The organism is Flavobacterium sp. NLM, assembly GCF_002210235.1.
Lineage (GTDB): Bacteria > Bacteroidota > Bacteroidia > Flavobacteriales > Flavobacteriaceae > Flavobacterium > Flavobacterium panici.
The window spans coordinates 288,357-403,699 of record NZ_LIAC01000015.1; the positions used below are offsets into that span (position 1 = coordinate 288,357).

Genomic DNA, 115,343 nt, shown 5'->3' on the forward strand with positions numbered 1-115,343 from the left:
CCAACTATCTTTCACTTTTGTGGCAAATAATGTCAAAAGTGAGGCTAAAGCTTTTGCAGGAGATAATCCTGATAAAGAGCTAAAATATTTAGATTCTATTGGTAAAGAAAAAGTGTTTAATCTTGGTTTTACTGACTTCACTTATAATGAAGTAAAAAACAAACAATTAAATAAAGGTCTTGACTTAGAAGGAGGAATCAACGTAATTCTTCAAATCTCTGTTAAAGATGTTTTAAAAGGATTAGCAAACAATTCTAAAAACCCGGTTTTTAATAAATCATTAGCTGATGCAACTGCAAATTTAGAAGGAAATAAGACCTATTTAAATAAATTCTTTGAAGCCTTTGAAGCAAACTCAAACGGAAACACAAAATTGGCTTCGCCAGATATCTTTGCAAACAGAAGTTTACAAGGTGAAGGTGGAATTGATTTCCAAATGACAGATGCACAAGCTCAAAAAGTAATCAAAAGAAAAGTTGATGAGTCTATCGAAAGTGCTTACAAAGTATTAAGAGAGCGTATAGACAAATTTGGTGTAACACAACCAAACATTCAAAAATTAGGAGAAACAGGAAGAATCTTAGTAGAACTTCCAGGTGCTAAAGATGTTGACAGGATTAAAAAATTATTAGGTGGAAAAGCTCAATTAGAGTTTTGGGAAACTTATAAAATTGAAGAAGTTGGTAACTTCTTAGTTGCTGCTAATGAGGCTTTAAAGAAAACTGAAGTTAAAAAAGTAGAAACTAAAACAGTTGCTAAAGATTCATTGAATGCTTTATTAACTGATGCTAAAGATTCAGTTGATACTAAAAAAGGAAACAATCCTTTATTTGACAAAATGATTACTCAAGGTGGCGGTCCAGTTTTAGGATACTTCGCTACAAAAGATACTGCAACAATCAATGCTTATTTCAAAAGACCAGAAATCAGAATTTTATTGGCTGCTGACCAACACTATGCAAAATTTGTATGGAGTAAACCAACAACTGTAAAAGATCCTAAAGCAAAAGATTTAGCAAGCGCTAAAGATATTGAAGCAGTTGAATTATATGCTTTAAAAGGTAACAGAGATAACGTACCAGCTATGAGCGGTGGAGTTGTAACTGATGCAAAAGATACTTTTGACCAAATGGGTAAACCAGCTGTTTCTATGCAAATGAACAGCCAGGGAGCTAAAGTTTGGGAAGAACTAACAGGAAGAGCTTTCTCTCAAAAAGGTTATATAGCTATTGTTTTGGATAACATCGTATATTCTGCACCAGGTGTTACAAGTGGTCCTATTGCTGGAGGAAGATCTGAAATTACAGGTTCTTTTGATGTTGCTGAAACTAAAGATTTAGCTAACGTATTAAATGCAGGTAAATTACCAGCTTCTGCTGATATTATTCAATCTACTGTTGTTGGACCATCTTTAGGTCAGGCTGCAATTGATGCAGGAACAATTTCATCTGTATTAGGATTCTTATTAGTTTGTGTTTGGATGGTATTCTATTATGGTAAAGCTGGATGGTATGCAAACCTTGCTTTATTATTGAACTTACTTTTCTTATTCGGAATTATGGCAAGTTTTGGTTTTGTATTAACATTACCAGGTATTGCAGGTATCGTATTAACACTAGGTACTGCGGTAGATGCCAACATTATTATATATGAAAGAGCAAAAGAGGAATTACGTGAAGGTAAATCATTATCTGAAGCTGTAGCTGCATCTTACGGATGGCATGGTGCAATGCGTTCTATTATTGATGCAAACGTAACTCACGTTTTAACTGGAGCGATTTTATTTATCTTTGGAACAGGACCAATCAAAGGTTTTGCTTTAACATTACTTATTGGTATCGTAACTTCATTGTTTACTTCTATCTTTATTGCTAGAATTTTTATTGACAGAAACATTGCTGGAAAAGGTGATTTAACTTTCTCTACAAACATTACTAAAAACTGGTTTACTAATTTCCACTTTGACTTTATTAAAATCAAAAAATTCACTTATATCTTCTCTTCAATTGTAGTAGTTGTAAGTTTAATTTCTATCTTCTTCGTTAACGGATTAGATGAAGGTGTTGATTTTGTTGGAGGTAGAACTTTCCAGGTTAAATTTGAAAAACCGATTGATGCAACAGTAGTTTCAGATGAATTATCTGCTGCTTTTGGAACTCCGGTTGAAGCTAAAATTTTAGGCGATGACGATCAGTTGAAAATCACAACTAAATACAAAATTAAAGAAGATGGTGTTGCTATCGATGAAGAAGTAAACCAAAAGTTATATAAAGGATTAATTAAATATTTCCCAAATACAACTTACGATAAATTCATCAACTCTTTTGATGGTAAAAGAGTAGGAGTATTACAAGCTTCTAAAGTTGGAGCTTCTATCTCTGAAGATATCAAAACAAACTCATACTGGGCAGTTCTTGGAGCAATGGCAGTTATTTTCTTATACTTAATGATCTCTTTCCGTAAATGGCAGTATTCATTAGGTGCGATTGCAGCTGTTGCGCATGACGTAATCTTCGTATTAGGAATTTACTCTTTATGTTATAAATTCATGCCATTCCACATGGAAATGGATCAGCACTTTATTGCAGCGATTCTTACCGTAATTGGTTACTCTATGAACGATACTGTAATTGTATTTGATAGAATTAGAGAATTTATCATCGGAAACCGTAAAGGTACTTTCGAAGATATCGTAAACGCTTCTATTAACACTACATTATCTAGAACATTGAATACTTCATTAATGATGATCATTGTATTATTAACGATGTTTATCTTTGGTGGAGAATCAATCAGAGGGTTTATCTTTGCCATGTTAATTGGTATTATTGTGGGAACTTATTCATCATTATTTATTGCTACACCAGTATTGGTTGACTCGATTTCTTCTGCTGATAAACACACAATCGAAGACAAGCATAACAAAGCATAATTAATTGCTTAAACTATATTAAAAAGATCCGGTGAAAGCTGGATCTTTTTTTTGTAATATATTTAATCAACTTTAAAATGATTTATGGATAGAAAATTACTTTTATGTTTATTGCTTTTTTTTAGCACATTAAAAATTACTGCACAAGAAGCTAATTCACGATTCTCAGTTGGTTTTAATTATGGTTTTGGAAGTGAATTCAATAATAAAGATTACACCTTTGAAAACCACTTTTATAAAGCGCAATTATATTATAAATTAAAAGAAACAAAACATTTTCAATATGAAATTTTGGTCCAGCCCGAAATTAATTTTGGAAAACATCAATTGTTGAATTTCTATTTTGTTAAACCCGAAACTCCGGATTATCAGGAAAAAAGAGATGAATATACGCAGTTAAAAGATGTGCGGGAATATGTGCTGAATCTTGGTTTTTTAATTCGGAAATCGATTAATAAAAACTGTTCCTTTTATGTTTTGGGAAGTGTCGGTCCAATGATAACAGATACAGAAACCGAAAGAATGTCTAAAGGTTTTGCTTTTTCAGACGTTTTAGCGCTTGGTTTTTCTTTTAGGGTACAGAAGATTCAATTTGATATTCGTCCTGAAATACGGCATGTTTCTAATGCAGGATTAAGTAGTAAGAATGCAGGTTATAATACTAAAAACATAGAATTTGGGATTTCATATCCGTTATAAAAAAAGTCCAGTATTTAGAAATACTGGACTTTTATATTTTTAAGATTTTGTTTAATATTAAGAAGCTGCTAAAGGATTTCTTTGTGCTCTAATAATAAAGAAAAGACCAATTATAATAAATGGAATACTTAACCATTGTCCGGTTGAGAATAAACCTAATTCTTTTTCGATACCTCCCTGACTTTCTTTTACAAATTCAACGACAAAACGTACAGCAAATAAAAGAACTAAAAATAATCCGAATAAGTATCCTGATTTAAGTCTTGCATTAGTTTTCCAATACAAGAAATATAAAATGGCAAATACAAAAATGTAGCAAAAAGCTTCATATAATTGCGTTGGATGTTTTGCAGGAACCTGTGCTAATAAATCAGCAAATTTAGGATCTGTTGCTATTGCATTATAAGCTTCTTTTGGATTTGCGATTTGAGTTGCATTTACTGCTTCTGCCTTGCTGAATTTATCATGTAAAAAACGGATTCCAAAAGCCGATGTAGTTTCATGTCCAATAATCTCGGAATTGAAAAAATTCCCTAAGCGAACAAAAATAGCACCGCTTGCAACTGGAATTACTACACGGTCTAAAATCCATAATAAAGGACGTTTCAAAATCATTTTGCTGTAATAATACATTGCAAAAATGATTGCAATAGCTGCGCCATGACTAGCTAAACCTTGAAAACCTGTAAATTCAAATTTTGGTTCAAATTTGAACGGTAAAAAGATTTCCAGTAAATGGTTTCTGAAATATTCCCAGTCATAAAAGAAAACATGACCTAAACGAGCTCCTATTAATGTTGCTAAAACAGTCCAGACAAATAATGAGTCTAATTTGTCTAAAGATTCATGTTCGCGTTCGAAAATCTTTTTCATTAGGAACCATCCTAAACCAAAAGCGATTACGAACATTAAACTGTAATAACGAATCATAAAAAATCCTAAATCTATTCCTTCTGAAGGATTCCAAACGATGTTTAAAGGCTGTGTCATATAGTGTAATGTTTTTTTATATGTTGTAAAAATAAATATTAAATGTGGAGCAAGTCTTTATAAAAAGTTAATGTTTATGTGAACATTTCTTCTCAGGAACGGGATCATAACCAGTTCTTCCCCAAGGATGACAGCTTAAAATTCGTTTCATTCCTAAATATCCTCCGTAAAATAATCCGTGCATTTGCAATGCCTGAATCATATACGTTGAACAAGTAGGTTCAAACCTGCATGAAGCAGGTGTAAAAGGTGAAATCGCAGTTTGGTAAAAGCGCACCAGTATTACAAACGGATATATCAGAATTTTTGAAAACATATTTTATTAGTAATCAGTGTTCAGTATTTAGTGATTAGTTTAAGGTAAAGTGCAAATCTGAACACTAAATACTGAACACTGAATACTTCTTTTTATTAAATACTAAAAGAAGTTCCTTCTTTACCGTCTTTTAGCTGAATTCCTAAAGCAATTAACTGATCACGAATTTGATCCGAAAGAGCGAAATTTTTATCTGCTCTCGCTTGATTTCTCATTCCGATAAGCATGTTTACAACACCTTCTAATTTATTATTATTGCTGTCTGCCGCTTTCTCATCGCTTAAACCTAAAACATCAAAAACAAAAGCATTAATCGCTGTCGAAAATAATTTTAAATCTTCGGAAGAAATGGTTTCTTTTCCTTCTTTTAATAAATTGATATAACGAACGCCTTCAAATAACTGCGCAATTAAAATTGGTGTGTTAAAATCGTCGTTCATTGCATCGTAACAAGCTTGTTTCCATGCAGCAAAATCAATAGAACTTGATGAACCGACTGTTATTGCTGGTAATGCTTCAAGAGCTTCTATTAATCTTTTATATCCTTTTTCGGCAGCTGTAATCGCGTCATCAGAAAAATCTAAAATACTTCTGTAATGTGCCTGTAACATAAAAAATCTAGTTACTGAAGCAGAAAAAGCTTTGCTTAAAATAGTATTATCCCCGCTTAGAATCTCTCCCGGTAAAATATTATTTCCGGTAGATTTTGCCATTTTCTTTCCGTTAAGCGTAAGCATGTTGGCGTGCATCCAGTAATTTACCGGCGATTGTCCTGTGCAAGCTTCATTTTGAGCAATTTCACATTCGTGGTGTGGAAATTTTAAATCCATTCCACCGCCGTGAATATCAAAATGATTCCCTAAATATTTAGTACTCATTGCAGTACATTCTAAGTGCCAGCCCGGGAAACCATCGCTCCAAGGAGAAGGCCATCTCATAATATGTTCTGGTTCGGCTTTTTTCCAAAGTGCAAAATCCTGCGGATTTCTTTTGTCCGATTGTCCATCAAGATCACGGGTGTTAGCAAGCATATCTTCGATATTTCTGCCGCTTAAAACTCCGTAATTATTGGTTTCGTTATATTTTACAACATCAAAATAAACTGATCCATTGGCAACATAACCAATTCCGGTATCAATTATTTTTTTGATAATTTCGATTTGCTCAATAATATGTCCGGTTGCAGTTGGCTCAATACTTGGCGGTAAAAAGTTGAAGGCTTTTAAAATGTCATGAAAGTCAACCGTATAACGCTGAACAACTTCCATTGGCTCTAGCTGCTCTAAACGTGCTTTTTTAGCAATTTTATCTTCACCTTCATCAACATCATCTACAATATGGCCAACATCGGTAATATTACGAACATAACGAACTTTGTAATCCAGATGTAAAAAATACCTGAAAATCACGTCAAAAGACATAAAAGTCCTTACGTTTCCTAAATGCACATTGCTATAAACCGTTGGTCCGCAAACATACATTCCAACATTTCCTTCATGGATTGGTTTGAAATTTTCTTTTTCACCCGAAAGTGAATTGTATATTTTTAGTGGCTGACTGCTATATAGTGGCATAATTTTTTAATGATTTTTTTAGGACCTATTCCTGCTGTCCGCTGTATCTTTTATCTCGTAATTGACAAGACCATAAAAAAATACCGCTTCCATCAGGGCTAGACCATAAATATAATAGAAATATCGTAAAAAATTAGAACTGAGTATCTAATTTAATATAGTCAAGAAACTCTCTTTTTGTTTGAGGATCTTTGAATTTTCCGCCAAATTCAGAAGTTACTGTACTGCTTTCAATATCTTTAATTCCTCTTGAGTTCACACAAAGGTGTTTTGCGTCGATAACACAGGCAACATCTTCGGTTGCTAAAGCTTTTTGAAGTTCCTGAACAATCTGCATTGTTAAACGCTCTTGAACCTGAGGTCTTTTAGCATAATATTCAACAATACGGTTCATTTTTGATAAACCAATAACTCTTCCACTTGAAATATAAGCAACGTGAGCACGCCCTATAATTGGCAGTAAATGGTGTTCGCAAGTAGAATAAACAGTAATGTTTTTTTCTACTAACATTTCACCGTATTTGTAATTATTGTCAAAAGTTGAAGCTTTTGGCTGTTTTGCAGGGTTTAAACCACCAAAAATCTCTTTTACAAACATTTTAGCTACTCGGTTTGGAGTACCTTTTATGCTGTCGTCTGTCAAATCCATTCCCAGCGTTTGCAGAATGTTTTCAACATCTTTTTTAATTTTTTCTATTTTTTCTTCATCAGTTATGTCAAATGCGTCCGCTCTTAGAGGGTTTTTTGCATTACTGCTGAAATGACTGTCACCTATTTCGTCTAAAAAATCTTCGTTATTTATCATTAAAAACTACTATTATAATGGGTATATCTTTTTAAGGCGGTAAAGATAATTAATAAATAGGAAACCTTTTCTATGGTTTTTACTATTTAATTGATCCTTTTTGGATATAATTTAAAATTGGTCTAATTGTGACTTCTTTAAAATACAAAAGACAATAACACAAATGGTTATTGTCTTTTGAAAGTTTAAGTTTGGTTTGCTTTTTATTTGCTGTTATATACCAAAAGTGCTTCTTTTAAAATATTTACAGCAGTTACTAAGTCTTTCTTATTCAAAACATATGCAATACGAACCTGATTTAATCCCATTCCAGGAGTTGAATAAAATCCTTTTGCAGGAGCAATCATAACTGTTTCGCCATTTAAGTCATAACTTTCTAGAAGCCATTGAGCAAAATCATCAGAATCTGCAATAGGTAACTCAGCAATACAGTAAAAGGCACCTTTTGGTTTAGTTACAACTACACCTTTAATTTTATTTAATTCTGAAATTAAAGTGTCTCGACGCTCTTTATATTCTCCAATTACTTCGTCAAAATAACTTTGAGGCGTATCAATTGCGGCTTCGCATGCAATCTGCTCAATTGTTGGCGGACTTAAACGCGCCTGAGCAAATTTCATTACTGTTGCCAGTACTTCCTTATTTTTAGTAATCAAACATCCAATTCTCGCGCCGCACATACTGTAGCGTTTTGAAACTGAATCGACCATGATTACGTTTTGTTGTACATCTTCTAAATTCATAACTGAATAGTGTACATCATCTCCATCATACAAAAACTCACGATATACTTCGTCAGCAATTAAGTATAAATCGTATTTTTTAATTAAACCTGCTAATTGTTTAATTTCAGCTTCTGAATATAAATATCCGGTTGGATTACCCGGATTACAAATTAAAATTGCTTTTGTTTTTGGTGTAATCAACTTTTCGACTTCTTCAATACTTGGCAAAGCAAATGCCGTTTCGATAGTCGAAACAAGAGGAATTACGGTTGCACTTGTAGAAGAGGCAAACGCGTGATAATTAGCATAAAAAGGCTCTGGAATAATGATTTCATCTCCAGGGTCTGTAATTGTGGCCAGTGCAAATAAAAGGGCTTCAGAGCCACCAGTTGTAACAATGATGTCTTCTGAGTTAACATTTACATTTTGGCGTTGGTAAAATTTTGCTAATTTTTTTCTGTAGCTTTCATATCCGGCTGACGGACTGTATTCTATAATACTTAAATCAATATTTTTTACCGCCTCGATGGCCACTTCGGGTGTCTTGATATCCGGTTGACCAATGTTTAAGTGATACACTTTGTGTCCTTTTTGCTTTGCTAAATCTGCATAAGGAGCAAGCTTGCGTATCGGTGATTCGGGCATGTTTCTGCCTTTGCTTGAAATTGTTGGCATGAGATTTTTTATTGAAGTGCAAAAATGCATTTTTTTTTCGAATTTAACGTAAACAATGCATAGACTTATAAAAATCTAACAATAATAAATATATTTACTAATTTTATAATAAAATATTGTCAATGAAAAAATATATTGTGTTGTTTTTTGGGTTATTGTTACCTTTTTGTGTAAAATCTCAGGATAGTTTTATTATCCAAAATAATAAAAAAAAGGCTGTAATGCCTTTTAAATTGATAAATAACCTCATTTTTATTCCAATTAAAGTAAACGGAATCGAGTTGAATTTCTTATTAGATTCCGGCGTCGAAGAAACTATTTTATTTAGTATGGATGAAATGCAGGAGGTTAAATTTAATAACGTTGAAAAAATCAGACTTAGAGGATTAGGATCTGAAAGTGAAATTGAAGGACTTAAATCGACAAAAAATACTTTTGAAACACACGGATTAAGATCTGATAATCATATGTTGTTTGTGATTTTAGATCAGAGTTTTAATCTTTCGTCACATATTGGTATTCCGGTAAATGGAATTATTGGGCATAAATTCTTTAAAAATAATATTGTAGAAGTTAATTATGAAAAGCGAAAAATTATTGTGCATTCAAATAATGAATCTATTAGAAAAAAATTAGATAAAAAATTTAAAGCAATACCTATTACAATTGAAAAATCTAAGCCTTATATTTACACAACTGCAGTTGTAGATGATGAAGAAATTCCGGCAAAATTATTAATTGATATTGGTAATAGTGATGCTTTTTGGATTTTTGAAAACAATAAAATAAAACTCCCGAAGAGAAATTTTCCTGATTTTCTAGGAAAAGGTTTTAGCGGTGATATTGAAGGGCATCGTGCAAGAATTCAAAAATTTATAATTGATGAATTTGAATTTAAGAAACCAATTGTAGCTTTTCCAGATTCGACATCTATTAAAAATGTAAAGATGGTTCCTGACCGTATTGGTTCTGTTGGCGGAGAAATCTTAAAGCGTTTTACAGTAGTTTTAGATTATGCAGATAAAAAGTTGTACCTTAAAAAAAATCACAAGTTTAAAGATCCTTTTACTTATAATAAAAGTGGAATTACAATCCAGCACAATGGACTGCAATGGGTTCAGGAAACTGTTCATTTGGAAACTGTAAAGGTTGCTGCATCACTAAACGAAGGAGAACCAAACCAAAATAACGGGGGAAATTTTAGATATAAATTTTCTTTGAAACCCGTTTATGAGATTGTCAATATCAGAAAACAATCTGCAGCAGAAAAATGCGGATTGCAAAAAGGAGATATTATAACCTCCATAAATGGTGAGCGGCCTTATAAATATTCGTTGCAGCAAATTAACCAGCTTTTAAAATCAGAAGAAGATAAATGGATTAATCTTGAAGTAGAGCGTAACAGTCTGATTTTGAAGTTTAGATTTAAACTCGAAGATGAATTGTAAATTATGGATTATGATTCTTTAAATTTTTTAGATTAAAAGTTTTGTTTCATTAATGATTTTTAAAATTGTTTGAATTTTGTGAAAAAATAAGTGTTAAAACTACTTTTTTGTTTAACAAACATTAATAATTTATTAAGTTTATCAAAAAATAGCAGTTTATGGCCAAAAAATACAATGATTTCTTACGTATAATTTTATTTTTTGTTTTTTTATCATTTTTACCTCAAATAGTAAATGCTCAATGTGCAGGGAATGACGCTGCTTTCACTGTTTGTGATATTCCTAATCCTAGCAGCAAAACAATAAATTTATTCTCATTACTAGGCGGATCTCCTGTTGCAGGGGGAACCTGGAAAGATGATAATTCTTCAGGTGGACTAAATGTTGCAACGGGAATTTTAAATGCCCAAGTAATTAGAGCAAGTGGTATATATCGTTATACTTATACAGTTACTGGAAATGCTGGTTGTGTTGATAATTCTGCAACTGTTACAGTAACGATAGGAGGTTATTCTGGAGTTACATCACCTAATTTTTCAGTTTGTAGTTCTGTCGTTAATTTTAATCTTTTTCAGGCTTTTAATGGTGTTGAATTGGGACCGCAATCTAATGGACAATGGCATAATGATACAACAAATGAATACATAGGTTCTTCTATAAATGTCGAAAATTTAGAAGGGGATTTTTATTTCACATATACTATGCCTGCAATTGGTACTTGTCCTGCAATGTCTTCAACAGCAATTATATCTGTTTTTAGAGCTCCAAAGTCGGGAAATTCAATACCATTAGGTTTATGCGCAAGTGATGGCTTGTCAGCTTACACCAATTATGATTTATTTTCTTTAATTTCCGATTATGATGCAGGGGGAACGTGGGTTGAAGCTAACGGAACTAACGAATTAACTTTTACAGGGGATCATAATATCAATATTGAAAAAATATATAATACTTACGGGTCGGGTAATTATAATTTTACTTACAAAGTGCCTTCTAGCGATTTTGTTTGTCCAGATGATCAAACTACAGTGAGAATCAGTCTTGAAAATAAACTTGATTTTACAGGCGCAATAGTAGAAGTTAACTCAGATATTTGTGAAACAGAAATTCCAACTGCTTCTTATACAGTAACCATTACAAGAGGACCGACAGCTATTCCGAACGGATTATATTATGTATCCTTTAATGTTTTGGGATCGAGTACCATAGAAACAGTTTCTGCTACTTTTACAAATGGAGTTGCTACGTTTCCAATTAAATCGGATTATTTTCAAAGAGCAGGAAGTTTTAGAGTAAACATTTTGAATATATTTTTGTCTAATAGCGCAAGATTGTGTCAAAACATTATAAATAACTTATCAGATGATCTTATCATTTACCCAATTCCAGATTTAGAGGGTGCTGTAATTAATCCTGTAGCGACTTGTCAAAATCAGGATGCATTAATTCAGATTTCAAATGCCGTAAAACTCGCTGATGGAGATTATGATATAATTTATAATTTATCAGGGGCGAATAATATACCTTCGCAAGCTACAAGAATTAGAATGTCAGGAGGAAATGCAAGTTTTGTTGTGCCTGAAATATTTAACTCAAGAAGCGGTACCTCTATTGTAACCATTACAGCAATCACTCACGTTGTGTCACAATGTGTTAATGCGGCTAATTTAAAAGGAGAAATTACAATTAATCCCTTACCAAACGGTTCACTTATAAGATTTGAGATTCCAATTGTTTGTTTTGGTGAAGCTGTTAGGGTTAATGTTTTTGGATTACAGACTTTAACGGATGTTACTTTGTCTTATATACTGTCAGGAAGAAACACGTCTAATGTTGAAACAGTTAATTTAATTGTAGAAAATGGAAGTGCAAGCTTTGTTGTTCCTGCTTCTTTATTGGTCAATTCTGGTAATACGATAATTTCCATTGTTAAAATAAAAAACAATACTACTAACTGTGAAAATGATGTAACAGGAATATCGGGTACACTAATATTAAATCCAATTCCGGCTGCGCCATCAGTAAACAATCAGGAATTTTGTAAAAGAGATCAAGCCACTATTGCAAATTTGCAGCCTCAGGGAGCTCAATATAAATGGTATATTTCTGCGACCGAAGTTACACCTCTTCCAAATACATATGTTTTAAAATCTGAAGATTATTTTGTTAAGGAAACTTCTGCTGCTGGTTGTGTATCTCCTGCAACGCAAATTACTGTAACAATAAATGATATACCAGCGCCAACTTTAAATCAGGATGGACAAAACTTTTGCGGCTTAGACAATCCTACAATTCTTGATTTGTCAAATAATACTGGATCGCCTTCAACAGTAGTTTGGTATGACGCACCAAATAATGGAAACTTGCTTTCGGCTTCAACTCCTTTAGTAGATAAAGCAACTTATTATGGGTTTGATTTTTCGCCGACACAAAATTGTGTTTCACAAGAAAATATTGCCGTTACGGTTTCATTAATAGTTTGTGATTCTCCGGAATATACATTTTTTGTTCCCGACGGATTTTCGCCAAACGGAGACGGAATTAACGACACTTTCACTATTCCGGACATCGATTTTTTATACCCAAATTATTCACTGGAAATTTTTAATAGATATGGAAACGGAATGTATAAAGGCTTTAAAAATAAGCCGGCATGGGATGGAATAAATTACGAACAAAGTGGAATTGGCGGCGGAATAGCACCAAACGGAGTATATTTTTACATTCTCTATTTTAATAAAGACAATAGACCCCCTCAACAAGGGCGTCTTTATTTAAATCGATAATTTTTAATATAAATTTCAAATGAAAAAAATAATACTCTATATAACTTTCTTCTTCTATATAACATCAGTTTCTGCGCAGCAGGATCCTGAATACACACATTATATGTACAACATGAGTGTGGTGAATCCGGCATATGCGACCGGAGTTCCTGCAATGATGAATTTTGGAGGATTGTACAGAACACAATGGGTTGGCGCAGTAGGCGCTCCAAAAACTTTTACCTTTTTTGGTCACACGGCGATATCTGATAAAGTCGAAGCCGGACTCTCTTTTATATCAGATGATATTGGTGATGGTGCTAAAAAAGAAAACAATATTTATGCTGATTTTGCATACGTTTTAAAATTAGGAGGAAAAAATAAGCTCTCTCTTGGTCTTAAAGCTGGATTATCATCAATGCAGACTAATTTTAATGGTTTTAAGTTTAATGATCCTGCGACAGATATGGCCTTCGCCGAAAATATAAATGCCACTAAACCCAACATTGGAGTTGGAGCTTATTATTTTAGAGATAATCTATATGTCGGACTTTCGGTTCCTAACTTATTGAAGACAAAATATATTGAAGAAAAATCGGGAGTAAATGCTTTTGGAGCTGAAAACATTCACACTTTTCTAACCGCAGGATATGTTTTCCAGGTAAATGATATGTGGAAAGTGAAACCTGCATTTATGACAAAATTTGTAAAAGGAGCACCAATCTCAATAGATCTAACAGCTAATGTTTTATATAATGAAAAATTTGAACTTGGTGCGGCTTATAGAATTGACGATTCGGTAAGTGCATTGTTTAATTTTAATGTAACCCCTACTTTAAGAGTTGGTTATGCATACGATTATACACTTACCAATTTAGGTCAATTTAATTCGGGAACACATGAAATTATGCTGCTTTTTGATTTGGATTTATTAGGTAAAGGATTTGATAAATCACCAAGATTCTTCTAAAATGAAAAATATGAAAAAACTACTCGTTATTATATTCGTATTTTCAATACAGTTTATAAATGCCCAGGATCAGGAATTGATTAGGGCAAAGAAATTTTTTGATAGAACTTACTACAGCGAAGCTATTGTTTTATATGAAAAATTAGCCGAAGAAAAACCATCTCAGGAAGTAATAAAAAACCTGGCCGATTCCTATTATTATACAAATGATTTAGTAAAAGCACAGCGCTATTATCGTCTTTTGATTCAAAATTATAATGACAATTTAGACAGAGAATATTATTTTAGATACGCGCAAACTCTAAAAGCTACAAATGCATACAATGATGCAAATAATGCTTTAAAAGAATATTATGCAAAATCATCAAACCCGGAAGATACTGTTAATTTCGAAAAAGATGTTAAAACTTTAGAAAATGTTTCGGCAATTGGAGAGAGATTTGAAATTAAAAATCTTCCAATAAACACACCAAATTCTGAGTTTGGAGCAGTTAAATACAAAGACAATTTAGTTTTTGCAGGCGTTAAATTGAAGCCGGGAATATTCGATAAAAAATTTAAATGGGATGGCGAAACCTATTTAAATCTGGTTACAGTTCCGTTAAAAAATATTAATGCAGCAGATTCTATTACGCATTATTTTGCCAAAGAATTAAAAACCGGAATGCACGAATCAAATGCCATTTTTACCAAAGATGGTAAAACAATTTACTTTACAAGAAATAATTCTAAAAACGGAAAGAAAAAGAAAGACGAAAAGAAAATTTCAAACCTTCAAATTTTCAAGGCAGAATTAGTCGGAGGAAAATGGACAAATATAACATCGTTACCTTTTAATAGTCCAAATTATTCCGTAGAACACCCTGCACTTAGTGCTGATGAAAAAGTGTTATATTTTGCTTCAGATATGCCGGGTTCAATAGGTTCTTTTGATATTTATTCGGTAAACATAAACAAAGGTGCATTTGATATTCCTAAGAATTTAGGTCCTGAAGTTAATACAAATAAAAGAGAGCAATTTCCTTTTGCTTCCGCAGATAATAAACTTTACTTTTCTTCTGACGGACATTTAGGTTACGGATCTCTGGATGTTTTTGTTTCTGAAATAAACGGAAATGAATATTCAAAACCAATAAATATTGGACTTCCGTTAAACTCAAACTTAGACGATTTTGCATTCAATATAGATTCGGAAACCAAAGAAGGATATTTTGCATCAAATAGAGAAGGAGGAAAGGGAGGCGACGATATTTATCAATTTAAAGAAACTAAAGATTTAATTGTTGAAGATTGTCATCAGTTGATTACAGGTGTTATTACAGATATTGACACTAAATTGGTTTTAGAAAATGCAACCGTAATACTGCAGGATTCAAATAATAAAACCCTGAATACAGCAACAACTTCTGCAGACGGAAAGTTTAGTTTTAGAGTTCCATGTGAAGCTTCATATAAGGTTTCGGCTTTTAAAGAAAAATATACAAATGAATCTAAAACGGTAACTTTAGATAATATCAGGGATAAAGAAAATGACGCTTCTTTAGCATTAAAATCTTTAGAAAAAATCAAACTAGAAGAAAAAGAAAATGCAGAAAAGAAAAGACAACAGGAAATTATTATAGAAGAAGAAAACAAGAAAAAAGAAGTTATTGCTGCTGTTGAATTAAAGCAGAAAGAGAAAAAGGCAAAAGAAGCTGAAATCGCTGCCGCAGAAATCAAAAAGAACGAAAAAGTAAAACAAATTTTAGAGAAGGAAAAAGATGTTGTAAGAGATAAAGATCGTTTAATTATTAAAACAGATCCAATTTATTTCGATTACAATATGTGGTACATTCGTAAAGAATCAAAAGTTGTTTTAGGAAGAGTTGTAGCACTGATGAATAAATATCCGGGAATGGTAATCGAAATTGGTTCGCATACAGATTCTCGTGGAAATGCAAAATTCAATGAAAATTTATCTCAAAAGAGAGCCAATTCGACCAGAGAATTTATCATACAATCCGGAATTGATGCCAAAAGGGTTTCTGCTAAAGGCTACGGAGAATCGGTGCCAATTATAAAATGTAAAACCGATGATGCATGTTCTGAAGAAGAACATGAATTAAATAGAAGATCTGAATTTGTGATTAAGAATTTATAAATTCTGTGAAAACAAATAATTTAATTGAGAAGCCTTTATTTTGGCTTCTTTTTTATTTAATTTTATAAAATAACCTTGAAACAAAATATTGAAATATGAAAAACCTAGTTTTACCTTGTCTGGTAGTTATCTGCATTGGATTTCAAAGCTGTAAAAATGAAGAAAAGCAAAAACAAGCTGAAGCAGCAAAAGCTGAATCTGAAATAGTTGTAAAAACGGAGTGTTATCAGGCCATATATGAAAAAGATACTCTTCAATTAAAGCTGAACACTTTAAAAAATGGAAAATTAAGTGGAAATATGATTATGAAAGTTGCGCCTTCAACTGTAAGAACGGGTGAAATTAAAGGCGAATTTCATGGAGATACTTTATTCGCGGATTATACTTTTAAGGATTTAGCAACTAAAGACAAAACGTTTAAAAATCCAATGGCATTTTTAAAGAAAGACAAACAGCTTATTTTAGGAAACGGAACAATGCAGACTACAATGGGAGTTACTTACTTAGTAAAAGACCAGCCAATCGATTTTGATCGTGTAAAATATAAATTTGATGCAGCTGAATGTGCTGTGAAAACAGAAAAATAGCCACAATATTGTCATTTCGACGAAAGAGAAATCTCCACGAGAAGCTCGACAAAGATTGGATACTCGTTGCGGAGTTACTTGCGGAGATTTCTCCTTCGTCGAAATGACAAAATCATCAAAAAGTGACTTTAATTCATCATAAAAAAAGCCGTTTCTAAATTTAAGAAACGGCTTTTACTATTTATTAGATTTTATTTTTGTTATAAAACTTCACCTTTAATTTTTAAGGCAACGCGGCCATCAGGATAATTTACAGCATTGGTTTCAACCGTAATTGTTTTACGAATTGGCCCGGCTGCCATGTTATATTTAACATCAATTTTTCCTTTTTTACCAGGCATTACAGCTGCAGCAGGTTTTGTAACAACTATAGAACTAACTGTCGATTCTGCACCAATAATTAAAAGCGGAGCATCGCCGGTGTTAGTAAACTCAAAGGAGCGAACTCCATTATCAGTCTTAGAAATTTTTCCATAATCAATTGTATTGTCCGGGGCTGCAAATTCAATTTTTGGGCCATTTTGTGCATAACCTATTGCGCTAAACAATACGACAGCAATAAAAGAGGCAACATTTTTCATCTTGAAATTATTTTTAAGTTGTAAGTAAATATACATTCTTTTAATTAACACACAAATTATTAATTCGCTTTTTATAGTGTACTTAATTATTTACTTTTGCTGTCAATTACAATTACAAAAATTGAACCAAAGTTTTTAGTTTATTTGTTTAACAGTTTAATCGGTTAACCGAACCACTCGGAAAGATTGAACAAATAAACAAATTGACGATTAAACGAATTAACGATTAAAACAACCTATTTAAATGACAATTCCAGCACAATTTGACGCTAAGACGATTGAGAATAAATGGTATGATTACTGGATGAAAAACAACTATTTTCATTCAGAACCAGATCATAGAACGCCGTATACTATTGTAATTCCGCCTCCAAACGTCACTGGTGTCTTGCATATGGGACATATGTTGAATAATACTATTCAGGATGTTTTAATTCGTAGAGCACGTTTAAAAGGTTTCAATGCCTGCTGGGTTCCGGGAACGGATCACGCCTCAATTGCAACTGAAGCAAAAGTAGTAGCAAAACTAAAAGCAGAAGGAATTAATAAAAACGATTTAACTCGTGAAGAATTCCTAAAACATGCTTGGGAATGGACAGATAAATATGGGGGTGTAATTTTAGATCAGCTTAAAAAACTTGGAGCTTCATGCGATTGGGAACGTACTAAATTTACGATGGATCCAGATATGTCTGCATCCGTAATTCGTTCTTTTGTTGATTTATACAACAAAGGTTTGATCTATCGAGGATATAGAATGGTAAACTGGGATCCGGAAGCTAAAACGACTTTATCTGATGAGGAAGTTATTTACGAAGAACAACAAGGAAAATTATTTTTCTTAAAATATAAAATCGAAGGAACTGAGGAATTTTTGACCATTGCCACAACTCGTCCGGAAACAATTTTTGGAGATACTGCAATTTGTATCAATCCAAACGACGAGCGTTTTACACATTTAAAAGGTAAAAGCGCCATCGTTCCTATTTGCGGCCGTGTAATTCCAATTATTGAAGATGAGTATGTAGATGTAGAATTCGGAACAGGATGTTTAAAAGTAACTCCTGCACACGATATGAACGATAAAACCTTAGGAGAAAAACACAATCTTGAAATCGTTGATATTTTTAATGAAGATGCTACATTAAATAGTTTCGGATTGCATTATCAAGGAAAAGATCGTTTTGTAGTTCGTACTGAAATTGCAAAAGAACTGGAAGAAATTGGAGCTTTGGCAAAAACCGAAATCCATTTAAATAAAGTAGGAACATCTGAAAGAACAAAAGCCGTAATCGAACCAAGATTATCAGATCAATGGTTTTTGAAAATGGAAGAATTGGTAAAACCAGCCATTAAATCGGTTTTAGAAACAGGAGATATTAAATTACATCCAAAACGTTTTGAAAACACTTATGCGCATTGGTTAAACAACATTCGCGATTGGAATATTTCTCGTCAATTATGGTGGGGACAACAAATTCCGGCTTATTATTACGGAGACGGAAAAGAAGATTTCGTAGTTGCAGAAAATATTGAAGACGCTTTAAAATTAGCACAAGAAAAAACTAACAATCAACAATTAACAATTAATAACCTAACACAGGATGTTGATGCATTAGATACTTGGTTTTCTTCCTGGTTATGGCCAATGTCAGTTTTTGGCGGAATAATGAATCCTGAAAGTGCAGATTATAAATATTATTACCCAACAAATGACTTGGTTACAGGTCCGGATATTTTATTTTTCTGGGTTGCCAGAATGATTATTGCGGGTTACGAATATGCAGGTGAAAAACCTTTTACAAATGTATATTTGACTGGTTTAGTTCGTGACAAACAACGTCGTAAAATGTCTAAATCATTAGGAAATTCTCCTGATCCTTTAGATTTGATTGATAAATTTGGTGCAGATGGTGTTCGTGTAGGATTGCTTTTAAGCGCTTCTGCAGGAAACGATATTATGTTTGATGAAGAATTATGTCTTCAGGGAAAATCGTTCACAAATAAAATCTGGAATGCCTTCAAATTAATTAAAGGATGGGAAGTTTCAGAAACAATTCCACAACCGGAATCATCAAAAGTGGCAATCGAATGGTACGAAGCGAAATTGCAGCAGACTTTAGTTGACATTGAAGATAATTTTGAGAAATACAGAATTTCAGATTCTCTTATGGCAATCTATAAATTGGTTTGGGATGATTTCTGTTCTTGGTTCTTAGAAATGATCAAACCAGCGTATCAACAACCAATTGATAAAGTAACATTTGATAAAGCAATTGAAATGTTAGAAAGTAATTTAAAATTACTTCACCCATTTATGCCTTTCTTAACGGAAGAAATTTGGCAGTTAATTGCTGACAGAACTCCGGAAGAAGCTTTAATTGTTTCAGCATGGCCGGAATTAAAATCGTTTAATGCGGATTTAATTTCTGATTTTGATAATATTACAGAAGTAATTTCTGGAATTAGAACTATCAGAAAAGACAAAAATATCCCATTTAAAGATACGATCGAATTAAAAGCAATCAATAGCGAAAATCTAACAACGCATTTTGATTCAATCGTAACAAAATTAGGAAACGTTTCTGCTTTTGAATACGTTTCTGCAAAAGTTGACGGAGCATTATCTTTCCGTGTAAAATCAAATGAGTATTTCATTCCAATTACCGGAAATATTGATGTTGAAGCTGAAATCGCAAAACTGACAGAAGAATTGAATTATACAAAAGGATTCCTGAAATCTGTTGAAGCAAAACTTTCAAACGAAAAATTCGTAAACGGAGCTCCGGAAAAAGTTTTAAATATAGAGAAACAAAAACAATCCGATGCTTTAGCAAAAATTGCTACAATCGAGCAGAGTTTGGCTGGTTTGAAATAAGAAATAGATTTTTCTATTAATTAATAAAATTAAACCCGACAGGTTTCAAAAACCTGTCGGGTTTGTTGTTTTTATAGGTGTCATTTTCACGAAAAAATATTTTCATTTTTTAAATTTTATATCTTAAAAATGATATAATTTTAATACGATTTCTATTAAAATAAAATCTCACTTCTGAATGAAAAAAATCGTGTTGTTTGTGTTTATTTCTTCTCTTTTTTTGGGTTGTTCCAATAAAATAGAAAACGTTGAAAAATCTTTTTATTATTGGAAAAGTAATTCTTGGCAGTTATCCGACAATGAAAAGGCAAGAATGCACGATTTACAAGTTAACAAGCTATATGTCAAATTTTTTGAAGTAGATCATGATGAAAATTATGGAGATTTTCCTATTTCAAAAACATCTTTGCGCTATTATGGAGAACAAATACTAACTATTGTTCCTACTGTATACATAAAAAACGAAGTCTTTAAAAACACCAATGAAAAAAGAATGGATACTTTGGCAGATAATGTAAACTTTCTTATAAATAAATACACAAAAGAGAATTTTGAGAAGGCTAATACTATTACTGAATTTCAAATGGATTGCGACTGGACTTTAAAAACAAAAGAGAATTACTTTTATTTTTTGAAGAAATTAAAAGCGATTTCTAAAAAGCAAATAAGTTGTACATTACGATTGTATCCTTATAAATATCCTGAAAAAATGGGAATTCCGCCGGTCGACAAAGCAACTTTGATGTGTTATAATTTAGTAAACCCGTTGGAAAATCATTCTAAAAATTCTATTCTGGACCTTAAGGAATTAGGTCTTTATCTTAATAAAGAAAAAAAATATCCGTTGCATCTCGATATTGCATTGCCCACTTATTCCTGGATGCAGTTGTATCAGAATAATAAATTCTCAAAAGTAATTTATGACAATCAAAAGGAAATTTCAGAATCATTAAAAAAAATAAAACCATTGTGGTATGAAGTCACAAAAGACCAGCTTGCAGGCGATTTTTATTTAAGAATAGGGGATAAAATTAAATATGAAGTATTGACTCCCGAACAAATAAACCAAGCCATTGAAATTATCAAGAAAAATGTTGTTTTTGATCCTGAAACAACTGTAACATTATTTCATTTAGACGAAGAACAATTAAGTAAATACAACGATGAAGCACTTTCTGGTTTTTATACTAATTTTAGCAAGTAATGCTATTTTTGCCTGCGGATTTTATCCTTATGGCGAAGATGTTCGTTTTTCGTTTTTTAATCCGGAAAACTTCAACTATTACTGGTATTCTGGTTTTGATTATTCTTCAGACTCTTTTGGTCCAAATCAAAAGTTTGCAGATGGAATAATAAAAATGGATGCAAATGAAAAACTTTGGAGGCAATATTGCAGAAACAAAGTTTCTCTAGAATCGATAAAAGAGGTTTTGTTTGATTTTACTTTAGAAGATATTACAGATAAAAGTACAAATGAAATGCTTCGTTACCTTTATAAAATCAAAGATATTGACGCTGTCAATTATTTGAAATTTGCCAAAAAATGCGAAGTTTTTAATATTTTTAATGAGAATCTTTGGGAGCATAATCCTGCATCATTAAAGGTTGAAAACAGAACAAAATGTATTGATGAGGCAATTTTAGTTTCAAATTCAATTAAAAACAAAAACCTTAAACAACGATATACTTTTTTAGCCATACGATTAGCGTATTACAATGGAGATTTTCCAAAAATCAGAACTTTATATACTAAGGTTTTCGAAACTCAAAAACAAGATAATATATTAAAATATTGGAGTTTGTACTTCAGGACGTTTGCAGAACCAGATAAAGCTGTTGCTAGTTTTTATGCCTCGCAGGTTTTTGCAAATGCACCGGATAAGCGTTTTGTAGTTTCATCTGCATTTAATTCACAAATTCCAATTGAAGCAATTTTAAAATACGCTAAAACAAATAAGGAAAAAGCGAATGTTTATTTACTTGGTGGAATAAAAAAAGCAGACCGTTCGCTTGATTATCTAAAACAGGTTTATAAATACAATCCTGAATTGGATGGACTTTCATTTTTGCTATTAAGAGAAGTCAATAAAATTGAAGACTGGGTTTTTACACCTTATTATTCTCTTTTTAATCCATCGATAGTATCTTATGATGAAAATGAAAAGAATTCGGTCAAGGAAATTATGAAACGTGTAGAAAGGGACCGAATTTATGCTGGTGAAGTATTGGATTTTATCAAGAACCTTAATTTAAAAAAAGTACAAAATCCTATTTTTTGGAAAACTTGCAAAGCTTATTTGTCATTTGTAACAAAGGATAATCAGGGTTGTTTAAATCAAATTTCAAAATTAGAGAAAAACATATCTAAAAAAGATTCAATTTATAATCAAATTGAGATTATTAAAGCTTTGGCATTAACAGCAAATCAAAAAACCGAAAAAGCAGTTATTCTGAATGATGTTAAACCTATTTTGCTAAAAAATAAAAACCACAAGAAATTTTTATTTGCTATTGGAAGAGAATTAGAATTTAAAGGAAATCGAATTGATGCTTCATTTCTATATTCGAAATTAGAGGAACATCCAGATAATTATAATTATTATAATTATGCTTATTGGAAAAGTTCTAAGGCAAAAGTTGGTTACTACACAGATTATTATTCGGACTATTTTACGTATATCAATGTTTTTTATTCTCCGGAACAAGTTCAAACCATAATTGATGAAACTGTAAAAAGTGAAAAAGATTCAGATAAATTTTCTGCTTGGAAACATAGTTTTATTAAAAAAGAAATTCCAAGACTTTACGATTTAATAGGCACAAAATACATTCGTCAGAATAAATTAGAACAGGCTTTGTCCTATTTTGAAAAAAATGATAACAAATCATATAAAGAAATTAATTATTCTGATTGTTTGTGGGAAAAAGAAAATTGTGACAATAGATTAAAAGACCCTTTTCTTGTTTTAAAATACACGCCAGAATTTGTTGTGCAAAAAAAAATATTTAGGTTTGATAAATATGCAATAACTCAAAAATTAATTTTGTATTTAAAACAAGCTTCAAGTCCTGAAGAGAAAAATAAAGACTATTATAATTTTTTGGTTGCCAACTGCTACTATAACATGAGTATTTATGGAAGCCTTTGGCAAATGAGACGTTACGGACAAGGAGAAACAACTGATATTAGAGATTTTCCTATTGAAGATAACAATGAATATTATGAATGCAATCTGGCAAAAAAATATTATAAACAGGCGTATAAAAATGCTAAAACAGCTAAGTTTAAAGCTTTGTGTCTAACTATGATGGCCAGGTGCGAGGCAAATAAATTAGCTCATAAATATCCGGATGATTATAATAAACCAAAGAAAAATTATGAAACTTTTCTTTGGAATAAAAATAGATACTATAAGGATTTGGAATTAAATTATGAATATGATTATGACAGGTTAGCTTTTGGTTGTAATGCCTTTGAAGACTATTTTAAGGCAAGAAGATAAATGATTAAACCTAACAGTCCCGAAGCCTCGGGATAAAACCTGTTAGTTTTTTTTATGCGCAATATTTACTTTTTCTTCTTGATAACCAAAAACAAAGGATAAGAAACAATAGTTATTCCCAAAATAACAATAAAACTTTTTGGATCACTGTAAATAAACCCACCCAATAAAGCAATTGAAGCAATAATAGCAATTATTGTAGTCCACGGATACCAAAATGAACGATAAGGTCTTGGTAAATCTGGCTCAGAAGTTCTTAATTTTAAAAGTGAAAGATAAGCCAGTCCCCAAACGATAATGGAAATAAAAGCGGCGAATCCAAACAAAACTTCAAAAGAGCCAACAAAAATAATTAGCAATAAGCTGAAAATAGATGAAACCAAAAGTGCCACAATTGGCGTTCCGCCTTTATTTACAGTAGTTCCCTTTTCGATAAAAAATCCGTCTCGGCTTAATCCGTAAAGAATTCTTGGCGGAATCATCATAAAAGCATTCAAAATACTGATTAAAGAAAATATCGAAATTACCGTAACGATAATAGCGCCGTTTTCTCCAAATAGAATTTTAGCAACATCGGCGGCAGCCAGATTGGATTTGGCTAAAGTTTCAATTGGTAAAACATGAAAAAAGGCCGCATTTACCAAAACATAAATGGCAACAACGAGAATAACGCCGCTATATAATGATTTCGGAATATTTTTACCAGGATCGTCATTTTCTTCCGCAAAAAAGCAAGCCGCGTTCCATCCATTATAAGTTCCTATGATAAGTTGTAATGATTTAAAGAATCCGAATAAAAGTCCGATTTGAAAAAACGAATTATCTGTTTTAATTGGAGCAATTTCAACGCCCGAATACATAAAACACGCTACAACCAAAGCCACAAAACAAATTACTTTCAGGAGACTTGTAATCTGCTGAATTACGCTTCCGTTTTTTACACCGCTCAAATGAATCAATACAAAAGCAGCTAATAAGGAAATTGCCATTACTGTTGAATAATTAGCAAGAGCAGGAAACAAAATAATCATATATTCGCTGATTACAATACAGTAAAATGCAGGCGGAATAGCATTTGTAATATAATCAAACCAGCCTGATAAAAATCCGGCATATTCACCAAAAGCTCTTTTGATATAATTATAAGACCCTCCGGCTTTTGGTAACATTGTAGCAAGTTCTGCATACGAATTCGCTCCAAATAAAATATACAAACCGCCAAAAAGCCAAGATGCAAGAATAAGCCAGTAATTATTTAATAAATCTGCAATCGAGCCTGGCGTGCGTAAAATTCCAACTCCAATTGTTCCTCCAATTAAAACGGCAATATTAAAACTTAGACCTAAACTTTTCTTTAATTGGTTTTTTGTAGAATCAGACATATTTGGATTTTATGTTTTATACAAACAAAAGTACTTATAAAAAGAGATACATTTTTTAACAAAACAAAAAACCTCACCTTTTGCAAGATGAGGTTTAAAGTTTCCAAAAAACATTCTAATTTTTAATAATCAGAAAATGCAGAATGGAAAAAATCTAATTCAAAATTTTAGAATTTATAACGCAGACTTGTCATAATTTGACGAGGTGCAATTGGGTTTACACTATAATTTTCGTGAACGGTATAATTCAATTCGTTTGTAATGTTTGATAATCTGCATAAGATGGAGAATTTTTTCCATTCATACCCAAGAGAAGCATCTACAGTAACATAACCTTCCAAAGGAATATCACGATCTCTAATTGTTACCGTATATGTTTTTGGATTGGTTGAAGGTGTATTTTCTGTCCATAAATAATCATCATTCCAACCTCCTGTACGATCTCCAACATAATTTCCAATCGCTCCAAAAGTTACTCCTTTTAATAAACCGCTAGGCAATTTGTAGAAAAAACTCAAATTGGCAGTGTTTTTTGGAGTTCTTGCTAAAATATCTCCAACAACAAGGCTTCCGCTTGTACCAGATGATTTAGATACTTTTGTTTCATTAAAACTGTAACCAGCCATAATGTTCAAACCTTCTACGGGGGTCGCAGTAATATCTATTTCGACTCCTTTTCCTTTTGTAGCTCCAACTAATTCTTTTAGATTAGTATTAACGTTTTGTGTAACACCGTCTGATAAATATTGAGCTGTTTGGGCTAAATTATTATTGGTAATTTGATATAGTGTTACGTTAGTAGTCAAAAGACCTCTAAAAAAATCTTTTTTCACACCAACTTCATATTGATCTATTATAGATGGATCTAATGGTTTTGCATCTACTGTAGTTCCTGTATTTGGAGTAAAAGAGTTTGAGTAACTCGCAAACAACGATAAATCTTTAGTTGGCTGTACGACCAATCCTGCTTTAGGCGAAAAAGCTTTGCTTATAGTTTTTGCACCAGTTACAGGTATTGCATCTTCGTAAGCAGTTGTAATGAAATTTACATTATTCTTTTTCTCAATCACTTCTTTTGTAGTGGTAACTTCACTTTGCTGCCACGACCAACGTAATCCTGCCAGAACTTTAATGTATTTATTAATCGAAACTAAATCTTGAAAATAAGCTCCAAAACGCTGTGTTTCTGTACTGGCTAATTGTGTAGTTCTTGTTGGATAAGGAATAACAGTACTTTGAGTGTTATAATCGTAAGTATATAAATTTATAGCCGTAGCTTCTGTTGTTAAAAGGTCTGCAGGTTTTCCAGGAGCATAAAATCCAAAAGTATAACTAGGTGCAAGAGAATTTTCATAATCCACTCCCGTAAATATTTGATGTTTAATGCTTCCGGTATTAAAATTTCCCTGTAAACTTAATTGGTCTCCAAATATTTGTTCGGCAGCATCCGCTTTTGTTAAACCACGTTTCCAGTTTCCATTTGCATCAATTGTACTTAATTGGGCTGTAGAAGTTTGTTTTCTTCTGTAAGATTGGTAAGAAGAATTAAAATTTAATTTCCAATTTTTATTAAAATCATGATTAAATAATAAAGAAGCGCTGGAAGATTTAGTATTTGCAGTAGACCAAAGTGCTCCGAAGAATTCGTTACGAGGTAAGTCTAAAATTGTTTTTCCGTAAATTCCAGTTCCAAAATCCGGAGTCCAGTCAGCACTTAGATAATCTCCTTGTAATGTAATTTGGGTTTTATCTGAAATATGAAATAGGAAAGAAGGGTTTATATAAATACGTTCGTTCTTTACAAAATCCCTAAAGCTTTCTGAATTTTCATAAGATCCTGTAAATCTGTAAGCAATAGATTTATTTAAAGGTCCGTAAAAGTCAACAGATGGTTTATAATAAGAGTAACTCCCCATTTGCATAGAAACTTCTCCACCGCTTGTAAATTTTGGCGTTTTGGTAACTAAATTCATGATTCCGCCAGGAGCAACATTTCCATACAATAAAGCTGAACCTCCTTTTAAAAATTCAACTTTTTCTAAAGAAGAAACTTCAGGTATAGAACCGGCATTATATCTAAAACCATTTTTGAACATATTGTTAGCACTCATATCATATCCTCTTGAAAAGAATGATTCCTGCGCACCACCACGAGCAGATCCTACATAAACACCATTAAGGTTTTTTACTACTTCACTTAATCTAATTGCTTGTTGTTGTTCGATTACTTCACTGCCAATAACCTGAACGCTTTGTGGCAAGTCCATTACTTTAATACCTGAACGTGCTGCTTCAACTGGCTTTTTAGGTTTATTTGCCGTGATTAAAACTTCATTAAGGATTTCTCCTTTTTTGTTTTTTACAGTATCGGCTGCTGTACTGTTTTCTGTACTTGTATAGTTTTGGCTATAAGAAGAAGCAAAGCATAGTAAGGCTAAGAATGTAATTAAATTATGTTTCATGGTATTTATTTAGATTCAATAAAAATTATCGAGTACAAATATAGAACTGACAACACCTTAACAAAAAATTATGAGATGATTATCTTGCTTAAAGTTGTATTAGTTTTATCTTAAGATTGTCTTAAGATTTTGCTTTTGTAACTTTAATTGTTTATGATTCGATATTATATAAAACAAAAAAACCTTGCCCAAAAGAGCAAGGTTTAATCGAAAATTAAAATCTAAAAAAGTTTTGAAAATTATTTAACTGTAATTAGGTAAGTAGCCATTTTCCAGATTTCATCGTATTTTTTACCGTTATGGTCTCCGGAAGATTTATCAGTATGAGCATATTCTACCATATAATTTCCTGACCAGATTGGTGTAAAAGAAAATTCACCTTTTTCATTTGTCCATAATTCTTTTTCCCATCCATTTGGAGCAATTACTTTAATTTTAGTTTCTTTAGCTATAGCTCCTTCATAAGATGCAACTCCGGTAATTTTAGTATCTTTTTTGGCAGCATCTGCATTTTCTGAGAAAACAGCAATTTTATTTGTGTTAGATGCAATGCTGTTTCCTGCGGTCTTGTTTCCAACAACTACAGTTGCGCTTGAGTTGTAATCTAATTTCATTGTACCGTAAACATCTTTTACTGTATGCTGCATTACGATGGTATAAACTCCGTCTTCATCTGGAGTAAAAAATGCCTGATATTTATTATCTAAGGCTTTTGAAGTAAGTTTTGTTTCTTTTTTTGACGGAGAAACCAATATCAAAGTAAAATCTTTTAAATCAGAGAACCATTTGTCTGCTTTTGTAATGTCATTTTCAGAGAATTCTCCAAAATAAATTGAAATTTCCTGTGCTTTTCCTTTTGTTCCGGTTGCTTTAGTTTCGATCCAAAGCGCGTGAGCAAAAAGTTGAGGTGCTGCAAAAAGCATTAAAAATGCAAATGTTATTAATTTAAAAGTTTTTGATTTCATGATAATATGATTTAAAATTAATATTGAAAAAATCCCGATAAACACTCAGAATTTTTGATTTATAGGTTATTATTTTGTGACACAAATGTACTATTTAATATTCGTTGCACAATGCTTATTTAGATTAATTATTAATAATATTTTAAAATGATCTTACAAAGTTTTTAGAATAATGAAAAAGGGACTAATTTTTATTAGTCCCTTTTTTGATATTTAATTAGAATGAAATTGAGCTGTCACCCTGAGCGAAGTCGAAGGGCTTTACAGTACGCGGGGCTTCGACTTTGCTCAGCCTGACAAACTTTTCACTTTTCTCAGTCTAACTAACTATTTTAGAATTTATAAGCAAAACTCGCTACAACATTTCTTGGTTTTTGCGGGTTCAATGTTGACCAGCCTCCGTTGAAATAATCTTTGTTTGCAATATTATTCACATTGAAGCTTACGCGGAATTTATTTGAATTGTAAAAAACAGATCCGTTTATAATTGTATATGCTGGTAGAATAAATTTTCCGGTTACAGAACTATCTAAAATAGCATTATCGCTGGCATAATTTCCTCCAAAACCTAGACCAAAATTTTCTAATAAACCTTCATTAAATTTATAACTTGCCCAAAGATTTACTAAATTTTTTGGTCCTGCCCAGAAAGGTCTTTGCCCTTGATCTAACCAAACATTTCCTTGATCTCCTTTTGTAATTTTACTGTCATTGTAACTGTATCCGGCAATAATGCTTAAACCTTTTACAGGAGCAGCGTTCAAATCAAATTCAAAACCTTTACTTCTGGCTTCACCGCCTTGTGCGCTGTACATTGGGTTACTTGTAACTAAATTGGCAACATTAATAAGATAAAAACTTGCAGTTGCAGTTAATTTATCTGAAAATAAATCTGTTTTAATTCCGGTTTCTAATTGATTAGCGTGTTCAGGCTCAAAAGTTTGAGATCTGATAAAATTGCCGTCATTATCATATATCGCCGACGGTGCAATATTTCTGAAACCGTTCATATAGTTGGCAAATACAGATAACTGATCTTTTATTGGCTGGTAAACAATTCCAAATTTTGGAGATAAAGCCGTTTGATTATAATTGTCATCGGCTGTTTTAACATTTCCTTCAGTATCAAAATAATCAACTCTTAAACTTGCCATTGCCAATAAAGTAGGAGTGATGTTTAATACATCAGATACGTAAGTACTATAAGTTGCATCTTTAGAGTGATAATCAGGTCCAGCTTCTGCAGCTAAAGCTTTATCTACAGATTCTACAGTTAGGTAATTTGGATTAAGATCATTAAATTGTCTCACTTCGCCTTGTGCTGTAAGATTATAAAGTTTTGCATAACCGGTACCTGCAAAAATTACATCTCTTTTAAAATAATCAAAACCAATTACAATACGGTTTCTCATAGGACCAATTTTAAAATCGCCTATAAAATTTTGCTGAATATCTGTGGTTGAAGTTTGTGATTTTTCTTTAGTAATCCATAAGCCAAAATCCCTGTTTCCATCTTCATTATCATAAATATAGGAGTAATAGCCGTTTGATTTAGAATTTCCTCTTGAAAATACAGTTTGTGAATTCCATTTAGATGAAATCTTATAATTCATATGCGCCTGTAAATTGAATCGAGGATTTTTTATCGATAAATCATCACTGTAAAATGACAAATTAGTATTGTAATTTAAGTCGGCTAGATTAGCAAATTGCAGAGGGGCATCCCTTCCTAAAAACAGCATTGACGGCGTTGTTTTTTCTTCCTGCATAAATTCTGTATTCAGTAAAAAAGAGAGTCTTTCATTTATTTTATAAGAGATAGTTGGAGCTATAAAATAAGAAGTTCGAAAACCAGCATCCTGAAAGCTGTTTTCTGTTTGAAAAGAAGAATTAACTCTAAATAAAATGTTTTTATTATCATCCAGAGGTGTATTGATATCTGCTGTAGCTCTGTTCAAACCAAAGCTTCCAACAAGATAGGAAACTTCACCTCCAAAACCTTCGTACGGTTTTTTAGTAACCGTATTAATCAGTCCGCCGTAACTTACCAAACTGCTGCCAAATAAAGTTCCAGACGGCCCTTTTATAACTTCAATGCGTTCAATATTGGCAGGATCTAATGTTCCGCTTGTCAAACCCGGCAATCCGTTAACGATATTAGCCTGAACTTCAAAACCACGAAGCGAATAATAAGAGCCTCCATCGCCGCCGCGCCCTGTAGATTCCCATAATTTCTGAATTCCGGGAACATTTTTCAACGCATCTTCATAATTCGTAATCGCTTGTTCTTTCATCAATTCAGATGAAACGATGTTGTAAACCTGCGGATTTTCAATGTTTTTAAGTGGAAGCTTCGATACATAGGTACTTTGCTTAGGAAAAGCTTTTCCTCGGTTACCGGTAATGATAACTTCCTTTAATTGTTTGTTAGAAACAGTCAATTTTAAATTAAGAGAAGTTGTTTCATTAGCAGTTACACTTATTTGTTTTTCTAGTGTTTCATATCCAGTCAGCGAAACTTGCAGTGTGTAAGTATTTGGTTTTATGCGGTTAAATTCAAAAGCACCATCTTCATTAGTAATTGTGCCGTATTTTGAATTTTTAAGGATGATATTAACTCCAACGGCAAGTTCTCCGTCAGATGTAGTTATTACTCCTTTAATTTTACCTAAGTTTTGCTGCGCAAATACATTACAGCTGAAGAATAGCAACAAACAGATTTTGGTAAGGATCTGTTTAAAGCTGACATTTGAATAATTCATTGGATTCTTTTTTTTGGATATGTTTTGTTATTTAGAATAAATAAAAACAACACAAATTTAGAAATTTTAATCTCTTTACCAACAAATACGGGACTTTTAAAGAAAATATTTTTAAAATTTAATGTTAGAAATCTATTTTTTAAAAAAATATAAACATTGAATAAGAGAAAATGGAAGGAATAAAAGTGAAATTTACAGGCTTTTATTAAATGTAAAATGAACAATAATTCTCTTTAAAAGCTTTATTTTTGCAATCTGAAAAACAGACTTCATGATTTTACCTTTCTTCAAAAAAATACAAAATACACCTCGTGGATTCCGTATAGCAAATACTGTGTTTTTTTTCCTTTCCGGATTTGGCTATTCTTCCTGGGTATCCAGAATTCCGCACATACAAGCGCAATTGCATTTAAGCGAAGCCGAGTTTGGAGCTGTTTTATTTGCATTTCCAATAGGTTTAATGCTTACAATGCCATTTACAGGGAAGTTATTAAATAAGTACAGCAGTCGTTATATTATGCTTTTAGGAGCAATTATGTTTAATATTGTGCTGTCATTACCGGGTTTAGCCGCTTTTGTATGGCAGCTGGTTATTATACTTTTAATTTTTGGTGCTTCCCGAAATATTTTCAATTTATCGATTAATGCACAATCTCTTGAAGTGCAAAAATTATATCCAAAATCAATTATAACCCGTTTTCATGCAGTTTGGAGTATTGCTGTTTTTTCGGGGGCTGGTTTGGGTTATGTGATGGTTACACAGCATGTTGCACCATCACATCATTTATTGGGCGTAAGTGTTTTTATGCTGGCTCTTACAGCTTGTTTTTATCCATTGAGTATTCATAATGAGCCTGTACCGGTTAAAAAGAAGTTTTTTTCGATGCCGGAAAAAAACCTTGTAAAGTTTGCGCTTATTTGTTTTGTTTCAATGGCTTGCGAAAATACGATGTACGACTGGAGCGGAATTTATTTTGAAAATATATTAAAGGCTTCGCCAAAGTTAACCAGCGCAGCATTTGTATTTTTTGCGACTGCGGTAACTTTAGGGCGTATATTTGGTGATTATGGTGTAATGAAATTTGGAACTAAAAAAATCCTGCTTTACAGCGGTATTTTAATAACTGTTGGTTTCGCTCTTTGTTTTATTCTGCCATATGCTTACCCAACTATTTTTGGTTATGTTTTAATAGGATTTGGGGTTTCCTGCGTGGTTCCGCTAGTGTTTAGCATTGCCGGAAGATCTTCAAAACTCAGCAGCGGTTCTGCCTTAACTTCAATATCTACTATTGGTTATCTTGGATTTTTATTAGTTCCGCCAATGGTTGGTTTTATCTCTGAATATCTAAGTATGAAATGGGCGTTTTTGATTATGGCGCTTTTAGGTATTTTGATGATTTTTATGGTGAATAAGATTGGGGAGAATGAGTAGGTTTTTTTGCTGGTTGATTTGTAAACTGGACTAAAGTCCAGCTCTACAAAATTTATCGAACCTCCGGTTCTTTTTTTGAATTAAAATTTCAAGGAAAAATGCATCTAAAATTAGTAAAAACTTCAACTTTATAAATCTGGTTAATTAAAATTAGACATTTTAATTTTCTATCTCGCTAAGATAATTTTTCCACTTTTGTTTCTCAATGATATATGAATATTGAAAACTTCCTTCGAAGATTCGTACCTTATTTTTAAATTCAAGGGTATCAACATAGAAAAGAGCAAGTGTGTCTTTTTTGTTAAAAAAAAGAATAGAATAAGTACTTACTGGACAGCAGCAATAACCAGTTTTTTCAGCATTTTCGAAAATATTTTTGAAATTTTGAATTTGCTGATTGGTTTTTGTTTTACATTCTTTTAATGGAACAAGAGATTCAAGATTTCCAGATCGATTGTGTGTTATGGTCGAGTCGTAAACTTTGATAATTATTTCGGAACTATTTGATAATGTAGTATTAAATGAAAAATTGTCGAAAATATTTTCAATTGTATTTTGAGTTTTATTACTACAACTGAGAATGAAAAACAAAACTAAAAATAAAATAAAATATTTTTTCATTTAGAACTTTATAGTTTCAGAATTATTGAATGTAGTATTTAATTCTCGCACAAATTCTGGATATAATTTATTTTCTGCTTTATTAAATTATTTCTTCGTCATTACAAACTTCTCTGAACTCATTTTCCCATTCAATTTCCCGGAAATCTCAGCAGTTAAAGTATTATTTGCACCTTTTGTATACGTGATTTTTTGAGGATAATCGTGTTTTGCGTTTTCAAAAACCAATTGTTTATCAGATTCTGCAGTTGATGGAAAAGCTACGGCTTTATCTTCGTTTTGTCCTTTTACGGTTGCGAAATAGGTTAGGGTTTCGCCTTTTTGAGCCAAAACAATAGTTTCAAAATGTAAAGTATCTTTTCCTTTTATAAAATAAGAATAAGCGTTGAAAGTACTGTCATTTAGTTTTTCCCAGTTTTCCGTTAAAACACCGTCTGGAGAAGTATTTTCCCAGTTTCCGATAAGCCAGTCGGCAATTTTGATTTTATCTTTTTCTACTGATTCTTTTTTCTGGCAGGAAACAACAGCTAATACAAGCGCTAAAAGAGTAATTTTTTGAAACATATTTATGATTTTTGATTGTACTAAAGTATGAAAAAAAAGTTTGCCACTAATTACACAAATTTTCACGAATTTCTTTTTTTAAGAAACTGGAAATTTTTGCCACAGATTTAAAGGATTAAAATGATTTTGTCTCACGCAGATTCTGCAGATTTAGGCAGATTTTTAATTTTGATTCAGAATTGTATAAATCTGCGAGTATCAGCTTAAATCTTTTCAAATCTGCGTGAAAAATAAATTCGTGAAAATTCGTGTAATTAGTGGCAAAAAAAACACACAGTAGAAAAAAAATCTTTTTAATCCCTTTAATCTGTGGCAAAAAAAAACTAAACGCTTTCTTCTAAAATCGAATACACCAGTTCTTTCGTTGGTTTTTGATCTTTTAGTTTGGCGCGGACTTCATCAAAAGTGACTTTAAAATCACAACCCGATTTATATTCAGCGCAGCCGTAAGCCGTTTTTCCTTTTAAGATCGTTCCTTTTTTACATTTCGGACACATTAAAGAATCTGATGTTTCTTGTTTTGTCTTTTTCGCTTCGGTTTTCTTTGGTTCTAATTTAAGTTTGTAATTTTCTTCAAAACGAATTAAACCTTCAACAGTTCCAGACTCGGTTTTAAAGCCTTTTATGTTTACGGTTGAACCTTTTTGAACCAATCGCAAGTACTGACTTTCGGTAATTTTTTTATCTAAAAAAACATAAGGAAGCACAAAATCACACCCCGCTTTATATTCGCTGCATCCAAAAGCCGATTTCCCTTTTATTAGATTTCCTTTTTGGCATTTCGGACAAGTTTCTGCCGAAATTCCGTCCGCTTTCTTTTTTTCTGGTTTTACAGCTGGTTTTTGAATCGTTGCAGCATGCGAAATATTAGCGTGTCTTGTTTCGCTTCGAACTTCGTTAACCAAAGCCTCAACCATACGTTTCATGTTTCGAATAAAAGCAGCAGCTGTAAAAGTACCTTTCTCAATATCTTTCAATTGTTTTTCCCAAGAACCTGTAAGCTCCGCCGATTTTATCAATTCATTCTGAATCGTATCAATCAACTGAATTCCGGTTGTTGTTGGCAAAACTTGTTTTTTATTTCGGACAATATACTGACGTTTGAAAAGCGTTTCGATAATATTTGCACGCGTTGACGGACGGCCAATTCCATTTTCTTTCATCAATTCGCGTAAATCTTCGTCGTCGACTTGTTTTCCTGCGGTTTCCATGGCGCGCAGTAAAGTTGCCTCGGTAAAATGATTGGGCGGTTTGGTTTCTTTTTGAAGGAAAGAAGGTTCATGCGGACCTTTTTCACCCACAACAAAGCTCGGTAATAAATCGGGTTCTTTTTCTTTTGCATTTGGATCTTCAAAAACAACACGGAAACCCTTTTTCAGGATTTCTTTTCCTGTGGCTTTAAAAGTAACATCGGCAGCTTTTCCTATGACTGTGGTGTTGGCAACGAGACAATCATCATAAAAAACCGCAATAAAACGTTTTACAATTATATCATAAACCTGCTGCTGATTGTACGGCAGATTAATTTCGATTCCCGTTGGAATAATTGCGTGGTGATCGGTTACTTTTTTATCGTTAAAAACCTTTGGAGATTTTTTAATTTTCTTTCCTAAAAGCGGTTCTGTTAAATGACTATAATTCGTCAGTTTTTGTAGAATTCCCGGTACTTTCGGATAAATATCTCCCGGCAGAAAAGTCGTATCTACTCTGGGATATGTAATCGCTTTTTGCTCGTATAAAGTCTGTGCGATTTTAAGCGTTTCTTCTGCAGAAAATCCAAATTTTTGATTGCAATAAACCTGTAAACCTGTTAAGTCAAAAAGTTTTGGTGCGTATTCGTTTCCGTTTTTTTTATCAACAGAAACAATTTCGAAGTCACTTTCTTTAACTTTTTCAGCCAGAATTTCTCCGTCTTCTTTTTTCAGAAAACGTCCTTCTTCATAACTAAAAAGTGTTTCTCTATACAAAGTCTGCAATTCCCAATAGGGTTGAGGTTTAAAGTTTTCGATTTCTTTAAATCGGTCTACAACCATTGCTAATGTTGGCGTCTGTACACGTCCAATAGATAAAACTTGTTTGTAACCGCCATGTTTTACAGTATACAAACGTGTAGCATTCATTCCGAGAAGCCAGTCGCCAATCGCTCTTGAAAATCCGGCGTAGAATAAATTATCGTAGTTTTCAGATGGTTTTAAGTTGTCAAAACCTTCTTTTATGGCTTCGGTTGTTAGGGATGAAATCCACAAGCGTTTTATTTCGCCTTTGTAATGTGCTTCGTTCATTACCCAGCGCTGGATTAATTCTCCTTCCTGTCCGGCATCCCCGCAGTTTATGACTAATTCGGCTTTATCGAAAAGACTTTTGATGATTTTAAACTGTTTTTGAATTCCCGAATTCTGAACAACTTTGGTTTCGAACTTTTCAGGAAGCATTGGTAAGTTATTTAAATCCCAGCTTTTCCAGTGCGGTTTGTAATCGTTAGGTTCTTTTAAAGTACATAAATGCCCAAAAGTGTAGGTTACGGCATAACCGTTGCCTTCATAATATCCATCGTGTTTGGTATTGGCGCCCAAAACAGATGCGATTTCACGTGCTACACTTGGTTTCTCAGCAATACATACCTTCATTTTTCTCTTTCTTATTCGAAAGCGAAATTAGGAATTTAAAAAGTGGTATTGAAATTTAAAGAGGCAAAGTTACAAAGTTGTAAACTCGCAAAGGTTTTTTGTTTCACGCAGATTTAAAAGAGATTTGAGCAACATCTGCACACTATAACTTAAAAAATCGAATAGAATTTTTAATCTTATAATTCATCAATAAAGCATAAAAACCACAAACGGAAGCTTGTGGTTTTTATATTAATTAGATTTAAAAGTAAAACAGCTTATTGTTTGGTTCTTAATTTTAGACGCAAATTGAATTGTTTAACAATGTCTTTAACATGTTCGTCTTTGATTTGTTTTCTGTTTAACCCTTGTAGACCTCCTACATATCCTGTAAATACATGACTTATAAAAAGAGGAGAAAGATTTGATTTATAATATGTGTTGTGACAAGAGAAACAATTAACAAGATTAGATACCGAATTCCCGTGTATTGATGTTGGATTAAAACCTACCTGAACATAAGTTTCCATAGTAATATTGTAGGCTGAAACCGAACCTCTGGTTAATTTTCCAGGAGCAGAATTTGAAAGATCATAACTCAAAGAATCTAATAAAGCCGCTTGTGCCGGAGTACTATTGTATCCTGCAGTATTTATCCATAATGAACCATTGTAGAAATAATTGTTCCAGATACCTTTTAGCTGTGTTTTAACACTTTGATTAATAGTACGGATATTATTTAAGTTTTGTGAACCATTTTGGCTGGTTTGCATAAAAAGCTGAACATTATGAGTGCCTTTCATTGCTTTTTCAACAGGAACTCCATATTTGTAAACAGAAAAAACATCGGTATAAATTCCATTTCCTGAGGTTATATTGGTAACCGTTGCCGTACTGGCTTTATTAAAAAATGGGTAATCAACTGTACTCGTCACCGGCGCATCAGTTGTTGGCGTTGCTTTTGACCAATCGTAAGCAGGTGCAAGATTTTCGTGTTCAAAAGTAGCCCACACAAATTCAGGATGATTTTCTACAATTCCAACTACGTGCATTCCCAAAAGTGCTACTTTTGTTTTTACTCCATTTATTACTCCCTGAGTAACAAAATAAGAAGAAGAATCTTTAAGAACGCTTGCATCGATCCAGGAAGTTTTAAGTTCTAATGAACCTACAGGAAAAGCTATATCTTTTAATTTAGTAGGGTCATTTTTTGCTATTGGACCATATTTTAGCATAGTTCCATACATAAGTTTGTCCATAAATATAGAATAATACACCGTAGTCGATTTAGGAACACCCGATGGATAATTTGGCGTTTTTAAGATATCAGTACTACCACTTGCCTGAGCAGTATCTGTTAAAACAATCCCGCTGCTTGGGTTTAATCTCTGACCTGCGGCATTCACCTGAATCAGGTTAGTAATGAATTGCGGTTGTCCGTTAACCTCATTAGTCAGCCAAAGAAATTTTTGCCATGACCATTGATGAAAGTCGCAATTTGTTACTGTTGCATTGTTGGCAAATACGCTTGTTGGTCCTTCATTTGGTGGAGGAGTTTGGCGCGTATTGTTTACGATCGTAAACCAATTAGCAGGAGCTAAACACTCAGAAGCTGCAGCACTTTCCTTTACAGTTGTATAATTATCTTTTTCTCCCTTTGAGTCCTTTTTGCAGGCACCAAATGAGATTATTATGATAAAAAGTAATACCATTTTTGTAGTTTTCATAATAAGGAGCTTTAGTTAATTTTGTAATTATTTCTTTTGAATACCTGAAAGTAGATAATTAAGAAAGTGACTACAAAAAAAATGTCGTAAGTCCGTCATATTTAGGTATAAAACCAACAAAAAGAGTTACTAAAGTTCTAAGATTCTAAGATTCTAAGATTCTAAGTTTTTGTGTTGGTGTGTTGGTTCTCGCGAAGGCACAAAGTTTTGTCCTTGGAATGAAGCAATCTCACTTAGTCTACTGCTTTCTTAATATTATAAACATAAACTTGAAAATTATGATCTTTCGATTCTCTAACAATTAGAATTTCTTCTGTAGTTTTTATATTCTGATAAGTAACATTGTAGAGATATGCAATCGAATTTTTGTCGTCAGACGTTTTAGTTTTAAGTAAAGTTTTTTCGATTAATTTACCACAGCTTTTATTCTTTTCTTTTAGTACAAGGTAAGATGTGTATTTTTAACGATAAAATCAATTGCCAATTTTACTTTTTCCGGTTTAGTCAAAGTCAAAACTTTTTTATTATAACTTTTACTTTCATCAATAATGAATATAGTAAAACAGTTTACAGAATAATTTAAATCAGGTTCCCAGTTGTGTAATTCTTTAATGTCGTTTGAATAGGAGTAATTAGTAGAAAGTTTACCTTTTATTATGGAAAACTGTTGAAAATTTGAAGTTTCTATTAAGGTTCTTTTTAATCTAAACCCGAATAAGAAAATAACTTTATAAAGCTTTTGATTTTCTACAAAAAAACCTTTCTTAGTAAATAAAATTGAAATGAATATAAGGCATAATAGAAACAAAATACTTTCAATAATATAATAAGATTTGAAACTTGCGGAATTAAGCATTCCAAGAAATAGCATTCCAGTTATAAACGTCAGGATAATCAGATTTTGAAATTGTCTGAAATCTAAATTTCTTTCTAATATAATTTTCATTTTACAAATCGGTATCTATATAAGTTACTTTCATATTTTTATAATTAGGATATTTTTTTCTGTTGATTTCTAAGCAGACAAAAGACGAAGCAGCTTCACCTACAGGTTCATGAATATGATTTCCATTAAAATTTATTTGAATGGTATCATTTTTAATTTCTACTGAACAATTTTCCACCGGAACGTACATGCCGCCGCCTCCAATTATAAATAAATGTTGTGCAGTTTCTTTATATAGACTGTCTAAGTTTCTTTCGTTTAGATTTGAATCTACAAAAGTAAGTTTCGTTTTAAGAGCATCTTCTTTATTATCAATCCATTTGCTGTAATATATTGGATTGTTATATTGAGATTGATCAAATTCACAAGAATAAAATTTGAAGTCTGGATTATTTTTCTTGCAGCTGGTTATACAACTTATTAATAATATTATAATTCCAAATTTGAAGTTTTTTTCCATCTTTTATATTCTAAAAACATCAATTCTTCTCATCCAATTAATTTCAGATTCTAAGAATTGAAGTTTCGTTTTCACGACTTTATCACTTTTATCTCTGGGATTTTTAGCTACAAACCTGGCTGTAGAATTATTAAAATCTAAAGTATATTTTTCGTCAAAGTCCTCTTTTTTATTGGCAGAAAAAGTAATCATATTGTCCTTTACGCTCCATTTCCCTTTTCCGTATTTATTTTCTTCCGGCGGAGTTCCGCCTTGAAGTTTAGAATACGAATGAAATACAAATGTTCCATCTTGATTTAAGGTCAGTTTATATTCAATTATATGTTTTCCCTCTTCAGAAAGTGAACGCGAATAAGCGCCCGCAAATTGATTTGATTGGGCAGATAAAGTGATACTGCAAATTAAAAATAAAGTAGTAATTAATGCTTTCATAGTTTTTTTAAGATTTATAAAATAAATTCACCTTCTAAAACAATTACCGCTTCTCCAAGAATATAAACCTTGTCTTGTAAAAGTTCTGTACTCATAGTCCCGGTTCTTTGAGAAGACTGGTAAGCGTTCAATTTTGTTTTATTGAGTTTTATGGCCCAATATTTTGTCAAAAAAGTTTGAATTCCACCAGTTACAGGATCTTCATTAGTTCCAGCCCAAGGCCAAAAATATCGGTAATGAAAATCAAAATTTTCGTTGTCTGAAACAGCAGTTACAAGCACACCGTTTATTCCGGTATGTGAGTTTATCAAGGCTGTGAAATCTGGGTTTAAATTTGCCAGTTCCTTAGCGCTTTCAATCTCGAGTAAAATTATTTTGTTATTTGGGCTGTACCTTTTTTCGACAGTTTCAGAAATTCCAAGAGCGTCAAGGAGTTTTTGAGGAACTTCTGTTTGTTCTGTGTCATAAACAGGAAATTGCATTTTGATTTTATTCGCTTCTTTTTCAATATTCAATTCAACATTATCGCAGTTGATAAATTTTATGCTGTTTAATGCAGTGGTGCTGAAAAGAATTTTAGACGAAGCCAATGTTGCATGTCCGCATAACGGAATTTCTGTTTTCGGACTAAAAAATCTAATACTATATGTATTGTTTTTTATTTGTTTTATAAAAGCAGTTTCCGAAAAACCAATTTCGGTTGCAATGTTTTGCATACTTTCTGCATCTAATTCTGTATCGGGAAGACAAACCGCAGCTGGATTTCCTTTAAATTTTTCATTTGTAAATGAGTCAACAAAATAAGTTTTCATTTTTATTTGAGAGTACGTTAAATGCTATTTTTAGTTAAACGAAAATACGATTAAAAATGCTAATCTGATAAAATAGATTCAGATTATATTTACGAAAGATAAGCTTCTGTGAACCGAAAAAAATCTTCTAATGATTTCTAATTAAATTTATATATTTTTGATCAAAATAAAATTTAACTCCCAAATAACCACTTCAGAAACCTACGAACCTTATGAGTAATTCTACCCAAGAAACCAGTTTGCCAAAAATTTATAATACTACCGCATTAATTGCCTATATCTATGCAGCTTTAATTATTGTCTTTGCCATTTACAAACAATTTTTTTATGTAGACAAAACCTGGTTTCATGGTTTTTTAGCAAATGGTTTTGCGGTTTTTAGCACTGTGATTTGGTTTGGAATACTAATGGTTTTTAAACTTTTTTTAAATAGAGTGCTTAAATATGGCAAAGCCGATTCATTAATAATTATATCTTTGGTTTTCCTGGCAATACCAATTTATTCTTTAGGTTCGGTTTTATTCAGTTCAATACCAATATATTTCGCACAAGAAGAGCAAGGTTTTAATTCATTAGCTTCTTTTGCTTCAACCTCTATTTCGAGTGCAATATTGCTGATTCTCTCTAATATTGTAATGATAGTGGTTACTATTTTATTAGGAAATCGTATCAGAAAAATTAATGTTATTTTGAAAGATCTTTTCATGGTTTTAGGTTTTTCGCTTATCATACTTGGAGTTGGTTCTGCGCTTCAGGCAGTATCGATTATTGACAGCGATTTCATTGTGTTTTTACCAAAAGCAATTGTGGCTGCGGTTTTAGGGTATATTTTGAAAGCGACTTCTCAAATGAATTATGCTGAATTATCTTCGACGTTAAAAGTTGAAATAAATGAAAATGTGAACCTTACTAAAGCTAAAGTTTCATCTCAGAAGGAATCTGAAAAAGTAGAAAAAATAAATGTTTCCAAGAAAAAGGAAGCAATTACTACAGGACCGGAAGTAGTTCCTTATGTTGATATTAACGAGCTCGAAAATAAGGAACTAGTACTTTCTTATTTTGATAATTTATCAACGGATGAATTAAACAGACTTGAGGTTGTAGTGGCTAAAAATTATACTCAAAATTTGACCGACGACCAGAAAAAGAACCTTATTATACAATATATCTCAGAGAGAAAATCGTATGATCACAATCGTTATGCTCCAAAATAAAAGGTGCGTTTACAGACTTAAACTTTCAATTTTAATTAATTATTTTTCTTCGTTTCAATAAGCTGTGTTGGCGAATGTCCAAACAGTTTTTTGAATGCAAACGAAAAATGGGAAAAGTTCTCAAAACCTAAGTCAAGATAAATGTCAGACGGCCTTTTGTTCTTTTTATCAATTAAATGATACGCTTCTTCAAGTCGTTTTTGAACCAGCCAATGACTTGGAGTAGCATTAAATATTTTTTCGAAATCTCTTTTAAAAGCCGACAAACTGCGTCCTGTTAAGTAAGCAAAGCGTTCTATGCTTACATTAAACCTGAAATTTTGAATCATAAAAGCTTCAAGGTCTATTTTTTCGGGACTGCCAAAATCAAACAAAATATTGGCCAGTTCAGGATTAACTTTTAATAGTACAAGCAGTAATTCGGTGCGTTTTACATTCAAAAACTGATCATCAATTGTGCCCTTTTCGTTGAAATAAGGAGTAAGCGACTGAATGAAATTTTTAGTTAATGCATTTTTAGTTAATGCTATAATACCATTTGTCGGTTTCTCACTTTCGACTTTAAATTGATATTTTTCATTAAACTCTTTTAAAAAATCCTGTTCAAACAAAATGTAGATTTTTTTAAACTCACCATTATCAGGTTGTTTGGTATATTTTGCTAAATGATTTCTTCTTGCAATACCAAAATCTCCGGGTTTAATTTTGTATTCTTTACTTCCGTCGTAAGCCAGCATCGAACCCGAAACTAAATACATAAAGCAATGCTCAGGAACAAATTGCTCATTATTAAGTGAAGGACTTACATAACAGGCAGATATAGCAGTTTCTTTCATTTTTCAGAATTTTTATTGTTTTGCTAATTGATCAATATCATCTACTTCTAGAATTTGTTTTGGATATCCTTTAGAAACCACATGAATCATAGCGCGCCCTACTTGTTGAAGTGTCAATGTTTTTTGCGGAAAAAATGGTGCAATTATCGGCCCTAATATTTTGTAGATTGTTTTTACATTTGCCTGTCCTTTAGTTCCTTTCATGATCGCCGGACGAAAATTATATTGATTTTTGCCATATAATTTCATCAGGGCATTTTCTGTTTTGCCTTTAACTCTGGCCCACATTACTTTTCCTTTTTCAGAACTGTCTGTTCTGTTACCGGAAACAAAAATGAAAATCATATCAGGATTCAACTGTAATAATTGGTCTGCAAAAGCAAGTGTTGTATCATAAGTAATTCGGGTAAACTCTTCTTCTTTTTTGCCGACAGAACTAATTCCTGCACAGTAAAAACAGGCGTCATAACCTTTTAAATGTTCAGAGAAATTTTCTAATTGTAAAAAGTCAGGTACAAGAAGTTCTTTTAATTTAGGATGATCGAGATCGTAATGTTTTCTATTTACGATCAGTACTTCTTCTTCATTTTCGTTTTCTAAACACTCAAATAAAATACCTTCGCCAACCATTCCTGTGGCTCCTGTTATGATTACTTTCATCTTTTTATTTTTTGATTAGACCTAATTTTAATAGACTTTCGGCAGTTGCTAAAATTGCTTCTTCATTTGAACGTGGAGACCAATTTAATGTTTTTTTTGCTTTTTCTCCGCTGGCCTGCATGTATTGTCCCAGTAAAGTAACCAGCATTTTTAACGATGGTTTTTTTAATGCGCTAGCTTTTAAAACCCAGTTAGGCAGCTCTTTTGTTGGAACTTTATCAGCTTCATTGCCTAATTTGTTTTTAAGAATTTTAGCGACATCAAGCATGGATAAAACATTTCCTGTAGTGGCTAAAAAGCGTTCGCCATTTGCTTTAGGATCTGTCATTGCTAGTAAATGCAAATCGGCAACATCGCGTACATCGATGTAACAAGAACTGATTTTTGGACAGGCTTTAATGTCACCTTCCAGCATTTGTTTAATCATTTGATGCGAATGCGAATAATCTGCGCCTAATAATGGCCCCATGACACCAACCGGATTTACTGCCGAAAGTTCCAGATTTCCGCCTTCATTTTTTATAAATTCCCAAGCAGTTTGTTCTGCAATGGTTTTTGATTTTTGATACGCATGAATATTACTGTCAATGTTTGTCCAGTCTTCTTCGGTGTATGGCTTTTTACGGTTTTTGTGTCCCATACCGACAGCACCGAAAGCAGAAGTTAAAACTACTCGTTTTACATTGGCATCTCTTGAAGCTTTAAGGACTCTTAAAACGCCGTCTTTTGCCGGATTAATTAATTCGTCTTCGTGTGTAAACTGAATCGCCGGAGTAGGAGAGGCAACATGTAGTACAAACTCGCAGCCTTTTACTGCTTCATCCCAATTTTTGTCGCTTGAAAGATCAGCCTGAATAAATGAAAGATTCTCAAATGTGCTAATACCGCCCACTTTAAGCATTTGTTTTACTTCGTCTTGTCTATTTAAGGAACGAAGCGTTGTTTTTACCGAATAGCCTTCTTTCAATAATTTTAAAATGCAATGAACGGCAATAAAACCTGAACCGCCTGTAACCAAAACTGTTTTGTTTTTTTCTGAATTTGTCATTTTTTTAAGTTTTAATACTGCAAAGTTCAGATTAAAACGAACAGCTTATTTTGCTATAAAGTCCAAATTTTATGTCTTTAAAAGTCCAAATTTTATGTCTTTAAAAGTCCAGATTTTAGGTTGTTTTTATTAGGTAGATGTTTGATATACTGATTGTTGTTTCTAATTGTTAATCATAGGATTCAGATTCTCATCTTTGTTGCGTAAATCTAAACCGCCTTCGTAAACTGATTTAAGATTAACCAAATAAAAACCCCAGCCATTTGAACAGCCAAGTCTGATATATTGTTTAGAATAATCATCTGCAGCAATATTATGCTGACGAAGTTCAACTATTGTATAACCATTTGTTTCGCTTAGTTTTATATCTACAAGACAACTTCCTTCAAAAGTAAATTGCAATTCGTCTTTTCCGTTGGCAGTGATAATTTTTCCTTTCATGGCATCTTTATACAAATACCAAAGCCAATCGTAAGTATTGCTTTCTACAGCGTTTTTATCTTTAGCAATTGGTTGCTGGTTTGCATCAAAAAAAGATACTTTTTCGAGAAACCATTTTTCTAATTCATGGGCTATTGTCCAGGCATTATAAATGTCGCTGAGTTTAGCCTTAATTGCTATTTTTTTGGTGAAAGATGTCCAGTCGAAATTTTCCATGTTTAAACTTTTATTAATCTGTCATTCCTAGATTTTTGTCAAGTTTTTGGAGCTATAACCACAACTTGGACAATAAATTGCTCTTGGAGTTCTGAAAGGTTTTTCACAATTTGGACAATCTTTTCCAAATTGACTTATTTGATGATGTAAAATAGGCAAAGGATTTGGTTCGTATTCTCCTGTTAATACTCGATACATTTCAAGCATATAACGATATTTTTCAAACGTTTCAATTTTGTCCAGCCAAATATGATTTTTAATATTTCTATTTTCTAATTCTTCTTCAACGATTTTTTTTCCATGAAACAATGCTTCTCTACATAATTTGAATTCATTATCATCGAGCATTTTGACTTTCATATTACAACGCCAGCAAAATTTTTCTTCCATGTACGATGTTTATAGGCTTATAATTAGATTATAACAAATATATGACATTTAACGTAGGTCATATACGATAATAAAAAACATATAAATATTTGATGGGATACATCAATTATATGCAATTATCTAGAAAAATAAAAAAAGCGCAAAGTCAGAGACATTTGCGCTTTTGTATTATAGTGAACCTTCTAGTTTAAATTTTCCTTTTTTCATAATGTTGTAGTCAGGGCTTCTATAAAGATTGCCGCTTGTATCTCGTATGGTATAATAGATTATAAAATTAGAAGTTTGTAATCCCGGGTCAGAATAAAAAGTATCGGCAACAGCCATAAAATAGCCGGTTGCACCCCAGCCAATGCCATAAGGAGCTCCAGCGCCATTTACTTTTGAGTACCACCAAATAATACTGTCTAAATCGGCATTTGCTAAATTTCCTGTATATGTCCATGTAAATAAACTGATTCCAGATGACAGATAACTTGGACCAGATGCCGTTATTTGAGGTAAAATTACAGGCTCTGGGTACAAGTATTTGATGGCTATTAAATCGTAAGTTGAAAACCCGCTCCATTCGTAATTGGCAGTTCCGCCGTTCATTACAGAATTTGGATCCTGATTTGGCGTATTCGGTATCAGGTTTGCACCAACAGTTCCTGCCGTTTCACCTCTAATATCCCAGTTTGTGTGTCGTAAACCTATACAATGACCTAGTTCGTGTACAATATTGTAGCGTTTACTACTTTCGGTAACCGTAACATTGCTTAAAAAATCTAGATTTATAATAACCTGATTATAAGGCTGGTTATTTGTTGGGAAACCCGCACTTGCTATAACATTGTCAGCCAATTGATTCCCGTCACTCTGAATAATTATATCAGATGAAGGACTTGTAGAAATTTCAAAATTAACTTTAGATCCAGAAATAGTATTCAAGTCGTTAATAGCATTGTTAATGGCAGCTCTCCAGTCGTCGGCTCCGCCAGTTGGAATTGATGGGGCTACATAAACTGTCATAGAAGTAACATTGGTTTGTGAAACCAAATTGTTGGTATGTGCATGTCTGTCAGTAATACTTTTTGAATAAGATTTTATGTCTTTAGAAAACATTAAATCGCCCTCAACCAAATAGAAATTTTCATATTCTGTAATTCTTTCTTTTGCGAACCCCATTTCAATAAGTTTATCAACAACAGGGGAATCTTTTAATGCGCTTTCTGTACTGTTCGAATCAGGATTTTCATCAGAACAATTTTGAAATAAAAACAGGGCTGAAATTGCAAAAGCAAACAGCATTGATTTACCAAATAATTGGTTTTTCATTTTTTTCATAATTTTTCAAATTAATTTGTTTAGGAAATTTTTTGAAGTATTTATTATAAAATCTAGCTGTTAAACCATAAAAAATGTAAGTGGTTTTAATTGTGTTTTTAAGGTTTTTTAAAATAAAATAGTAACAAGCTAAAATGTATAATAAATCTATTTGTTAAAAATAACCTATTTATTTACAATTGTTTTACGGAAAAACCGTAAAGCATTTTTTATGAAATTTATGTTTTTTATAAAAGTAATTTGGTGTTGTTTTTTTATTGTTTTTTGTAAGAAATAAAATGTATCTTGCAGAACAATTATAATTATAAAATGATAACTGCAAATTCATATTTAGTAAACAGCTGTTTAATGTGCCTGATGTGCACATTATTGTATTTGCATGATGATACTTTCTTAAAAAGTTCAAAAGAGTTTATTCATTTTGCCCTGTCGCAACTCTAGGCAGGGAACTCTTATATTATAGTTATTTATTAATCTTCAATTTTTTTAGGATATGATATCACTGAAAGCCTTATGCTATTCAGTGAAGAGTTATATATCATACTGTATGGAAATGAAGCAAACAAGAAAGTCATGTCACACAATATTATATTAACCACAGGAACATACGATTTAATTAAAGATCACGTAAGAAGAAAAAAAGTAACGCCTCAGGAAGAAGAATTGTTACTTGGACAGTTAAAAAATGCATCTCAGGTATTGAGAAAAAATCTGCCGGAAGATATTGTTTCCATAAACCGAAAAATAACTTATAAAGACCACACCAATAATGAAGAAAAAACAATTCTTCTGGTTGGTCCCGAAAAAGTAAAAGTAAGTAAAAACAAAATCTCAGTTCTTTCTGATGAAGGTATTGCAATGGTTGGCTACAAAGTAGGAGATCTTATAGAATGGCCGGCTAAAAAAGGGAATTTAAAATTAGAAATTTTAAAGGTAGAAGTAGAGGCATAATATTGTTTTCATTTAAGTTAGTAACATCCCAAAAGAGTTTTCTTTTGGGATATTTTTTTGCATTAAAAATAATAAGATAATTACTTCAAAAAATAAGCATTGAAAGATTAAAATAATTATATTAGTTGCTCTCAATTTGACTAATAACCAACACTAAACGATTATGAAACAAGCAAATACTATTGATGAAGTAATTCAGTTTTTGGATGAAATAATAGAAAAATCAAAGATTGATCAAAGCAATATAGGTTTATTTGCTATTCTTTATCGTGAAGTTACTATAAGAGTTAAACAAGGTATCGCTGCTGGTTCTTTTCAAAACGGCGAACGAATGGAAAAACTGGATGTTATTTTTGCTAACCGATATTTAAAAGCCTATTATCAATACCAAGCTAAAGAAAAACCATCTGAATGCTGGGGATTTGCCTTTGAACAAGCCGAAAAATTCTGGCCAATAGTTCTGCAGCATTTACTACTGGGAATTAATGCACACGTAAACCTTGATTTAGGAATTGCCTCGGCTCAAGTCAGCACAGTGGAAGATATTGCAGATTTAAAACATGATTTTGACCAAATAAACTTTATACTTAGCAATTTAGTAGGCGGTGTGGAAAAATGTTTAATTAAAATTTGGCCCACGCTAACTTGGATACTAAAATACACAGGAAAAATAGATAATTTCTTTATTGATTTCAGTATGGAAGAAGCAAGAAACGGAGCCTGGAAATTTGCCAATGAATTTGTGGCAGTTCCAGAAAACGAAATAGAAGCCTGTATAAAGCTAAGAGATGAAAGAATAACAGAAATCGCCCGATTAGTTTCAAACCCGGGATATTTTGTTAGTGCCGTTTTTAAATTCATACGCTTATTTGAAAGAGGAACTATCGCTCAAAAAATAATTGATATGCAGATAATGGAAGAAAAAAATATGGAATGTGTTGTGGCTTGATTTTGAATGAAATATAACGAAAAAAGCAAGCTGTTATTTCCAATCCAAAATAATACTAAGTAAATTCTCGACAATTATTTTGAGCCAGTTTTTCTTTTTTGGTTCAGTCATTTTAAATTCCAATTATATGGTTTTTAGATTTTTTTTTGTGCTATCAAAAGCCCCCATATTGCAATTCCAAAGATGATTGAAAACACAATATCGCTTTTATCAAAATTTTTAGACTCAAATAAGAAGTTGATAATTACACTAGCCAAACAGCAAACTATAAGTTTTAATAACTTGTTTTTTAAAGTTTTGTCGTGATAACTCCACTTTTGCTGTGGTATAATTTTTTTCATTTTGGATTGAGATTGATTATTAATTTCTCACGCTGTATTCGTCACTGACGCGAGAAATTATCGAGCAGATTTCATGGCCTTTACTTTTTTGATTTTGGGATCTTTTAAAAACTTTAGGTATTCGTCTGTTTCCATGCCGAAAATGGCTATTTTTCCATTATGGTCATTATGGATTCCAAAACCATATGTTTTTGAAAGAGGTGAGGCGCGAAAACAAGCTTGTCCCTTAGAAAAAAAATCTTCTCTGGCTTTTTCGTATTCACTTTTTGTTAAATCATTTCTGTCAGCAAATACCTGAAAAAGAACATCGTCTGAGGTATATTTATACGGATTTTTGCTAATGAGTTCGTATTGCATTTCTGCAACTGTTTTTTTGTCTTTGCTTGGCGGTTTTGTTCCCTGAGAAACTTTGCTGTCTTCTGCTGTTTCTATAAAAGTATCAAAATAGTTGGTGGTGTGTATTTTCATCTTCCTATAAATTTGCTTTATAAATATAGATTTTTCTTACGGAATGTTTTTAACCTGCTAGCGTGATGAATTTTGATGTTCTATTTTAAAAAATTGCAGTCTTTCCTCTGAATTTAAATCTTTGTAATCTAAAAAGGAGTGCCTTAAAATAAGTTTTTTATTTTCCATTAATACTTCAAAAAGAATTAAGTTGTTTCCTCCATAAATTTGATATTTATCAAATTTTAAAAGCACAGCCCATTTCTCTTTAGAAAATCTTTTTTCGATACTCCATTCTCCATCAATAGATTGACAGTCTGCATATTGTTCCTTAGTTACTTTATTAATTACATTAGGAAAATTTTCGGTCTCAAAACTTCCATCTTCATTTAATGTTAACCTAACGTCATTGCATTTATAACCATAATGCATCATTGCATTGTAACTTGCTAAATCAAGCTTCCATTCTCCAATTAATTCTGTTGGTTCAGGTTTTTTTGTTAAATCCTTCGGAGTGTTACTGTTACAGCCGCTAAAAATCACAAAAAATATCAGGTAAACTACATTCTTCATATAAATAAATATAAGATTACAAATCCTTAATTAATTCACTTGGATGAATTTTTAAAGCTTGTGCTATTTTAAACATAGTGCTTATTTTCATTTCTTGAGAACCTTTAATGTATTTTCTTAAACTTTCTACATCCATTTCAGCATCATGAGCCACCTCTCTTTGCTTGAATTTTTTTTCTTGAATTACATCTTTTATCTTGATTCCCAGTTCTTTTACAACTTCTGGAATTTCACTTTTTCTTTCTCTTTTCATAGAAATGAAATTACAAGTAATCGATTGTTTTTAAGTGAATGTAAACAGTCGGTTGTATGTCGCTGATTTTTTTATATATTTGTTTAAAATTGTAAATCAAATCTTATAATATATGAAAATGCAAAATGAAGATAAAATATCAGAATTAATGAGTAAAAGAAATTATTTCACCAAACTAAAACTAAAGCATAAAGAAGATAGTTCATATACAATACCGCTAAAAGTTTCTTCTTATAACGAATTAAATCTAATAGTTTCAGATTTGCTAAAAGCCAGTATTGTACTAATGAATAAAGAAGCGAGAAGTTTAGCCGTTTTTCATAAAGAAACAGATATTAATGTATTGACTTTACTTGAAATAGCATTACAGCTTCTGCCAGAAGAAGAAATGGAGTTATTGGATGATTTGCATAAGGTTTATTTACAGACTGATACAGTGTAAATTTTCCGATAGCGCGGATTTGTAATCCGTGCCCACAAAGATTAGTTTGTGATTTTGTAATAAAAAAGCTACATTATTTTGTAGCTTTTATTTTTGATGTTTTTGTTGTGTCTTATTGTTGTGGGCACGGATTACAAATCCGCGCTATCCGGGCTGGGCGAATTGTAGAGATATATCTGCGCGATCGGGTTAAGGTTATTATTTATTTTTTTTTGTTGCTATATAAATGATATAACTGAAACTTAAAACATAAGTCATAAAGCTTATTAATGAAATTACTGTATTGTTCATTCCTGAGGTAACAATATTTGTTCCGATTCCTATAATAAAAAGGAGAATAGCAAGTAGGATTTTTGTTGAATTTCGCATGAATTGTAATTAAATTTTAGGGAATATGGAGTGATTTTTTCTCGTAAAGGTTTGTATATGTCCACTAGCGTGGATTTGCAATCCGTGCCCGCAAAGATTGGTTTGTTCTGTTTGTAAATATAAAAAAGCTACATGATTTTGTAGCTTTTTGTTTTTGCTGATTCGTATTGTGTCTTACTGTTGTGGATAAACGCAAAGTTTTGTCATTCTGAGGAACGAAGAATCACACAACAAATTCTACATGCAAAATCGCCAATCCGATAGCGCGGATTTGTAATCCGTGCCCACAAAGATTAGTTTGTGTTTTTGTAATAAAAAAAGCTACATGATTTTGTAGCTTTTATTTTTGATGTTTTTTGTTGTGTCTTATTGTTGTGGGCACGGATTGCAAATCCGCGCTATCGGGTTTTCTTCACAAATTTTTAAAATAGTAGTTAAACCAACTAAATCATAGTCGCTATTAGCAATCTCTTGATCCGATAGCGCGGATTTGCAATCCGTGCCCGCAAAGATTGGTTTGTTCTCTTTGTAAATATAAAAAAAAGCTACATGATTTTGTAGCTTTTTGTTTTTATGATTTGTATTGTGTTTTACTGTTGCGGGCACAGATTGCAAATCTGCGCTAACTAATTGTAAAGATATATCTGCGCGATTTGGTAACGAACTGGACAGGCATATCTGCGCGATCTGGTAACAATAGTAATAGTATAGTCTTCATAATTTAAGATTTTTGTATGATATGAAAAGTTTCGCTCAGGTTTTACCTGAAACTTCTTATATTTATTCTAGAATTATTAAGAGTATTTGTGTAGCACAATCCATTTAAATTTAATGCCTCATTATACAATCCATACATTATTCTGTATTCTCCATAAAAATCATACACTACCATATCATTTTTACCCAAACTTCCACTAGACATTGGACGAGGAAAACCAATTTTATCGGGATCGATATGTGTCCTTGAACATTTATCATCAACACTTCTGAGATCTAGTTGATATACTTTTCCAACTTTTATGTTAGTTTTGCAGGTTGCAGCATTTTTTTTCTCACTCACGATCTTATAAACATATTTTGAATTTTTGGCTTCAATTAAATAATATATACCCAAAGAATCAATTTTAGTAATCTCATAACACGATAGTGTATCTCCTTTCGCCAGAATAGGTCTAGCATATATCTTATTGTTTGTTGTTCTGTTTTCTTCGTTTTTATTAACTGCAAATTCAGAAAGTAAATGAAAATTTACCAATTTTTTTTTCTGTTGACTAAAAATGAATAACGGAAACAATAGTAATAATAGAGTCTTCATAATTTAAGGGTTTTCTATGGTATGAAAAGTTATTTCTAGGTTTTTACCTGACAATTTTTATATTTTTTTTCAGAATCTCAAGGACTATTTATATAGCATAGTCCACTTAGATTTAATGCCTGATTATACAATGGATACATTATTCTATATTCTCCATATAGATCATAATATTCTGTATCATTTTCACTAATGCTTCCACACACCAGTCCTAGAGGAAAACCAATTCTATTAGGGTTTATATGCGTCCTTGAATTCATATCATCAATACTTCTGAGATCTAGCTGATATATTTTCCCAACTTTTATATTTCTTTTGCAGGTGGCACTATAGCTTTTCTTACTCAGGATCTTATAAATAAATCTCGAATTTTTGGCTTCAATTAAATAATACACACCCAAAGAATCAATTTTAGTAATCTCATAACAGGATAGTGTATCTCCTTTTGCAAGAATAGGTCTATTGTATGTTCTACCATTGATTCTTTTTTCGACTTCCTTTTTATTAATTGCAAATTCAGAAAGCAGATGAAAATTTACCGAATCTTTTTTCTGCTGGCTAAAAATGAATAATGGAAATAATAGTAAAAATAGAGTCTTCATAATTTAAGGGTTTTCTATGGTATGAAAAGTTTCACCTATGTTTTTGCTTGACGTATTTATGTAGTCAATTTTAGTTACATTGCAGGGAACGCTGTAATCAGCTGGGTTTTCAACTCTATTATTGTTAATATCGTACATTTTTCTTTCAAAACCAGCCGGTTGTTTTGTAGCTTCTGCGTTATGAGCTTTATAATAAACAGATGCTGGGTCATTGGCGTCTGCCATTGTAGCATGATCAACTTTTAAAATTCCTTCCTGTTGTGCTATTTTAGCGCCATAATAGGCTTCAGAAACTTCATGATTAGTTGTTTTTCCTGGGTTTCCAGATAACTTATCCCATTTGGATAATGCTTCGGCATTAATTTCTTGAGTAGCGTGCGTAATTCCTTTTTTATCGGTGTAGTTGCCAGAAAAATTGCCCACATTTGGATCTCCAAATTGCGTAAGTTTGTTGCCTGTTGCTATAATGGTAGTAATTACAGTATGATCTTTTATGGCGAGATATATTTTCTCTTCTTCAGGGTCTAGTTTTTGCCCCTTTCTAGTTTTGGCAGATAGTTCTCCATTAAGTTTCATCTTTATATTAAGATGAGGATTTGCTTTAATTAATTCTTTTAATGCAATATCCCTCTGGTCACCAGTTAATATAACACCATAGTTTGAATATATAAAATGGATAGAATTGCTAAGTTTATAGGATCTTTGTTTTGGAAGATTACTTTCTAATGGTTTATGAAAAGAAGACTCAAAGCGCTTTGGCGTTTTTCTTGCGTCTAACATTTTTGACATCCTATTACGTCTTTCCCAAATATCATCTTTTATAAAATCATCTCCATATCTGTCAAAAAGATTTTTTGAATTATTTTTTCTGAACATAAAATAAAAAGTTACTATTAATAATTTGATTTAGTTTTTAATAAAGTAAAGAAAACAACGATTTAAAGAAGATTAGTAAAAGTTTTTTTTATAATAGATTACGGTAAAATGTGTTAGGTTTTAACTTAGAAAACTTTATGCAATTCATCCAATACTTCATCGGCCCGGATTGTCAATCGGCTATCAAGATTTTATCCGATAGCGCGGATTTGTAATCCGTGCCCACAAAGATTAGTTTGTGCTTTTGTATTAAAAAAAGCTACATGATTTTGTAGCTTTTATTTTTGATGTTTTTTGTAGTGTCTTATTGTTGTGGGCACGGATTGCAAATCCGTGCTATCGGGTTTATTTACAGTCTGATACAGTATAAATTTTCTATAATCCGTCCGATAGCGCGGATTTGTAATCCGTGCCCACAAAGATTAGTTTGTGTTTTTGTAATAAAAAAAGCTATATTATTTTGTGGCTTTTATTTTTGATGTTTTTTGTTGTGTCTTATTGTTGTGGGCACGGATTACAAATCCGCGCTATCGGGTTTTGAGAAAACTTTTAGATATTTTTTTGTTTATAAAGTTTGACTAGTGCGAACGAAGAAGGTGTTATTCTGAATCCTGCACTTTATATTTGTCGATTGCCTGTTTGTACATTGCATCCACGCTGTCTTGAAATCTTGTTTTATTATTTAGAAAATCTTTAAACTTTCCATGTATATTTTTGTAAATTATGTTGTGTGCAGGATTTTGAAGTAATGTATCTTCATATTCATCCATTTCGAAATTTTCTATTGATGCAAACTTTAATAAAGTAAGCAAGTGATCTTTATTGATTTGGTCAATTTCTGTCCAATTGTCAACGGTTGTATCTATACGATAATAACCTTTATTACTATTAATCTTTAAGTATTTCATAAGTTTGATTTTTACGTTCTGTATAAGCATCAATTCCTGCTTCTAAGCAATTTAATATAGTGTCGTAGTTTTTGATTTTATTGCCATCTAAGCAAGTTAGTTCTTTATCAGATGGGTATCCTGTAAATATGCGATAAACAATATCATTATTTTCAATACTTTTTTGTGTAATAGCGATATAATTTGGTTTTATTGAAGCACCCACAGTACTATTATGGGTTACAACAACAACTGGCATTAATACTGATATATCTTTAATTAATGTATTAATTTCTTTTTTTAAGAAAAGATTGTCAAATGACGATTCAGGTTCATCAATTAAAAGAATATCGTATTTCATTGCATCTTTAATTTCATGAATCAAATTAAATTCTGAGCGTTCTCCACCAGATACTTTAAATCCATCCTTGTTCAATGTTGTAGATTCTATTCTGATAAAAAATTTATACAAATTGGCATCTTCAATCCCTATCTCTTGTAGTTTTAAAAGATATTCGTATGGATTATTATACTTGTTAAATGCACTGCTATATACCTTCTTTTCACGTCCTATTTTTTGTAAATCAGTCGCGCTTTCTATTCTATGTGCAGTAGTGATAATAGAAAATTTTCCTAGTTCCTCTTTATTAATTTGCCTTTCCTTTTTCAATTCGGTAACAACATCAATAAATTTGTTTTTTCTAATTTCATCTAGAGCAATTTTATAAAAATCAATATTTTCAACAAAAGAACTTGTCGTTTTTATTCTTAGCTCACGCTGTATGTCGATTATGATTGTATTAAGCCATTTTTTTTGTTCGTTTTCAATTTTAGAAATACTTGATTTCTCAATTAATTCAAACAATAATTTTATCAAATTTTCATTTGAAATGTACTTTGTTATAATATCTTGATATTCGTTATTATCAATTAAAGTAATTACTGACTCAATAATCTTATCTAGATTACTCATGTCATTTAGTGAAAATTCATCTTCACTAAATAAATTGCATTTTGAATATAAATCTTTTTTTTCGCTTTCTGTTGCAAATTTTTTGAGTGAATCTATATAATTGTCAAGGTTAATATGGTTTTGCGTTATATCAATCTGAATTATATCTTCTATGGATGTTTTAAATTCATTTAAAAAATTATTATGAATAATACTTAATCGAGAATCATTTGTTCTATTAAATATTGCTTCATCATCCTGAAGTAGTGAAAATTGTCTTATATATTTTGCATTTCCTGATGATGAAGCAATTTTATTAAGAGTTATGGTTTTTCCTGATGAGCGTTCTCCTAATATTATATTTAAACCTGTTGATAACTCTAAACCTTCATCAGTTGCTTCAAAAAAATCATTTCCACTTTCTTTGGTCAGGGATATTTTAGCTTTATCTGTCAAACAAGATTTTATTCCGGCAAAGGATATTTCTTTTAAATCGATAAATGTATGTCGTGTTGGAAAATCTTTTAAGTCTGTTCTAAAACGCATATCACTGAACAAGACTGGAACAAGATCATTCTCTTCTTTAAGTAGTCTTTTAAATTTTGATATACTTGCAACTTCACCTGATGTTATATGTGGATTTAACGCATTAATCGTTTCTTGTTTTATAGATGGACTTTTGTCATAATGTGGAATAAGAATATATTTGTTTAGATCATGGAATATAGCATGAAATTGAGCAATTGTAAGTGTATCTGTATTAGTTTTAATTATTTCAGAAACTTTTTTGCATTTTTCATCAAAGTTAGAAACTTCGAATTCGTCAATATCAGTAATCAATAATAAATGTCCGCCCTCTAAATCAATTTCTATACCAGGAAAAACAGGAATTTTCAATGAATTCCTAATTTCATAGTATTGTTTCATGTCAAATATATTATGGTTTGTTACTGCTAGAGCATCAATTTTTAATTTATCAACATATTCTATAACTTTAGAAAGGTCAAAATCAAAACTATAGTCACTAACGGTTGAAACGGTATGTGTATGAAGGTCTATTTTTTTCATTAAATATTTGGTTTTATGATTTTACTTAATCTAGACTTATATAATCATTGTCACTTTAGGTTAACAAAATTGTTACAGAACCTTTGTTATATGCTTTTTTGTTTCCAATTTCTTCTAACGAAATTTTTTTTTAACCTGTATTGATTTACCTACAGGAAACCAAAGATTACTATTTTCTAAAACAGATCTACCACCTATCCAGTCCATTAAATTTGAGATGAAGAATGAAAATGAAAGTTCCTCAATTTTATATATAAAATGTGAATCTCGAAGCTCGTTAAATTCTTGCTCCCAAAACTTATAGAACCAATTTTGATTTAAAGAAATATGATTAACGCAAAATTTATGTTTATTAGGATCTTGATTTATTTCATCCCAAGGTAATTTTATTGAAGTTGCTATTGTGTCAACATTATTAACCGTTGAGTCATATGAAAATATTCCATTGAAAATAGGTTTGGATTTATCAGTTTTAGCATCAAATATGAATTTTCCGTTCTCATTTGATTTTTTAACGATTTGTTGTAAACCTTGATTTGTTGCATTTGCTTTAACTTCGATGATACCTAAAATGGAATCTGGTGTTAGAATTACAAAGTCATTTTCCTTAAATAATATTGGGCAAGATGTATCATATATAATTAAATCAATTTGTTTTGACGCTTCATGTTCACCTCTAATTCCAGTCTGTCTAACAACGAAACCAGTTCCAATTTTAAATTTTTCAGGTAAAAACCTTTGAATCACAGTTTTTATAACTGCCTCCTGATATCTACCATCTTCTCCCCAATGAGTAATCAGGTTTCTTACTCTATCCTTAATCGCTAAGAGTTCTTTTGTAGTGGACTTATGAAATTCAATAGTATTCATCATAGTTTTTTTTTAAAATATGTTACCTTATTTTTATTCTTTTACATACAATAATGCTTATTTGTTTTTTTAATACTTATATGTATAAGACAAACATCGTTTTTAATTTAATCTAATTACCAAGTAAAAACACCTGTTTTCTTATGAAGACATATTTAATTATATAGTTGTTAAAAGTAACTTGCCTAAATTCAATGTTGTTACGGAAAACCATAAATCTTTTAAATGATTTCAAATTCCTTTTAATAGAAGGAACATTCTCTATGTAAAAGAAAAATTTCTTTGTAATTTCATAAATAAGTCTAAAAAGATTAATCTATAGTATAAAACAGCTTTTTTAAACAATAACTTCACTAAATATTCTAGCGAAAATTCCCAAAAAATCAACACTAGAATTTTCCACAAAAATTTTGTAATTTTGCAGTCCAATAAAAGGAATTAGAAAATGTTAGATAGACTTCAATATGTAAAGCAGCGTTTTGATGAGATTTCGGATTTGATTATTCAGCCGGATGTTATTGCTGATCAAAAACGTTATGTGCAGCTTAACCAGGAATATAAAAGCATAAAAGCACTGGTTGAAAAGAGAGAAGAATACATTCTTGTTTTAGCAAATATTGACGAAGCAAACGAAATTATTGCGGACGGAAGCGATGCTGATATGACCGAAATGGCCAAAATGCAGCTTGACGAAGCAAAAGAACGCTTGCCGCAGCTAGAGGAGGAAATCAAATTTATGTTGATTCCTAAAGATCCTGAAGATGCTAAAAATGTAATGGTTGAGATTCGCGCCGGAACGGGTGGGGACGAAGCTAGTATTTTTGCAGGGGATTTATTTAGAATGTATACTAAATATTGCGAAGGCATGGGCTGGAGAACTTCGGTTGTAGATATGAACGAAGGAACTTCTGGAGGTTTCAAAGAGGTTATTTTTGAGGTTTCGGGAGAGGATGTTTACGGAACTTTGAAGTTTGAAGCTGGTGTTCACCGTGTACAACGTGTTCCGCAGACAGAAACGCAAGGTCGTGTGCATACATCGGCAGCTACTGTTATGGTTTTACCAGAAGCAGAAGAGTTTGATGTTCAAATTGATATGAACGACGTTCGTGTAGATTTCTTCTGTTCATCTGGACCTGGAGGGCAATCTGTAAATACTACGAAATCGGCTGTACGTTTAACGCACATTCCAACCGGATTAGTGGCGCAATGTCAGGATCAGAAATCGCAGCATAAAAATAAAGATAAAGCTTTAATCGTATTACGTTCTCGTTTATACGAAATGGAATTAGCCAAAAAACAAGAGGAAGATGCTACAAAACGTAGTTCTCAGGTAAGTTCTGGTGACCGTTCGGCTAAAATTCGTACGTACAACTACGCTCAAGGTCGTGTAACAGATCACAGAGTTGGTTTAACGCTTTACGATTTAGGAAACATCATGAATGGTGATATCCAAAAAATTGTTGCCGAGTTACAGTTGGTAAACAATATGGAGAAATTGAAAGAAGCGTCGGAAGTTTACTAACGTAAACTTCTTAGGTTCAAAGATACATAGTTACAAAGGTTCAGAGGTTTCTTTTCTGACGTAAAATATTAAGCCGAACATTTGTTCGGCTTTTTTTTTTTTTTTTAAACTTTGTCCCTTTGTCCCTTTGTCCCTTTGTCCCTTTGAGCCTTTGAATCTTTGTCCCTTTTTTACGAATCTATCTTTTTTAATTATAAAGGTTTTCTGAGAAACTTTGAGCCTTACCATCTTAGAGCCTTAGAAACTTCCAAAAAATTTTATTTTGTCATTTTTTATTTCATATTTGCGTTACTAATCAACCAATTATAACCAATTTATGAAGAGAACTTTACTATTATTATGCTTCTTTGGAAGCTTTTTTTATGCCCGGAGTCAGTCTTATTTTGGGTTTCGGGACGACAATTATGCCGGGATTCAGGGCGTATTATTTAATCCGTCGGCAATTGTAGATTCTAAATACAAAGCCGATGTTACGATTGCGTCGGCAAGTGCAACGGCACAAAATGATTTGTACGGGGTTAATTTTGCCGAAATATTTGACGGCGGTTACGACTTGGATACAGATGCCAAAAAGAAATTTAAATCGAATAACAGAGGGAATTTTAATGCCGATATTCTAGGCCCTTCTTTTATGATGAATATTAATGAGCAGCATAGTATTGGTGTTTTTACACGCGTTCGAAGCATTACCAATATAGTTGATGTAAACGGACAGCTTGTTGATGAGGTGAATAAAGATATTGATGCGTCAAACAGTTTTTTAATATCGGGAGGAAATCCTAATGGTGTCAATAATTCGTGGGCAGAAATTGGAGCCAGCTACGGAACAATTTTGTTAGATCATGATGTACATTTTCTTAAAGCTGGGATTACCATAAAATATTTAATGGCAGGAGTGAACGGTTATATCAACGGAAATAATTTGAGTGTTGCCTTCAATAAAAATGATGCAGATCCGGCTTTGAGTTCCTATACTTCAACAGGAACTTTGAAAACTGCCGCAAGCTATGATTATGAAAACGGAAAAGATCCTGAGTTTGATTTGGCTTCGGCTGGAGTAGGGCTTGATTTGGGTTTTACTTATGAATACCGCACCAATTGCCATACTTGTATAGGAAACAGATATAAGCTTAAAGCTGCTGTAGCTGTAACAGATATTGGCAAACTGAATTATAAAAATCTTACTGAAAACACGTATGACTTAACCGGAAATGTTACCCAAGATGACATTGACAATGCAGACGATGTTTTCAAGTTTTTTGATACTTATTATACCAAAATCTCATCGAGAAAAGGAGTAAAAGCAAATTTACCAACGGCTTTGCACACCAACTTTGACTGGAATATCGATAATAAGTTTTATTTGAATTTAAGCAGCGATTTTAGTTTAGTCGATGCTAAAAAGATCAACGGAACTTCGATTGCAAATTCGGTTACATTTACCCCGAGATATGAAACGAGACAATTCAGTTTTTATGTTCCCATAACTTACATGGAATACAGCGGAACGCAAATAGGAACTGGTTTTAGAGCCGGCCCATTATTTATTGGTTCTGGATCTTTGATTTCGAATTTGTTTTCGGATAATTCTAAAGCTGCGAATGTGTACGTTGGTTTGAAACTGCCAATTTATCAAAATTATAACTAAGTTCTAAGTTTTTTTTAAATGAAAAAGAGATTGTTTCACTTGTGTGAAACAATCTCTTTTTGTTTGGTTGAGAACTATATTACTTAGAAACTAAAATCTTAGAATCTTAGCAACTTAGAACCTCAGAACCTTAAAAATATAATAAAGTACTAACTGTTTAACCGTTTGTAATAGCAAAAACGTATAAACGAGTTATATACCAAAAAATACTCGTGTGTATTCAAAACATTTATATAGATTAGAGTACATGTATACACCGTTTTTTAATACTATATGACTTAACTTTTCCATAATGTTTAAAATTTAAGTTTAACAATTACTCTCTAGATGGTTCGTATTGTGATGATTCTTCTTCATCTTCTTCAGAAGTATCATGTGAAGATTCGCTTGGTTTTGAAACCAGATTAGTTACCACAAGCTGTACGATTGAGCCCAAAATTCCTTTAAAAACTGAATCGCCTTTGCCTACAATAAATCTTTTAGCAAGATATCCAATTCCGATACTGATGGCAGATTGTGCCAGGTGGCTTTTAAAACCAACAGTTTCGTTGATTTCCTCGACCGTATTTCGAATGAGATTAATAGGTTTTAAATTCTCTTTGATATCTTCGATATGGTCTTTAATGGCGCACCATTCTGTATCCTGACGATCTTCTAATAATTTAATTCTCTGATTTAATTCATCAATAGTGTAAATAGGCTCCATAATAGTCTTTTTTAATATTAATTGTTTTAAATCAGTTTATTTTTCTTTTAAAATACTCGAAATAATCGAGTTACCAATTGGGGTTTTTATCAATCTGTGATGCGATTTGTGCAGTACAATGGCCACTATTAAATAGAAAAGTGCCATGATAAAAAAGCCAAAATAATATTCTCCAAGTTCTTTCCCAATCCATAAACTTAAACCAACATTAAGGAACAACGTAAAAAATGCAACAACAACACCTACTGCTATCTTTGATGCTAATGATGAAACACCATCGGCGACTGAATTTATTGTTTTGAGTTTTAATAATTCTAAACTCGTTTTTGTATAATTTTCAGCTTTTTCATATAGATTAAAGTCCTGGTTTGTTGTTGCATTTGGTTCCATGATGTTGGTATTTATGGTTTGAAAAAATCACTTATATTAATAGTTTGATTTTACAGTTTTAGCTTCATCTTTAACTGTATTGAAATCATCTTTTACCTGGTTGAATTTTGCTTTTCCTTCCTCGATGATGTCTTTACCGTTTGAAGTGATTGTGCTTACAATACCATCAAATTTAGTTTTGATATTATCTCCGTAATCTTTCGATTTATCTTTGATTTTTTTTCTGGTATTTGAACCTTTGTCCGGTGCAAATAATACTCCTAATAATGCTCCTGCTGCTGCAGCTCCTACGATTCCTAAAATTGTGCTAGATGCTTTCATAATATTGATTTTTAATAGATTAATATATTTATTTAATGTTGATTAATTTTAAATCTCTCGGCCTTTGATAAGTCTTAGTAAAATGGCAATAATGGCGATTACTAATAAAATATGGATGATACTTCCAAAACTGTATACAAAGAACCCAAGAGCCCACAGAATAATAAGTATTACTGCTACGGTATATAATAAATTTGACATGGTTGTTTATTTAATGGGTTAGTAATAATTGTTTAATTTAACTTATATGAAAGGTATAAGGTTAAATTGCTGTTTTTTGCGTCTGGGAACGTATACGTTGTTCCGGCAACAGTTCTTTCTTTTCCAACAGTTGTAAGACCGTAATTGTAACGTAATCCGATGCTTATTGGGTTAAAATCTACTCCAACACCTGCAGCGATACCCGCATCAAATTTGTTTAAATCGTCTGTATCTACATCTTCGTCAAAATCAAAATCTCCGTTTCCTGTAACTTTAGAACTTACCAGATATGATGCATATCCACCGGCATGTACATTAAAGTTTTTAGTAATGTTAACTCTTACTAAAAGAGGAACTTCGATATAGTTTAATTTGAATTTAGCGTTTCCTGATGCAAAAGCATTGTTGTATTCAAATTCAGAACCCTTTGTTGTAAATAAAATCTCTGGCTGAATAGCTACGAAATCTGAAATTGGTAATGTAGCATAAACACCGGCATTAAAACCGTATAGAACATTTTCATCAGTAGGTTCGTTGTCACCATCAGATATTAAATTCGACATGTTGAATCCTCCTTTTACACCAAACTCTGTGTTTACATTATTGTCCTGAGCGTGCAGCATTCCAAATGAAGCTGAGATAAAAAGGGTTAAGGCGCATAAAAAATTTGTTTGCATTTTCATAATAAAATAATTTAGTTAGTAATCCGGGCTTTTAAATAATTCTCTTTTAATTTTTTTTGTTAGTGATTCTTTCGGTTTCCCTCAAGAGATCAAATTGTTCAGGCAAATACTTTAATACTAATTTTAAAATTATTTTATCGTTAGTTTCTTTCGAAACGGTTTCTAATAACTTAATTTGCTGTTCCAGGCATTCTTTCATAGAGTTTAAATACACTCTGTTGAAATCCCTAGGATTTGCGGTAATCAATTCATAAGTATCTCTTCTGTGTGTTGCATTTATTTCAGAAATTATAATGAGCTTTTTATTGGCTAATTCTGTTATTTCCTGCAGCAGTTGATTTTGATGTCTTTCGATATTTTTACCTAAAACCACTATTGAATTGTCTGAACTTTTTTGTTGTGCAATTTGACTTTTTGAAATAATTGTTTTTCCAACATTTGCCGTTTCAATAAAAAAAAAGGCTATTGTTTCTTCCTCCTCGTTTTTTGTAAAAGCTTCATTTTTTTTTAATGTATTTTCTATCGAATTATTTTTTTTGCATGATGAAGCACAAATCATAATCAATAAAATTAGTACCCTAAAAAATGCTGCTTTTAGTACTTGGATTTTTTTCATTATTACTTCTTAAAGTATTACATTACAAAGATGCTAACGAATACAACGTTTTGCTTTACAGCATAAAAAAGAAACGTTATATAATTCCCATAAAGAATTTATATAACGTTTAATATGTAGTGTTTTAAGGTGTTGACGACTTAGTCAGGAAGAAATATGGTAAAAACAGAACCTTTATCAGGCTCACTTTCGGCCATAATAAATCCTTTATGGTTCTCTACGATTTTCTTACAAATCGCCAAACCAATTCCGGTTCCGGGATAATCTGTTTTTGAATGTAAACGCTGAAACAAAATAAAGATCGTTTCTTTAAACTGAGGATCAAATCCCATTCCGTTATCTGTAAAAGTTATTTTGTGGAATTTTTTAATATTTTGATCCAGTTTCGGATAATCTTCAGCATTTACTCTGGAGCTTTCAATAGTTATAGAAGGTATAACATTTGGTCTGCTGTATTTTAAAGAATTTCCAATAAGGTTAATAAAAAGCTGTTCTATTTGATACGGAATCACGGCAAGTTTTGGAAGTTTATTTGAAACAATAACTGCGCTTTTTTCTTCAATAATTTCTGTTAGTTCAGATTCGGCATTTTCAAGCAATTCCTCTAAGTTCGTTTTTATAAATTCTTTCTTAGTTGTATTCGTTCTTGAAAATAAAAGTAAATCATCAATTAAAACACGCATTCTTTTTGCCGAAACTTCAATTTTCTCAATATAATCTCTTGCACTCTGTGACATTACTGCTTTATCAGCATCAGAAACCCTCGAAATAAAAGTCTGGATTTTTCGCAGCGGTTCCTGTAAATCGTGACTCGCCACGTGGTTAAATGAAGCAAGTTCCTTATTACTTTTTTCTAATTCTTTATTACGTTCCTGCAATTCGATGTTTAGCAAATGCTCATCAGTAATATCAAAATTAATTCCCAGTAAAATTTTACTTCCCTGCTGATCTGTCAATAATTTTCCTGTAGATTTAAAATATCTCACTTCATGGCTCGGAAGTAGTACTTTATAATACACAAACGGAAGCTGTTTGTTTTTTAAAATTCCTTCAATAGAATTTGAAACATTTTCCTTGTCATCAGGATGAACAAAATCTAAAAAAGTTTCTTTTACAGGTACGAATGCTCCCGGATCATAACCCAATAACCGATATTGATTGTCTGAATAATCTATTTTATTACTATCTAAATCCCATTGCCACGTACTGAATTTTCCAATAGTTTCTGACTCCGATATTAATCCGTTTGAAATTAAAAGTCTTTTATTGAAAACTTTTAAACGCTGGAAATCCTTGCTGATTTGTCTAAAAGCTATAAGGATAAAAAATAAAGCCGTTAAAAAAAGGGAAATAGAGAAAAGAGGACTTAAAGAAATTTCGTCATCATAGATTTTAAGTCTGTTTTTTAAATACGTTTTCTCGATGTCGTTCATTTCGTCTACTTTAAAACGAATGTTTTCCATCAGGATTCGTCCCCCAAACATATGATTGTCGAGTCTTCGTTTATCATATGTTTTGGGATCGCTGTATTTTAAACAATTTTCGAAAGAAACAAAACGCTGAATAATGAGTTTGAATAACCTTCGAAGGTTTGCCTGCTGAACGGGATTATCAGCAGTTAATTTTTTTAAAGTAATAAATGAAGTGTTTACCTTATCGCGAGAATAAATATAAGGAGTCAAAAAACGGGCATTTCGGGTAATAATATAACCTCTTTGTCCGGTTTCGGCGTCCTTAATTGCCGACATTAATCTTTCTAACTGAATGTTTATTTCGTAGGTATGCATAACCAGTTTACTTGATTCGTTCAAGTCCTGATTATGTTTATAAGCAATAGAAGAAAGAAATAACAGAATGAAAACTGCGATTACAAAAATAACTCTCAAAGAGTTTGAAGAATTAAAATTTGGTATCCATTTCATTGGTATACTTTTATTTTAGTCGCAGCAAGAAATTATCACGATTTAACCCAGAGGTATGATAGTGCCAGTTTACGGTCACGACTTCATTAATTATTTTTTTCAGCGTATTAAAATCGCTTGGCTTTTTGATATAAATATTGGCACCCTGAATAAAAGTGTCTTCTATATCTTCTTCAGAAGATGAAGTCGAATAGATTGCAATAATTATATTTTTAAGATGTTCTGTTTTTTTAATTTCAATCAAACACTCTTTACCAGTTTTTTTTGGCATATTTAAATCCAGAAACAAAATGTCCGGCAGTTTGTTATCTTGGTCCATTAAATGCTCCATTAACTGCATTCCATCATGAACAAACTCTACGTTAGTTTGTATCTTGATTTCTTCAAAAGCATCCTTAAAAAAAAGACGATCATCTTCGTCATCATCCGCCAGTAAAATATTTAATGCGTTTTTTTGCATTTTAGTATGGTATTTGGTTTTTTATTTTAAATTTTCTCTTCGTTTTTTAATTATTCTTTGAAATGCCGATGGTGTAATTCCGGTCGTATTTTTAAACTGCGTGCTTAAATGCGCAACGCTGGAGTAATTTAACAAAAAAGCAATTTCTGTCAAACTCATTTCATTAATAATAATCAATTGTTTTGCTCTTTCAATTTTTTGTAAAATGATGAAGTTTTCGATAGACGAATAGGTAACTTCTGAAAAAACATTGGATAAATAACCATAACTATGGTTTAGTTTTTCTGCCAAAAATACAGAACTTTTATAATTGTTACTGTCTTCCATAAAGACAAGTTCAATTATAGCATCTTTTATTTTCTGTACTAAAACACTTTTCTGATTTTCAACAACTTCAAAACCGTGCGGGGTCAAATTATTTTTTAAAGTTTCGAGTGCATCAGCATCAAGATTGTCGTCAATCTCGATCTCGCCAAATCCTAAACTGGTAAAATTAATATTTTGTTGTTCCAGGTTTTGTTTTAGATAAAGTGAACAGATGGTATTTATGTCGAACTTTATAAATAGCTTCATTTTTGTAAAAAATTTGGTTAAAGATAAATAAATTATTTGGGGTTACCGCGTTTAATGTTTTTTAAAAATCGATAAACAGTAATAATACTCGCTAAAAGTTTCAAAAAAATACCGCCTAATACATTTAATTACTAGACGGTATTTCCTGATTGAGCCAGAAGGTTTACAAATCTGACAGAATTTGATGAAATTCTTCTTTAGTTTTACCTAATTTTTGCTGAAGTTTTCCATACAATTCATCTTCTTTTCCCTCAGCGTAAATTAAATCATCATCTGTCAACTCAGCATATTTTTGCTTTAGTTTTCCTTTTAACTCATTCCAATTTCCTTTTATTTCTGTAGTATTCATGATCGTGTTTGTTTTTTATTATTACAATGTAAAATTGCAGTTTCTCAATAAAAATTGTGTTACAAGAATTTCGATGATCGTTGCATAATTCACATTTTGCCTTTATTTACGCCTGATAACGACGTAAAACCCAAGCCATTTTTTCATGTTCCTGTAATAGTCCCGTAACAAAATCAGCAGATCCGGCATCTTTTGTTTCATTTTCAAAAACCGGGATATAATCTCTAAATTCTGTAACCAATTGTTCGTGGTTCTCTAAAAGTTCTTCCAGCATATGTTTTTGCGAAGTATACTCTTTTGGAGATTCTTTAAGAGTCGAATTTTCGATAAATTCTTTCATTGTACCAATTGTTTTTTCACCAAGCTGACTGATTCTTTCTGCAACTTCGTCAATCTGTGCTTCTAAAATTCGGTATTGCTCTTCAAACAACTTATGCAGTTCCATAAAACTATTTCCGGAAATATTCCAGTGAAACTTTCTCGTTTTTACGTAAAGCGTCATTTCGTTTGATAAAATTGTAGCTAATATAGTAGAGCTCTTTTTTAAGTTTGCACTTGATATTCCGATATGTGGAGTCATAATTGTTGTTTTTTGGGTTCAATTCAAAAATAAAAAGGAAGAGCCTGGCGCATCTTACATAATTAGCAAAAGATGTTACATGAATTCAATGTTTTCATAACATATTAATGATTTCAAAATTGTAGTTTTGCCGCCAACTAAAACTAACCCCCCTGATTAATGAAAAAACAGTTACTCATTTTATTTATTTTAATTACTTCCGTATCAGCCAAAGCACAATCTTATTTAGGTTATTTTCATGATAATTATGCAGGTGTACAAAGTGTTCTTTTTAACCCGGCTTCTATAGCCGATTCTCGTTTTAAAACAGACATTAATATATTATCTGTTAGCGGATCTGTACAAAATGATTTGTACGGAGTTAAAGTTTTTGATACTTATAAAAAAGGTTATGATTTTGACAGCGAGTCTAAAATGTTTCCAAAAAAGGCCAATAATGCATTAGTAAATGTAGGTGTTATGGGGCCGTCATTTATGTTTAATATTGCTCCAAAACACACAATTGCAGTATTTACAAGAGCAAGATCAATAACAAATGCCAAGAAAATCAACGGATATTTGGTAGATCAGGTAAAAGATGGTTTAGACGAAGCAAGCGATTTTAATTTCAATTTAGGGAATCCAAACGGATCTTCAAATGCATGGGGAGAATTAGGAATTTCATATGCGGCCGTTCTATACCAAAACAATCAGCACTTTTTAAAAGGAGGTTTAACTGCTAAATATTTACAAGGCGGAGCAAATGCTTATGTTCAGGGAAAAGATGTAAGTGTAAGGTATGTTGAGAACACAGCAAATCCGAAATTAGGTGTATTACAATCGAGTGGAGAAATTACAGTTGGTGGAAGCCAGGATTGGGAAAATAACGAAGATTATGATTTTGATTCTGCCTCACGCGGATTTGGTTTTGATTTTGGATTAGTTTACGAATGGAGACCAGATTACGATCAATACGATTTAAGAAACGCAAGACCTGCAGATAATAATTTCCGTGATTTAAATAAATACAAATTACGTTTCGGATTATCGGTTACAGATATTGGATCGATCAACTACAAAAATTCTAAACTGGATACCTATAATGTAAATGGTATTGTAACGCAGCAAATGATTGATGATGCAGACAATTTATACGATTTCTTAAACGATCATTATACTAAAATTTCTACTTCAAAAGGAGTAAAAACAAATCTGCCAACAGCTATTCATGCAGATGTTGACTGGAATATGTACAATAAATTCTATTTGAACCTTAACGGAGATATCAGCATGGTTTCTGCCAATAAAATAAATTCATACGGAATTGCAGACAGAGTAACATTAACGCCTCGTTACGAAAGCAGATGGTTTAGTTTTTATGTTCCTGTAACGTATATGCAATATAGCGGTATGCAGGTTGGTACAGGTTTGCGTACAGGAGTTTTCTTTATAGGTTCTGGTTCTATTTTGAGTAATTTAGTTTCAAAAGAATCAAAAGGAGCAGATTTTCATATTGGGATGAAAATTCCGGTTTACGAAAAACAGTTTAAAGATACAGACGGAGACGGAATTATTGATAAAGAAGATGCCTGTAAAAAAGTAGCCGGCCCTAAAGAAAATAATGGATGCCCTTGGCCAGATACAGATGGCGACAAAGTTTTTGATAAAGACGATGCTTGTCCGGATGTAAAAGGTCCAAAAGAAAACAAAGGATGCCCGTGGAAAGATTCTGACGGAGATACTTTATTAGATAATGTTGATGTCTGTCCGGCAATTGCAGGTCCGGTAGAAAACAAAGGATGTCCATGGCCAGATACAGATGGAGACGGCGTTTTAGATAAAGATGATGCGTGTCCAAATGTTGCTGGATTAGCAGTAAACAAAGGTTGTCCAGATCTTGATGCTGATAAAGACGGCGTTTTAGACAAAGAAGACGATTGTCCGCTTGTAGCCGGGCCAGCTGATAATAAAGGTTGTCCTAAAGTAACCAAAGAAACTTTAGCACAATTAAAAATGGAAGCGAAATCTATTTTCTTTAATACTGGAAAAGCAACTCTGGATGGTGCTAAAATGGGAGAAACTTCTGGAAGACTTGATGCAATCAAAGAAATTTTGAAGAATTATCCAAATGCTAAATTTGCAATTAACGGACATACAGATAATGTAGGGAATGCAAAAGCAAACCAGAAATTATCTGAAGCAAGAGCAAAAGCCGTAATGGATCTTTTAATTGAAAAAGGAGTGAATCCTGCCAATTTAACTTCTAAAGGTTATGGAGCTTCAAAACCGGTAAAAACAAATAAAACCGCTTCAGGAAGAGCAGAAAACAGAAGAACAGAAATTGTTTACTTAGGTAATTTATAATTGCTGTTGAATATAAAACCAAAAAGCCATTCTTAATTGAGTGGCTTTTTTTATTTTTGCATACTTTCTAAAAAGAATAAAATCTTTGAAAAAGAACTAAAAAAACAATATGACTACACAACAACTACACGAACAAATTCTTCAAAAAAAATCATTTTTATGCGTAGGCTTAGATCCTGATTTAGCTAAAATTCCACAGCATTTATTAGAAACAGAAGATCCGATTTTTGAATTTAATAAAGCGATAATCGATGCAACTCACGATTTAACAGTTGGCTACAAACCAAACACTGCTTTCTTTGAAGCATACGGAATAAAAGGATGGATGTCCCTGCAAAAAACAATCAACTATATCAACGAAAATTATCCTGATATTTTTACGATTGCCGATGCTAAACGCGGCGATATTGGAAATACGTCAAGCATGTATGCCAAAGCTTTTTTTGAAGATTTAAATTTTGACAGTGTAACCGTTGCACCTTATATGGGAAAAGATTCTGTTGAGCCTTTTCTTGCCTTCGAAAATAAACATACCATTATGTTAGCCTTAACTTCAAACGAAGGTGCTTTCGATTTTCAGACTTTAAACACAAACGGAACAGAATTATACAAACAAGTTTTAGAAACTTCTAAAACATGGAAAAACAGTCACAACTTAATGTATGTGGTTGGCGCTACAAAAGCCGAATATTTTGCCGATATCAGAAAAATTGTTCCGGACAGCTTTTTACTAGTTCCCGGAATTGGCGCTCAAGGCGGAAGTTTATCTGAAGTATGCAAATACGGAATGAACGATAAAATAGGATTGCTGGTAAACTCTGCAAGAGCTATTATCTACGCCTCAAAAGGAACAGACTTTGCAGAAAAGGCTAGGGAAGAAGCTTTATCAGTTCAAAAAGAAATGGCAGAGATTATTGATTCCAAGTTTCAGGTTTAAAGTTTAGTTTGAACATAATTTTAACGCAAAGTCCGCAAAGGTTTTTTTTCTCAAAGTTTCGCAAAGGTTTGTTTGTTCGTTGATTAAAGTTTTTTTTTAAGTTCTCAAAGCTTTAAACAAAAAACTTATGCACTTGCTTTGAGAACTTAAAAAAAAACTTTTACAAACTCCAGCTAATTTCCTAGTGCACTTTGCGAAAAAAAACCTTTGCGGACTTTGCGTTAAAAACACACCCCAACAACCTGAAACAAAGAAAACATGAAACAAATCAAAGACCAGCTTGGCACTTTACATTCTTTTGAGACAGCTCCAAAAAGAATTATTTCTTTGGTTCCTTCTCAAACCGAATTATTGTATGATTTAGGTTTAGAAGATAAAATAATCGGGATAACAAAGTTTTGTGTGCATCCGTATCATTTAAAATCAACCAAAAAGATTGTTGGCGGAACCAAGAAAATCCATTTTGAAAAAATAAAATTATTACAGCCTGATATTATCATTTGTAATAAAGAAGAAAACACAGAAGAAATCGTAAAACAATTACAGGAAATATGTCCGGTCTGGGTTACGAATATCGTTTCTATAGAAGATAATTTCCAGATGATTTCAGATTTCGGACAATTATTTAATTGTAGAACCGAATCTCAAAAGTGGAATGATAAATTGACTTTCGCCTTGAGCGATTTCAAAAAATATATTCAGGATATTCCAGAAAACAAGGTTGCTTATTTTATTTGGAAAAATCCATATATGGTTGCTGGAAAAGATACTTATATAAATGAGTTATTAAAACTGAATCATTTTAAAAATATTTACGAAGATAAAGGACGTTATCCTGAAATCGAACTTAAAAAAATGCGTTTAGAAGGCGATCCTGATATTGTTTTTCTTTCCTCAGAACCTTATCCTTTTAAAGAAGAAGATGCTTTTGAAATAGGAAGGTTTACACATCACGCCAAAACCATCTTCGTCGACGGCGAAATGTTCTCCTGGCACGGCAGCCGGTTATTAAAGGCTTTCCCTTATTTTAAATTACTACACGAAAGATTGAAGAATTAGTTTTCTTTTGTTTCAGGTTTCAGGTTTCAAGTTGTTGGAACGTGAGGTTTAACGCAAAGAGCGCTAAGTTTTTTTCGCAAAGTTTCGCAAAGGTTTGTATGTTTCTTGAATTAAAGTTTTTTTTAAGTTTCCAAAGCTTAAAACAAAGAAAAACGGATACTCTTATTTACTCTTCTTTGAGAACTTAAAAAACTTTATAAAACTGCAGATAATTTCTTTGTGCACTTAGCGAAAAAAACTTAGCGCTCTTTGCGTTAAAAATTATGCCCAAAATAAAGCAGCCTGAAAACAAAGAAAATTTGAAACCTGAAACAAAATAGTATAAAAAATAATGCCGACATCACGAAGACGCCGGCATCATTTAACTAACCAAAACCAAAATAATAAATAACCAGTTTATTACATTACAAAGATCCGACATATATCAATCTTATGCTGTTAAGGTCTTGTTATTACTTTGTTGAATATAAGTTAATGTCTAAATTTAAAATTACAATATTTTTCAAATTTCAAATTCCAAAATGCAAACTAGTTTAAATTGGAATTTGGAATTTTTTTATTGGAATTTAATGAAAAAAAGAATGCCGGCATCTCGAAGACGCCGGCATCATTTAACTAACCAAAACCAAAATAATAAATAACCAGTTTATTACATTACAAATGTCCGACATATATCAATCTTATGCTGTTAAGGTTTTGTTATTACTTTGTTGACCATAAGTTAAGATTTGTCAAAACCCTTTTTTGAGCTTTCTGCAGCGTTAAATAATTTTTGATTATTAAAATATAATAACAATCAATTTTGTTTATGAATATCGTAGGGATTAGTTTGTATATTTGATAAAATATTAAAAATCAGCGATATGGAATCAAACAAAAAATTAACAACTGCTACAGGAACTCCAGTTCCAGACAACCAAAATATCCAAACAGCAGGTCCGCGAGGCCCCGTTTTATTACAAGATTTTTGGTTCTTAGAAAAAATGGCACATTTTGATCGAGAGGTAATCCCGGAACGTCGTATGCATGCAAAAGGATCTGGCGCTTACGGAACTTTTACGGTAACTCACGATATTACAAAATACACAAGAGCCGATTTGTTTTCGGAAATTGGTAAAAAAACAGAAATGTTTGCTCGTTTTTCTACTGTTGCAGGGGAAAGAGGTGCTGCTGATGCCGAAAGAGATATTCGTGGTTTTGCTTTGAAATTTTATACAAATGAAGGAAACTGGGATTTAGTTGGAAACAATACTCCGGTATTCTTTTTTAGAGATCCAATGAAATTTCCTGATCTAAACCATGCCGTAAAACGTGACCCAAAAACCAACCTAAGAAGTGCTGATAACAATTGGGATTTTTGGACATTATTGCCAGAAGCTTTACACCAAGTTACAATTGTAATGAGTGACAGAGGAATTCCAAGCTCTTATAGACACATGCACGGATTTGGTAGTCATACATTTAGTTTTATTAACAAACAAAATGAAAGACATTACGTGAAATTTCATTTTGTAACACAACAGGGAATTGATAACCTTTCTGATGAAGAAGCAGCTAAATTAGTAGGAGGAGACCGAGAAAGCCACCAAAGAGATTTATTTGATGCTATTGAAGAAGGAAACTTCCCAAAATGGAAATTATTCGTTCAAATCATGACCGAAGAACAAGCTGAAAATTATCGTTTTCATCCGTTTGATTTGACAAAAGTTTGGTTGAAAAAAGATTTCCCATTGATTCCAGTTGGAGAATTCGAATTAAACAAAAACCCTGAAAATTATTTTGCAGAAGTAGAACAGGCTGCATTTAATCCGGCGCATGTTGTTCCGGGAATTAGCTTCTCACCAGATAAAATGCTGCAAGCCCGTTTGTTTTCTTACGGAGATGCACACAGATACCGTTTAGGAGTAAACAACTTCCAAATTCCGGTAAATTCAGCAAGATGCCCATACAATACTTTCCATAGAGACGGAGCAATGCGTGTTGACGGAAATAATGGATCTAAAAAACATTATGAACCAAATAGTTTTGGTGAAATGCAGGAACAGCCAGAATTTAAAGAACCACCATTAAAACTTCATGGTGATGCATGGGCACATAATTTTAGAGATGACGATAACGATTATTTCACACAGCCAGGATTATTATTCAACTTACTAACTCCGGAGAAAAAACAATTGTTGTTTAAAAATACCGCTGCACAAGTTGGAGGTGCTCAAAAATTTATCCAGATTCGTCACATCAGAAACTGCTACAAAGCTGATCCTGCATACGGAGAAGGTGTTGCAAACGCACTAGGTTTAACAATGGATGAAGTAAATACTTTTGATGATCCGAGATTGTCAATTGTGGTTAGATAAGGTTAAAACAATCAGAGGTTCAAAGGGACAAAGGTTCTGAATCTTAATTAGAATTTAAAAGTAAACCCGACAGGTTTTAAAAACCTGTCGGGTTTTTTATTTTATATCGACATGAATTTGATTTCCATAATTTCAAATATTCTTTATTCAAACTGGACTGAAGTCCAGCTCTAAAATATAATTTGTTCCTTCGGAACTATAAAAATAGCCTTTGGCTCGATCCATATTGTAGGGCTGGACTTTAGTCCAGTTTTATATGTACATAATAACGCGATGGGATTTTAAAATCCCATCGCGTTATTATTTGGTTCAAAGGTTAAAAAACAAACCCGCGAAAACCTGTCTCATATGTTAAATCCGTGAGCAAAAATCTATGCACAAAACCTTTGTAAACTGGGCTGAAGTCCAGCTCTACAATATAATTTGTTCCTTCGGAACTATAAAAATAGCCTTTGGCTCGATTCATATTGTAGGGCTGGACTTCAGTCCAGTTTTATATGTACAAAATAACCCGATGGGATTTTAAAATCCCATCGGGTTATTATTTGGTTTAAAAATTTAATAAAACAAACCAGTGAAAATCTGTTTTATCCGTTAAATCCGTGGGCAAAAATCTATGCACAAAACCTTTGTAAACTGGACTGAAGTCCAGCTCTACAATATAATTTGTTCCTTCGGAACTATAAAAAGAGCCTTTGGCTCGATCCATATTGTAGGGCTGGACTTTAGTCCAGTTTTATATGTACAAAATAACCCGATGGGATTTTAAAATCCCATCGGGTTATTATTTGGTTCAAAGTTTAAAAAAACAAACCAGTGAAAACCCGTTTTATCCGTTAAATCCGTGGGCTTTGCGATCTCCAAATATATTTGTAAAACTTCAATACAAATCTTTTGCGCTCTTTGCGAAAAAACTTTGCGCTCTTTTCGTTAAAAAAACTTATGAAAACACCACAGTCTTGTTACTATAAACCATTGTTTTATGTTCAGAATGTAACTTTATAGCTCTTGCCAAAACAATACGTTCCAAGTCTCGCCCTTTCATGATAAAATCTTCAACAGAGTGAATGTGAGAAACCCTGGCAATATCCTGTTCGATAATTGGACCTTCATCTAATTCTTCGGTAACATAATGGCTTGTTGCACCAATAATTTTTACCCCGCGTTTAAATGCCGAATGATAGGGTTTTGCACCCGGAAAAGCCGGTAAAAATGAATGGTGAATATTGATAATCCTATTTTCGTAAAGTGAAATTAATTTTGGAGTAATAATCTGCATGTAGCGCGCTAAAACAATAAAATCGATATCATATCTTTTTAAAAGCTCAATTTGTTTCGCTTCGCCTTCTTCTTTATTATCTTTTGTAAAAGGAACACAATGAAACGGAATATCAAAACGTTCTGCAACAGATCGTAAATCGTTATGATTGCTTATAATAACCGGAATTTCAATATTTAATTCTTCTGCGCTGTATCTTCCTAAAATATCAAATAAACAATGATCGTATTTAGAAACAAACAATGCCATTTTTGGTTTTTGTTCCTGATTGTACAAATCCCATGACATTTTAAAATCGACAGCTAGAGTTTTATTAAATTCTTCTTTTAAGGATTCAATGGTAATTTTAGGATTGGTAAATTCACATTCCAATCGCATAAAAAATACATTTTGTTCCACATCAACATGCTGGTCGATGTAAGTAATATTTCCTTCCACTTTTGCAATAAAAGTAGTTACTGATGCAATGATGTTTTTTTGGTCTTTGCAATGAATCAGAATGGTTATTTTTTGCATTTAGTTTATTTTGGTTAGTAACAAAGTTGCAAAGGTTCAAAGTGACAAAAGTTGCTTTGTACCTTTGTAACTTTGAGCCTTAAAAAATTATTTTCCGTCCTGCATTGCAAAAACGCTTTTTAATAAAGGTGTTGTTCTTGCACTGATATTATTACGGATATCTTTTTCTTCTACAGCAATCATTTTAAAAACTCCTGCCAGTGCCTGATTAGTTGTATAGTCAGTTAAATCAGGATTTACTTTTTTCACTAACGGAATAGTATTGTATTTGTTGATGATTTTTGTCCAGACAACATCGGCACCTACTTTTTCAAAAGAGCTTTTAATTACCGGATTAAATTTTCCGTATAAAGCTGTTGTTGTAGTTCCTTGTAAATAACTAGTTGCGGCACTGTCATTTCCTAATAAGATATTTTTAGCATCGGTAAAAGACATATTTTTAACTGCCGAAACAAATATAGGTGTTGCTTCTTTTACAGCATCTTCGGCTGCACGGTTTAAAACTTTAATTCCTTCATCGGCCAGCGAGCCAAGACCAATTTTACGTAATGTAGCGTCTACTTTTTGTAATTCTTCAGGCATTAAAATTTTTACGGCTTCATTTTTATAAAAACCATCTACAGCGGTTAATTTACTTACTTGTTGCGTAATTCCTTTGTTAAGGGCTTCTTTTAGTCCAGAAGCGATATCAACACCGCCAACTCCCGGAATCTGAGAAGATATTTGCGGTAATTGATTTAGAGTCTGTTGTACCTGCGCACATGACGTTAGGGAAAATGTAACGACTAATAAAAAAATCTTTTTCATTTATTGGGGTTTATTAAGGTTCAAAAATACTACATATTCAAAAATAAAGCCACAATTTATTTAACGGCACGTAACATTTTGTTTAATTATTAACATTCGTAATATTTTAATTTAATACAAAATCAAATAGTAAAAAAACTTAGCATCTCAGCAACTTAAATTCTTAGAAACTTAAAAAATCTATTTCTTCAATAAATCAATCTCTTCTTTTGTTTTTTCGATATAAACAAACAATTGATCGTATTTCCATTTTCCTCTTTTTGTAGCAACAACAAATAAAGTAGCTTTTCCTTTTGGACCTTTTATCGGGATTTGTAAATCACAATTTCCGGTATCGTTGCTTGTGCTTATACTTCCAGACATCATTCCGTCAGTTTCAATTGGGTTTCCTAATTTTTTAATTACAACTTTATTGTGCTGTACAGCAGTCATCGATTCTTTAAAAGCATCAGAATCTTTCATCATCGATGTTACTCCAAAAAATATTCCGCCAATAAATAAGGCAAAAAGAACTAAAAGGCCTAAACATCCTGTTGGTACAAACCATTTCCAGTTTCTGTCCCACCAATTTTTTTGAGGTTGGTAATCGTCATTCATAGTAATAAAGGTTATTTGTTGATTAGGTTAATTTTCTGAAAGATATTAATTTTCAGATGAAACAAAATAAAAAAATCACCTTATAAACTATAAGATGATTTTTTGTTTTTAAGGTTTAACGATTATTAAAAGCTATTTCTTCTAAGGCCTGTGGATTACTGATTACTTTATCTACTTCTTGTTTTCTCATATTGTCCTTATCTCCAGTTCCAGTACTTAAAATAAGTTTTTTAGGAATAATTGGTGTTTTATTAAATATAGCAGAGTATAGTAAAACTGCCTGTAAAAATCCTCCATCGTTTGTAAAGTGAAGTATATTTTTACCATAACGAAGATTATCTTTATTATTACTTAAGTATTTATAACCGCTTTTACCTTCATAAGCATCTTTAACAGCATCGCCAACCCTCAATAAACCTGCATTTTTAATATAAGCGGCAGCTAAAACGGCATTTTTTTGTAGTTCTTTATAATAATCATCATATTCTGGATTTGTATATGGTAATGGAGACATATTTTGATAGACATATATGGCAACATCCGGACTATTTTTATGTATTTTTTCTACAATTAATTTTAAATTTGATCTATACTTTTCAAGATCTGTTAATGCAATTGGTGTCGCTTCCTGAAGCACAACAAAATCATAATAATTTCCATCTTTATCTCTATTAGAAAAAATTTGATTGGCTTCTGTTTTATTAGTGTAATAAACTTTATCTAGTGAAACTCCCATTGTTACCAATTGTTGGACATTTATATGTTTATTATTAAAATTGCATAATTCCTGAAACAGCGTAGGAGCACTTACAAAATATTCTATTTGGCTATTTCCTATAAATAATATACGTGGAGGTCCTATAGCTTTTGGTGGTTTAGGATTGCTAAGTCCATCAGATGTAATCGCGTCTTGAGTGGTGAATTTATTGCATGAAATAAATAAAGCTGCTATAATAAAACTAAAAATTAAAACGTATTTTTTCATTTATAAATGGATGATTTGGAATCTGCAAATCTCTATTTAATCTATCACGATATAAGCCTCAAGATGATTTTAAAATAGTATATTAAGACAAAAATGAAGGCATTATTTCAAACAAAATCTATATATAGTTTTATTGATATAGAATAATCAGGAAATTTTTAAAGGTTCTATTAAAAAAAAATCACCTTATAAAATTTATAAGATGATTTAATTTTTGTTTTGATAAACGAATTACTAAAAGACATTTTTTTCAGGTAGAGTAGGGTTTGCCTGACTGTCTGGATAGGATTTGGTTTACCGTAACAAATTATATAACTAAGTTTTTTAGGGACAAAAAAGGCAGTTTAAACGTATTGTAAGCAGTATAGGTTTGGGTTGTAGACAGGATTAATAGTTTTTAAATCTGCCAGTACTGCATGAGTATAATTTTGACCGCCAATTGCTAAATAAAATAAAGATTTAGAAAGATAAAGTGGTCTAAAAGGTATTGTATGCCAGCAATTTGCTATATTCTTAAAAAAATGTTTTATGGCATATTTAAAAGTTTTTTCCTCGGGACGAACAAAATAAATAGTTGAACTTTTAGATTTGCTCATCATATTAGGAAACATTACAAATTTTGCTCCTTGCTGAATTAATAAATTTATTTCAAATAGTGTTAATCCATCGATATTTTCTGTTTTCATGATAAATTGATTTTGTAATTAATATTAGTGGTAATATTACACTGCAAAGTTGCGACAGAAATCAAAATATTTTTAGACTTAAAAGTTTTGATATTAATAAGTTAGGTTATTTTTAAAAATAGAAAATCGAGAATTCATTGAAGTGAATTCCCGATTTTATTTTATTTATAATTGCTATTTAGTTTGAAGCTACGCCATCAACCGGAAATAAGAAATTATTTAATTCTGAATCTTTTTCATAAACATCCTGATAAAAACTTATTTCTCCGGAATCATGTACCCATGAAGTAAAATAAGTGATGTAAATAGGCACTTTATTTGGCAGTTTAAATGTACTTTCCGTTTTTCCTTCCATTGCTTTATTGATTTTTTCTGTTGTCCATTCCGGATAATCTTTAAGCATGGCAATAGCTAGCTCTTTTGCTTTGTTTACGTTAATACAACCGTGGCTAAAAGTTCTTCTTTCAAAATCAAATAATGATTTTGCAGGAGTATCGTGCATGTAAATATCTTCAGGATTTGGGAAAATAAATTTCACTAATCCAAGAGAGTTGTTTGGACCTGGTTTTTGTCTTACCTGACCATTCACTATCTCCATATTTTTTTCTGTTAGATAATTAGGATCGGCAGCCATTTTCATTTTCAATTCATTATCAACAATACTTTGAGGAACTGTCCAGTACGGGCTGAAAACAATTTTATCAATATTTCCGTTAAATATGGTTGTTTTAGTTACCGCAGATCCCACAAAAACTTTAGAGGTAAGTTCCGGTTTTCCGTTTTTTACATATACTAATTCAAAAGAAGGAATATTTACAATAATATATTCTTTGTCTTTTAGCATTTTTGGAGAAATCCAACGGCATCTTTCCATATTGACCATCAAGGTATTAATCTTGTCTTTTAACGGAATGTTCATTTCTTTAATATGATCTGCAGATAAAATGTAATTTGGTTTAAACCCATTTCTAAGTTTATATTTCATCACACCATCCATTAATTCACGATCATAAAAATTACTTTTAGAGTCATGATCTAAATCACCCAAAATAAATAATCTCGTTCTAACTTGTCCAATTGTAGGTGTATTGGCGTCAGGTCTAAGATCTTTATAAGGAGATTCGGCAACGATAGGTTTCCACACACCGGCTTTTTCTATTTCTCTGTATTTTTTAAGAGCATCCTGTAATTTATAATATTGGTTAAAAAGAAGTTCGTCATTTTTCTCTAATAAAGTAGGTTGAGTCATTAGAGAATCTAACAAAGTATCATAAGATATTTCTTTTTTTGGAAGAAGCCATCCTGTTTTTTTAGCAGTTTCGGCATCTAAACCAACATAAACACGGTTCATATAGATAATATATGCAGAAGTTAAAAGCATATCAGAGTCTGCTTTTGATGGTTTATCGTTTGATCCTTTTTTGAAAATTTGATCAATTTCATATTTATAAGGAAGTTCAAAAATTAAACCTTCCTCATAAGTATCATTTAATTTGTCATACAAGGTTTTTCCAAACTCATTGATTTTGTCATCTTCAAACCAAATTGATCCGTAAGATCTTGTTTTGTACAAGGAAACCACCTCGTTTTGATATTTTTTTAAATCAGAATACCTTTTAAAGAAATCAGTCAATACTTCACTGTCAACTTTTGTATCTGAATTGTTATTTAGATAAGATTTATTCAAACTTATGTTTTCTCTGGTATTACTATTATTATGCTTTCCAAAAGATAATATAGTGAAACTAAGAGCTAAAATTATGCTTACTGGATATGTTGTTTTCATTTTCATTTCAATTTTTACGTTACTACTTTAGATTCGAAAGTTCTGGGTAAAAATTTGGGGCCTTTTCTACACTGCTAAATTACTTTAGGTTATTGATAATGAGTTGCTTTATTACATTTAGATTTTGCAAGATTGCCATGTTACAGGTTTATATAGTATAAATCAGCTGGTTAGCCTGTTTGTTACCCTAGTTATTAACGAAATCGATATATTTTTTAAAAACATAAAGGTTTGATCGTCATCAAATATTAAAATATTTTGTAAATTGCTCCCTTTAAATTATCATATTCATAAAATGGAACAACAAATACCATATATTCCTAAAAATAAAGTAAGAATTGTAACCGCTGCTTCGCTTTTTGACGGCCATGATGCAGCGATTAATATCATGCGTCGTATAATTCAGTCAACAGGAGTGGAGGTAATTCACCTTGGGCATGACAGAAGTGTAGAGGAAGTGGTGAATACAGCAATCCAGGAAGATGCCAATGCCATTGCGATGACATCTTACCAGGGCGGACACAACGAATACTTTAAATATATGTATGACTTGCTTCATGAAAAAGGAGCGGGGCACATCAAAATTTTTGGAGGCGGAGGCGGAGTGATCCTGCCAAGCGAAATTTCAGAATTACATGAATATGGAATTACCCGAATTTACGCTCCAGATGACGGCCGTTCGTTAGGGCTTCAGGGAATGATTAATGATTTGGTACAGCAGTCTGATTTTCCTATTGGAGATAAATTAAACGGAGAAATCGATCATATCGAAAATAAAGTTCCCACGGCAATTGCACGTTTAATTTCTGCAGCCGAGAATTTTCCTGAAATTGCAAAACCTGTTTTTGATAAAATTCACGAAAGCAATACCAATTCTATAATTCCGGTTTTAGGAATTACAGGAACGGGAGGAGCCGGAAAATCATCTTTGGTTGATGAACTGGTTCGTCGTTTTTTAATTGATTTCCCTGAAAAAACAATCGGATTAATTTCTGTCGATCCGTCGAAGAGAAAAACCGGAGGAGCGCTTTTAGGAGACAGAATCCGTATGAATGCCATTAATAATCCGCGCGTATATATGCGTTCGCTGGCGACTCGTCAGTCGAATTTGGCTTTATCTAAATATGTAGCCGAAGCGATTCAGGTTTTAAAAGCCGCAAAATACGATTTGATTATTTTGGAAACTTCGGGAATTGGTCAGTCTGATACTGAGATTATGGATCATTCTGATGTATCCTTATATGTAATGACACCAGAGTTTGGAGCGGCAACACAATTGGAAAAAATCGACATGCTTGATTTTGCCGATTTAGTGGCTTTAAACAAATTTGATAAAAGAGGCGCGCTTGATGCTTTGCGCGACGTAAAAAAACAATACCAGCGCAACCATAATTTATGGGATAAAAATCCTGATGAAATGCCTGTTTTCGGAACGATTGCTTCGCAGTTTAACGATCCGGGAATGAACACGCTTTACAAAGCGATTATGGATAAAGTGGTCGAAAAAACGAATTCTGAATTGAAATCGACTTTTGAAATCACTAAAGAAATGAGCGAGAAAATCTTCGTGATTCCGCCACACAGAACGCGTTATTTATCTGAAATTGCAGAAAATAACAGATCTTATGATGAAATCGCACTTTCGCAGCAAAAAGTAGCGCAGAAATTATACGGAATTTTCAAAACCATAGAATCGGTTTCTGGAAAAGTTCCTCAAATTAATAAAGCAGGAATCGATGATTCGACTGTTTTACCAAGCGCAGCGCAGCCACATGATGAAAACAGAATCTTTTTAAATCTTTTACTAAATCAGTTTGATAAAGTAAAAATGGATTTAGATCCGTACAATTGGGAAATTATTCTGAATTGGGATGAAAAAGTAGCCAAATATAAAAATCCGGTTTACTCGTTTAAAGTTCGTGATAAAGAAATCAAGATTGCAACGCATTCTGAAAGTTTATCGCATTTACAGATTCCGAAAATTGCTTTACCTAAATATGAAGCATGGGGTGATATCCTGCGTTGGAATTTACAGGAAAATGTTCCTGGCGAATTTCCTTTTGCTTCTGGATTATATCCGTTTAAACGTGAAGGCGAAGATCCGTCGAGAATGTTTGCGGGCGAGGGCGGACCAGAAAGAACCAATAAACGTTTTCATTATGTAAGTGCGGGATTGCCGGCAAAACGACTTTCGACGGCTTTTGACAGTGTAACTTTATACGGAAATGATCCAGATTTGCGTCCGGATATTTACGGAAAAATTGGAAATGCGGGAGTTTCGATTTGCTGTTTAGATGATGCAAAAAAACTCTATTCAGGTTTCGATTTGGTTCATGCTTTGACATCTGTAAGTATGACGATAAACGGGCCTGCGCCAATGCTTTTAGGCTTTTTTATGAATGCAGCGATTGATCAGCAATGCGAATTGTATATTAAAGCCAATGAATTAGAAAAAGAAGTTGAGACAAAAATCAACAAGATATATGCTGGAAAAGGTATTGAAAGACCAAAATACCAAGGCGATTTACCAGAAGGAAACAACGGTTTAGGATTAATGCTTTTGGGCGTTACCGGAGATCAGGTTTTACCTTTAGAAGTTTATAATGAAATAAAAGTCAAAACGTTATCGCAAGTTCGTGGAACGGTTCAGGCCGATATTTTAAAAGAAGATCAGGCGCAGAATACGTGTATTTTCTCAACCGAATTTGCTTTGCGATTAATGGGCGACGTTCAGGAATATTTTATTACGAAAAACGTTCGTAATTTCTATTCGGTTTCGATTTCTGGATATCATATTGCTGAAGCGGGAGCGAATCCAATTACGCAATTGGCCTTTACGCTTTCAAATGGTTTCACTTACGTGGAATATTATTTGAGCCGCGGAATGAGCATCAACGATTTTGGACCAAATTTATCATTCTTCTTCTCAAACGGAGTTGATCCAGAATATTCAGTAATTGGTCGTGTGGCACGTAAAATTTGGGCAAAAGCCATGAAAAACAAATACGGAGCTAACGAAAGAGCACAGATGCTGAAATATCACATTCAAACTTCGGGGCGTTCGTTGCACGCACAGGAAATTGATTTTAATGATATTAGAACGACTTTACAGGCCTTATACGCTATTTATGATAACTGTAATTCATTGCACACCAATGCTTATGACGAAGCGATTACAACCCCTACGGAAGAATCTGTACGTCGTGCCATGGCAATTCAGTTGATTATAAATAAAGAATTAGGTTTGGCGAAAAATGAAAACCCAATTCAGGGTTCGTTCATTATCGAAGAATTGACTGATTTAGTTGAAGCTGCGGTTTTACAAGAATTCGATAGAATTACAGAACGCGGCGGAGTTCTTGGCGCAATGGAAACGATGTACCAAAGATCTAAAATTCAGGAAGAAAGTTTGTATTACGAAACTTTGAAACACAATGGCGATTTTCCAATTGTGGGTGTAAATACTTTTCTGAGTTCAAAAGGTTCGCCAACGGTAATTCCGGCAGAAGTTATTCGTGCAACCGAAGAAGAAAAACAATATCAAATTACGATGTTAGATAACCTGCATCAATTTCACGAAGCAAAAGTTAATGAGCATTTAAACAATTTACAGCAAGCGGCTATTAAAAACGAAAACTTATTCGATCATTTAATGGAAGCTACAAAGGTTTGTTCTTTAGGGCAGATTACTTCGGCGTTGTTTGAAGTGGGTGGGCAATATAGAAGGAATATGTAAAATTTAAAATCAGATAAATAAAAAAACCGCATTTAGTTTACTTTACTAATGCGGTTTTTTATTTAATAGTAGTTACTTTTATTGCTTATTGAATAAAAAGAACTAGAATGACCTTAATCAATTATTCTACCGAAAAACTATTTGAACGACTTTTGAATAATAAATCAAATAGAAATTATTGGAAATTTATTAGTGAATTAAGAAAACGAAAGCAAGGAGGTGTTTTTGAAAAAAGTATTGAACTTACTAAATCAGAAATTGTTAGAGAAAAAATAATTGGTATAAATATCTTAGCTCAATTTGGATATCCGAGATTACATTCAAAAGAAATTTTAAAAAGGTATTTTGATTTGCTAAAAGCAGAAACTGATAAAAATATTATTAGTTCGATACTTTATGGAATTGGACATAATAATGACAATCTTACAGAGAACCAAATCAATATAATTTGTGATTATAAAAATCATAGAAGTGTAAATGTGCGATATAGTTTGGTTTATGCGCTTCTTTCGATTGATAAAATGAAACCTATTGAAACTTTGATTGAATTGACTAAAGACAAAGATTCTGATATTAGAAATTGGGCAACGTTTGGAATTGGAACTCAAATTGAAACCAATAACACAACAATTAGAGATGCTTTGTGGGAAAGAGTAAGTGATGAAGATAAAATTACGAGATTTGAAGCCATTGTAGGATTAGCAAAACGAAAAGAAGAAAATATTAGGGAAATTTTAAAAAGCGAACTTCTAGAAATAGATGAATCTGGAAGTTTAATTTTAGAAGCAATTGAAGAATTTAATGATAAAGAATTTGTGAGCTTAATTAAAGAACAGATTATAAGAAATAAAGCTCTTCAAAGAGTAGATGAGAATTGGTTATTAGAAACTTTAGAAAAATTATTAAAAGGAAATATAAAATCAAAGTAAAAATTACCTGATAATGATGAAAAATTTAATTATAGTAATAGTATGTTTATTATTTATATCCTGTGGTAAAAATAATTTGAATAGAAAGGAAAAGGATTATTTGACTATTACAAAAGATACTAATGGTTTTATAACTTTAGATTACAAATTAAATAAAGTCAATTTTAAAAAAGATACACTAAGATTCAGATACTTTGATTATGATGATAATGTTTTTCCATTAAACGGAGTTTCAGTAATTAAATCAAAAAAATATAAATTATACGGCCATACAATATTAAAAGACAGCATTCTATTTTACCTGTTTTAGCTAATAATAATAGTTTGTCACTCAGTATAATAAACTTAAAAAATAAGGAAGTTATCACAAATGATTTGCGAACTTCTTTAACTTTTGTCTGGGTTAAGGAACAAGCTGACAAAATTGAATTTATCGTTTCAAGCACACCAAAAGTAAGTGATGATGGAATTTCTGTAGAAAAATATAAGTATGTTTTGATAAAGTATGAATTAAAGAATAATGAATTAAAGGAAACTAAAATTGATTCAATTGAAACTAATTTTAATATTAAAACTAATATCAAAAAAGAGTTTAAATTAATGAATGATATTTTTTAAAGAATTCTATAAAAAAGTTCCGAAGGAACGAAACATATTGTAGAGATGGATTTTAATCCATCATGAAAAGAAATTACGTAATCAAAATCCATTTGCCCACGCAAGAAAATCAACAGAAGATATTTGAATGAAGTAGAATCAATTATGTTAAGGCTTCAGCTCACGCCAGTAGAATTATTATTTTGATTTCTTAACTCTAAATTCTACTAATAAGGGTTCACAAATTTCGAAGGCTAAATAGTAATAATCATTAGTAACTCGTCTTATATAAAGGGTTTTAGGTGAATTGTTGTATTTTGTGCATTCTTGTTTATCCATAAGTTCGTATGGCAGATTTATCAACGTTTTTACTTTCGTATTTACATCATAAATGAATAGATTATCTTCATGATCTTCATCTGTATACAAAATCAGTTCATTTTTTAAATCAAAATCCCCAGTGATACCATTTAAAACTTCATTGCCGGTTTCTTTATCATACAACCAGAAATAGAAATTGCTTGTTCCGCCTCCGTTGCTATGTAAAGCAAAATAATTTTTAAAATCAACTCCTTCATAATAAGGCCGATAATTTTCTATGAAAGTATCAACTAATAAATAGGTATTATCTTTTTTACCATTTATAAGTCTAAAATTAATTACTTCTTCATTTTTATCTATAGCTGGAAAAATAATTAATTTATAGTTATTTTTAAGATAAGCAGTTTGTGTTTTTATCGTATCACCTTGTTCATTAAAAAAAACGGTGTCTGTTGATTTCTTTATTTTTCTTACTTCTGCAGGTTTGTGATTATCCATTTTACAGCTGATAAAGCAAAGCAATAAAATAATTAAAATTTTATTTTTCATTTTTAAATTTCTTGTTTTATAGCTTTACAGCATGTTTTATTCTCATTTATTCATTTACAATAATAGGATTTTTTATGTAATAATTCTTCTGTAATTTTTCTGTTTTTATCTTGTAAATCTTTACCGTTTGTCATTTCGACCGAAGGGAGAAATCGCACTAGAAGCTCGACAATGCAAATCGCCAATCTTTGCAGAATTGCTAGTGCGATTTCTCCTCCGTCGAAATGACAATATTGTGGTTATTTTTTATAAAGTTCTATAAAAAGTTCCGAAGGAACGAAGTATATTGTAGGGATGGATTTCAATCCATCAGGACAAGAAATTCCGTAGTTAATTCCATTTGCTCGCAGCAGCAAAACAATAAAATCCCATAAAGTTTTGTCATTTCGACCGAAGGGAGAAATCGCACTAGAAGCTCGACAATGCAAATCGCCAATCTTTGGAGAATTACTAATGCGATTTCTCCTCCGTCGAAATGACAATATTGTGGTTAAAGAACTTCTATAAAAAGTTCCGAAGGAACGAAACATATTGTAGAGATGGATTTTAATCCATCATGACAAAGAAATTCCGTAATCAAAATCCATTTGCCCACGTAAGCAAAGAGAAAACTATACTAATAAATTTTTAGCTTCTTCTATATTAGGTTCTCTTGCTAATTTCAATACGCTAGCCATTACCTCTAACCAATGTCCTTCACTATGAGTGTCATGAAATGAAGCTCCGTAAAATGAAGCGGTTGATGGATACGAAACAATATTTTTCTCTTTTGCAATTTCTGAAAATATTATGGCTAATTTTTCTTTATTAATTATTGTTGTTTCAAACCTTTCAGGCAAAATGCTACAGGTACAAAATAATGTTAAGCATAGATTTGATAACTCTTTATAAGTTACATTATTTGATATAGATTGATTTAAATAATGAAAAAGTTCTTTGGTATTATAATCCATGAATTTTATATTTAATGCGCTTTTAAGTTTTACGAGGGACATTTATATCACCAAAAGCTTTTCAGCTTTAAAAGTAAAAAAATAAGATCATTCATCAACCATTTCCCCAACACAACTCAAAAACTCCATTTCACTTAAAGGAAACATCTGCAAAACAGTTTCTAAAACTAAACCCACATTAATAGATTGATTTTTCTTTTCTGGAACATTATGCATATCGTGATCGAGTGCGAGAATGCATAATTTTAGTATATCGGTAATAACGCAGCCTAATTCAAGATAATTTAAAACCTCAATTTGAGCGATATAAGTTTTAGATTCGTCATTTGCGGGTTTTAGAGTTCGGAAATGGAGGGCAGTTAATCTTTTTAGGTTTTTTACAATTTCAATTTCATTTGTTTCCATAAGGCGTGTATTTAGTTTTGTTAGATAATTACTTTACAATTTGGCTTTTATAAATTTATTATAAGAAAAATTGTACTTTTGTTTGATTCGGCGAAGGAAGAAATAGATTGTTCTGTAGCAAACCATTTCTGCTGGTATCGTACTGTACTAAATAAGTTAGTTACCCGTGGAAGTTTTCATACTTAATTATTATCTTTGAATTATGAGCACACTAACAAAACCAAATCATATAGGGCGAAAAATAAGCCGTATTCGTGAACTTCGAGATATGAAACAGGAAGCTTTGGCGCAGGCTTTGGGAATAAGTCAGCAAACAATTTCGGCTATTGAAAACAGCGAAACAATAGAAGAAGAAAGACTTATTGAGGTAGCAAAAGCTCTTGGTGTAACGGTTGAAGCCATTAAAAGTTTTTCAGAAGAAGGCATGATTAATTATTTCAATACTTTTAACGATACAAATAATAGTGGTGCATTTAATTTTGGAACAAATCACTGCACTTTCAATCCGTTAGATAAATTAATGGAATCTGTAGAAGAAAATAAAAAGCTTTACGAACGTTTGCTTCAGTCAGAAAAAGAAAAAAACGAATATTTAGAGAAATTGCTAAAAGAGAAATAGTAATTGAATAGAAATAAAAGCATTCGCCACAACGAATGCTTTTCTCATTAAAAAAAAAACTATCTAATTGTTGAAAATAGTATTAGAAAATAAAGGAATAAAAACAGATACTTTTTATATACCGCCTTTTGTTTTATATGAAGGTGAAATGATACTTGTGAACTTATTGAGTTACATTTATTTTCAGGAAAAATTGAAAGTCATTAAAGATATATTTTGTGGCAAAACTAAACATGAAAATGTTATAGTTCATGAAAAAATATTATTTATGGAACATTTTCAGGAATCATTTTTTCGATATAATTTTTATCCAACGACTGTTGGAGAGTATCTCAAAAAAAATGCAGATTTAAACAATCCATTTGCCAGAAAAATTTATGAATTTGAAGGTGTTACTAAAAAAACAAAAGTCAAAAATCTTCCTTTTAAAGAAAATAAACTTTTGCATGTATATGCTGCATTGTCAAAGTCAAAAAAAATAGCATTTGATCTTATGGGAGTTGGGGCAGAAGTTACCGAAATGAAGTTTAAAATGATTCATGATATTGTAGAAAATGGAGGCTCGGCAATTTTGATAGATTGTTACGATGACATGAAGGATCGTTGTACTAAATATCTGGAAGTACAATTTTTAAAATAATTGTTCCAATAAAAAGTGAACAATAAAATTCTATAAAAGTTCTTAAGATTCCGTCTTTACCAGCATAAGATTAACATTGTCGAGTTTCTTGCGAAGATTTCTCCTTCGTCGAAATGACAATATTGAGGTTATTTTTTATAGAGTTTTAGAAAAAGTTCCGAAGGAACGAAACATATTGTAGGGATGGATTTTAATCCATCATAACGTTATAAACATAAATAAAAAAAAGCAGCTCCATCTTATAGAGCTGCTTTCATTTTTTTTTGTGGGGCAAAAAAAGTGGTTTAACGACGAAATCCAGGACTATGGTTCACAGATTCGTCTAACTTAACAGTTTTTGCCTTTTTTGCAACAACCTTAATTTCGTGTTTAGCAACTTTTTCGTTTGCTTTAACTTCTAATACATAAGTTCCGGCTGGTAAACCTTCTAAACTTATTGTTTTCGAAACTTCTAATTTGTTTGCTGCAGAATCTCCCGCATAAAGTAAATTGTGATTTTCGTCATAGATAGAAAAAGATGATTTTTCAAAGGTGTCTAAAGTAAAGCTAACTACTTTTCCGTTTCCAGTTTGAATGTTTAAAATGTAATCGCCTTTTCCATCAATGGCGTAAGAAAAAAGAGTTGCAAAAAAGAAGGCTGCAACAAGACCGGTTTTGGTAAATTTTGTCATGTTTTTTTAAAGTTTTATTACTAAATGTGGAACGTTCAAAACTACAAATACAAATTTAATTTTCCGCAAAAAAATCATGTTTTTTAATACTTAAAATGCTGAATTAAAACTATTTCTGTGTTTTGTCTACGCTATGTACGTAAATACGGGGGCTTGCGGTTTTAAAAAAATGAATTTTTTTAATGCTATAAAAACCAGACACATACAATTATTAAGAATAATTTTTCAAAAAATTTCAATTTTTTCAAAAACCGAAAAATTTAACATAAAAAAACAGCTCAATAACCACAAAGAGCTGTTTCTAAAACTTACGTTTTTTAACTTTACTAACTATCTAACCTATTTTTTATACTTACAATAAGTATACCTTTTTTAGCGCACTGCTACGCGTGTATTTTTTTCTGAAACTGTTTTATAAACAGATGAAACTGCTTTTGCAGATAATACAGTTGTATCGTCTGTAATTGTAATTTCGTGTCTAACTTTTTTCACATTGTCTTCTGCTTCTAAAAAGTAAGTTCCTTCTGGAAATTCTTCTAAGCTAAAAGTTCTTAATATTCCATCTTTACCTGAAGCAGTTTCAGAATAAATTAGATTTCCGTCTTTGTCATAAATTGCCAGGGTTGCTTTTTGCAATTTGTTGATCGCAAATGTGATCAGCTTTCCGTTAGCTTTTATTACATGAAGATTAAAGTCTTCATTTCCATCAATTGCATATGTACTTCCTGTAAAAAGTACTGCACATACTAAACTCAATTTTAAAATCTTTTTCATAACTGTTAGTTTTAAATTATTAGTTTAATTCTCTGATGTAAAAGTATTACAGAAATCCAGTTTTTTTAACAACTCTGTTTTCCAATTTCGATGCTGTATTCTCATTTACGAAACCGTTATAGGTTAAAATTTGAATTATTTATATCGTTTTTGTTAATTTGGTTATTATTTTTCAACGTTTTTCTAAATATTTGATTTTACGTTTTTCTTACATTTTAATAATAAACCAACTCTTAAAAAGGGAATTTGTAAAGTAGGTTTTACCAAAAAGTAAAGAGCAAAAAAAAAACAGCTCAATAACCACAAAGAGCTGTTTTAAAACTTACGTTTTCTAACTTTACTAACTATCTAACCTCATTTTTATACTGTATGCGAGTATAAATTTTTAAGTGTATTTGGGGCAACACTATATTTTTTGCAGAAATCTGCTTAATTAATTGATTTTGTAGACAAAACTGTTTTTTCACTTGTAACTGTGATTTCGTGTCTTGCTTTTTTGAAGTTGTCTTCGATTTCTAAAAAGTAAGTTCCGGTTGGAAATTCTTCTAAACTAAAAGTTCTCAAGATTCCGTCTTTACCAGAAGCGTTTTCAGAATAAATTAAATTATTGTTTTTGTCATATATACTAATACTTGCTTTTTGAGTTTGGTTTAAAGCAAAAGTGATTAGTTTTCCGTTAGCTCTTAATACGTGTAGATTAAAAGCGTTGTTTCCGTCAATTGCATAAGTACTTAATCCTGATAAAAGTACAGCACATACTAAACTCAATTTTAAATTCTTTTTCATGGTATTTGTTTTTGATGTTATTATCTCTAATTCTCTGATGTAAAATTACTTTAGATATATATGTTTTATATCAACTCTATTTTCCAATTTCGATGCTGTATTCTCATTTACGAAACCGTTATAGGTTAAAATTTGAATTATTTTTATCGTTTTCGTTAATTCAGCTATTATTTTTCAAAGATTTTGGGAAAAGGTGCAGAGGTTCAAAGAGGCAAAGAGACAAAGGTTTTTTTTTAAAGATGCTGAGATTCTGAGATACTAAGGTTCTGAGTTTTTTTCAAAACTTGCGCAAAAAATCTAAACTCTAAAATCTGCATTATGGATTTTGTGTTCCCGTGGTTGAAACCACGGGCTATATTTAAATTCGGTGTGACTTTTAGCAGGTGTAACTTTCTATTTTTTATTATATAGAAACAATTGGAAACATAGCCCGTAGTTTAACCACGGGAACGTAATGTAACCACAATGCAATATCAACTATATGTTCCCGTAATTGAAACCACGGGCTATATTTAAATTTGGGATGAATTTTTAGGATGTGGTGAATATGTAGATTTCTTGTACAGAAAGAATTGGAAACATAGCCCGTGGTTTTAACCACGGGGAACGTAATGAAGCCACAATACAATATCAGCTATATGTTCCCGTGGTTGAAACCACGGGCTATATTTAAATTTGGGATGAATTTTTAGGAAGTGGTGAATATGTATATTTCTTGTACAGAAAGAATTGGAAACATAGCCCGTGGTTTAACCACGGAGAACGCAATATAATCACAATAAAAATCTAAACTCTAAAATCTGCAATCTAAAATCTAATATCGAAAGTAAAGAGCAAAAAAAAACAGCCCAATAACCACAAAGAGCTGTTTTTAAAACTTACGTTTTTAACTTTACTAACTATCTAACCTTAGTTTATACTTATGAGAAAAGTATAAGTTTTTTAGCGTACTGCTACGCTAGTATTTTTGTCTGAAACTGTTTTGTAAACAGATGAAATTGCTTTTGAAGATAAAGTAGCGATTTCGTTATTTACATTAATTTCATATCTAACTTTTTTTGCATTGTCTTCAACTTCTAAGAAGTAAACTCCGTCAGGGAAATCTTGTAAGCTGAAAGTTCTTAAAATTCCGTCTTTACCAGAAGCATTTTCAGAATACAATAAAGTACCTTCTGTATCGTATATAGCTAATTTTGCTTTCTGAGTTTGGTTAAGACCAAAAGTGATCGTTTTTCCGTTTTTCAATACATGAAGATTAAAGTCCTCATTTCCATCAATCGCATAAGTGCTGATTCCTGATAAAAGCACCGCACACACTAAACTTAATTTTATCTTATTCATAGTATTTGTTTTTAAAAATTATTATCTCTAATTCTCTGATGTAAAATTACTCCAGCTATGCGAAAATAATATCAACTCTATTTTCCAATTTATGTGCTATATTCTCATTTACGAAACCGTTATAGGTTAAAATTTGAATTATTTTAGGTGTTTTAGTTAATTACGTTGTTATTTTTCAATGTTTTCTAAATGTTAACGTTTTTAAAAACTTCCATTATTCTTACATAAATTATGAATGTCTATAAAAAAGGTCGAATAAATAAGAAATCTTAAAAAAATCTGGAATAAAAATATGGGTTGTTTAAAAAAAGAGGTTTTGGCGATAATTTGTTACATTATTTTTTTGTTGTTTTAATGAAAAATCCTCATTTACGAAACCGTTATAGGTTAAAATTTAAATTATTTTAGGTGTTTTTGTTAAATTTGCTATTATTTTTTAAAGAAATTATCATGAAAACAATTGCCCCAGCTCTTGAAGTGATAACTAACTCATACGGTAGTTCTTTTACCTACACTAAACACGCCGAAAAGACCAATAGCAAAGCTCATTTATGGCATTATCATCCAGAGATTGAGTTGGTTTATATAAATGGCGGGGCAGGAAAAAGACAAATAGGAAGCCATGTTTCCTATTATACAAATGGTAGTTTGATTTTGATAGGGTCTAATTTGCCGCATTGCGGCTTTACGAATGAACAAACGGGAAACGTAAACGAAACAGTCATTCATATTAAACCTGAGTTTTTAGGGAATGGCTTTTTTGGAGTACCGGAAATGAGAAAGATTCAAAATGTTTTAAGTCAGTCTAAAGGCGGAATCGCTTTTGGCGGAGAAACTAAAAAACATATTGGAAAAAAAATCGAAGCAATGGAAGACCAGCTTCCGTTTGAACGTTTGCTTTCGCTTTTAAGTATTCTGGATGAATTAGATTCGTCTGAAGAATATACAATGCTGAACGCAGATGGTTTTGCAATGGAACTGCAAACTCAGGATAACGATCGAATGAATGTGGTTTTTAATTTTGTTAAAGATAATTTTCAGCAGTCTATCGCTATCGACGAAGTTTCGAATTTAGTGAGCATGACAACGCCTTCTTTTTGTAGATATTTTAAAAAGATTTCAAACAAAACTTTTACAGAGTTTGTAAACGAATACAGATTGGTGCACGCCTCTAAACTTTTGGCCGAAAAACCTATAAGTATAAATGAAGTTTGTTACGAAAGCGGTTTTAATAATTTTAGCCACTTTAGTAAATCATTTAAACAATATACAGGTAAAAGCGCATCGCAATACCGTCACGAACACAAGATTATTATTAGTTAATAGTTTGTATTTTTTGCCACGAATTGCACGAATTTCCACGAATTAGTTTGTGAAAAATGTTTTATGTTTTTGCCACAGATTAAAGGATTAAAAAGATTTTAGAATCCGTTATAAGTCAAATTGAAAAATAAATTCGTGGAAATTCGTGTAATTCGTGGCAAACCAATTTTTCAGAGAAAATAATCCATAGAATCATTTTATCCCGATAGCTATCGGGAGTGACAAAAATATTAGATCCGACTAGTTAAAAGCTGGTCGGATTTTTCATTTAGTTTGTTCAGAAAAAAGGTATATTTACACTCCTTTAATCAAAAAAACTATCAAAATGAAAAACCTTAAAATTTTAGTATTCTTTGTTTTTCTGTGTGTTTCGTCAATGTCATATGCAGCAAAAGTAGATACTTTACAAATTGCAAGTACCGCCATGAGCAAAACCTATAAGGCGGCTGTAGTTTTACCAAATTCGTATGCAAAAAGCAAAACCGCGTTTCCGGTAATGTATTTACTGCACGGAGCATACGGACATTTTAGTGACTGGTTAAAAAATACTCCAAATAAAAAACTGGTTCAGAATTTATCTGATCAATATAATTTAATTATTGTAATGCCCGAAGGTGAAACGTTTAGTTTTTATCTGGACAGTCCTGTAAATAAAGAAAGTCAGTTTGAAACTTTTATTATGCAGGAAGTAATTCAAAAAGTAGATAATACCTATCGAACAATTAACAACAGAACCGGAAGAGTTATTACCGGACTTTCGATGGGCGGACACGGTGCTTTGTATCTTTCTGCCAGACATCCTGATTTGTTTTGCGCTGCCGGAAGTATGAGCGGGGCAGTAGATATGAGTACAATGCTTAATCGTGAATCTTCGGCGCAGGTAATAAAATTAATGCAGCCTGTTTTTGGAGACAGAAGTGATAATTCTGAATTATATGCGCAGCACGCCGTTATGGGAATGCTGGATAAAATAAAAGCAAACAAATTGCCTTTAATTATTGACTGCGGAGTTGATGATTTTCTCATCGAACCCAACAGAGAATTACACCGCCGATTAGTTTATAATAAGGTAGAACACGATTATACCGAACGTCCGGGTGCACATACTTGGGAATATTGGGAAAATTCACTACCTTACCATGTATTATTTTTTAGCAAGATCTTGTTTAAGAATCAGGGTGTTGTGAAAAAATAATATAAAATTTCATTCCGAAACCGGTTTAACAAAATTTTTGGTTTGGTTTTTGGAATGCTTTTATAAACTTAAAAAAATATATATATTATGAAAAAGATACTTACGTTATTCGCAGTTGTTGGGTTGTTTGCATTTTCTAGTTGTGAAGGAGATCAAGGACCTGAAGGACCTCCAGGAAGAAATGTAAACGAGGTTTTTGAAATTTTTAACGCTGACTTTGGCTTTAATGCTACTGATGGGTATAATATTTCTGGAAACTTTAATCCATTGTTAGCCGATGCTGATACCGTTTTAATTTACAGACTTGCTGGAACAATAGATGCAAATACACCTATTTGGCAGTTAATTCCGAGAACAATTTATTTGTCTAATAATAGAGAGTTAGATTACGATTATGATTTTAGTAGAGAAGATTATAAAATTTATGCAGCTGGAAATTATGATGAAGCTACTACACCAGATTTATTAGATAATCAAACTTTTAGAATTGTAATTGTTCCGGGTACTTTTACAGATAAATCAACTAAAAAACCTGATTACTCAGATTATTATGCAGTTATTAAGAAATATGGCATTGATGACACTAATGTGAAAAGATTAAATTAATTTGTAATCAAGCATAAAAAAAAAGGAAATCGTAAGATTTCCTTTTTTTATTTTAAGATTTAATTTTTAATAAATGTAAACTTTTGAGTTGTTTCTCCGTCTGCGGATTTAATGTTTATGAAATAATTTCCTATAGATAAGTTTGAAACGTCCACACTTACTAAATTAGCATTTATAATTGAAAAATTATTTGAAATTACAGGAACTCCCATAATATTTACAATGGTGATTATAGAATTACTTAAAGTATTTCCATTGTACGATCTTGTACTTGTGTTTTCTATGTTTATAATCGAAGTGGCAGGATTTGGGTAAACTTTTATAGTGGGAGTATTTTTATAACTTAGTCCAGATAAATTTATCTCATTACTATAAGAATATTTGCCATTATAATATTGTGGTTCAGTTACACGTCTATAATTATATGTTACAGGAGTTGTCCAAGTAGTTTCTCCTCTGCGATCGTTTGAAACAAGTTGAAGAGCAGGAGGTAAATAATCTTTTGATGTGGCTCCAGCAATATTTGACCAAGGGCTAATTTTTCCTCCATTATTGTAATCAATAGATTGACTTTGCCATTGATATTTTAAATACCCTGCTTCGGGAGTTGCATCTGAACCAACAATAAGACTTGGGGTATCAATAGTATTTGAAGCTGATATTATAAGAGTTTGATCGCAACAAATTGTATTATTATTGCGAATAGTTCTTAATACTAGTTTTAAGGTATTACTTACCCTTTTTATATTTTGATAAATAGCAATTCTTCTTAATAAATAATGATTGTCTTCTGTAGTAGAAATATCTGAAGGATTAAAAGATTCTAGAAAATAATTATTTTCTCCATTTATTGGTACCCAATTCTTAGTTCCTCCTAATACACTATTTGTTTTGGTGTATTCCCATTCAAATCTTTCAATATTTGTGAAACTATCACCTCTTTGAGAAGTGTGAAAAGGGTCTTGTAAAATAGTTAAGTTTACTAGACTTGTATATCTAGTACCGTTTATGCGTTTTGGATCATTGGTATTTATTATTTCTACAAAACCATTAGAATTTACTGGAGCATCTATAGAAATTTCATTTGTAAGAATTGGCGAAGGGACAACAGTAATAGTTGCTGCATTGCTTTTATAAGGTTTGTTAAGTTGGCTAGTAGAACCTAAGCTTCTAACTACTGTAAAATTTCCGGGCTGTTCTACATAGTCAAGAGTTAAAACTTTATTTACATCATCTAAATTTAAAATACTAACTGTAGGATTTCCACTTACTTCCCATGAAGAACCAACGGCCCACTGTTGTCCTTTATAAGGATCTAAATATTGTGATCCTGTTATCGGAGCTGGTTTATCTCCTAATCTAACTGTTTGATTACAACATAAAGTATTAGGGATTTTAGATGGGTCAGGAGCATCCGCAGGTGGTTGAGCAGTTCCACCGCCTTGTGTAGCATTTTTAGTAACAGCAAGATAAGTGCTTTTATATACAACACTCCCGCTGGTTTTATATTCGGCATAAATATAGCTGCCAGAAGTAGCAAAAGAACTCCAAAGTAAGTTTACAACAAAACTACGGGATGCAGATTTTCCTTCACCAAAAAATAAGGCTCCTCCGTTTCCTCCAGAAACAATGTTGTCGTTTAAACCATTTATGGAATGAATGGTTATTGTTCCACTATTTCCTGGTATTGTAGGCATTTCGACTGTAACTCCTAATCCTACAGTTGAATTTGGCGTGCCGCCTAAATTAATTGGTCCTCCGCTAACGCTTTGACCGTTTACTGTAGTCGGCGTGAGCGTAACTTTTTGCCCAAATGAAGTAAAGGCTAATAAGAAAACAAAAATGGCGTAAATGTAATTTTTTCTCATGATAAAAATTTATGGTTTATAATGAGATAAAAGTAGACTTTAAATATGTAATATCTTATTTTTAAAAGTTAAAATATAATATTTATCTTATAATTTAACTTTTGGCTAAAATGAAAAAATAAAAAAAGGAAGTCGAAAGATTTCCTTTTTTTATGAATATATGTTTGAAATGATATTACAAATCAGAATCAGTAAGTTCTTTTTCTTTTCCAAATTTAAGTGAAACCAAAATTCCAACTAAAAGCGAAAGTGCAATAAATCCTAACGAAGCCCATTCTGGAACGTGAATCCATTCGTGAAGAAGCATTTTTAAACCTACGAATGCTAAAATAGCAACTAAGCTGTATTCTAAGAAACTGAATTTTGCCAGCATATTTGCCAGGAAGAAATACATAGAACGTAAACCTAAAATGGCAAAAATATTAGAACTAAATACTAAAAACGGATCAGAAGTAATCGCTAAAATCGCAGGAACGCTGTCAACAGCAAATAAAACGTCCATAACTTCAATTACAATCAAAGCAACAAAAAGTGGCGTTGCAGCTTTTTTTCCTTTTTCGGTTAAAATGAAAAATTTCTCATCCTCCATATGTGAAGTAATCGGGATAATTTTTCCTAAAGTTTTGTATACAAAAGAATCCTTAGGATTAAAATCTTCATCTTCTCCAGAAAACAACATTTTTATAGCTGTAAATACTAAGAATCCTCCAAAAACATAAGTTGTCCACGTAAATTTATTAATCAGCATAACGCCAAAGAAAATCATTAAACCACGAAAAATAATCGCGCCTAAAATTCCCCAGAATAAAACACGGTGCTGGTATTTTTGCGGAATTTTAAAAGAAGCAAAAATAATGGCAATTACAAATATGTTGTCAACGCTTAAAGACAATTCGATTAAATAACCCGTAATAAACTTCATTGAAGCCACGGCAGGCTTTAATCCGTCGGGATTTGCAATATAATCTGTCGTGTAAAGCCAATAGATAACGCCTGAAAACAAAAAGGATAAAGTAACCCAAATCAAGGTCCATTTACTGGCTTCTTTGGTGCTGATAATATGTGGTGTTTTATTGAATACACCTAAATCTAAAGCAAGAATAAAAATTACGGCCAGTAAAAAGAGAGTCCAGACTATCATGATGGTTTTTTTAAATGAATTACAAAGATAAGTTTTGAAGTTTAAATTAAAAATTATTTATAAGAAAGGTACTTTTAAAATTAAGCAATTTTGTGAGATGTTAGATGTAGAAGGTGAGAAGGTTCTCGACTTCGCTCGAACTGACAGTTGTGGTTTATTAGAACTTTGTCAAAGTTTTAAACTTTGACAAAGTTTAGCGCAATCTTGTCATTCCGAGGAACGAGGAATCTTCGTAAGAAACTCCGCCTTGACAATCGCCAATCTTTGTAGAGCTGCTTGTGGAGATTCCTCGTTCCTCGGAATGACAAACTGTGTGTGCATTTGTTAGGAATAAAAAAACCTGTTTAAACCAGCGTCATCTGTGTGCCATTACATAAGTTTTGTAAACTTTGCAGATTTTTCTTAGTGTTATTGCTTCATTCCTCACAATGAAAAAAAAAAGTGCCAACAATTACGATGGCACTTTTAGAATATATTCTAAGATTTGAATTATAGTGCTGATTTAACAGTTTTGATAATTCTTGCAGCAATTTTGTATGGATCTCCGTTTGAAGCTGGTCTTCTGTCTTCTAACCAACCTTTCCATCCTTTTTGAACAGTCATTAAAGGAATTCTGATAGAACATCCTCTGTCTGAAACTCCATAAGAGAAATCGTGAATAGAAGCAGTTTCGTGTTTACCAGTTAAACGTTGGTCATTGTAAGCTCCGTAAACCGCGATGTGCTCAGCAGTAACAGGACGGAAAGCCTCACAAATTCTTTCGTAAGTAGCTTGGTCTCCACATGTTCTTAACACCTCGTTAGAGAAGTTAGCATGCATTCCAGAACCATTCCAGTCAGTATCTCCCAGAGGTTTTGGGTGATACTCAATATAGTAACCATATTTCTCAGTCAAACGATCTAATAAGTAACGAGCAACCCAAATTTCGTCTCCGGCTTTTTTAGCACCTTTAGCGAATAATTGGAATTCCCATTGTCCGCAAGCAACCTCTTGGTTAATACCTTCAAAGTTAATTCCGGCAGCGATACATAAATCAGCATGTTCTTCTACTAATTTTCTTCCGTGAGTGTTTTTTCCACCTACAGAGCAGTAGTACATACCTTGTGGAGCAGGATAACCTCCAACAGGGAAACCTAATGGCAATAAAGTTTTAGTATCCATGATGAAATATTCTTGTTCGAATCCAAACCAGAAATCATCATCCTCATCATCAATAGTAGCTCTACCGTTAGAAGGGTGTGGAGTTCCATCAGCGTACATAACTTCAGACATTACTAAATATCCGTTAATACGAGTTGGATCTGGATAAATTGCAACAGGAACTAACAAACAGTCAGATGAACCACCTTCAGCTTGTTTTGTTGACGAACCATCAAATGACCAATTTCCAAGTTCTTCTAATGTTCCTTTGAAATTTTCGTGTTCTTCAACTTTAGTTTTACTTCTAAGATTTTGAGTTGGTTCGTATCCATCTAACCAAATGTACTCTAACTTAATTTTAGCCATAATAATATAAATTTATTTTTTTTGTTTTTTCGCTGGGTCAAATATAGATTTATTTTTTTAGTCCTAAAAATTAGGGGGCTATTTTGTTGAGCGAAGTATAATTTTTTTGAGAAGCGCAATTTTGATAGGGGTATATTCTAAAAAAAGCAATTTTAAATACTTAAAAAAAATAAATTCGTAAAAATAAGGGTAACTTTTTGAATTTTAGGGTTAAGAAATTATGAAAAAATGTTTATTTAATGAATAATACTGAGCTTTTTTGTTATATTTCTTTACAACATAATCACTATTCTTTAAAAAAGGCTTCATACGTTGAAAATTCTGCTTATAAAATTCTCAATTATAAGTTTAAAAAAGGGGCTTTTATTGTTTATATTTGTTGCTCATTTTTTTAGTGAAAATTATTACGAATTTTAAAATTATATACATGTCAACATTACGTTTCCAAGCTTTACAAGAAGCTTCTACAAGAAAGCCGGTACACTTTGAAGAAATTGATAAGAAATCGAATCTTTTTGGATCAAATGTGTTTAATGAGAAAGCAATGAAGCAGTTTTTAACTTCAGATGCTTTAAAAGGAGTAAGAGATGCCATTCAACACGGAACGAAAATAGAACGTAAACTGGCAGATTATATCGCCATGGGAATGAAGGAATGGGCATTAGCAAAAGGAGTTACGCATTATACGCACTGGTTTCAGCCATTAACAGGAACTACTGCAGAAAAACATGATGCTTTTTTTGAAACATCATATGATGGAAGTGATCCTGTAGAGAAATTTGGCGGCGCACAATTAGTACAGCAAGAACCAGATGCGTCAAGTTTTCCTAACGGCGGAATCAGAAATACATTTGAAGCAAGAGGATATACAGCCTGGGATCCAACTTCGCCAGCCTTTATATATGGTACAACTTTATGTATCCCAACCGTTTTTATCGCGTATACAGGTGAAGCCTTAGATAATAAAATACCTTTATTAAGAGCACTTTCTGCAATTGACGAAGCGGCTACAGAAGTTTGTAAGTATTTTGATAAAAACGTAAAAAAAGTAACGGCAACTTTAGGATGGGAACAAGAATATTTCCTTATTGATAAAGCTTTGGCAAATTCACGTCCGGATTTAGTAATGACAGGAAGAACATTATTAGGGCATACATCTGCAAAAGGACAGCAGTTAGACGATCACTATTTCGGATCTATTCCAACTCGTGCTCTTACTTATATGAGAGATTTAGAGCAGGAATGTATGTTATTGGGAATTCCGGTAAAAACGCGTCATAACGAAGTAGCGCCAAATCAGTTTGAGTTGGCACCAATTTTTGAAGAAACCAATCTGGCCGTAGACCATAACTCTTTATTAATGGATGTAATGCAGAGAGTGGCAGAGCGTCATGATTTTAAAGTATTATTTCACGAAAAACCATTTAAAGGAGTAAACGGTTCAGGAAAACACAACAACTGGTCATTAGCAACAGATACCGGAGTTAACTTATTGAGTCCGAGTAAAACGCCAATGAGCAATTTACAGTTTTTGACTTTCTTTATCAATACCATAAAAGCGGTAAATGATAATGAAACTTTATTAAGAGCTTCTATAGCAACAGCAAGTAATGATCATAGATTAGGAGCAAATGAAGCACCGCCGGCAATTATGTCTGTTTTTATTGGAGCACAGTTAACAAAAGTTTTATCTGAATTAGAAAGCGTAACAACAGGAAAACTTTCTCCAGAAGAAAAAACAGATTTAAAATTAAACGTTGTTGGTAAAATTCCGGATGTATTATTAGACAATACAGACAGAAACAGAACTTCGCCTTTTGCCTTTACAGGAAATAAATTTGAGTTTAGAGCTGTTGGTTCAAATTCAAACTGTTCAAACGCAATGACAACTTTAAATGCAATTGTAGCAAAACAATTAATAGATTTTAAAAATGAAGTAGAGAACCTGATCGAGTCAAAAGACATGAAAAAGGACGATGCTATTTTTAATGTTTTGAGAGAATACATCAAACAATCGAAAAAAATTCTTTTTGAAGGCGACGGTTACAGCGAAGCTTGGGAAAAAGAAGCTGCAAAAAGAGGTTTGAGCAACTTTAAAACAACTCCTGAAGCGATAAAAGCTAAAGTTTCTAAACAAGCATTAGATTTATTTGCTGAATTGGGAATCTTTAACCACGTTGAAGCCGAAGCGCGTTACGAAATTGAATTAGAAGAATACACTAAAAAAATCCAGATTGAAGGAAGGGTTTTAGGAGATATTGCGAGAAATCACGTAATTCCAACTGCAATTCGTTACCAAAATACATTAATTGAAAATGTAAAAGGTTTAAAAGAAATCTTCGGAAAAGAATTTGAAACTATTGCAAAAGAGCAAATCACTTTGATCAAAGAAATTTCTGGTCATATTGAAGGAATCAATTCTAAAGTTTTGGCAATGACCAATGAAAGAAAAAAGGCAAATCAGTTAACGGATGGTCAAAAAATGGCCGAAGCATATTGCAATACTGTAAAACCATATTTTGAAGACATTCGTAATCACTGTGATAAATTAGAGCTTTTAGTTGATGACGAAAGCTGGACATTAACAAAATACAGAGAATTATTGTTTACTAAATAATTTTTTTCGCCACGAATTACACGAATTTTCACGAATTTTATTTTTCAAAAATCATCCTACAAGGATGATTTTTGTTTTTTAAGAAAAAAAGATTCGTGAAAATTCGTGTAATTCGTGGCAAAACTTTTTTTGAATCCTATATACCTGAATACCTAAAGAATTAAAAAAAGGGATTATCTTTGCACCACATCAACACAAACTAATTTTCATGAGTTCAGATTCTAGCAAAAGATATGCACAAAGAGGTGTTTCGGCATCAAAAGAAGACGTACATAACGCTATAAAAAATATTGACAAAGGTTTATTTCCGCAGGCATTCTGTAAAATTGTCCCAGATTATTTAACTCAGGACAACGACCACTGCTTAATTATGCATGCCGACGGGGCGGGTACAAAATCATCTTTGGCCTATATGTACTGGAAAGAAACCGGAGATCTTTCGGTTTGGAAAGGAATCGCTCAGGATGCATTAATCATGAATATTGACGATTTATTATGTGTTGGCGCAACCGATAATATTTTACTTTCTTCAACCATTGGAAGAAATAAAAACTTAATTCCGGCTGATGTTATTTCTGCAATCATCAACGGAACGGAAGAATTAATCAACGAACTAAAATCTTTTGGCGTAACGATTCATTCAACTGGAGGCGAAACTGCCGATGTTGGAGATGTTGTTCGTACCATCATTGTTGACTCAACTGTTACGGCTCGTATGAAACGTGCTGATGTGGTAGACAATGCAAATATTAAAGCTGGAGACATAATTGTTGGTTTGGCTTCTTTTGGACAGGCAACTTACGAAAAAGGATATAACGGAGGAATGGGAAGTAACGGATTAACTTCTGCCCGTCATGACGTTTTCGGAAAATATCTTGCTAAAAAATACCCTGAAAGTTACGATGCAGCTGTTCCGGAAGAATTAATTTATTCTGGTCAGGTTAATTTAACTGATGAAGTTGAAAACAGTCCAATAAACGCAGGTCAGTTAGTACTTTCTCCAACGAGAACTTACGCACCAATTATCAAGAAAATTTTAGATAAATATACTCCAAACGAGATTCACGGAATGGTGCATTGCAGCGGAGGCGCACAGACTAAAATTTTACATTTCGTTCAAAATTTACACATTATAAAAGATAATTTATTTCCGGTTCCGCCATTGTTCAAGTTAATTCAGGAACAATCAAAAACCGACTGGAAAGAAATGTATCAGGTTTTTAACTGTGGTCATCGTATGGAACTTTATGTTCCTGAAAACATTGCACAGGATATTATTGAAATTTCAAAATCATTCAATGTTGATGCCCAAATCGTAGGTAGAGTAGAAGCAGCCGATGCTAAAAAACTAACGATCACCAGCGAATACGGAACATTCGAATATTAAATTTTATTCACCATATAAGTAATATAAGTTCATTTTAAACTGAGCAGAATTGATTGTCAGGCTGAGCGAAGTCGAAGCCCTTTCCAATTGGTAAACAATGAAATTCATTTATATTTTCTTATATCACTTATATGGTTTAAAAACATACACCTCATTATGTACGAACTGCTTTTTTGGAGATACTTAGACGAAATTTACCTGAACCATCATGAGGTTTACGAAGCTCTTGTTGAAAAAGAAGAAGTTGACGGCCTTGAAAAACTTCCTGTTGAGGTAATTATCAATCGTATCAATTCTGTTTTTTCAAAATGGGAAAGAGTTGATGAAAACAGTTGGAAAAATAATGCAGGAAAAGGAGCGTTTCAGGTTATTACCACTCCCCAAAGTATTAAAATTGATTGTTATGGAACCGAAGGAAAAACCATGAATCAGTTAGTAGACTTGATGGCAGAATTCAAATGTCCGCTTTACGATCCGCAGGTTCCGGAACGTTATGATGAAATGAGTGAGTAGTTTTTTTGTGAATATTTCATAAATAATTTTAAATGTATAGTCCCTATGGGACATTTGTTCTCGGGGGTATTGTTTTTCTACCGATATTATACTCCTGACGGAGTAAGCCTAAGCAATTAATATGCGGTAGATATTAAATATGGGTAGTTTTATATTTGTTATTACCAATATTTTAAGCAGAAAGATATTAAAAGTAAATATCTCGTAGAGATTTAAAGTAGATATTTTTTATTGCCGATATTTTATTCTAGTGGAGTAAAATTTTCAAAGTAAATATCTCGTAGAGATTAAACATCGGTAGCCATGATGTATTTACAAGTTTCACATTGTCCCGTAGGGACTACATTTTTACTCAAAGAATGTCTGGAAATATTTAACTAATCGAAATAAACCAATGAACCAAACATCAAATTTCAATTTCACAGATAATATAATTTTAGAAGACGACTTCGTTTTATTACGTCCTATTCAGGAATCAGATGTAGAAAATTTACTGGAAATTTCTCTCAACGAACCAGAAACCTGGAAATATTCTTTAGTTGGTGCTGAAGGAAAAGACAATTTGATCAACTACATACAATTGGCAATAAAAGAAAGAGAAGATAAAAAAGAATTTCCCTTTATTGTTTTCGATAAGAAATCTCAAAAATATGCTGGTTCAACTCGTTTTTATGATATCAAACTTGATTTCAAAACTTTACAATTAGGTTATACGTGGTACGGATCAGCTTTTAGAGGAACCGGACTAAACAAACACTGCAAATTTTTATTACTTCAATTCGCTTTTGAAACACTTGGAATGGAGCGAGTAGAATTTCGTGCCGATAATAATAACGAAAGAAGCATCGCCGCAATGAAAAGCATTGGCTGTAAAGTCGAAGGTGTTTTAAGAAGCAATATGCCAACACGAGACGGAAATGTTCGTCGTGATTCTATCGTTTTAAGTATTCTAAAAAACGAATGGTTTGATGAGGTGAAAGAAAATCTAAAGCGTAAGCTTTAAAAAGAGCCGTTAGGCTCGATTCATATTGTAGGGCCGGATTTTAATCCGGTTTAAAAGAATGGACAATATAAAAACAGCCACTAGGCTTGGTTGTTATATTTATATTTTAAATTTAAATTTTTTAAAAGTATAAATTATCGTAATTTTCTGAACGAAACAATTACAGAAAATTGCCCAATGAATATTCTACAAAAACCTGCTTTTATTATTGCATTTGGAATTTTAATGTTTGCTTTTACAGCAAATACAAATGCTCAGAAAAAAGAAAACAACCTTAAAAATTTGATTCAATATGTTGATCCAATGATTGGAACAGCAAAAATGGGACATACCTATCCGGGAGCAACAGTTCCGTTTGGGAGCATGCAATTAAGCCCGGAAACCGATACCATTGCGTACAGCTTAAACGGAAAATACAATGGAGAAGTTTATAAATATTGCGCAGGATATCAATATGAAGACAAAACGATTGTAGGTTTCAGCCACACGCATTTTAGCGGAACAGGTCATTCTGATTTAGGAGATTTTCTAATTATGCCAACAACCGGAAAATTGCAATTGAATCCCGGTGTTGCTTCAAAACCTTTATCAGGCTACAGATCTGCATTTTCACATTCGACAGAAAAAGCAGAACCTGCGTATTACAGCGTTCTTCTGGAAGATCATAATATTAAAGCTGAATTGACTGCAACAACAAGAGTAGGAATGCATCAATATACTTTTCCAAAATCAGATGAAGCGCATATTATTCTGGATCTGACTTCGGGAATTTACAATTATGATAAAAAGAATGTCTGGACTTTTGTACGAGTAGAAAACGATACTTTAATTACAGGATATCGCCAGACAAACGGCTGGGCGAGAACAAGAACTGTTTATTTTGCTATGTCTTTTAGTAAACCAATCAAAAGTTACGGACAGGCCGCTCAGGAAAAAAGTGTTTACAGAGGTTTTTGGGGAAGATTTGACCAAACGAAAAATTTCCCTGAAATGGCAGGACAAAACTTAAAATTGTTCTTTGATTTTGATACAAACGAAGGCGAAAAAATCAAAATTAAAATGGCTTTATCGCCTGTAAGTTCTGCTGGAGCTTTAGAAAACATGAAAAAAGAAATTCCGGGCTGGGATTTTGAAAAAGTTAAAAAACAAAGTCAGGAAGTCTGGAATAAAGAGCTAAATAAAGTTCAGGTTGAAACGATTCAAAAAGAAGATTTGGTTAATTTTTACACGGCAATGTATCACGCTTTTTTAGGGCCAACAGAATACATGGACTTAGATCGAAATTACAAAGGTCTTGATATGAATGTTCACAAAGCAGAAAACTTTACAAATTACACCAGTTATTCACTTTGGGATACTTATAGAGCTTTGCACCCGTTATTCAATATTGTGCAGCCGAAAAGAAACTCGGATATGGTAAGTTCAATGCTGGCGCATTCAGATCAAAGTGTGCATAAAATGCTTCCAATCTGGTCGCATTATGCGAATGAAAATTGGTGTATGATTGGGTATCATTCGGTTTCTGTTGTGGCAGATGCAATTGTAAAAGGGAATACTAGTTTTGATGCAGAAAAAGCGCTTCAAGCTTGTGTTAATACTGCAAAAGTGCCTTACTATGATGGCTTAGAATTTTATATAAAGAAAGGCTATGTTCCTGAAGATAAAAATGGTTCATCAGTTTCGAAAACTTTAGAATATGCTTATGATGACTGGGCAATTGCGCAGGCAGCGAAGAAATTAGGAAAAATAGATATCTATAATGAATTCATCGAAAGATCAAAGAATTATAAAAATGTTTATGATGAAAAAACAGGTTTTATGCGTCCTAAATTAAACGACGGGACTTTCAAAAAAGAATTTGATCCGCTTGATACACACGGACAAGGTTTTATCGAAGGAAATTCATGGAATTATAGTTTATACGTTCCGCAAGATCCTGCTGATATGATTAAAATGATGGGTGGAAATGAAAAGTTTAAAGTTCGTTTAGATTCATTGTTTAATATGCATTTACCGGATAAATATTTTGAAAACACAGAAGATATTACAAGAGACGGAATCATTGGAAATTATGTTCACGGAAATGAACCTTCACATCACGTAGTTTATTTGTATAACTGGACAGATTCACCTTGGAAATCACAAGATAAAATCAGAATGATTCTTAAAAAAATGTACCGAAATGGCGCAGATGGTTTAGGCGGAAATGACGATTTCGGACAAATGAGTGCCTGGTATATTTTCAGCAGTTTAGGATTTTATCCTGTTGCTCCGGGTTCTGATGAATATGCATTGGGAAGTCCGCTGGTTAAAAAAGCTGTTTTCAATTTAGAAAACGGGAAAAACTTTGAAGTTGAAACCGTAAATCAATCGGATAAAAATGTATTTGTGAGTAAAGTTTTGCTGAATGGAAAAGAAATTTCAAGACCTTTCCTGAAACATGCAGATGTTATTAATGGTGGTAAAATTACTTTTTACATGAGTGCAAAACCGAATAAAAAGAATTATCAGAATTAAAATGGACCACGGATTTTACTGGTGAAACGGGTTTACACTGATGTTTATTTAATCTAATGTCACCCTGAGCGAAGTCGAAGGGCTTTTACGACGAAAACGGGCTTCGACTTCGCTCAGCCTGACAGAAAAGATAAGTTAAGCCAGACAAGGAAAGGAATTTAAATTCGTGAAAATTCGTGTAATTCGTGGCAAAAAAATAAACGTAAAAGGGCTTCGACTTCGCTCAGCCTGACAGAAAGGGTGGCTCAGCCAGACAAAGAACAAAATGAAATTCGTGAAAATTCGTGCAATTCGTGGCAAAAACAAACAAAACGGGCTTCGACTTCCCTCAGCCTGACAGAAAGGATAGATTAGCCTGATAAGGAAACAAAATTAAAATTCAAGAAAATTTGCGTAATTCGTGGCGGAACAACAAAAAAACTTCACGAAATTTGCACTTCAAATAAAGACAATCTATATGAAAATAAATTTAAAATCAGGAATTGATAAACTGCTTTTTGGAATGAAGCAGAATGATGTTACAGCTGTTTTAGGAAAACCTGATAAAAACTATAAAGATGAAGATGACAATGTAATTTTTGTATACAATGTACATAAAATCAGATTGACATTTTATGAAGAAGAAGAACTTAAATTAGGATATTTAGTAGCTTCAAGCAATGATTTGGAAGTTTTCGGATTCAAAATAATCGGAAGAAAAATTGCTGATGTAAAGAAAGATTTTGCCGCAAAAGGAATTACAAAATACACTCAGGAAACTTTTGATACTTTCGAAAATTACTTCAACGAAGACAATTGGTTTATTCTTCAAACTGAATTTGATGAGGTTGTAAAATTTGAGATTGGTGCAATTATCAATGATAAAGATGAGTTTGCCTGGAAGTTTCCGGTTAAGAAATAAATAAATCAAATACACAAAGTAATGTCATTGCGAGGAACGAAGCAACCGCACTATAATAAGATATAATTAAAATAGATATACGAGATGAGATTGCTTCGTTCCTCGCAATGACAGAAAACAAAAAAACCGACAATCGCTTGTCGGTTTTTTTATGGGTTTAAAAGAAATTATCCTTTTAACCATGCATTTTTAAGTTTCTCTTTTGAAGCATCAGTTGCTTTAAAAGTTTCAGTTTCTTCAAATGGTAGTTTTACAGTTCCCTTTGTAGTTTCTTCTTTACCATCACGTTTTATTTTTAAAGTAATTGGATCATTTTCTTTCCAGTTTTCACTTGCACCAATAAGTTCGTAAATGTTTTCTAAAGAATAAGCTTTGTTATTTACTGCTAAAATAATATCGCCTCCTTTTAAGTTTAAGTTTTTGAAGAAATCGTTTAGTTCAACATCAGGACGAACTGCGATTTCTTTTGTCTGCTTATCAATTTTGATATAAGGCGTTTGTCCTTTTAAGAAAACAGCTCCGGTTTTTTTCTCCATTGCTTTTGTTACACCAACTTTAGCCAAATAAAAATCATAAGGAATTGGAGTTGTTCCCGCTACATATTTGTTTAAGAAATCACCAACTTCAGGATAAGTCAATTGTGTGATTTTAGCAAATAATTCATTATCGTTGAATGGTTTTTCAACACCATATTCAGTTGATAATTTGTGCATTAAATCAAGAATTCCTCTTTCTCCGTTGCTTTTTTCTCTAATGATAATATCAATACACATTCCAATCAGCGCTCCTTTTTGGTACACGTTTAAGTATTGATCTTTATAGGGTTGTTCTAAAACATTAGCACTCATTTTAGTAAATGACATTGTATCATCTAATTTTTTTGCCTGCTCAATTTTATCTGCAATTCTAGTATAGAATTCTCCTTCATTAATTAAACCCTGGTTGATTTGGAAAAGATTTGCAAAATATTCTGTTACACCTTCGTACATCCATAAATGTTCAGACATTTTTGGGTCATTATAATCAAAATACTGGATTTCTTTTGAGTGAACTGTCAATGGAGTTACAATGTGGAAAAACTCATGAGAAACAACATCTTTCATTGATTCTACTAATCTTTCTTTTGGCATAGATTCAGGAAGTACAACTGTAGTAGCAGTTGGATGTTCTAAAGCTCCAAATCCGTGTGCATCGTCTTTTGCCATGCTAGACAAATACAATAATACAGTATACTTTTTATTAGCATTTACTTTACCTAAAAAGTTTTTCTGAGCTGTCATCATTGTTTTCATTTCAGGAGTAATACTTTCAGCAGTAAATTTTCCTGTTGGAGAATAAACAGCAATTAAAATATCCATTCCGTTAACGTTGAAAGTAGTGTAATCTGGTTTAGAATACATGATTGGATTTTCAACTAATACACCATAACGAGTCGTTGTAAAAACATCGCTTGTTTTGCTTGCATCTTCATCAGTCATTGAAGTTGCTCCCCAAAGTGTTTCAGGATGTGTAATCGTAACTTTGTACGGAATTTCTAGTTTGTCTTTGAAATACCCAACAAAACCATGTGTATTTACTAAGAAATTTTCTCCGGCTTTAATGTTTGTTCCTGCAGGTGAGAAAACATCATCATTACCAAATCCGGTACCTTTTTCAGTGTCAAAAGTATCATTAACTAAATAAGTAATTTTTTTAAGCGTTTTAGCATTAGCAATCGACCATGAATTATCACCAAGTCTGGTTACAGTTAATGCATTTCCTTTAGCATCATAAGCTTTAAAATCCTCTGAGTATTTTCCGTAGTTATCAGTAGAATAAGTTCCTGGAACTGTTTTTGGAATACTGTAGATAATTTCATCTGTTTTAATTGCAGGAGGCGTTACAGTTACCAAAACTTTATCGTCTTTTACATCAACAAGATTGATGTTAACGTCTACGACATTTTTTTCAGAAACTGAAGAACTTCCTGTTTTACAGCTCCAAAGCGTTACTGCAAGAGCTAAAGTGTAAAGTATTTTTTTCATTTGTTTATGTTTAGTTATACCTATCAGACTAGAAAATTACAAAATAGTTACAAAATCATTGTAAAAAGTTATAAATAAAAAAAAACTCCTGCTTTTACAGGAGTTTTAAATCTTAGTCAAATTTATTTTTAATATAATATTTACCATCCAAGTCTTCGTCAAAATCATCAATTTTAATAGGCTTTGGTTTAGGTTTATTCGCTATAGCCTTCTTTTTCCACATCTCAAATTTTTCAAGAGGCATTTTCTTCTTCATTATTTCAAGAACTTCTTTTTCTTCCAATCCAAACTCTTTTTTTATGATTTCAAATGGATTTCTTTCTTCTAAGGCTAACGAAACAAGTCTTTCCGTTTGTTCCCAATTCAATTCTTTGCGGTTACTCTTTTTCATCTCGTGAAAATTAATTCAAAATAGAGGGTTAATGATTAATAGATTGATTTTCATTTTATATATCAATATTAATAAAAAAAATAATTAGTTGGTACGCCCAGGTATATTTTTTTTATTGATTTTTAGTGTTTTTTGCTGATCTTGATTTTTGAAACGGAATTTGCAATAAATTTTTCAATTGGTTGTTTTCTTCGGCAAGCATATGAGTATCTACGCCGTAAATTAATTGATCTTTTGCTAAATAGGTATAAGTACCGAAAAGCCTGTCCCAAACAGAAAAAATATTACCATAATTGCTATCGGTATAAGGCAGTACATAATGATGATGTACTTTATGCATATTGGGAGAAACTATAAAATAACTCAGAAAAAGATCCAGTTTATTTGGCAGCGAAATATTAGCATGATTAAATTGCGAAAATATAACAGACAAAGACTGATATAAAAATACCATCCACATTGGGCTGCCTACGATTAATACGCCAAGTGTTGTAAACACAAAACGAATGACACTCTCGCCCGGATGATGTCTGTTTGCAGTTGTAGTATCAATCCAGGTATCCGTATGGTGAATGATATGAAAACGCCATAAAAACTTTATTTTATGTTCTACAAAATGAACTAAATAAGCGCCAATTAAGTCTAATAAAAGCAGACCAATAATAGTATAAAGCCAAATAGGGATTTGAGGAAGCCATTGTAATATCCCGAAATTATTTTCGGTTGTCCAACGGGCTGTTTTTATTAAAATAAAAGCCAGAATAAAATTGACAATAATAGTGGTAATGGTAAAAAAGATATTGATTCCCGCATGATGCCATTTTCTATATTGCATTTGAAACAGAGGGAAAGTATTTTCTATTACCAAAAAAAATGTAATCCCGCCAATTAAGATAAGACTCCGGTGTGAAGACGGAATAGTGCTGAAATAAGAAATAATTTCGTTCATAACCAATTAGATTTGAGTTGAAATGAAGCTTTCTTTTTTCGATTTTATCTAAAGAAAAAGAGAAAACCAAATATAAATATATCTGATTTTCTCTTTAAATTTTATAATTGGTTAAAATTTTTATGCTTTTTTAATCAAACTTATAATGAATAGTAAAATCCATGCACCTCCCACAGCAATTAAAATCTGCCATAAAAGTCCGCCCCCGCCAATACCAAGTTTAGCTGCAAGCCATCCTCCAAATATACCGCCAAGGATTCCAACAATGATATTACCAATTAAACCAAAACCAGCACCTTTCCAGATTTGACCAGCAAGCCATCCTGAAATTGCACCAATAATTAAAAAATATATAAAACTCATATTAGGATAAGTTGATTAGTTAGTGTGATCTTCTTCGTTTTTTTGTAAAAGGAGTTTATAAATAAATCCTGCTGCAACAGCACCTAAAATTGGCGCGACCCAAAACAGCCAGACCTGCGAAAGCGGTTCTCCGCCCGCAAAAATTGCCTGAGATAATGATCTTGCAGGATTTACAGAAGTATTTGTAATTGGAATACTTATTAAGTGAATTAAAGTTAATCCTAAACCAATTGCAATTCCGCAGAAGTTAGTGTTTGCACATTTATCAGTACTTCCTAAAATGATCAATAAGAAAAATAAAGTCAATACAAATTCAGCAATAAAAGCAGCCTGTAATGAATATCCATCTGGAGAAAATGCCCCAAAACCATTTGATGCAAAAGCTCCGGCTTTAGTATTATCGATTATAAATCCTGCTTTTCCTGATGCAATTGTATATAATGTTCCCGCAGCAGCAATTGCACCAATACATTGCGCAATTATGTAAGGAATAAGATCTTTGGCAGGAAATCTTCCCCCAGCCCATAAACCAAATGAAACAGCGGGATTAAAATGTCCGCCCGAAATATGTCCAACAGCGTAAGCCATTGTCAAAACAGTTAAACCAAATGCTAAAGCAACCCCTGCAAACCCAATTCCTAATTCAGGATAACCGGCAGCAAAAATGGCGCTTCCACAACCTCCAAAAACCAGCCAATAAGTTCCGAAAAACTCTGCAAACAATTTTTTCATAATAAAATAATTTAAGATTAATAGATTTGATTGTTATAGGGTATATTGGAATGCCCAAACTATCAAAACGATTTGTAAGGGCAAACGTACAAATAAAATCCATTTTGGTAAACCAAAACTCGCTTTTTTATTTTGAAACATATATAAATTGGCAGGAAATATTGCAATCAATAATGCAATAATTCCCCATGCAGCATATTGCGTAGTAAGAGAGAACATTAATAAAATCCCCAATAAAATTTCGGCGATTCCGCTTAAAGTATTGATTATTTGAGGGTTTTTAAAAAATGGAGGAATGATTTTAATGTACATTCCGGGTTTTCGAAAATGATTGAATCCGGCAAGAATATAAAGTATCGCCATTAAATATAAGTGCCAGGGTAAGTTCATGATAATTAATTATTTATAACGAAATTATAAAAAAATTAACACTTATTACATTACAAGACAGCTTTTTTTAATAAGATGGTAAAAAACCTTAAATTTTGCGTTTGAAATTTACATTCATAATGATGATTGCCAGAATGATAAGAACAATTCCAACCCATTGTGTAAAAATCACTTTTTCATTTAAAAGTACATAAGCCATCATTACTGAAACCGGAAGTTCTAATGCAGAAACGATACTTCCTAAACCAATTCCCGTTAATGGAAAACCTAAATTCATTAAAAGCGGCGGAATAATGGTTCCGAATAAAGATAAAACAATTCCCCATTTCAGGAAAATTGCCATATTGAAAGGCGTAACCTGAGTAAAAAATGCGAAAGTAAATACAATTACAGCACCGCCAAGAAGCATATATAAACTACGCTGAGCAGAAGAAATTCCTGTTGCAACACGGTTTGCCGTAAACATTGTAGTAGTAAATGAAGCTGCAGCCAAA

The 115,343-nt window shown here is 32.2% G+C and carries 104 protein-coding genes (2 of these 104 cut by a window edge); 36 read left to right on the top strand and 68 right to left on the bottom strand.

Annotated elements, in window-relative coordinates:
* Positions 1-2,932: the 3' portion of a protein translocase subunit SecDF gene (gene secDF / locus APR43_RS19080; protein WP_053470982.1), read on the top strand. Its footprint begins 59 nt before the window's first position; the window shows 2,932 of its 2,991 coding nt (coding positions 60-2,991); the start codon falls outside the window, past its left edge; it ends in the stop codon at positions 2,930-2,932.
* Positions 2,933-3,016: 84 nt separating this feature from the next.
* On the top strand, positions 3,017-3,631 hold the full coding sequence (locus APR43_RS19085; protein ID WP_053470981.1) for an acyloxyacyl hydrolase: 615 nt from the start codon (positions 3,017-3,019) through the stop codon (positions 3,629-3,631).
* Positions 3,632-3,688: 57 nt separating this feature from the next.
* Here the strand turns inward: APR43_RS19085 and lgt are convergent, their stop codons facing one another.
* The 5 genes from lgt to APR43_RS19110 form a co-directional block, all read right to left on the bottom strand.
* A complete protein-coding gene (gene lgt, locus APR43_RS19090) occupies positions 3,689-4,621 on the bottom strand; it encodes a prolipoprotein diacylglyceryl transferase (RefSeq protein WP_053470980.1) in 933 nt (310 codons plus the stop codon).
* Between the two features lie 67 nt (positions 4,622-4,688).
* Complete coding sequence (yidD, locus tag APR43_RS19095) at positions 4,689-4,937, bottom strand: membrane protein insertion efficiency factor YidD (protein ID WP_053470979.1); 249 nt, start codon at positions 4,935-4,937, stop codon at positions 4,689-4,691.
* A 95-nt stretch (positions 4,938-5,032) separates the two neighbouring features.
* Entirely contained in the window at positions 5,033-6,511 is a 1,479-nt protein-coding gene (gene cysS / locus APR43_RS19100) for a cysteine--tRNA ligase (protein ID WP_053470978.1), read from the bottom strand.
* Between the two features lie 133 nt (positions 6,512-6,644).
* On the bottom strand, positions 6,645-7,316 hold the full coding sequence (folE, locus tag APR43_RS19105) for a GTP cyclohydrolase I FolE (RefSeq protein ID WP_053470977.1): 672 nt from the start codon (positions 7,314-7,316) through the stop codon (positions 6,645-6,647).
* Between the two features lie 203 nt (positions 7,317-7,519).
* Positions 7,520-8,716, bottom strand: coding sequence for a pyridoxal phosphate-dependent aminotransferase (locus APR43_RS19110; RefSeq protein ID WP_053470976.1), 1,197 nt, complete (start codon positions 8,714-8,716; stop codon positions 7,520-7,522).
* Between the two features lie 122 nt (positions 8,717-8,838).
* On the opposite strand from APR43_RS19110, the gene APR43_RS19115 reads away from it, so the two are divergent.
* From APR43_RS19115 to APR43_RS19135, 5 genes are all read left to right on the top strand, one after another.
* On the top strand, positions 8,839-10,164 hold the full coding sequence (locus APR43_RS19115; protein ID WP_053470975.1) for a PDZ domain-containing protein: 1,326 nt from the start codon (positions 8,839-8,841) through the stop codon (positions 10,162-10,164).
* Positions 10,165-10,322: 158 nt separating this feature from the next.
* Entirely contained in the window at positions 10,323-12,950 is a 2,628-nt protein-coding gene (locus APR43_RS19120; protein WP_053470974.1) for a gliding motility-associated C-terminal domain-containing protein, read from the top strand.
* 19 nt (positions 12,951-12,969) lie between these two features.
* A complete protein-coding gene (locus tag APR43_RS19125; protein ID WP_053470973.1) occupies positions 12,970-13,899 on the top strand; it encodes a type IX secretion system membrane protein PorP/SprF in 930 nt (309 codons plus the stop codon).
* A 10-nt stretch (positions 13,900-13,909) separates the two neighbouring features.
* A complete protein-coding gene (locus tag APR43_RS19130) occupies positions 13,910-16,039 on the top strand; it encodes an OmpA family protein (protein ID WP_053471179.1) in 2,130 nt (709 codons plus the stop codon).
* 95 nt (positions 16,040-16,134) lie between these two features.
* A complete protein-coding gene (locus APR43_RS19135; RefSeq protein ID WP_053470972.1) occupies positions 16,135-16,626 on the top strand; it encodes a hypothetical protein in 492 nt (163 codons plus the stop codon).
* A 200-nt stretch (positions 16,627-16,826) separates the two neighbouring features.
* On the opposite strand, the gene APR43_RS19140 is transcribed toward APR43_RS19135, so the two are convergent.
* Positions 16,827-17,207 carry a DUF1573 domain-containing protein gene (locus APR43_RS19140; protein ID WP_053471178.1) on the bottom strand — a complete coding sequence of 127 codons (381 nt, stop codon included), beginning with the start codon at positions 17,205-17,207 and terminating at the stop codon, positions 16,827-16,829.
* A 244-nt stretch (positions 17,208-17,451) separates the two neighbouring features.
* On the opposite strand from APR43_RS19140, the gene APR43_RS19145 reads away from it, so the two are divergent.
* The 3 genes from APR43_RS19145 (at position 17,452) to APR43_RS19155 (ending at position 23,588) form a co-directional block, all read left to right on the top strand.
* The gene (locus APR43_RS19145) at positions 17,452-20,085 is read left to right on the top strand and encodes a valine--tRNA ligase (RefSeq protein ID WP_053470971.1); all 2,634 of its coding nucleotides are present in this window, start codon (positions 17,452-17,454) and stop codon (positions 20,083-20,085) included.
* Positions 20,086-20,263: 178 nt separating this feature from the next.
* Positions 20,264-21,289, top strand: coding sequence for a hypothetical protein (locus APR43_RS19150; RefSeq protein WP_053470970.1), 1,026 nt, complete (start codon positions 20,264-20,266; stop codon positions 21,287-21,289).
* The gene (locus APR43_RS19155; protein ID WP_053470969.1) at positions 21,249-23,588 is read left to right on the top strand and encodes a hypothetical protein; all 2,340 of its coding nucleotides are present in this window, start codon (positions 21,249-21,251) and stop codon (positions 23,586-23,588) included. The genes APR43_RS19150 and APR43_RS19155 overlap by 41 nt, the downstream gene beginning before the upstream one ends.
* A gap of 65 nt (positions 23,589-23,653) precedes the next feature.
* On the opposite strand, the gene APR43_RS19160 is transcribed toward APR43_RS19155, so the two are convergent.
* The 4 genes from APR43_RS19160 to APR43_RS19175 all read right to left on the bottom strand — a co-directional run bounded on the left by APR43_RS19160 (position 23,654) and on the right by APR43_RS19175 (position 31,159).
* A complete protein-coding gene (locus tag APR43_RS19160; RefSeq protein ID WP_053470968.1) occupies positions 23,654-24,970 on the bottom strand; it encodes an APC family permease in 1,317 nt (438 codons plus the stop codon).
* Between the two features lie 167 nt (positions 24,971-25,137).
* On the bottom strand, positions 25,138-27,432 hold the full coding sequence (locus APR43_RS19165; protein WP_053470967.1) for a TonB-dependent siderophore receptor: 2,295 nt from the start codon (positions 27,430-27,432) through the stop codon (positions 25,138-25,140).
* Positions 27,433-27,671: 239 nt separating this feature from the next.
* A complete protein-coding gene (locus tag APR43_RS19170) occupies positions 27,672-28,397 on the bottom strand; it encodes a DUF4198 domain-containing protein (protein ID WP_053470966.1) in 726 nt (241 codons plus the stop codon).
* A 332-nt stretch (positions 28,398-28,729) separates the two neighbouring features.
* Positions 28,730-31,159, bottom strand: a complete 2,430-nt coding sequence (locus APR43_RS19175; RefSeq protein WP_053470965.1) for a TonB-dependent receptor — start codon at positions 31,157-31,159, stop codon at positions 28,730-28,732.
* Between the two features lie 271 nt (positions 31,160-31,430).
* Here APR43_RS19175 and APR43_RS19180 point away from each other — a divergent pair, with 271 nt between their 5' ends.
* Positions 31,431-32,591 (top strand): MFS transporter, encoded by a 1,161-nt coding sequence (locus APR43_RS19180; protein ID WP_053470964.1) that lies wholly within the window; start codon positions 31,431-31,433, stop codon positions 32,589-32,591.
* A gap of 159 nt (positions 32,592-32,750) precedes the next feature.
* Here APR43_RS19180 and APR43_RS19185 read toward each other — a convergent pair whose 3' ends face one another.
* The 8 genes from APR43_RS19185 to APR43_RS19220 all read right to left on the bottom strand — a co-directional run bounded on the left by APR43_RS19185 (position 32,751) and on the right by APR43_RS19220 (position 40,759).
* Positions 32,751-33,212, bottom strand: a complete 462-nt coding sequence (locus APR43_RS19185) for a hypothetical protein (RefSeq protein ID WP_053470963.1) — start codon at positions 33,210-33,212, stop codon at positions 32,751-32,753.
* A gap of 87 nt (positions 33,213-33,299) precedes the next feature.
* Positions 33,300-33,776, bottom strand: a complete 477-nt coding sequence (locus APR43_RS19190; protein ID WP_053470962.1) for a DUF6265 family protein — start codon at positions 33,774-33,776, stop codon at positions 33,300-33,302.
* 323 nt (positions 33,777-34,099) lie between these two features.
* Entirely contained in the window at positions 34,100-36,403 is a 2,304-nt protein-coding gene (locus tag APR43_RS19195; RefSeq protein ID WP_053470961.1) for a type IA DNA topoisomerase, read from the bottom strand.
* A gap of 257 nt (positions 36,404-36,660) precedes the next feature.
* Entirely contained in the window at positions 36,661-38,109 is a 1,449-nt protein-coding gene (locus APR43_RS19200; protein ID WP_053470960.1) for a hypothetical protein, read from the bottom strand.
* 436 nt (positions 38,110-38,545) lie between these two features.
* Positions 38,546-39,055, bottom strand: a complete 510-nt coding sequence (locus tag APR43_RS19205; protein WP_053470959.1) for a hypothetical protein — start codon at positions 39,053-39,055, stop codon at positions 38,546-38,548.
* A gap of 1 nt (position 39,056) precedes the next feature.
* Complete coding sequence (locus tag APR43_RS19210) at positions 39,057-39,515, bottom strand: hypothetical protein (protein ID WP_053470958.1); 459 nt, start codon at positions 39,513-39,515, stop codon at positions 39,057-39,059.
* 3 nt (positions 39,516-39,518) lie between these two features.
* The gene (locus APR43_RS19215; protein WP_053470957.1) at positions 39,519-39,947 is read right to left on the bottom strand and encodes a copper resistance protein NlpE N-terminal domain-containing protein; all 429 of its coding nucleotides are present in this window, start codon (positions 39,945-39,947) and stop codon (positions 39,519-39,521) included.
* Positions 39,948-39,961: 14 nt separating this feature from the next.
* A complete protein-coding gene (locus APR43_RS19220) occupies positions 39,962-40,759 on the bottom strand; it encodes a PhzF family phenazine biosynthesis protein (protein WP_082356385.1) in 798 nt (265 codons plus the stop codon).
* A 212-nt stretch (positions 40,760-40,971) separates the two neighbouring features.
* Here APR43_RS19220 and APR43_RS19225 point away from each other — a divergent pair, with 212 nt between their 5' ends.
* The gene (locus tag APR43_RS19225; RefSeq protein ID WP_053470955.1) at positions 40,972-41,973 is read left to right on the top strand and encodes a hypothetical protein; all 1,002 of its coding nucleotides are present in this window, start codon (positions 40,972-40,974) and stop codon (positions 41,971-41,973) included.
* A 35-nt stretch (positions 41,974-42,008) separates the two neighbouring features.
* On the opposite strand, the gene APR43_RS19230 is transcribed toward APR43_RS19225, so the two are convergent.
* The 6 genes from APR43_RS19230 to APR43_RS19255 all read right to left on the bottom strand — a co-directional run bounded on the left by APR43_RS19230 (position 42,009) and on the right by APR43_RS19255 (position 46,878).
* On the bottom strand, positions 42,009-42,809 hold the full coding sequence (locus APR43_RS19230) for a helix-turn-helix domain-containing protein (RefSeq protein ID WP_053470954.1): 801 nt from the start codon (positions 42,807-42,809) through the stop codon (positions 42,009-42,011).
* A 12-nt stretch (positions 42,810-42,821) separates the two neighbouring features.
* Positions 42,822-43,469, bottom strand: a complete 648-nt coding sequence (locus APR43_RS19235) for an NAD-dependent epimerase/dehydratase family protein (protein WP_053470953.1) — start codon at positions 43,467-43,469, stop codon at positions 42,822-42,824.
* 4 nt (positions 43,470-43,473) lie between these two features.
* Positions 43,474-44,517, bottom strand: coding sequence for an SDR family oxidoreductase (locus tag APR43_RS19240; RefSeq protein WP_053470952.1), 1,044 nt, complete (start codon positions 44,515-44,517; stop codon positions 43,474-43,476).
* Between the two features lie 162 nt (positions 44,518-44,679).
* Complete coding sequence (locus tag APR43_RS19245) at positions 44,680-45,174, bottom strand: SRPBCC family protein (protein ID WP_053470951.1); 495 nt, start codon at positions 45,172-45,174, stop codon at positions 44,680-44,682.
* 27 nt (positions 45,175-45,201) lie between these two features.
* The gene (locus tag APR43_RS19250; protein ID WP_053470950.1) at positions 45,202-45,564 is read right to left on the bottom strand and encodes a hypothetical protein; all 363 of its coding nucleotides are present in this window, start codon (positions 45,562-45,564) and stop codon (positions 45,202-45,204) included.
* Positions 45,565-45,732: 168 nt separating this feature from the next.
* Positions 45,733-46,878, bottom strand: coding sequence for a M57 family metalloprotease (locus APR43_RS19255; RefSeq protein WP_165590677.1), 1,146 nt, complete (start codon positions 46,876-46,878; stop codon positions 45,733-45,735).
* Between the two features lie 582 nt (positions 46,879-47,460).
* Between APR43_RS19255 and APR43_RS19265 the strand changes: the two genes are divergently transcribed.
* Together APR43_RS19265 and APR43_RS19270 are read left to right on the top strand one after the other, a co-directional pair.
* Positions 47,461-47,838, top strand: coding sequence for a GreA/GreB family elongation factor (locus APR43_RS19265; RefSeq protein ID WP_053471177.1), 378 nt, complete (start codon positions 47,461-47,463; stop codon positions 47,836-47,838).
* Between the two features lie 163 nt (positions 47,839-48,001).
* Complete coding sequence (locus APR43_RS19270; protein ID WP_053470947.1) at positions 48,002-48,787, top strand: DUF5995 family protein; 786 nt, start codon at positions 48,002-48,004, stop codon at positions 48,785-48,787.
* A 134-nt stretch (positions 48,788-48,921) separates the two neighbouring features.
* Here APR43_RS19270 and APR43_RS19275 read toward each other — a convergent pair whose 3' ends face one another.
* From APR43_RS19275 to APR43_RS19290, 4 genes are read right to left on the bottom strand one after another with little or no spacing between them, the layout of a single operon-like run.
* Positions 48,922-49,128, bottom strand: coding sequence for a hypothetical protein (locus APR43_RS19275; RefSeq protein WP_053470946.1), 207 nt, complete (start codon positions 49,126-49,128; stop codon positions 48,922-48,924).
* Between the two features lie 57 nt (positions 49,129-49,185).
* Positions 49,186-49,596: a DUF6157 family protein gene (locus tag APR43_RS19280; protein ID WP_053470945.1), complete on the bottom strand. Its 411-nt coding sequence runs from the start codon at positions 49,594-49,596 to the stop codon at positions 49,186-49,188.
* A 57-nt stretch (positions 49,597-49,653) separates the two neighbouring features.
* Complete coding sequence (locus APR43_RS19285; protein ID WP_053470944.1) at positions 49,654-50,148, bottom strand: hypothetical protein; 495 nt, start codon at positions 50,146-50,148, stop codon at positions 49,654-49,656.
* 16 nt (positions 50,149-50,164) lie between these two features.
* Positions 50,165-50,401, bottom strand: a complete 237-nt coding sequence (locus APR43_RS19290; RefSeq protein WP_053470943.1) for a helix-turn-helix domain-containing protein — start codon at positions 50,399-50,401, stop codon at positions 50,165-50,167.
* Between the two features lie 148 nt (positions 50,402-50,549).
* Between APR43_RS19290 and APR43_RS19295 the strand changes: the two genes are divergently transcribed.
* Positions 50,550-50,843, top strand: coding sequence for a hypothetical protein (locus APR43_RS19295; RefSeq protein WP_123924619.1), 294 nt, complete (start codon positions 50,550-50,552; stop codon positions 50,841-50,843).
* Positions 50,844-51,972: 1,129 nt separating this feature from the next.
* Here APR43_RS19295 and APR43_RS19305 read toward each other — a convergent pair.
* From APR43_RS19305 to APR43_RS19330, 6 genes are all read right to left on the bottom strand, one after another.
* On the bottom strand, positions 51,973-52,527 hold the full coding sequence (locus APR43_RS19305) for a hypothetical protein (RefSeq protein WP_053474153.1): 555 nt from the start codon (positions 52,525-52,527) through the stop codon (positions 51,973-51,975).
* Between the two features lie 77 nt (positions 52,528-52,604).
* A complete protein-coding gene (locus tag APR43_RS19310; protein WP_053474154.1) occupies positions 52,605-53,126 on the bottom strand; it encodes a hypothetical protein in 522 nt (173 codons plus the stop codon).
* Between the two features lie 3 nt (positions 53,127-53,129).
* On the bottom strand, positions 53,130-54,002 hold the full coding sequence (locus APR43_RS19315) for a hypothetical protein (protein WP_053474155.1): 873 nt from the start codon (positions 54,000-54,002) through the stop codon (positions 53,130-53,132).
* A 599-nt stretch (positions 54,003-54,601) separates the two neighbouring features.
* A complete protein-coding gene (locus tag APR43_RS19320) occupies positions 54,602-54,910 on the bottom strand; it encodes a hypothetical protein (protein WP_053474152.1) in 309 nt (102 codons plus the stop codon).
* The gene (locus tag APR43_RS19325; RefSeq protein ID WP_053474151.1) at positions 54,891-56,909 is read right to left on the bottom strand and encodes a PHP domain-containing protein; all 2,019 of its coding nucleotides are present in this window, start codon (positions 56,907-56,909) and stop codon (positions 54,891-54,893) included. Before APR43_RS19325 ends, APR43_RS19320 begins: the two co-directional genes overlap by 20 nt.
* A gap of 114 nt (positions 56,910-57,023) precedes the next feature.
* Positions 57,024-57,782, bottom strand: coding sequence for a DUF6602 domain-containing protein (locus APR43_RS19330; RefSeq protein WP_053474150.1), 759 nt, complete (start codon positions 57,780-57,782; stop codon positions 57,024-57,026).
* Positions 57,783-58,224: 442 nt separating this feature from the next.
* On the opposite strand from APR43_RS19330, the gene prfA reads away from it, so the two are divergent.
* Positions 58,225-59,301: a peptide chain release factor 1 gene (gene prfA, locus APR43_RS19335; RefSeq protein WP_053474149.1), complete on the top strand. Its 1,077-nt coding sequence runs from the start codon at positions 58,225-58,227 to the stop codon at positions 59,299-59,301.
* Between the two features lie 316 nt (positions 59,302-59,617).
* Positions 59,618-60,949 (top strand): DUF5723 family protein, encoded by a 1,332-nt coding sequence (locus APR43_RS19345; protein WP_053474147.1) that lies wholly within the window; start codon positions 59,618-59,620, stop codon positions 60,947-60,949.
* Between the two features lie 316 nt (positions 60,950-61,265).
* Here APR43_RS19345 and APR43_RS19350 read toward each other — a convergent pair whose 3' ends face one another.
* The 11 genes from APR43_RS19350 to APR43_RS19395 form a co-directional block, all read right to left on the bottom strand.
* Entirely contained in the window at positions 61,266-61,655 is a 390-nt protein-coding gene (locus APR43_RS19350) for a hypothetical protein (RefSeq protein ID WP_053474146.1), read from the bottom strand.
* Positions 61,656-61,691: 36 nt separating this feature from the next.
* On the bottom strand, positions 61,692-62,045 hold the full coding sequence (locus APR43_RS19355) for a hypothetical protein (RefSeq protein ID WP_053474145.1): 354 nt from the start codon (positions 62,043-62,045) through the stop codon (positions 61,692-61,694).
* A 36-nt stretch (positions 62,046-62,081) separates the two neighbouring features.
* The gene (locus tag APR43_RS19360) at positions 62,082-62,366 is read right to left on the bottom strand and encodes a YtxH domain-containing protein (protein ID WP_053474144.1); all 285 of its coding nucleotides are present in this window, start codon (positions 62,364-62,366) and stop codon (positions 62,082-62,084) included.
* Between the two features lie 48 nt (positions 62,367-62,414).
* Positions 62,415-62,567: a lmo0937 family membrane protein gene (locus tag APR43_RS24330; RefSeq protein ID WP_108422304.1), complete on the bottom strand. Its 153-nt coding sequence runs from the start codon at positions 62,565-62,567 to the stop codon at positions 62,415-62,417.
* A gap of 32 nt (positions 62,568-62,599) precedes the next feature.
* Positions 62,600-63,250 (bottom strand): porin family protein, encoded by a 651-nt coding sequence (locus APR43_RS19365; RefSeq protein WP_053474143.1) that lies wholly within the window; start codon positions 63,248-63,250, stop codon positions 62,600-62,602.
* Between the two features lie 46 nt (positions 63,251-63,296).
* The gene (locus APR43_RS19370; protein WP_053474142.1) at positions 63,297-63,866 is read right to left on the bottom strand and encodes a DUF4142 domain-containing protein; all 570 of its coding nucleotides are present in this window, start codon (positions 63,864-63,866) and stop codon (positions 63,297-63,299) included.
* 140 nt (positions 63,867-64,006) lie between these two features.
* Positions 64,007-65,788: a CHASE3 domain-containing protein gene (locus APR43_RS19375; protein ID WP_053474141.1), complete on the bottom strand. Its 1,782-nt coding sequence runs from the start codon at positions 65,786-65,788 to the stop codon at positions 64,007-64,009.
* A 10-nt stretch (positions 65,789-65,798) separates the two neighbouring features.
* The gene (locus APR43_RS19380; RefSeq protein WP_053474140.1) at positions 65,799-66,248 is read right to left on the bottom strand and encodes a response regulator; all 450 of its coding nucleotides are present in this window, start codon (positions 66,246-66,248) and stop codon (positions 65,799-65,801) included.
* A gap of 21 nt (positions 66,249-66,269) precedes the next feature.
* Positions 66,270-66,821, bottom strand: a complete 552-nt coding sequence (locus APR43_RS19385) for a helix-turn-helix domain-containing protein (protein WP_053474139.1) — start codon at positions 66,819-66,821, stop codon at positions 66,270-66,272.
* A gap of 163 nt (positions 66,822-66,984) precedes the next feature.
* Entirely contained in the window at positions 66,985-67,170 is a 186-nt protein-coding gene (locus APR43_RS19390; protein WP_053474138.1) for a CsbD family protein, read from the bottom strand.
* A gap of 106 nt (positions 67,171-67,276) precedes the next feature.
* Positions 67,277-67,750 carry a Dps family protein gene (locus APR43_RS19395; protein WP_053474137.1) on the bottom strand — a complete coding sequence of 158 codons (474 nt, stop codon included), beginning with the start codon at positions 67,748-67,750 and terminating at the stop codon, positions 67,277-67,279.
* A gap of 159 nt (positions 67,751-67,909) precedes the next feature.
* Here APR43_RS19395 and APR43_RS19400 point away from each other — a divergent pair, with 159 nt between their 5' ends.
* From APR43_RS19400 to APR43_RS19415, 4 genes are all read left to right on the top strand, one after another.
* Positions 67,910-70,093, top strand: coding sequence for a DUF5723 family protein (locus tag APR43_RS19400; protein WP_053474136.1), 2,184 nt, complete (start codon positions 67,910-67,912; stop codon positions 70,091-70,093).
* A gap of 109 nt (positions 70,094-70,202) precedes the next feature.
* Complete coding sequence (gene pyrF / locus APR43_RS19405) at positions 70,203-71,030, top strand: orotidine-5'-phosphate decarboxylase (RefSeq protein WP_053474135.1); 828 nt, start codon at positions 70,203-70,205, stop codon at positions 71,028-71,030.
* Positions 71,031-71,288: 258 nt separating this feature from the next.
* On the top strand, positions 71,289-72,089 hold the full coding sequence (locus tag APR43_RS19410; protein ID WP_053474134.1) for an ABC transporter substrate-binding protein: 801 nt from the start codon (positions 71,289-71,291) through the stop codon (positions 72,087-72,089).
* Between the two features lie 863 nt (positions 72,090-72,952).
* A complete protein-coding gene (locus tag APR43_RS19415; protein ID WP_053474133.1) occupies positions 72,953-74,446 on the top strand; it encodes a catalase in 1,494 nt (497 codons plus the stop codon).
* Between the two features lie 940 nt (positions 74,447-75,386).
* Here the strand turns inward: APR43_RS19415 and purU are convergent.
* The 6 genes from purU to APR43_RS19450 form a co-directional block, all read right to left on the bottom strand.
* The gene (gene purU, locus APR43_RS19425; protein WP_053474131.1) at positions 75,387-76,241 is read right to left on the bottom strand and encodes a formyltetrahydrofolate deformylase; all 855 of its coding nucleotides are present in this window, start codon (positions 76,239-76,241) and stop codon (positions 75,387-75,389) included.
* Between the two features lie 87 nt (positions 76,242-76,328).
* Positions 76,329-77,048, bottom strand: coding sequence for a DUF4197 domain-containing protein (locus tag APR43_RS19430; protein ID WP_053474130.1), 720 nt, complete (start codon positions 77,046-77,048; stop codon positions 76,329-76,331).
* A 180-nt stretch (positions 77,049-77,228) separates the two neighbouring features.
* Positions 77,229-77,645 (bottom strand): cytochrome c oxidase assembly factor Coa1 family protein, encoded by a 417-nt coding sequence (locus APR43_RS19435; protein WP_053474129.1) that lies wholly within the window; start codon positions 77,643-77,645, stop codon positions 77,229-77,231.
* Between the two features lie 115 nt (positions 77,646-77,760).
* Positions 77,761-78,630, bottom strand: a complete 870-nt coding sequence (locus tag APR43_RS19440; RefSeq protein ID WP_053474128.1) for a hypothetical protein — start codon at positions 78,628-78,630, stop codon at positions 77,761-77,763.
* Between the two features lie 344 nt (positions 78,631-78,974).
* Complete coding sequence (locus APR43_RS19445) at positions 78,975-79,316, bottom strand: hypothetical protein (RefSeq protein WP_053474127.1); 342 nt, start codon at positions 79,314-79,316, stop codon at positions 78,975-78,977.
* Between the two features lie 178 nt (positions 79,317-79,494).
* Positions 79,495-81,102, bottom strand: coding sequence for a murein L,D-transpeptidase (locus tag APR43_RS19450; RefSeq protein WP_053474157.1), 1,608 nt, complete (start codon positions 81,100-81,102; stop codon positions 79,495-79,497).
* A 295-nt stretch (positions 81,103-81,397) separates the two neighbouring features.
* On the opposite strand from APR43_RS19450, the gene APR43_RS19455 reads away from it, so the two are divergent.
* From APR43_RS19455 to APR43_RS19470, 4 genes are all read left to right on the top strand, one after another.
* Positions 81,398-84,838: a methylmalonyl-CoA mutase family protein gene (locus APR43_RS19455; RefSeq protein ID WP_053474126.1), complete on the top strand. Its 3,441-nt coding sequence runs from the start codon at positions 81,398-81,400 to the stop codon at positions 84,836-84,838.
* Between the two features lie 107 nt (positions 84,839-84,945).
* Positions 84,946-85,767 (top strand): HEAT repeat domain-containing protein, encoded by an 822-nt coding sequence (locus APR43_RS19460; RefSeq protein ID WP_053474125.1) that lies wholly within the window; start codon positions 84,946-84,948, stop codon positions 85,765-85,767.
* A gap of 13 nt (positions 85,768-85,780) precedes the next feature.
* Positions 85,781-86,077 carry a hypothetical protein gene (locus tag APR43_RS19465; protein ID WP_123959164.1) on the top strand — a complete coding sequence of 99 codons (297 nt, stop codon included), beginning with the start codon at positions 85,781-85,783 and terminating at the stop codon, positions 86,075-86,077.
* 14 nt (positions 86,078-86,091) lie between these two features.
* Positions 86,092-86,385: a hypothetical protein gene (locus APR43_RS19470; RefSeq protein ID WP_053474123.1), complete on the top strand. Its 294-nt coding sequence runs from the start codon at positions 86,092-86,094 to the stop codon at positions 86,383-86,385.
* 177 nt (positions 86,386-86,562) lie between these two features.
* Here APR43_RS19470 and APR43_RS19475 read toward each other — a convergent pair whose 3' ends face one another.
* The 3 genes from APR43_RS19475 to APR43_RS19485 form a co-directional block, all read right to left on the bottom strand.
* Positions 86,563-87,234 (bottom strand): hypothetical protein, encoded by a 672-nt coding sequence (locus tag APR43_RS19475; protein WP_053474122.1) that lies wholly within the window; start codon positions 87,232-87,234, stop codon positions 86,563-86,565.
* A gap of 611 nt (positions 87,235-87,845) precedes the next feature.
* Positions 87,846-88,187 carry a hypothetical protein gene (locus APR43_RS19480; RefSeq protein WP_123959167.1) on the bottom strand — a complete coding sequence of 114 codons (342 nt, stop codon included), beginning with the start codon at positions 88,185-88,187 and terminating at the stop codon, positions 87,846-87,848.
* Positions 88,188-88,274: 87 nt separating this feature from the next.
* Positions 88,275-88,592 (bottom strand): hypothetical protein, encoded by a 318-nt coding sequence (locus tag APR43_RS19485; RefSeq protein ID WP_053474120.1) that lies wholly within the window; start codon positions 88,590-88,592, stop codon positions 88,275-88,277.
* Positions 88,593-88,794: 202 nt separating this feature from the next.
* Between APR43_RS19485 and APR43_RS19490 the strand changes: the two genes are divergently transcribed.
* Positions 88,795-89,211 (top strand): helix-turn-helix domain-containing protein, encoded by a 417-nt coding sequence (locus APR43_RS19490; RefSeq protein WP_053474119.1) that lies wholly within the window; start codon positions 88,795-88,797, stop codon positions 89,209-89,211.
* A 70-nt stretch (positions 89,212-89,281) separates the two neighbouring features.
* A complete protein-coding gene (locus tag APR43_RS19495) occupies positions 89,282-89,851 on the top strand; it encodes a hypothetical protein (protein WP_053474118.1) in 570 nt (189 codons plus the stop codon).
* 284 nt (positions 89,852-90,135) lie between these two features.
* Here the strand turns inward: APR43_RS19495 and APR43_RS19500 are convergent, their stop codons facing one another.
* The 4 genes from APR43_RS19500 to APR43_RS19520 all read right to left on the bottom strand — a co-directional run bounded on the left by APR43_RS19500 (position 90,136) and on the right by APR43_RS19520 (position 93,423).
* On the bottom strand, positions 90,136-90,522 hold the full coding sequence (locus APR43_RS19500; RefSeq protein WP_053474117.1) for a hypothetical protein: 387 nt from the start codon (positions 90,520-90,522) through the stop codon (positions 90,136-90,138).
* 372 nt (positions 90,523-90,894) lie between these two features.
* A complete protein-coding gene (locus APR43_RS19510; RefSeq protein ID WP_053474115.1) occupies positions 90,895-91,296 on the bottom strand; it encodes a secretion protein in 402 nt (133 codons plus the stop codon).
* Positions 91,297-91,725: 429 nt separating this feature from the next.
* Complete coding sequence (locus tag APR43_RS19515) at positions 91,726-92,082, bottom strand: DUF3244 domain-containing protein (protein WP_053474114.1); 357 nt, start codon at positions 92,080-92,082, stop codon at positions 91,726-91,728.
* A gap of 942 nt (positions 92,083-93,024) precedes the next feature.
* A complete protein-coding gene (locus tag APR43_RS19520; RefSeq protein ID WP_053474113.1) occupies positions 93,025-93,423 on the bottom strand; it encodes a T9SS type A sorting domain-containing protein in 399 nt (132 codons plus the stop codon).
* A gap of 450 nt (positions 93,424-93,873) precedes the next feature.
* Between APR43_RS19520 and APR43_RS19525 the strand changes: the two genes are divergently transcribed.
* From APR43_RS19525 to APR43_RS19535, 3 genes are all read left to right on the top strand, one after another.
* Positions 93,874-94,746, top strand: a complete 873-nt coding sequence (locus tag APR43_RS19525; RefSeq protein ID WP_053474112.1) for an AraC family transcriptional regulator — start codon at positions 93,874-93,876, stop codon at positions 94,744-94,746.
* 325 nt (positions 94,747-95,071) lie between these two features.
* Entirely contained in the window at positions 95,072-95,941 is an 870-nt protein-coding gene (locus APR43_RS19530) for an alpha/beta hydrolase (RefSeq protein ID WP_053474111.1), read from the top strand.
* Positions 95,942-96,028: 87 nt separating this feature from the next.
* Positions 96,029-96,547 (top strand): hypothetical protein, encoded by a 519-nt coding sequence (locus APR43_RS19535; RefSeq protein ID WP_053474110.1) that lies wholly within the window; start codon positions 96,029-96,031, stop codon positions 96,545-96,547.
* 59 nt (positions 96,548-96,606) lie between these two features.
* Here APR43_RS19535 and APR43_RS19540 read toward each other — a convergent pair whose 3' ends face one another.
* The 3 genes from APR43_RS19540 to APR43_RS19550 all read right to left on the bottom strand — a co-directional run bounded on the left by APR43_RS19540 (position 96,607) and on the right by APR43_RS19550 (position 101,062).
* Positions 96,607-98,415 (bottom strand): T9SS type A sorting domain-containing protein, encoded by a 1,809-nt coding sequence (locus APR43_RS19540; protein WP_053474109.1) that lies wholly within the window; start codon positions 98,413-98,415, stop codon positions 96,607-96,609.
* A gap of 175 nt (positions 98,416-98,590) precedes the next feature.
* The gene (locus APR43_RS19545) at positions 98,591-99,556 is read right to left on the bottom strand and encodes a TerC family protein (RefSeq protein WP_053474108.1); all 966 of its coding nucleotides are present in this window, start codon (positions 99,554-99,556) and stop codon (positions 98,591-98,593) included.
* A 489-nt stretch (positions 99,557-100,045) separates the two neighbouring features.
* Complete coding sequence (locus APR43_RS19550) at positions 100,046-101,062, bottom strand: glutamine synthetase beta-grasp domain-containing protein (protein ID WP_053474107.1); 1,017 nt, start codon at positions 101,060-101,062, stop codon at positions 100,046-100,048.
* A gap of 427 nt (positions 101,063-101,489) precedes the next feature.
* Between APR43_RS19550 and APR43_RS19555 the strand changes: the two genes are divergently transcribed.
* The 6 genes from APR43_RS19555 to APR43_RS19580 all read left to right on the top strand — a co-directional run bounded on the left by APR43_RS19555 (position 101,490) and on the right by APR43_RS19580 (position 110,000).
* Positions 101,490-103,679 carry a glutamine synthetase III gene (locus tag APR43_RS19555; RefSeq protein WP_053474106.1) on the top strand — a complete coding sequence of 730 codons (2,190 nt, stop codon included), beginning with the start codon at positions 101,490-101,492 and terminating at the stop codon, positions 103,677-103,679.
* 208 nt (positions 103,680-103,887) lie between these two features.
* On the top strand, positions 103,888-105,066 hold the full coding sequence (locus tag APR43_RS19560) for an AIR synthase related protein (RefSeq protein WP_053474105.1): 1,179 nt from the start codon (positions 103,888-103,890) through the stop codon (positions 105,064-105,066).
* Between the two features lie 156 nt (positions 105,067-105,222).
* Positions 105,223-105,579 (top strand): hypothetical protein, encoded by a 357-nt coding sequence (locus APR43_RS19565; protein WP_053474104.1) that lies wholly within the window; start codon positions 105,223-105,225, stop codon positions 105,577-105,579.
* A 394-nt stretch (positions 105,580-105,973) separates the two neighbouring features.
* Positions 105,974-106,582 (top strand): GNAT family N-acetyltransferase, encoded by a 609-nt coding sequence (locus tag APR43_RS19570; protein ID WP_053474103.1) that lies wholly within the window; start codon positions 105,974-105,976, stop codon positions 106,580-106,582.
* 177 nt (positions 106,583-106,759) lie between these two features.
* Complete coding sequence (locus tag APR43_RS19575) at positions 106,760-109,099, top strand: GH92 family glycosyl hydrolase (RefSeq protein ID WP_082356483.1); 2,340 nt, start codon at positions 106,760-106,762, stop codon at positions 109,097-109,099.
* Positions 109,100-109,556: 457 nt separating this feature from the next.
* Positions 109,557-110,000 (top strand): hypothetical protein, encoded by a 444-nt coding sequence (locus APR43_RS19580; RefSeq protein WP_053474102.1) that lies wholly within the window; start codon positions 109,557-109,559, stop codon positions 109,998-110,000.
* A gap of 167 nt (positions 110,001-110,167) precedes the next feature.
* Here APR43_RS19580 and APR43_RS19585 read toward each other — a convergent pair whose 3' ends face one another.
* The 7 genes from APR43_RS19585 to APR43_RS19615 all read right to left on the bottom strand — a co-directional run.
* Complete coding sequence (locus APR43_RS19585; protein ID WP_053474101.1) at positions 110,168-112,024, bottom strand: peptidase M61; 1,857 nt, start codon at positions 112,022-112,024, stop codon at positions 110,168-110,170.
* A gap of 112 nt (positions 112,025-112,136) precedes the next feature.
* Positions 112,137-112,415 (bottom strand): DUF2805 domain-containing protein, encoded by a 279-nt coding sequence (locus tag APR43_RS19590; RefSeq protein ID WP_053474100.1) that lies wholly within the window; start codon positions 112,413-112,415, stop codon positions 112,137-112,139.
* Between the two features lie 112 nt (positions 112,416-112,527).
* Positions 112,528-113,364, bottom strand: a complete 837-nt coding sequence (locus APR43_RS19595) for a sterol desaturase family protein (RefSeq protein ID WP_053474099.1) — start codon at positions 113,362-113,364, stop codon at positions 112,528-112,530.
* Positions 113,365-113,484: 120 nt separating this feature from the next.
* Positions 113,485-113,727 (bottom strand): GlsB/YeaQ/YmgE family stress response membrane protein, encoded by a 243-nt coding sequence (locus APR43_RS19600; protein WP_053474098.1) that lies wholly within the window; start codon positions 113,725-113,727, stop codon positions 113,485-113,487.
* Between the two features lie 15 nt (positions 113,728-113,742).
* Complete coding sequence (gene aqpZ, locus APR43_RS19605; RefSeq protein ID WP_053474097.1) at positions 113,743-114,459, bottom strand: aquaporin Z; 717 nt, start codon at positions 114,457-114,459, stop codon at positions 113,743-113,745.
* Between the two features lie 33 nt (positions 114,460-114,492).
* Positions 114,493-114,849: a DoxX family membrane protein gene (locus APR43_RS19610; RefSeq protein WP_053474096.1), complete on the bottom strand. Its 357-nt coding sequence runs from the start codon at positions 114,847-114,849 to the stop codon at positions 114,493-114,495.
* Positions 114,850-114,937: 88 nt separating this feature from the next.
* A protein-coding gene (locus APR43_RS19615; RefSeq protein ID WP_053474095.1) for an EamA family transporter crosses the window boundary here: on the bottom strand, positions 114,938-115,343 show its 3' end. Its footprint extends 491 nt past the window's final position; 406 of the gene's 897 nt are visible here — the last part of the coding sequence; its start codon lies beyond the right edge, outside the window; it ends in the stop codon at positions 114,938-114,940.

Bases quoted from the DNA above. Each gene is read 5' to 3' on its own strand.
- APR43_RS19085 (WP_053470981.1), top strand. From the start codon at position 3,017: ATGGATAGAAAATTACTTTTATGTTTATTGCTTTTTTTTAGCACATTA.
- lgt (WP_053470980.1), bottom strand. From the start codon at position 4,621: ATGACACAGCCTTTAAACATCGTTTGGAATCCTTCAGAAGGAATAGAT.
- yidD (WP_053470979.1), bottom strand. From the start codon at position 4,937: ATGTTTTCAAAAATTCTGATATATCCGTTTGTAATACTGGTGCGCTTT.
- cysS (WP_053470978.1), bottom strand. From the start codon at position 6,511: ATGCCACTATATAGCAGTCAGCCACTAAAAATATACAATTCACTTTCG.
- folE (WP_053470977.1), bottom strand. From the start codon at position 7,316: ATGATAAATAACGAAGATTTTTTAGACGAAATAGGTGACAGTCATTTC.
- APR43_RS19110 (WP_053470976.1), bottom strand. From the start codon at position 8,716: ATGCCAACAATTTCAAGCAAAGGCAGAAACATGCCCGAATCACCGATA.
- APR43_RS19115 (WP_053470975.1), top strand. From the start codon at position 8,839: ATGAAAAAATATATTGTGTTGTTTTTTGGGTTATTGTTACCTTTTTGT.
- APR43_RS19120 (WP_053470974.1), top strand. From the start codon at position 10,323: ATGGCCAAAAAATACAATGATTTCTTACGTATAATTTTATTTTTTGTT.
- APR43_RS19125 (WP_053470973.1), top strand. From the start codon at position 12,970: ATGAAAAAAATAATACTCTATATAACTTTCTTCTTCTATATAACATCA.
- APR43_RS19130 (WP_053471179.1), top strand. From the start codon at position 13,910: ATGAAAAAACTACTCGTTATTATATTCGTATTTTCAATACAGTTTATA.
- APR43_RS19135 (WP_053470972.1), top strand. From the start codon at position 16,135: ATGAAAAACCTAGTTTTACCTTGTCTGGTAGTTATCTGCATTGGATTT.
- APR43_RS19140 (WP_053471178.1), bottom strand. From the start codon at position 17,207: ATGAAAAATGTTGCCTCTTTTATTGCTGTCGTATTGTTTAGCGCAATA.
- APR43_RS19145 (WP_053470971.1), top strand. From the start codon at position 17,452: ATGACAATTCCAGCACAATTTGACGCTAAGACGATTGAGAATAAATGG.
- APR43_RS19150 (WP_053470970.1), top strand. From the start codon at position 20,264: ATGAAAAAAATCGTGTTGTTTGTGTTTATTTCTTCTCTTTTTTTGGGT.
- APR43_RS19155 (WP_053470969.1), top strand. From the start codon at position 21,249: ATGAAGCACTTTCTGGTTTTTATACTAATTTTAGCAAGTAATGCTATT.
- APR43_RS19160 (WP_053470968.1), bottom strand. From the start codon at position 24,970: ATGTCTGATTCTACAAAAAACCAATTAAAGAAAAGTTTAGGTCTAAGT.
- APR43_RS19165 (WP_053470967.1), bottom strand. From the start codon at position 27,432: ATGAAACATAATTTAATTACATTCTTAGCCTTACTATGCTTTGCTTCT.
- APR43_RS19170 (WP_053470966.1), bottom strand. From the start codon at position 28,397: ATGAAATCAAAAACTTTTAAATTAATAACATTTGCATTTTTAATGCTT.
- APR43_RS19175 (WP_053470965.1), bottom strand. From the start codon at position 31,159: ATGAATTATTCAAATGTCAGCTTTAAACAGATCCTTACCAAAATCTGT.
- APR43_RS19180 (WP_053470964.1), top strand. From the start codon at position 31,431: ATGATTTTACCTTTCTTCAAAAAAATACAAAATACACCTCGTGGATTC.
- APR43_RS19185 (WP_053470963.1), bottom strand. From the start codon at position 33,212: ATGAAAAAATATTTTATTTTATTTTTAGTTTTGTTTTTCATTCTCAGT.
- APR43_RS19190 (WP_053470962.1), bottom strand. From the start codon at position 33,776: ATGTTTCAAAAAATTACTCTTTTAGCGCTTGTATTAGCTGTTGTTTCC.
- APR43_RS19195 (WP_053470961.1), bottom strand. From the start codon at position 36,403: ATGAAGGTATGTATTGCTGAGAAACCAAGTGTAGCACGTGAAATCGCA.
- APR43_RS19200 (WP_053470960.1), bottom strand. From the start codon at position 38,109: ATGAAAACTACAAAAATGGTATTACTTTTTATCATAATAATCTCATTT.
- APR43_RS19205 (WP_053470959.1), bottom strand. From the start codon at position 39,055: ATGAAAATTATATTAGAAAGAAATTTAGATTTCAGACAATTTCAAAAT.
- APR43_RS19210 (WP_053470958.1), bottom strand. From the start codon at position 39,515: ATGGAAAAAAACTTCAAATTTGGAATTATAATATTATTAATAAGTTGT.
- APR43_RS19215 (WP_053470957.1), bottom strand. From the start codon at position 39,947: ATGAAAGCATTAATTACTACTTTATTTTTAATTTGCAGTATCACTTTA.
- APR43_RS19220 (WP_082356385.1), bottom strand. From the start codon at position 40,759: ATGAAAACTTATTTTGTTGACTCATTTACAAATGAAAAATTTAAAGGA.
- APR43_RS19225 (WP_053470955.1), top strand. From the start codon at position 40,972: ATGAGTAATTCTACCCAAGAAACCAGTTTGCCAAAAATTTATAATACT.
- APR43_RS19230 (WP_053470954.1), bottom strand. From the start codon at position 42,809: ATGAAAGAAACTGCTATATCTGCCTGTTATGTAAGTCCTTCACTTAAT.
- APR43_RS19235 (WP_053470953.1), bottom strand. From the start codon at position 43,469: ATGAAAGTAATCATAACAGGAGCCACAGGAATGGTTGGCGAAGGTATT.
- APR43_RS19240 (WP_053470952.1), bottom strand. From the start codon at position 44,517: ATGACAAATTCAGAAAAAAACAAAACAGTTTTGGTTACAGGCGGTTCA.
- APR43_RS19245 (WP_053470951.1), bottom strand. From the start codon at position 45,174: ATGGAAAATTTCGACTGGACATCTTTCACCAAAAAAATAGCAATTAAG.
- APR43_RS19250 (WP_053470950.1), bottom strand. From the start codon at position 45,564: ATGGAAGAAAAATTTTGCTGGCGTTGTAATATGAAAGTCAAAATGCTC.
- APR43_RS19255 (WP_165590677.1), bottom strand. From the start codon at position 46,878: ATGAAAAACCAATTATTTGGTAAATCAATGCTGTTTGCTTTTGCAATT.
- APR43_RS19265 (WP_053471177.1), top strand. From the start codon at position 47,461: ATGTCACACAATATTATATTAACCACAGGAACATACGATTTAATTAAA.
- APR43_RS19270 (WP_053470947.1), top strand. From the start codon at position 48,002: ATGAAACAAGCAAATACTATTGATGAAGTAATTCAGTTTTTGGATGAA.
- APR43_RS19275 (WP_053470946.1), bottom strand. From the start codon at position 49,128: ATGAAAAAAATTATACCACAGCAAAAGTGGAGTTATCACGACAAAACT.
- APR43_RS19280 (WP_053470945.1), bottom strand. From the start codon at position 49,596: ATGAAAATACACACCACCAACTATTTTGATACTTTTATAGAAACAGCA.
- APR43_RS19285 (WP_053470944.1), bottom strand. From the start codon at position 50,148: ATGAAGAATGTAGTTTACCTGATATTTTTTGTGATTTTTAGCGGCTGT.
- APR43_RS19290 (WP_053470943.1), bottom strand. From the start codon at position 50,401: ATGAAAAGAGAAAGAAAAAGTGAAATTCCAGAAGTTGTAAAAGAACTG.
- APR43_RS19295 (WP_123924619.1), top strand. From the start codon at position 50,550: ATGAGTAAAAGAAATTATTTCACCAAACTAAAACTAAAGCATAAAGAA.
- APR43_RS19305 (WP_053474153.1), bottom strand. From the start codon at position 52,527: ATGAAGACTCTATTATTACTATTGTTTCCGTTATTCATTTTTAGTCAA.
- APR43_RS19310 (WP_053474154.1), bottom strand. From the start codon at position 53,126: ATGAAGACTCTATTTTTACTATTATTTCCATTATTCATTTTTAGCCAG.
- APR43_RS19315 (WP_053474155.1), bottom strand. From the start codon at position 54,002: ATGTTCAGAAAAAATAATTCAAAAAATCTTTTTGACAGATATGGAGAT.
- APR43_RS19320 (WP_053474152.1), bottom strand. From the start codon at position 54,910: ATGAAATACTTAAAGATTAATAGTAATAAAGGTTATTATCGTATAGAT.
- APR43_RS19325 (WP_053474151.1), bottom strand. From the start codon at position 56,909: ATGAAAAAAATAGACCTTCATACACATACCGTTTCAACCGTTAGTGAC.
- APR43_RS19330 (WP_053474150.1), bottom strand. From the start codon at position 57,782: ATGATGAATACTATTGAATTTCATAAGTCCACTACAAAAGAACTCTTA.
- prfA (WP_053474149.1), top strand. From the start codon at position 58,225: ATGTTAGATAGACTTCAATATGTAAAGCAGCGTTTTGATGAGATTTCG.
- APR43_RS19345 (WP_053474147.1), top strand. From the start codon at position 59,618: ATGAAGAGAACTTTACTATTATTATGCTTCTTTGGAAGCTTTTTTTAT.
- APR43_RS19350 (WP_053474146.1), bottom strand. From the start codon at position 61,655: ATGGAGCCTATTTACACTATTGATGAATTAAATCAGAGAATTAAATTA.
- APR43_RS19355 (WP_053474145.1), bottom strand. From the start codon at position 62,045: ATGGAACCAAATGCAACAACAAACCAGGACTTTAATCTATATGAAAAA.
- APR43_RS19360 (WP_053474144.1), bottom strand. From the start codon at position 62,366: ATGAAAGCATCTAGCACAATTTTAGGAATCGTAGGAGCTGCAGCAGCA.
- APR43_RS24330 (WP_108422304.1), bottom strand. From the start codon at position 62,567: ATGTCAAATTTATTATATACCGTAGCAGTAATACTTATTATTCTGTGG.
- APR43_RS19365 (WP_053474143.1), bottom strand. From the start codon at position 63,250: ATGAAAATGCAAACAAATTTTTTATGCGCCTTAACCCTTTTTATCTCA.
- APR43_RS19370 (WP_053474142.1), bottom strand. From the start codon at position 63,866: ATGAAAAAAATCCAAGTACTAAAAGCAGCATTTTTTAGGGTACTAATT.
- APR43_RS19375 (WP_053474141.1), bottom strand. From the start codon at position 65,788: ATGAAATGGATACCAAATTTTAATTCTTCAAACTCTTTGAGAGTTATT.
- APR43_RS19380 (WP_053474140.1), bottom strand. From the start codon at position 66,248: ATGCAAAAAAACGCATTAAATATTTTACTGGCGGATGATGACGAAGAT.
- APR43_RS19385 (WP_053474139.1), bottom strand. From the start codon at position 66,821: ATGAAGCTATTTATAAAGTTCGACATAAATACCATCTGTTCACTTTAT.
- APR43_RS19390 (WP_053474138.1), bottom strand. From the start codon at position 67,170: ATGAATACTACAGAAATAAAAGGAAATTGGAATGAGTTAAAAGGAAAA.
- APR43_RS19395 (WP_053474137.1), bottom strand. From the start codon at position 67,750: ATGACTCCACATATCGGAATATCAAGTGCAAACTTAAAAAAGAGCTCT.
- APR43_RS19400 (WP_053474136.1), top strand. From the start codon at position 67,910: ATGAAAAAACAGTTACTCATTTTATTTATTTTAATTACTTCCGTATCA.
- pyrF (WP_053474135.1), top strand. From the start codon at position 70,203: ATGACTACACAACAACTACACGAACAAATTCTTCAAAAAAAATCATTT.
- APR43_RS19410 (WP_053474134.1), top strand. From the start codon at position 71,289: ATGAAACAAATCAAAGACCAGCTTGGCACTTTACATTCTTTTGAGACA.
- APR43_RS19415 (WP_053474133.1), top strand. From the start codon at position 72,953: ATGGAATCAAACAAAAAATTAACAACTGCTACAGGAACTCCAGTTCCA.
- purU (WP_053474131.1), bottom strand. From the start codon at position 76,241: ATGCAAAAAATAACCATTCTGATTCATTGCAAAGACCAAAAAAACATC.
- APR43_RS19430 (WP_053474130.1), bottom strand. From the start codon at position 77,048: ATGAAAAAGATTTTTTTATTAGTCGTTACATTTTCCCTAACGTCATGT.
- APR43_RS19435 (WP_053474129.1), bottom strand. From the start codon at position 77,645: ATGAATGACGATTACCAACCTCAAAAAAATTGGTGGGACAGAAACTGG.
- APR43_RS19440 (WP_053474128.1), bottom strand. From the start codon at position 78,630: ATGAAAAAATACGTTTTAATTTTTAGTTTTATTATAGCAGCTTTATTT.
- APR43_RS19445 (WP_053474127.1), bottom strand. From the start codon at position 79,316: ATGAAAACAGAAAATATCGATGGATTAACACTATTTGAAATAAATTTA.
- APR43_RS19450 (WP_053474157.1), bottom strand. From the start codon at position 81,102: ATGAAAACAACATATCCAGTAAGCATAATTTTAGCTCTTAGTTTCACT.
- APR43_RS19455 (WP_053474126.1), top strand. From the start codon at position 81,398: ATGGAACAACAAATACCATATATTCCTAAAAATAAAGTAAGAATTGTA.
- APR43_RS19460 (WP_053474125.1), top strand. From the start codon at position 84,946: ATGACCTTAATCAATTATTCTACCGAAAAACTATTTGAACGACTTTTG.
- APR43_RS19465 (WP_123959164.1), top strand. From the start codon at position 85,781: ATGATGAAAAATTTAATTATAGTAATAGTATGTTTATTATTTATATCC.
- APR43_RS19475 (WP_053474122.1), bottom strand. From the start codon at position 87,234: ATGAAAAATAAAATTTTAATTATTTTATTGCTTTGCTTTATCAGCTGT.
- APR43_RS19480 (WP_123959167.1), bottom strand. From the start codon at position 88,187: ATGGATTATAATACCAAAGAACTTTTTCATTATTTAAATCAATCTATA.
- APR43_RS19485 (WP_053474120.1), bottom strand. From the start codon at position 88,592: ATGGAAACAAATGAAATTGAAATTGTAAAAAACCTAAAAAGATTAACT.
- APR43_RS19490 (WP_053474119.1), top strand. From the start codon at position 88,795: ATGAGCACACTAACAAAACCAAATCATATAGGGCGAAAAATAAGCCGT.
- APR43_RS19500 (WP_053474117.1), bottom strand. From the start codon at position 90,522: ATGACAAAATTTACCAAAACCGGTCTTGTTGCAGCCTTCTTTTTTGCA.
- APR43_RS19510 (WP_053474115.1), bottom strand. From the start codon at position 91,296: ATGAAAAAGATTTTAAAATTGAGTTTAGTATGTGCAGTACTTTTTACA.
- APR43_RS19515 (WP_053474114.1), bottom strand. From the start codon at position 92,082: ATGAAAAAGAATTTAAAATTGAGTTTAGTATGTGCTGTACTTTTATCA.
- APR43_RS19520 (WP_053474113.1), bottom strand. From the start codon at position 93,423: ATGAATAAGATAAAATTAAGTTTAGTGTGTGCGGTGCTTTTATCAGGA.
- APR43_RS19525 (WP_053474112.1), top strand. From the start codon at position 93,874: ATGAAAACAATTGCCCCAGCTCTTGAAGTGATAACTAACTCATACGGT.
- APR43_RS19530 (WP_053474111.1), top strand. From the start codon at position 95,072: ATGAAAAACCTTAAAATTTTAGTATTCTTTGTTTTTCTGTGTGTTTCG.
- APR43_RS19535 (WP_053474110.1), top strand. From the start codon at position 96,029: ATGAAAAAGATACTTACGTTATTCGCAGTTGTTGGGTTGTTTGCATTT.
- APR43_RS19540 (WP_053474109.1), bottom strand. From the start codon at position 98,415: ATGAGAAAAAATTACATTTACGCCATTTTTGTTTTCTTATTAGCCTTT.
- APR43_RS19545 (WP_053474108.1), bottom strand. From the start codon at position 99,556: ATGATAGTCTGGACTCTCTTTTTACTGGCCGTAATTTTTATTCTTGCT.
- APR43_RS19550 (WP_053474107.1), bottom strand. From the start codon at position 101,062: ATGGCTAAAATTAAGTTAGAGTACATTTGGTTAGATGGATACGAACCA.
- APR43_RS19555 (WP_053474106.1), top strand. From the start codon at position 101,490: ATGTCAACATTACGTTTCCAAGCTTTACAAGAAGCTTCTACAAGAAAG.
- APR43_RS19560 (WP_053474105.1), top strand. From the start codon at position 103,888: ATGAGTTCAGATTCTAGCAAAAGATATGCACAAAGAGGTGTTTCGGCA.
- APR43_RS19565 (WP_053474104.1), top strand. From the start codon at position 105,223: ATGTACGAACTGCTTTTTTGGAGATACTTAGACGAAATTTACCTGAAC.
- APR43_RS19570 (WP_053474103.1), top strand. From the start codon at position 105,974: ATGAACCAAACATCAAATTTCAATTTCACAGATAATATAATTTTAGAA.
- APR43_RS19575 (WP_082356483.1), top strand. From the start codon at position 106,760: ATGAATATTCTACAAAAACCTGCTTTTATTATTGCATTTGGAATTTTA.
- APR43_RS19580 (WP_053474102.1), top strand. From the start codon at position 109,557: ATGAAAATAAATTTAAAATCAGGAATTGATAAACTGCTTTTTGGAATG.
- APR43_RS19585 (WP_053474101.1), bottom strand. From the start codon at position 112,024: ATGAAAAAAATACTTTACACTTTAGCTCTTGCAGTAACGCTTTGGAGC.
- APR43_RS19590 (WP_053474100.1), bottom strand. From the start codon at position 112,415: ATGAAAAAGAGTAACCGCAAAGAATTGAATTGGGAACAAACGGAAAGA.
- APR43_RS19595 (WP_053474099.1), bottom strand. From the start codon at position 113,364: ATGAACGAAATTATTTCTTATTTCAGCACTATTCCGTCTTCACACCGG.
- APR43_RS19600 (WP_053474098.1), bottom strand. From the start codon at position 113,727: ATGAGTTTTATATATTTTTTAATTATTGGTGCAATTTCAGGATGGCTT.
- aqpZ (WP_053474097.1), bottom strand. From the start codon at position 114,459: ATGAAAAAATTGTTTGCAGAGTTTTTCGGAACTTATTGGCTGGTTTTT.
- APR43_RS19610 (WP_053474096.1), bottom strand. From the start codon at position 114,849: ATGAACTTACCCTGGCACTTATATTTAATGGCGATACTTTATATTCTT.